Source organism: Labrys miyagiensis, assembly GCF_030160835.1.
Taxonomy (GTDB): Bacteria; Pseudomonadota; Alphaproteobacteria; order Rhizobiales; family Labraceae; genus Labrys; species Labrys miyagiensis.
Map to the genome: position 1 here is coordinate 1 of NZ_BSPC01000045.1, position 93,626 is coordinate 93,626.

Genomic DNA, 93,626 nt, shown 5'->3' on the forward strand with positions numbered 1-93,626 from the left:
GGGCCGACCCGGATCGGCGCTGCGCTTCATTCCACGGGGGAGTAGGACATGGAATCGCACGTACGTCAATATATGTTTATGGTATGTTCAACGCAATCCCATGAAAAGCGGGTACGCTTTGAGATGCCCGTAAAGGCCGCCACCCGATTGCCTTGTCCGGCACTCCCTTGACTGTCGCGGGAACGTTCGCGCTACCCAATATCACACCTGTCTTATCGGCCCGGGATATCGCGCGACGAGTTCGTCGCTTGTGAGCAACTGGATTCCCTCGATCATCGCCTGCGCGATCAGGATACGGTCGAAGGGATCCTTGTGGATCGGTGGCAAGGCGTCGATTGCCACCGCATGTCCGCTGGTGACGGCGAGCTCGGTATAGCCGTTGTCCAGCAGGCCCCGGCGAAGCAGCCGAACATCAGCGTGAAAATCGGGGCGCCCCAACCCACTCTTGATAGCGACCTCCCAGATGCTGGCGGCGCTGAATATCAGCTCGTTTTCGGGGTCCTCCAGCAGTTCCGCGGCCTCGGGCGAAAGACGGCCTGGAGAGCTGGCGGCCCATAGCAACAAATGCGTGTCGACGAGATACTTCATGCTTCGCCGCCAAAGAGCGTCTCGACTTCGGCTTGCCCCATCCGGTCGAAATCATCCGGCACCGTGAACTGATCGCGCAGGAAGCCAAGGCGTCTAGCCTGTCCTGTCTGCGGCGCCTCCAACGCGATGACCTTGACCATGGGCTTTCCGGCCTTGGCGATTACGAAAGGCTCGCCCGCGGCAGCCTGTTCGATGAGACGCGACAGATGCGTTTTCGCCTCGTGGATGTTGACCGTTCGCATGTGGAGCTCCCAGACTAAGTCTACTTAGTCTAGTCTGTATTCGCTGATACGGCCAGCTTGACCCGGAGCCTGTTCCCCCATATTGCCGCAGCCACGATGCCAGCGCCGATATCTCCCCGCAATTCTGCCCATTCGAAGATCTTGCGCCATGCGTAAATGGCCCGGTTCCACGCGCTCGGCGCTACTCACCGTCGCCGCCGCCTATGTCGTGCTGCTCGCCGACTTCTATTTCTGGGGCTTGCCAGATGGAGAGCAGATTACCGTCCTGCTCCTCAGCATCCTCATCCCCGCCGTCGGCGCCGCCTATGGCATCTTCTTCTTCCATTGGCTGTTCGAGAGTGGGCGAGCAGGCACCAATTATGCAGCCGACTACAGCTTCGGCATCTGGCTGATCTCCTCGCTGGTTTCGATCGTCTATATGGGCATCTTCGCAGGCTTTGCCGTGCTGATCCCGTACACGGTCACATTATTGCCGAATGTCTTTCCGACGCCGATCCGCGCGTTTGCGGCCCATATGATCGGCGCCTCCAACTATTTCGAGCCCTTCCTGTGGCGCAGCATCGGCATGTTCACCATCCTGGAGGTCTTCGCCTGCGCCTATGGGAAGAAGGAAGGGATGCGCCGCATGACAGAACGCACATGAAGGTGATAATTCGCAATCTGTTCGGCTGGAGCGGCCGGCTGGCCGAGACCTCCTGCTGGCTCGGACTATTCATGGATGCCAAGCCACTTCTCGCCGTCAAAGCTTGACCCCGTGCCTCAGCGCGCATAGTCGTGTTTGCTCCAAAGGAGGCCAGTGCCGTGACGACGACAGACCGTTCCATGACCGTGACGCTGATCGACAATTATGACAGCTTCACCTGGAACCTCTGGCATTATCTCGGCCAGCTGGGTTGCGAGGTCACGGTCTACCGCAACGACAAGATCAGCGCGGATGAGGTCATCGCCGGCAATCCCGATGCCATCGTGCTGTCACCCGGCCCCTGCACGCCGACGGAAGCCGGCATCTGCTGCGAGTTGATCGAGAAGGCGCAGGACAGGATCCCGCTTTTCGGCGTCTGCCTCGGCCACCAGGCCATCGGCCAGGTGTTCGGTGGCGATGTCGTGCGCCTCGCGGTGCCCATGCATGGCAAGATCTCCTCGATCGAGCATACCGGGCGGGGCGTGTTTCGCGGCATCAACGGGCCATTCATGGGCACGCGTTATCACTCGCTGATCGTCAAGCGCGAGAGCTTGCCGCTCGACCTCGAGATCACGGCCGAGACCGATGACGGCGTGATCATGGGCGTGCAGCACAAGAACGCGCCGCTGCACGGGGTGCAGTTCCACCCGGAGTCGATCATGTCCGACCATGGCCACCGCATCCTCCAGAACTTCCTGGACATCGCGGCCGCCTGGAACGTGCAACACCGCCTCACCCAGCCCGAGCACGCCTGATGGACGGCTTCAAACCCTATATCGGCAAGGCCGCTGCAGGCGCCTTGTCGCGGCAGGAGGCGGCCGAAGCCTTCGATCTGCTGCTCTCGGGCCAGGCGACGCCCTCGCAGATCGGCGGCTTCCTGATGGCCCTGCGCGTGCGCGGTGAGACGCCGGACGAGATCGCCGGCGCGGTCACCGCGATGCGCTCCAAGATGCTGCCGGTAACGGCACCTGATGACGCCATCGATATTGTCGGTACCGGGGGCGATGCCTCCGGCTCCTATAATGTCTCGACGGCCGCCTCGCTGATCGTGGCCGGGGCGGGCGTGAAGGTCGCCAAGCATGGCAACCGCGCCCTCTCCTCCAAATCCGGTGCGGCGGATGTGCTCGTGGCGCTCGGCGTCAATATCGAGCTGAAACCGGAGACGATCGCCCGCTGCATCGAGCTCGCCGGCGTCGGCTTCATGTTCGCGCCCGCCCATCACGGCGCCATGCGGCATGTCGGGCCCACGCGTGTCGAGCTCGGCACCCGCACGGTGTTCAACCTGCTCGGCCCGCTCTCCAACCCCGCCGGTGTGAAGCGGCAATTGCTCGGCGTCTACGCCCGCAACTGGCTGCAGCCGATGGTGGAGGTGCTGAAGACGCTCGGCTCGACCCGCATCATCGCCGTGCATGGCAGCGACGGGCTCGACGAAATCACCACCACCGGCCCGACGGAGATCGTCTCGCTGGAGAATGGCGAGATCACGCACGGCATCATCACGCCGGACGAAATCGGCCTGAGGGTGGCACAGCCCGAGGACCTGAAGGGCGGCGACGCCGCCCACAACGCCGTCGCCCTGCGCGCCGTGCTGGAAGGCGAGAAGACACCCTACCGCGACATCGCCATTCTCAACGCAGCCGCCGCCCTCCTCGTCGCCGGCAAGGCGAAGAACCTTGCCGAAGGCGCGGAACTTGCACGTGAATCCGTCGACAAGGGCAAGGCTCTTGCAACCCTCGGCCGCCTGGTCGAGGTTTCCAATATGTGAGCGCCATGGCAAGCATTCTCCAGAAGATCGAAGCCTATAAGCGCCGCGAGATCGAGGTGGCGAAGGCCGCCGTCCCCCTGCCCGACCTGATCAGGCAAGCCGAACAGGCCGGGCCGGTGCGCGGTTTCAAGCGGGCGCTCGAAGCCAAGCTCGCGGCCGGCAAGACCGGCCTTATCGCCGAGATCAAGAAGGCGAGCCCCTCCAAGGGCCTGATCCGCGCCGATTTCGATCCGCCCGCGCTCGCCCGCGCCTATGAGGCCGGCGGCGCCGCCTGTCTTTCGGTACTGACGGACGAGCCTTCCTTCCAGGGCAAGCCGGAATTCCTCACCTCGGCGCGCGAGGCGGTCTCGTTGCCGGCGCTGCGCAAGGATTTCCTCTACGATCCCTACCAGGTCGTAGAAGCCCGCGCCTGGGGCGCCGACTGCATCCTGGTGATCATGGCCAGCGTCACCGACGAGGAAGCGCGCGCCCTCATCGCCGCGGCCAAGGACTGGTCGCTCGATGTGCTCTGCGAGATCCACAATCTCGAAGAGCTGGAGCGCGCACTGCCGCTCGATGTCAGCATGATCGGCATCAACAATCGCGACCTCAACGATTTCGTCACCCGCCTGGAGACAACGGAAACCCTGGCGCCGCTGGTGCCGAGCGACCGCCTGCTGGTGGGTGAGAGCGGCATCTTCACGCCCACTGACGTGTCCAGGCTGCAAGCCGCCGGCGTCAGCACCTTCCTTGTCGGCGAGAGCCTGATGCGCCAGACCGACGTTGCCGCTGCCACGCGCGCCTTGCTGGCACTGGATACGGCGGCATGAGCGCAGGCCTCACCCATCTCGATGCGTCCGGCGCGGCCAATATGGTCGACGTCTCGCAGAAGGATGTGACGAGCCGGATCGCGGTCGCCGAGGGCCGGGTTGTGATGCAAGCCGCCACGCTCGACCTCGTGCTGTCGGGCGATGCCAGGAAGGGCGACGTGCGTGCCACCGCCCGTATCGCCGGCATCATGGCGGCGAAGAGAACGCATGAGCTGATCCCCCTCTGCCATCCTCTGCTGCTCAGCAGGATCGCCGTCGAGATCGAGCCCGATGCGAGCCTGCCGGGCCTTACGGTGCGCGCCACCGCCAAGGTCTCCGGCCAGACAGGCGTGGAGATGGAGGCGCTCACCGCGGTCTCCGTCGCCTGCCTCACCATCTATGACATGGTAAAGGCCGTCGATCGCGGCATGCGCATCGAGGCCATTCGCCTGATTGAAAAGTCCGGAGGCAAGTCCGGCGATTGGCATGCGGAGGACGCCCGATGAGCCTGCTACCGGTTGCCGACGCCCTGGCCAAGGTCGTCGCCAATGTCACGACGCTGCCGGCCGTGAATGTGCCCATTCAGCTGGCAAGGGGCCGCACGCTCGCCTCGACCATCACGGCGCTACGCACCCAACCCAACTTCCATGCCTCTGCGATGGATGGCTATGCGGTGCGGGCCGAGGACGCCTCCGATGGCGCCACGCTGGACCTGATCGGCGAATCGGCGGCCGGCCACGGCTATGCCGGCCGGGTCGGCGAAAAGCAGGCGGTGCGCATCTTCACGGGCGCGCCGGTTCCTGACGGTGCCGACGCCGTTGTGATCCAGGAGAACACCAGGCGGGACGGCAACCGCGTCATCATCGAAAGCGGTGTCCAGCATGGGGCCAATATCCGCGGCCGTGGGCTCGACTTCGCCGAGGGCACGGAGGCCCTGTCCCCGGGCAGCGTCATCGGCCCGCGCGATATCGCCCTTGCCGCCGCCATGAACCATCCGCGCCTGCCGGTGCGGCGCAAGCCCAAGGTCGCCATCCTCGCCACCGGTGATGAACTGGTGCTGCCGGGCCAAGCCGTCGGCCAGGACCAGATCGTCGCCTCCAACACCTTTGCCATCGCCGCGCTGGTGGAGGCCGAGGGCGGCGAGGTGCTCGACCTCGGCATCGCCAGCGACGATTTTCCAGCTCTGGAAGCAGCGATCAAACGCGCCCGCAGCGAAAAGGCCGACATCCTCGTCACCATCGGCGGCGCTTCCGTTGGTGATCATGACCTCATCCAGACGGCTCTCACCCGCGAAGGCATGACGTTGGGTTTCTGGAAGATCGCCATGCGCCCCGGCAAACCCTTGCTGCATGGACGGCTCGGCGGCATGCATATCCTCGGCCTGCCGGGCAATCCGGTCTCCTCGGTGGTGTGCAGCGTGCTCTTCCTGGTGCCGCTGCTGCGCACATTGCTCGGCCGCAGCGAGACCGGTCTCGCCCGCAGGAAGGCCGTGTTCGCCGCACCCTGGCCGGCCAACGACCTGCGCGAAGATTATATCCGCGCCCGCTTCATACTTGACGATGCTTCCGGCATCATCAAGGTAGCGCCACTGGCGCCACAGGATTCGTCGCTGGTCAGCGTGCTGCAGCGTGCGGACTGCCTTGTCATCCGCCCGCCATTCGCTCCGGAAGCAAAACCGGGCGATGTGTGTGAGATAATTGACTTGCGCGCCGCCGGTTATTGATCGCGCTTTAACGTGAACTTCATTCTTGCAGAACACAGTGTGAACATGTAGCAATGTTCTTGCTTTGTTTGCCAAATCATCGTGATTCGCAGGCCGCCATAACGGGATCGCCCATGCTGACCAAGAAACAACACGAATTGCTTCGGTTCATTCATGAGCGGCTGAAGGAACAGGGCGTGCCGCCCTCCTTCGACGAGATGAAGGAAGCGCTGGATCTGCGCTCCAAGTCGGGCATCCACCGGCTGATCATGGCGCTGGAAGAGCGCGGCTTCATCCGCCGCCTGCCCAACCGGGCGCGGGCGCTGGAAGTGGTCCGCCTGCCGGAATCGGCGGTGCCGGGGCTTTCCCTCGCCAGTTCGCAGCGCGGCTTCCGCCCCAATGTCATCGAAGGCAATCTCGGCAAGGTGCGCACCGTGCGTCCGGATGCGGATGACGATGTCGGCCGCCCGGTGATGATCCCAGTGATGGGCCGCATCGCGGCCGGCACGCCGGTCTCGGCCATCCAGACCAAGAGCCACACCATCAGCGTGACGCCGGAAATGCTGTCCTCGGGCGAACATTTCGCGCTTGAGGTGCGCGGCGACTCGATGATCGAGGCAGGCATCTTCGACAACGACACCGTGCTGATCCGCCGCCAGGACCATGCCGACACCGGCGACATCGTGGTGGCCCTGATCGACGACGAGGAGGCCACCCTCAAGCGCCTGCGCAAGCGCGGCGCCTCCATCGCCCTGGAAGCCGCCAACCCCGCCTACGAGACCCGCATCTTCGGCCCGGACCGGGTGCGTATCCAGGGCAAGCTGGTGGGGCTGTTCCGCCGCTATTGATAAGGGCGCGAACTTCCAGTTATAGCGCGCCGAGATTTTTCGGACGATCCGAACCGCCGTGGCGCAAGCCCCTTTGCAAAACCCGCCACAGTGGCGGGTCTGTTGTCGAGTGGATGGAAGTCGTGACGCTAACTGCGTCCGAAATCTTTCAGCGGATGATTGCAATCGAGCCAGGGAACGGGATCGTCCCTGCGCTCTGGTCTCGCGTCAATCTCGATACCGAGGGCTTCCGGCAACAGTCTCAGATCAGGCTCGGTAGGCGTTTCGATAATCTTGCGAGCAAGTGTAATGCCGGGGGTGCGAGAAGCCCGGCCTCCTTGTCTCGGAGTCGGAAGATTGACGACTTCATATCTCCTAGTCTCCATCAATTGAGAGACACAGATCCCAATGCCGTCGAAATAGAAGGTATCGTGGAAGACGCACAATCCACCAATCTTCAGCTTAGATTCGAAGCGTATCAATTCTCCCATGATCGTGTCGTAGGAGTGATCCGAATCAAGCAGGAGGACATCGTATTGCCGATCCGGGAGCGTAACCTCAAGGCTAGATCCAAGATGGAAGGCAATGTACGGTTCCAGTTCTGTTCGTTCCCAGATGAAGTCATTCTTATTGACGTCGATCGTATCCACACAGCCTCCGCCGTTGTCTCGGATTGCACAGGCAATTAGGGACGTGGAATAGCCCATGTTCGTCCCTGTTTCTAAAACGTACTTGGCTCCAATCATGCGCAGGATCCAGTAGTAGGACTGGGCGACCTCTTGCTCTACCGGGCTGTAAATCAGATTCTCTGGCTTCTCCCGCTTAATTCCCTCTCTCAGTTCAATCCCTTGTTCTTTGGTCAGGTTTTCAAGTTGCCGCGGAATCCACCAGCGCTCCGGAAAGAAATAGCCGTGGCTCTCCGGATCGTAGAGATTTTCAAATTGAGAGACGATTGAGGGCTTGGCGATTTCAGCAGATGATAGCCCAAAACGTGCAAGCGGCTTCTGGGGCCGATCATTATTTCTAAGATTGAGCCAGGTCCTTTTTAAAATACCCACATCTTTCTCCATTATATAACTCCACAACTACCGTTGTTGGTCGATCTATATTGGCACGAGTAGATATCAAAAAATACAAAACCGTCAAGGAAATCGGCTCTCAAATTCCAAACAACAACGTCATCTGCGCCATGATTAGTTGGTCTGGAGGCCGCCTTGGTCTTTTAAAGGCTCCCGTGGAGACCATTCCTCTAGAGCATCACGAGCTATCCGTGACTGGCTAAAGAGGTTCGCGTGGATCTTCATCGGCTCATCCCGGGCGAGGGTGATTCACGCTTTGGCTATAAGGACGCCGCTGAGGCGGCACCAATCTCCCTGGCCTGACTCACGATGTTCTCGGCTCTAGGGGATGTGCCTAGAGGCTTTGTCTTATTGCCGGCGTCAACGTCGAAGCGAGCGCCGGTGGTGGGCGTCGGCTACCCACCGACGACATGATTGATAGCGACGCAATGATCGCCTTTCGGACTGGATGGCCGCGCCACTTCGGTGCAAGTCCACGCTATGCCGAGGCGATGACGTCGACGGGAGACAGCATTGAAGAAGCCATCCGTGACGGTGACACGCTGCTCCTAGATCGTTCGATCCGCCGCGTGGTCGACGAAGGCATCTACGTCGTGCCTTTCTATGCCAGTGCGCTGGTGAAACGCCTGCAACATTGCATGCGTGTCGTGATCGCCCGCACAGGCAACAATCCCCTCTTTATCGAGTAGGTCGCGGCGCCAGAGGACCAGCATTTCTTCGCGGTCGAAGGTCGCGTCCGCCGGATCGGCCGCACGATCTGGACACTTTGACCGCGCTTCGGTCGAGAATGATCGTCGCGCGTTTACTTTTCATCGCGCTTGTCCAGAAATTCGCGCCAAGGCGTCGACAATCGCTCACTTCTGTCCAAAATATTCTTGAGTGCTCTCAACTCTGAGAGCAGCGCCGTATCAATCCCTTAGCGTCCGTTCAGCGTTGATGAGGCGATATCCGGAATAACCCGGCACCAGGCTGCACCCTTGGGGGTCAATCGACAGCGATCATCACATCCGAAGCCTTGATCACCGCATAGGCAGTCTGGCCGGGCTTGAGCTTGAGGTCGTCAACCGCTTCATTGGTGATCGAGGCGGTGACGATGGTGCCGTTGACATCGAGCTGGACATGCGAAGTGGTCTGGCCCTTCGTCACGCTCTTGATCGTGCCCTTGATCTGGTTGCGTGCGCTGATCTTCATGACATGTCCTCCCAATTTGAATGATGGTCAATCATTCCCGTCCGGAGCGGCTATGTCCACCGCCGAATCCGCATCCGGTGCCTGTATCGGTGCCGCCGGTGCCGGCACGGAGACCTTCACTGCCCAGGCCGGCATCGGCGCCCAGGGCCGCGACGACCCGAGATCGCGGGCCGTGACCACCCGCCAGCGTGTTTCACCACCCTTCTCGGTGGGAGGATCGGCGTAGAGAGCGACCGAGCCGGCGGCGTAGATGAGGTCGCGGTTGAGCACGATCCCCTTGCCCGCGCAGCTCGTGCCGAGGGTGATGGGGCCGGCCAGCACACTGACATGGCCGCAATCCTCCTCCGCCGCATTGAGAGTGCGGTCGAGCATGAAGACATCGCCGCCCTCAATCGGCGCTGAGCAGCCCTCCTTGTCGCACAGGCGCTGCTCGGCGAGGCTGGGATCATCGGGCTTGCGTCGATCGCCCATCGCCAGCAGCCATTGCTGCACGGCGAAGTTGTCGGAGCGGTTGGCAAGGGAGGTCAGGGAATCGCCCTTGCGGACCAGTGCAGCATGGCCGCTGGCGCCGAAGACCGCGACCGGAGCCTGCGCCGTCGCAGCCACGGCGATGCCGCCGAACAGAGGAACGAGCGTGAAGACCACAAGCCGGCTGCGCATCAGGGTGAGCAGCACAAGAGTGATTGAGAACAGACAGAGCGCAACGGACGAGAATTGCGGCAGGACGAGATCCGAGCCCGGCCATGTCGCGACATAGCGCGCCACCTGCATGAACAGCCCGACCGACCAGCCCATCAGGTGCCAGAAGAAAGCCCCGTAGCCCAAAGGCTCGGCCAGCACCGCCAGCAAGGCCAGCGGCATCATCAGGAAGGAGACGATCGGCGTCGCCACCAGATTGGAGGCGAGCGACTGCAAGGTCAGGCGGTGGAAGTGATAGGCGGAGAAGGGTGCGGTCGCGAGCGAAGCCACCAGTGTCGTCAGCATCATCGCCAGCAGGATGCCGAAGCCCGAAGCGATGCCACGTTCCCAGAAGGTCGCGTGCTTGGCCCGCTTGCGCTTGCCCCAGGCGTCATGCGCCGCCACCAGCATGGCGACGGCCGCGAAGGACATCTGGAAGCTCGGACCAAGCAACTGCTCCGGCGTGGTGAGCAGTACGAAGCTGGCGGCAAGCGCCACGTTGCGCCGCGTGATAGCGCTGCGCCCGAGCGCCACCGCCAGCAGCACGATGGCGGTCATCACGAAGGAGCGCACGGTCGCAACCTCCGCGCCCGAGAACAGCGTATAGGCTGCGGCAGGCACCAGGGAGAGCATCGCGGCGATTTCCTTGGCTCCCCGATAGAGCACGACACGGCCGGAGAGCGCCAGCACGGCACGGATCAGGGCGAAGAGGCCACCGGCGAACAGGGCCATATGGAGGCCGGAAATCGAGACGACATGATAGAGGCCGGAGGCGCGCAAGGCGTCGTTGGCCTCGTTCGGGATCTCGCCGCGCTTTCCCGTGACCTGCGAGGCCGCGATCGCGCCGTTCTCGCCAGGAACCGCCTCGACGATACGCTGCGTCAGGCGGTTGCGCTGGGTGTCGATCCAGATGTTGAAGGCTTCGGCGTAACCGGGTTCGACAGGCGTCGCCGCCGGCGCGATCTTGCCGGCGACGAAGCCGACGGCGCCGATCCCGTCGAAGAAGGCATCCCGGGCAAAGTCGTATCCGCCCGGCAGGGCCGGCGGTGGCGGAGGGCGCATCACTGCCTTGACGGTGATGCTGTCGCCAGCCTTGAGATCTCCCGCCCGGCGCAGCGTGAGGCGAATCTGGCCCGGCATGGCCTCAACGGACAGCCCCTCGATCGCAACCGGCCGCATGATGATACGGGCACTGCCGCCGAGCCGGGATTCCAGCGAGAGCACCAGCCCCGTGACGTTGCCGGAAAGCGACCGGCCGAGTTGCGGCGTGGCCACGCTCATGGTGCGCAGCTTGGCGGAGCAGAAGCCGACACCGATGGCGGCAAGGCAGACAAGCGCTACATGCAGCCACCAGCGTCTGCGTGACGCATAGGCGGTAGCGGTGACGACGGAGGTGGCGATCAGGGGCGCTGCCAGGCCCGGTTCGTCGGGCGCCGCGAAATAGGCGATGACGCCGAGACCCAGGAAGATGGGAACGACCAGGGCCAGCTCGAAGGCCGCCACTTCCGCAGCTGCGCCCTTGGCGAGCCAGGCCAGCACGCCACCCAAGGCGCGGCCGGCCCAGTCGGTGCCTGGGAGGACGAGACTCCCCTCGCCCCGCCAGCCGCCGAGAACACCAACTCTTACACGTCCCCGATCATTCCCAGGCAAAGGCGCCCCCGCCGCTACCGCCCGATGAAACCCTGTGCTAAACGCCCTAGCCTATTTATTTAACCGCCGCTCGCCAAGGGGTTGCCTGGCGCGAGTGTTTCGCCCGCCTGCCTTTGGAATTGTCAGCCCCGATGTCTTCGCCCGTCGTCACCCGTTTCGCCCCCTCGCCCACCGGCTTCCTCCATATCGGCGGCGGCCGCACGGCCCTGTTCAACTGGCTCTATGCCAGGGCCAAGGGCGGCAAGATGCTGCTGCGCATCGAGGACACCGACCGCGAACGCTCGACCGACGCGGCCATTGCCGCCATCCTCGACGGCCTGTCCTGGCTCGGCCTCGACTGGGACGGCGAGCCGATCTTCCAGTTCGCCCGCGCCGCCCGCCATCGCGAGGTGGCCGAGACCATGCTCGCCCAGGGCAAGGCCTATTATTGCTACTGCACGCCGCAGGAACTGGACGAGATGCGCGAGAAGGCCCGCAAGGAGGGCCGCGCGCCGCGTTACAACGGTTATTGGCGCGACCGTGACCCCGCGACCGCGCCCAAGGACGTCAAGCCGGTCATCCGCCTGCGCGCACCCAGCGAGGGCACCACCGTCATCGACGACGACGTGCAGGGCACGGTGACCTGGTCCAACACGGACCTCGACGATCTCGTCCTGCTTCGCTCTGACGGGACGCCGACCTATATGCTCGCGGTGGTGGTCGACGATCACGACATGGGGGTCACCCACATCATCCGGGGCGACGACCATCTCACCAATGCGGCGCGTCAGAAGCAGATCTACGAGGCGATGGGCTGGGAAGTACCGCACATGGCCCATATCCCGCTGATTCACGGCCCGGATGGCGCCAAGCTTTCCAAGCGCCACGGCGCCCTGGGCGTCGACGCCTATCGCGCCATGGGCTATCTGCCGGCCGCCATGCGCAACTATCTCGTGCGTCTGTCCTGGAGCCATGGCGATCAGGAAGTCTTCTCGACCCAGGAGATGATCGAATATTTCGACACCAGCGCCATCGGCAAGTCGGCGGCGCGCTTCGACTTCAAGAAGCTCGAGAACCTCAACGGCCTCTATATGCGCAGCTCCAGCGACGAGGAGCTGATGGCGGCCATCGACCAGCTGCTGCCGCATATTCCGGAAGGGCCGGTCCTTGCCGTGGCACTTGCGGCCGGCAATGGCGCCAAGCGGGTGCAGTTGCTGGCGGCCATGCCCGGCCTCAAGGAGCGCGCCAAGACGCTGATCGAGCTGCTGGATGGGGCGAACTTCCTGTTCGTCTTCCGGCCGCTGCCGCTTGACGACAAGGCCAGGGCGGTGCTCAGCGACGAGGCGCGCACCACGATCGCCGCGCTCGTGCCGCGTCTGGAGGCTGTGACGGAATGGAGCGCCGCGGCCACGGAAGCCGTGGTGCGCGCATTGGCCGAAGAGACGGGTGCCAAGCTCGGCACCCTCGCGCAGCCGCTGCGCGCGGCGCTCACCGGCCGTACCACCTCCCCGCCGGTCTTCGACGTACTCGCTGTGCTCGGCCGCGAGGAAAGCCTGGCGCGGCTCAAGGACCAGGCCGCCTGATTGCCTCCAAACTTGGGCACTCGCTCATGGTGTGAGCCTTTGCTACAAGAATGGCGCCGATTTGGCGTCATTTTCACGTCGCATGCGAAACTGCCTGTCAGCGCAATCGTGTAATCGTCACGCGCCTCACGCGCGGTAAAGCGAACCGTCGGTTTGGTCTTCTGTCATTCTTGCGGCGTTGCAGCAAATGGTCTACCCAACGTGAACGGATCCACGGATACGTTTGCCCTTGCAGGGCCGGACCCGGAAACGGGCCCGGGCGTAGCGTGCAGATTTTCCGTGCAAGGAGGATTTCATGACCGGTAATGCGGCGACTCTGACTATTGACGACAAGACGATCGAGTTGCCAACCAAGGGCGGCTCCGTCGGTCCGACGGTCGTCGACATTGCATCACTTTATAAGCATACGGGTATGTTTACTTACGATCCGGGTTTCACCTCGACAGCGAGCTGTGAGTCCCAGATCACCTATATTGACGGCGACGAGGGCGTTCTGCTCTACCGCGGCTATCCGATCGAGCAACTCGCCGAGCATGGCGACTTCCTCGAGACCTGCTATCTCCTGCTCTACGGCGAATTGCCGACCATGGCCCAGAAGGCTGATTTCGACTATCGCGTCACGCGCCACACCATGGTGCACGAGCAGATGGCTCGCTTCTTCCAGGGCTTCCGCCGCGACGCCCATCCGATGGCGGTCATGGTCGCCTCGGTCGGCGCTCTCTCGGCCTTCTATCACGACTCGACCGACATCGCCGATCCGCACCAGCGCATGATCTCCTCGATGCGCCTGATCGCCAAGATGCCGACGCTGGCGGCGATGGCCTACAAATACACGATCGGCCAGCCCTTCGTGTATCCGCAGAACAATCTCGACTACCCCTCCAACTTCCTGCGCATGTGCTTCTCGGTGCCTTGCGAGGAATACAAGCCCAACCCGATCCTTGCCCGCGCACTCGACCGCATCTTCATCCTGCATGCCGACCACGAGCAGAACGCCTCGACGTCGACGGTGCGCCTCGCCGGTTCCTCGGGCGCCAACCCCTTCGCCTGCATCGCCGCCGGCATTGCCTGCCTCTGGGGCCCTGCCCATGGCGGCGCGAACGAAGCGGCACTCAAGATGCTCAGCGAGATCGGCACGGTGGACCGCATCCCGCACTATATCGCCAAGGCCAAGGACAAGAACGATCCGTTCCGTCTGATGGGCTTCGGGCACCGCGTCTACAAGAACTACGATCCGCGCGCCAAGATCATGCAGCGCACCACGCATGAGGTGCTGAACGAACTCGGCCACAAGGACGATCCGCTGCTGGAAGTGGCGCTCGAGCTCGAGCGCATCGCGCTGCACGACGACTATTTCATCGAGAAGAAGCTCTATCCGAATATCGACTTCTACTCGGGCATCACGCTCAAGGCGATGGGCTTCCCCACCTCGATGTTCACCGTGCTGTTCGCTCTCGCCCGCACCGTCGGCTGGATCGCACAGTGGAAGGAAATGATCGAGGATCCGTCCCAGAAGATCGGCCGTCCGCGCCAGCTCTACACCGGCGCTACCCGCCGCGACTACATCTCCCCGGCCCAGCGCCGCGGATAAGCAAAGAGGGCCGGTCCAAGGATCGGCCCTTTTGGTGGGCCGACATTTTTTTGCATCCAGGATAGTGCTTCCACGCCGGTCTGAAGACCGGCACACGATTATCGGCGCATCGTCTCCAGCACGATCCGGGCGGCACGCTGGGAAGGTGTCTCGCCCACCACCTGCATGCGCCGGTCGATCTCGTCGAAAGCCTGCATCTGCCCTGCGCGCTCCGGCGTATCGCCCAGAAGCGGCGCAAAGATAGCGGCGAGATTGTCGGGGATGACTTCCTCCTGGAACAGTTCGGGCACCGCCCGGCGGTCCACGACCAGGTTCGGCAACAGAAAGAACGGCGCCTTCACCAGGCGGCGCGCGATAAAGGCCTCCCAGGCCGGGAAGCGATAGGCGCCGATCATCGGGATCTGCGACAGAGCGAGTTCCAGCGTCACCGTGCCGGAGGCCGCGAGCGCACCGCGAGCGCGCCGGAAGGCGGCAAACTTCTCGGCCTCGTCCGAGACCACCAGCGGCTTCTGAGGCCAGGAGGCTGTCGCCTCCTTCAAATGAGCGGCATGGCGCGCCACCGTCGGCAGGACCGTGTCGAATGCGCCGATCGTGGCCTGCAGGCGCTGCAGTGTCGCCCCGAAGATGCCGGTCAGCCGTGCCACTTCGCCCGAACGGCTGCCGGGCAGCACGAGGACCAGCGGCTTCTCGCCATCGCGCACGGCCTGCTCGGCGGCATTCGGGCGCAGTTCGTCAAGGCGCTCCATCAGGGGATGGCCGACATAGCTGCAAGGTGGCCCGTCCAAGCGCAGATAGGCCGCCGGCTCGAAGGGGAGCAAAGCGAGGACATGGTCGACATAGGCCTTCATCTTTTTCGCCCGTCCCGGCCGCCAGGCCCAGACGCTGGGCGAGACATAGTTGACGATCGGCAGGTTCGGCAGGCGCTTGCGCACACGCTTGGCGACGGCGTGCGTGAAATCCGGGCTGTCGATGATGACAAGCCCGTCAGGGGGCTCGGCCACGATATGGTCTATCGCCATCCAGGCGCGGGCGCGGATCGTGGGATAGCGCTTGATGACATCGCCAAGGCCCATGACGGCGATATCGTCGAGCGGAAACAGGCTTTCCATGCCCTCGCGGATCATGGCCGGGCCAGCCACCCCTGTGAAACGGATGGGGCCCTGTACTGCGGCTCTCAAGGCCTGGATCAGCTTGAAACCAAGCTGGTCGCCTGAATGCTCGCCGATGACCAGGGCGATATGGAGGGCGCGCTCCGTCATGGCGTGACACCGATGATATAGAGGCCGGCGGCGTCGGCGGCCTTGATAGTCGTCTCACGCTCCACCACCAGCACGCTGCCCGCCTCGATGGCGATGCCGCCAAGCCCGGCCTCGCGGGCCAGACGCACCGTGCGCGGGCCGATGGCCGGCAGGTCGACACGGAAGTCCTGGCCCGGCTTGGCGGCCTTCACCAGCACGCCACCCGACTGCTCGGCCACCGCCGGCCGGCCATGGCGTAACAGGCGGCCGATCAGGCCCTTGCGCCGCAGTCCGGTCACGCGACGGATCATGTTATCGGTGCCCTCGGCAGCCTCTACCGCGAGCACACGGCGCTGGACCACCACGACACCCTGGCCGATATCGCTCGCCCCCATGGCCGCCAGGGCCTTCTGCCCGCAGGCAATGTCCTGCCTATCGGCCTCATCAGGCGCATGGCGGCCGAGCAAGCCAGCCTGCGCCATCAGCCCGGGGGCAACGTCGCGCACGCCGAGCACGGGAAAGCCATTGTCCTCGAGAAAGGCAATGATGCCGCGCAGGAGATTGTCGTCCCCGCCCTGCACCACCTTGCGGATCTCATCGCGGTTGCGCACCGCCTCGTAACCCGCCATCACCAGCCCGATCCCGGGGCGGTGCACGGTGCCGGCCATGATCACGGCCCGTGCCTTCAGGCCGTCGAGAGCCGCCAGCACGCCATTGGGATCGAGCATGCCGACCGGCTGCTGCCTGAAGGCCGAGAAATCGGCATTGGCGACGCCCTTGATCGGCAGGATCGCCACCTCCTCCTGGCGCCCGGCCACTTCCGCGGCAATTTCCGCCGGCAATCGGCCGGCCCCGGCGATGATCGCCAGAGGGCCCTCGCCGGTGCGGGCGCCTGCGCTCACGCCTCGGCGTCCGCCAGATCGCGCGGCGTCACCAGGGAGCGCTCACCGCCCGTTCGCACGAAGTCCACGATCTGCATCACCGCCGGCTGATCGGCGAACTCCGCCGCCACCTTCTCGACTCGCTCCTTGAGCGACCCTCCTGGCGTGAACAGCGCACGATAGGCACGGCGTAGCGCGTGGATCTGCTCGCGTTCGAAGCCACGGCGCTTGAGGCCGACGATGTTGAGCCCGGCAAGGCTGGCGCGGTTGCCAAGCGCCATGCCGAAGGGGATCACATCGTTCTCGACACCGGCCAGTCCGCCGATGAAGGCATGAGCACCAATGCGCGAAAACTGGTGCACAGCCGCGCCGCCGCCGATGATCACGTGCTCGCCGACCTGGACGTGACCGGCCAGCATGACATTGTTCGAGAAGATGACATTGCTGCCGATCTTGCAGTCATGCGCGACATGGCTCTGCGCCAGGAACCAGCAGTGGTCGCCGGTCTGGGTGAGCAGGCCGCCGCCGGCGGTGCCGGGATGCATGGTCACGCCTTCGCGGATGACGCAATCGGCACCAACGATGAGCTTGGACACCTCACCGCGATACTTCATGTCCTGCGGCGGATGGCCGAGGGCGGCAAAGGAATAGATCTGCGTGCGGGCGCCCACCGTGGTGTGCCCGGTGACGACCACATGCGAGTGCAAGATCACCCCTTCGCCCAGGACGACGTTTTCGCCTACGAGGCAGAAAGGGCCGACCGACACGCCCGCGCCGAGGCTGGCGCCGGCGGCAACGAGTGCCGTCGGGTGGATGACGGGAACTGACGTCGGCGTCATTCCATCACCACCATAGCCGAAACCGTCGCTTCGGCGACGATGACGCCGTCAACCTTCGCCTCGCCCTTGTACCACCACATGTTTCGGCGGTTCTTGATCTTGGTCATGTGCAAACGCACCTGATCACCTGGGGTAACGGGCTTGCGGAAGCGGCATTCGTCGATCGTCATGAAGTAGACGACCTTCGGGCGGGAATTGCCCATGGTATTGAGCACACAGATCGCCCCGGCGGTCTGCGCCATCGCCTCGATGACCAAGACGCCCGGCATCACCGGCTGCCCGGGGAAGTGGCCGGTGAAATGGGGCTCGTTGACGGTGACGTTCTTGATACCGATCGCGGAATTATCGTGGTCGATTTCGATGATGCGATCAACCAGCAGAAACGGATAGCGATGCGGCAGCAGCGTGAGCAGCTTACCGATATCGACGGACTCGAGTGTCGCAGGCGTTGTTTCAGTCATAACAGTCTCGTTTCTGGGCCGGCCCTGCCCCAGACAGGGCCGTTTCGTTGAATATAGCTGCCTTCTCCGGCTCCAGGTTGCGGCTCAGCCTTCGTTCTTGGTGTCGGACCGCACCCGCGTCTCCTTGACCAACCGCTTGAGCAGGGCCAATTCGCGGGCAAAGTCGCCCAGCGGCTGTGCCGGTGTGCCGGCCATGCGGGCGCCCGGCGGCACGTCGTCCTTCACATTGGCGGCGCCAGCGATCTGGGCTCCCATGCCGATGCGGATATGGCCGACAGTGGCGGAGGCTCCGCCCATGACCACGAAATCCTCCAGAACGGTCGATCCGGAAATGCCCACCTTGGCCACCAACACACAATGCCGACCCACCATGACGTTATGGCCGATCTGGACCTGATTATCGATCTTGGTGCCTTCGCCGACGATGGTGTCGCGATTGGCGCCACGGTCAACTGTGGTTCCCGCGCCGATCTCGACATCGTCCTGGATCACGACCCGGCCGACTTGCGGCACCTTGAGGTGCCCGCGCGGTCCCATCGAAAAGCCGAAGCCATCCTGACCGAGGCATGCGCCGGAATGGATGATGACACGGTTGCCGATAAGGGAATGCTGGATCACGGCATTGGCGCTGATCGAGCAGTCACGGCCGATGCGAACGTCGGGCCCAATCACCGCATTGGCACCGATGATCGTGCCGGCACCGATCTCCGCCCGCGGGCCAATGACGGCGCCGGGATCGACGGTGACGCCGATCTCGAGCCGTGCCTCAGGGTGAACGACGGCGCCGGGCGAGACGCCCTTGGCCCCGAAGAAGGACTGGGGCCGAGCTGCCTCCGGGAACAGGGCGATGCCGATCTGCGCGAAGGCCCTGTAGGGCTCACGCGCCACCATGAGTGGGGCGCTCTTCGGGGCCCGGTCAAGGAATTTCGGCGAGATCAGGATCAACGCCGCTTTGGAGGTCGCCAGCATCGGCAGGTAGTGCGGGTTTTCCAGGAAGCTGAGGTCGCCTTCCCCGGCCTGGTCGAGCGGTGCGACACGTTCGACGGCGATATCCGCCGACAGGCCCTCAATGGGTTCCGCGCCGGTGAGACGGGTAATGTCCGCCACGGCGAGCCGGCTGCGCGCCCGAAAGAAAACCGGATCAGTCATCATATCCACGCTGCGATCAGCCTGTTGGAAATCAGCACCGGAGGACAGCAAGCCCGAAGCTGATATCAGTTCTTACGATTACACCCGCCGATTTGCAAAAAAGTTACCGGAAGTGAGTGGTCGCGCCAGCCCATACACGAGTCCGTCCGGCAAAGGCAAAACACTGAATATTTCAGAACGTTTCGCATAAGGCGTCTTCCGATCCATTCGGATCAGGAAACCTTCGCATGCTATGGACTTATCTATATTCCTCACACGAACCGCCGACTACCCCACTCGAGTTTCTGCAATCTTCCAACACCAGTCGCGGCCACAAAAAACCGGCCGGCCACGTGGGGACCGGCCGGCCATGGCAGACACGTCAGATCATCAATAGTTGACGATCGTGCCGAAATGGAAGGCCTGGGTGTCGTCGTGCTTGGCCTTGGTAAGGACGAAAGCGTAGTCGAAGCGCAGCGGACCGATGGGCGAGGCCCAGAGCAAGCTGGCGCCCACGGACGAGCGGATCGGATTGTTCTTATAAAGGTCGAAGGGCCGAACACCACTTCTAGCGACACCGGGGACAAAGAAACAGTTGCCGGTCCCGGCGGGGTTACCTGCAGGAAGCGGTCCGCACTGCTGGCTGAAATGCGTACCGCCATAACCGAACACCGAACCGGCGTCGGCGAAGATGGCGCCGCGCAGGCCGACTTCACGCGGCAGGCCGAAGATAGGGAACTGCAGTTCCAGCGTGCCGCCATAGTAGCTGGTTCCGCCGAGTCCATTGCCCTTGGAGCCGCCCGCCAGATCCCGGTCGCCGATGCCACCCGGGGCGAAGCCGCGCACCAGATCGGGACCAGGATTGAACTGGTCGACGATGGCAATCTTTTCACCGCCGAAACCGACCATGTAGCCACCCTGCGCGCGTGCCATGATCGTCAGGTCGTCGGTCAACGGATAATAGTAGCGTGAATCAACCGAAGACTTCACGAATTTCGCGTCGCCGCCAAGGCCCGCAATGTCCTGCTTGAACTGGGCGTAGAGACCTGTACTAGGCTGCTTCAGATCGTCCAGAGAGTTATACGTAAGCGTATAGCCAATCTGAGAAACAAGGCGATTTTTACCGTCCAGTTCCTTGATGGCACGTGAAGCTTCACCATTGAGGTAGTTATTGTCGTTATACTGAGAAGGAATGGTGACCTTCTCAGTATAAAGCGAGTAGTTCACACCAACGGTGAAATTATCAGTGATCGGGAACGCCGCGCGGAGCGTGCCACCCGTGGTCTGATCCTTGTAGAACTGATAGTCGCTATCGTCCGTCGTCTTCGAGAAGAGGTCGAAGCCGGCGGCGATGCGCTGGCCCATGAAGTAGGGCTCGGTGAAGGACAGGCCATAGCCCTGCGTGCGCTGGCCATACTGGACCGACGCCTTCACATACTGGCCACGGCCGAGGAAGTTGCGCTCGGTGAGCGAAACTTCGCCGAGGAAGCCGTCCGACGTCGAGTAGCCGCCGCCGACCGAGAACTCACCGGTCGACTGGTCGACGACTTCGACATTCACAACAACGCGGTCAGGCTCGGAGCCCGGCGTGTTGGTGATCTTCACGCTCTGGAAGTAGCCGAGATTGCGCAGGCGGCGGGCCGCCCGGTCGATCATGGCCTGGTTGTAGGGGTCGCCTTCACCGATATCGAACTCGCGGCGGATGACATAGTCACGCGTGCGGGTGTTGCCGGTAATGTTGATACGCTCGATGTAGACCTTGGCACCCTCTTCCACCACGTAGTTCACGCCGATCTGATCGCCGGCGTCATCACGGACGGCACGCGGGCGAACCTGTGCGAAGGGATGACCGGAGCCAGCGAGCTGGATGGTCATGTCCTCGACGGTCCTGTCCACGTCTTCGCCGCGATAGGTCCAGTTGTTCCAGCTGTGAATGTTGTGCTGAAGCTCATCCGGATTGACGTCCGAGATGGTGGACTGAACCTGCGAGGGGCCGAACTTGTAGTATTTCCCTTCATCGACCGTGACAGTGATGATGTAGCCGTCCTGCTTGTCGTTCAGCGAAGGCACCACGGAAAGCACGCGGAAGTCGGGATAGCCGTGGTTCACATAGAACACGCGCAGACGCTCTTCGTCCGCAGCGAGTCGATCCGGATCATAGGTGTCGGTGGTGCGCAGCCAGCCCAGAAAGCCGGATTCGATCGTCACCATCTGACGCTTCAGGCGCCAGTCGGAGAAATTATTATTGCCGACGAACTTGATCTCGTCGATGCCGATCTTCACGCCTTCCGCCACGGTGAAGACGAGGTCAACACGGTTGTTCGGCAGCGATACTTCACGATAGCTGATCTGGACCGTCGAGCGCCCGGCGCGGTTATAGGCCTCCTTCATGCGATCGATATCGGCATTCACGGTGGCCTGGTTCAGCGGGCTGCCGGGCTTGGACTCCATGATGGAGGTGAGCTGATCCGACGTGACCTTCTTGTTCTTCTCGAAGACGATGCGGTTGATGATCGGCGCCGACCGCGCCGCAACCTGCTTCCTAGGCGCCGCTTCGGCCGAGCCAACCAAGGGAGAGGCTACAAAGGCACCGAACAGCGACGGAACCGCGACAGCCGCGAGGGCAACGCCCAGCTTCAACTTGTACATTGCTGTTGCCATCGGGTCTTAATCCCACTCTTTTTACCAAACCAATGTGAGTTTCGATGCCAAGCTTAAGAGGCCCGCATTGAGCTCATTGGAAATGCTTCTACAGGGTTTCCCGACGCATGCAAACCGACCGGGAAGAGGCAGTCGTCCTTTTTTGGGAGACCGTTGCGAATCCGCCACGCCCCTTCAGCCGCCATAAATTTGTCGTGACAGATCATGGCCCAACACCAAAACCGTAATTGTAATTATCAACATGAGGCCGATGCCGAATGAGAGCTCCTGCGCACGCGCCCCGAGCGGTCGCCCGCGCACCGCTTCGATGGTGTAGAACACGAGATGGCCGCCATCGAGCACCGGGATGGGCAGCAGGTTGATGAAACCGACCGATACCGAAAGGCTCGCCGTGAGCAGGACAAGACCCATCAGCCCCATGGTTTCACCGATGGTCTTGGAGGCCACCGCGATCCCGACAATGCCTGCAACCTGGTTCGGATCGCCACGGCCAACGATCCAGCCATAGATAAAATCTACTGACGCGCCAATGGTTTGGCCCGTAGCGAGGGTTCCCGTCCAGAGCGCGGTGAACGGGTCGAGCCGCTCCATGCCACCCGGCCCGATGCCGATCCTGCCTTGGGTAACAGGCTTGCCGTCAAGGCCCGGGGCCGTGGTGATTTTCGGCACGACGCTCACGTCGAAACTCTCCGATCCCCGTTGGATCGTCAGCTTCACGGGCTTGCCCGCCTCGCCCGCAATCAGGCCGGGAAGCTGGTCGAACACCGTAACCTTGGTGCCGTTGACTTCGACGATGCGGTCTCCCCTCTGCAACCCCGCCTTGGCGGCGGCGCCATCCACGCTCATCGGGCCAATTACGGGATCATTATTTGGGTAACCATAAATGGAAAATGCCGCTGCGAAGACGAAGATGGCGAGGATGAAATTGGCCAGCGGCCCGGCCGCGACGATGGCGATGCGCTGCCAGACGGTCTTGTGAAACAGGCTCACCGCCCGCTCCTCCGGCGTCATCAATTGATTGCGTTCCACGTCGGGCATGGAGGCTGCATTGGCGTCGCCGAAAAAGCGAACATAGCCACCGAGGGGGATGGCGGCCACTCGCCAATGCGTGCCGTGCCTGTCGTCGAAGCCGAAGAGTTCGGGCCCGAAGCCGATCGAGAAGGTCACCACCTTCACACCACACCACCGGCCCACAAGAAAGTGTCCGAGTTCGTGGAAGAAGATCAGGATGGAGATGATTATGACGAACGGCACGAAACCGAGCGCGCCCATGCCAAGACTGTCGAGAACGCCCATCATCCCGTAACCCTCAAGCCTCGCCCGCGAGCGAGGCCCCTTTCCCAAAATCCGATTCGGCCCCTACCAGGCCACGAACCCCGAAGCCGGATGCACGCCGGCGCGAAGCAGTCCAATCACCAGCGCCACGAAGGCCGCGGCCAGAAAGCCGTCGAGCCTGTCCATGACGCCGCCATGCCCCGGAATAACATGACTGGCATCTTTGGCATCAAAACGGCGCTTCAGGGCGGATTCAAGGAGATCGCCTCCCTGTGATACGGCGGCCAACACACCGCCCAGCAGCACCAGCACGAAGGAACCTGCCACCAGCCCGGCAGCAACCGCACCGAAGACCACGCCACCGATGAAGCCCGACCAGGTCTTCTTCGGGCTGATACTGGGCCAGAGCTTGGGGCCGCCCAGGGTCCGGCCGGTGAAGTAGGCCATGATATCGGAACCCCATACGATGGCGAACAGCACGAAGATGGCAAGCATACCATGCGGCTCGTCCAGGCGCAGCAGCGTCACTGGCAGGACGATACAGGCCGCATAGGGCAAAGCCGCCGCTGTCAGAAGCGGCTGGGGCCATGGGCGCGCGATGGCGACCGAACCGAGTACGATTGCTCCGCCGGCGATGACGAACAGGGCCGATATGCCTTGGCCTTCATAGGCGAAAGCCGTGGCCAGGATCAGGAAAGCGGAGGCCGCAATGACCGTGGGCCAATCCTTCGCCCCCGCCCGGATCAGAAACAGCCATTCGCACAGAACGGCAATCGCGGCGAGCAGCCAGAACAGCGCGAAGGCAGGACCGCCGAGCCAATTGGTGAGAAGCGCCAGCCCAGCCATGACGAGGGCGGAAACGATGCGGACCGTGAGGTCGGACCAATTGGTCTTGGCGCTCGGCATCTCAGAACCTGCAGGCCATCACGGCATGGCGGGCAATTTGCCGCATCCGCATTTGTTTCCCGTAACGCCCGAACTGGAAGCACGCGCTGCCCTGCCCCTTCCTCCGCTCGATCGCCCTCACCCCGGAATCCACGCGAAGCCTAACCTGAAGTTGCCTGACGCGGCGGCGTAGGCTCGGACACACCGCCGAAACGACGGTCGCGAGCCTTGAACTCCGCCAGGGCCGCCTCCAGGGCGCTGCGGTCGAAATCAGGCCAGAGCAGCGGCAGGAAGACGAACTCGGCATAGGCCGACTGCCAGAGCAGGAAATTGGATATCCTCTGTTCGCCGGAGGTGCGGATCACGAGGTCGGGGTCGGGAATATCGACGGTATGCAGCTTGCCCGCCAGCAGCTCCGGCGTGATCTCCTCCGGCTTCAGCGTACCGGCAGCGACCATCTCGGCCAGACGCCGGGCGGCGGTAGCGATTTCCTGGCGGCCGCCATAGTTGAAGGCAACGATCAGAGTGAGGCCGGTATTGGCGGCGGTGAGGTTCTCGGCATCGACCAGAAGGTCGGCAAGCTCACCCTCCAGGCCGTCGCGTTCACCAATAATGCGGACACGAACGTTGCTGGCGTGGAGTTCGGCGAGGTCATTGCGCACGAAACGCTTCACCAGGCCCATGAGATAGTCGACTTCCAGGCGAGGCCGCGACCAGTTCTCCGACGAGAAGGAGTAGAGCGTGAGATAGCGGATGCCGATATCGGACGCTGCGCGCACCGTGCGCCGCAAGGCCTCGACACCGCGGCGGTGCCCCTCGAAGCGCGGCATCAGGCGCTTGGATGCCCAGCGCCCGTTGCCGTCCATGATGATGGCGACGTGTGCCGGCAGCGTCGCCACATTCGCATCCTCGATCAGATCCCTGCCAAACATAAGTGCCTCGAAGCTTCATCCGCCCTATATTGGCACGAATTCTATCGAACGATCATCCGGGGGACAGTGGATAATTAGTGTCAAAGCAGATGAAGAAATAATCCTTGCAGCTAGGTTGCAAGGCTTGTTTATCACACTTGCAGGATCTCTTTTTCCTTGGTGGCGAGCGTCTTGTCGATTTCGGCGATCATCGCGTCCGTCGCCTTCTGCACCTGATCGGCCAGACGCTTCTCTTCATCCTCGCCGATAGTGCCGTCCTTCTCGGTCTTCTTCAAGACGTCCAGGCCGTCGCGTCGGACATGGCGAACCGCGACGCGGGCGGATTCGGCATATTTGTGCGCGACCTTCACCAGCTCCTTGCGCCGATCCTGCGTCATCTCCGGGATGCGCAGGCGGATGACCTGGCCCTCGGTCTGCGGATTGAGGCCAAGATTGGAATTGATGATGGCCTTTTCGACCGCGCCGACCATGCCCCGGTCCCACACCTGCACGCTGATCAGGCGCGGCTCGGGTACGGAGACGGTGGCAACCTGGGAGAGCGACATGCTGGCGCCATAGGCCTCGACATGCACCGGCTCAAGCAGGGAGGAGGAGGCACGGCCAGTGCGTAGCCCGCCCAACTCATGCTTGAGTGCATTGAGCGCGCCGTCCATGCGGCGCTTGACGTCGGCAATATCGAATGACGCAGACATGGTCCTGCCCTCGGAATCTTCTGGTTTGGACGATCAATCGGTGACCAGGGTGCAGGGAGCCTGCCCCCGCAGCACTGCGGCGATCGATCCGGCTTCATGAATCGAAAAGACGATTATCGGCAAGCGGGCCTCTCGGGCAAGGGCAAACGCAGCCGTATCCATGATCTTGAGGTCCTTTCGGATCACTTCGTCATGGGTGATCCGGTCATAGCGGGTGGCGGTAGGGTCCTTCTTCGGATCGGCCGTGTAAATGCCGTCCACCTGCGTGCCCTTCATCAGGACATTGCATTCGAGCTCCGCAGCACGCAGCGCCGCACCCGTATCTGTGGTGAAGAAGGGATTGCCGGTGCCGCCGGCGAGCAGGACCACGCGGTCCTTGGCGAGGTGCTCCATCGCCTGCTGGCGCGTATAGGTCTCGACCACCGATGGCATGGCGACACCCGACATGGCGCGGGCAGACTGACCGAGCGAGGCGAGCTGGGCTTCGAGCGCGATCACGTTCATCACCGTGGCCAGCATGCCCATGGAGTCGGCTGCGGGGCGCGAGAGGCCCATGCCCGCGATCTGCGAACCGCGGAAGATATTGCCGCCGCCAACCACGACTGCCACTTCCACGCCGAGTTTCACCGCCTCGATGACGTCCTCGGCGATGCGGCGCACCGTGCCCCGGTCGATGCCGAAGGCTTCCTTGCCCATCAGAGCCTCGCCGGAGAGCTTTACCAGGACGCGTTTATAGGGAAGTGCCGTCATGATTGCTGCTCCGATTCGCTGGCCACTTATACAACAGGCGGCACGAGGCCGCCTGTTGGTCGTCTCTATCATCCACATGGCCGAAGCATGACCATGTGATCATTTTCTCGACCTGTCTCAGGCGGCGTGCCCGGCCTGGGCGGCGACTTCGGCAGCGAAGTCGCTTTCCTGCTTTTCGATGCCCTCGCCGAGGGCGTAGCGGATGAAGCCAGCCACCTTGATCGGGCCACCAGCGGCACCTTCGCTCTCCTTGAGAGCCTGGCCGACCGATTTCGAAGGCTCGAAGATGAAGGGCTGCTCGAGCAGCGTCACTTCCTTGAAATAGGTCTTGATGCCGCTCTCGACGATCTTGGCGATCGCCGCTTCCGGCTTGCCCTGCTCGCGATACTTATCGGCCAGGATGCCCTTCTCACGCTCGATGGTGGCGGCATCGACGCCGGCGGCATCGACCGCAACCGGATTGGAGGATGCGACATGCATGGCGATCTGGCGGCCGAGCTCGGCAAGCTTCTCGGCATTGCCGCCGGTCGACTCGAGCGCGACGATCACGCCGATACGGCCCTTGTTCGGCACCACCGGGTTATGGACATAGGTGGCCAGAGCCCCCTGGCCGACCGACAGCGTCTCGGCACGGCGCAGCGACATATGCTCGCCGATCTTGGCGACCGTGGCGGAGATCTTGTCGGCAACGGTGCCCTCACCGCCGAACGGAGCGGCCTTGATGGCTTCCACATCGCTGCCGACCTTGAGCGCCACCCCGGCGATCCCGGACACGAGATCCTGGAATTCCGGATTGCGAGCCACGAAGTCGGTCTCGGAGTTCACCTCGACGGCAACGCCCTTGTTGCCCTCGACCAGCAAGGCGACCAGGCCTTCGGCGGCCACGCGGCCGGCCTTCTTGGCGGCCTTGGACAGGCCTTTCTTGCGCAGCCAATCCACAGCCGCTTCGATGTCGCCGGCCACCTCGGTGAGAGCAGCCTTGCAATCCATCATGCCCGCGCCGGTCTGTTCGCGCAGGTCCTTCACCATGGCGGCGGTAATGTTCGACATCAGGGAATACCTCGTTGGGAAACCGGAATCAGTCCGGCGATGGGAAGCGGCCCGGCGCTTAGCATTCCGATGTGACAAACGGAATGCGAGCAACCGGGCCGTATTTCACGATATATAGGATGGGCGCGGAAAAATTGCAGCCCGTCGATCTCAGGCGCCGGCGACCAGGTTGCGAGCGAGCTCCACCCAGCCATCGCGCTCTACGCGGCCGTTGAGCTTGAGTTCGCTGTCGACCTTGGCGATATCTTCCGGCGTCATGGCAGCAAACTGCCAGTAATGCCACAGACCGCCTTCGTTCAGCTTCTTCTCAAGCTGCGGGCCGACACCGGTCAGCTTCGACAGATCGTCGGGAGCGCCGCGGGGAGCCGAGAGAAGTTCGAAAGTCTCGCCCGAGGTCTCCTCGGCAACCGGCAGTTCCTCGACAACCGGCGCTTCCTCGGCCCCGATATCGATGCCGAGATCGCCATGAGCGCGGGAAATGCCATCGAGAGCGGCGCGGGCAACGAGGTCGCAATAGAGCGACAGGGCGCGGCCGGCATCGTCATTGGCCGGAATTGGGAAGGTAATGCCATCGGGATCGGAATTCGAATCGAGGATCGCAGCCACCGGAATGTTGAGGCGGCGGGCTTCCTTGATCGCGATGTCTTCCTTGTTGGTATCGATGATGAAGATCAGGTCGGGCGTGCCGCCCATGTCCTTGATACCGCCGAGGGCGCGCTCGAGCTTGTCGCGCTCGCGGGTCAGGTCGAGGCGCTCCTTCTTGGTGTAACCCTGCTGGGCGCCACCGGAGAGCAGTTCGTCGAGCTTGCGCAGACGCTGGATCGAGTTCGAGATCGTCTTCCAGTTGGTCAGCGTGCCGCCGAGCCAACGCGAATTGACGTAATACTGAGCCGAACGGCGGGCCGCATCAGCCACCGCATCCTGAGCCTGGCGCTTTGTGCCGACGAAGAGCACGCGGCCGCCGCGGGCAACCGTGTCGGACACGGCCTGCAAAGCGCGGTGGAAGGCCGGAACCGTCTGCGCGAGGTCGATGATGTGAATGCCGTTGCGCACGCCGAAGAGATAGGGACCCATCTTCGGGTTCCAGCGATGCGACTGATGGCCGAAATGCGCGCCCGCTTCGAGGAGCTGGCGCATCGAGTAATCTGGCAGTGCCATGGTAGTAAACCCCGGTTTAAAAGCCTCCGCGGACATCCACCGTGCTCGCCTCGCCAGACCATTCCGGCCCAAAGCAATAGCACGGCACCGGAGCAACTTGCGCTGCTTCGTCCGCGTGTGGAATGGGCGGGTCTATAAGGGCGCGCCCTCGAATAAGCAAGCGCGAACTGCGCAAATTCCATCCGTCTGACCGGATCTCGATCAGGATGACGGCGCTATAAGCCGCACCGTGGGGAAGTAGGTCTGATAGCGCCGAACATCACGCGTGAGAATCGGCCAGCCTTGCGCGGCCGCATGGGCCCCTATGAAGAAGTCAGGCAGCACCCCAGTGCGCGTACCGCCATTGGCGCGATACTGCCGAAAGGCCTTGCCTGCTAGGAATAGAGCGGCCCGGGGCATCGGCACAAGACCAACCATGGTCTCCGCGAGCATAAGGTCGAGGTCCTCAATCCGCTGAAATCCCATCGATATCTCGGAATAGATGACGTCATTGATCAAAATAGAGCCCGCAAGCGCAGCCTCCTCCAGCCGCGCCAACGACCATGACGACCAGGCGGAATCGTTTGTTACCAGGTCAATCAAGATATTGGCGTCGACGAGAACCATCAATCCTCACCGCGCGTCATAGCCATGATCTCATCCGTGCTGAGGCCCGCATCCGCGCTGCCCCGCCATTTGGCGAAGCGGCTCGCAGCCTCCTTCTTGTCCGCCTTGACCAGCACGATACTGCCGTCGGGAGCGCGCCGGAAGTCGATGAGGCTGCCTGGCCCCACGCCAAGCAGATCGCGCACTTCCTTCGGCAGCGTCACCTGCCCCTTGCTTGTCACTGTCGCTGTCATCGAGCACCTCGGTAATGCAATTTTTAGAAGATGCATTACTTAGCACGAAAACAGCCATCGCACTACATCTGCTGCACCGTCGCCACGCCCGGTATCGCCTTGATGGCGCCAGCGATCTGCGGCGTGACCAGATAGCGGCCCGGCAGCTTCAGCTCGACCTCGCGCTGGCCATCCTCGATCTGCAGGATCAGGAAGACCTCACCCTCTCCCCGTTGCCCCAGGCGCTTGGCGACCGAATCGAGCGCCTGGTCGCCCTGCAGGAAGACCTTGATGCCGCGTTGGGTCTTGGCCGTGGCCGCGTCCAGCCGCTCGGCTGTGACGATGCGAATGCGCACGTCATCGCCTTCATGTGCGGCCTGCACGGCGATCAGCACCGCCGTACCGGGCTCCAGCAACTCGCGATATTGCGCCAGCCCCTCGGAGAAGATCACTGCCTCGAACTGTCCCGAGGCGTCGGAGAGCATGATCACGCCCATCTTCGAGCCGGTGCGCGTCTTGCGTTCGGAACGCGACAGCACCGTTGCGGCCAGGCGGCCGGCCGTCGCGCCCTGCTTCACCTTCTGGGTGAACTGGGTCCAGGATGGCACCTGGAGGCGGTCCAGCGCCGTGGTGTAGGCATCGAGCGGATGGCCCGACAGAAAGAAGCCGATGGCGTCGAATTCGCGCTGCAGGCGGTCCGACGGTTCCCAGGGCTCGACAATCATACCCTTCAACGGCTCGGGTCCCGAGGCGGCGCCGAACATGTCGCCCTGCCCTTCGCTCTTTTCGGCATGGGCGCGCTGGGCCTGCGCCATGATGGCATCGATGGAGGCCGTGATGCGCGCCCGGTCGCGGTCGAACTCATCGAAGGCGCCGGCGGCAGCAAGACTCTCCAAAATACGCTTGTTGATGGCCTTGGGATCGATGCGGCTCGCGAAATCGCCAAGGTCGAAGAACGGTTCATCGCCACGGATCTCGACCAGGCGCTGCATGGCCGCTGGACCGACGCCCTTGACGGCGCCGAGGGCATAGCGAATGGCGCCGTCATGCACCTCGAAATCCGGACCAGACCGGTTGATGGAAGGCGGCTCGACCCTGATGCCGAGGCGGCGCGCTTCCAGGCGAAATTCATTGAGCTTGTCGGTGTTGGAGATATCGAGCGACATCGAGGCCGCCATGAACTCCACCGGATAGTTCGCCTTCAGATAGGCGGTATGATAGGAAACCAGCGCATAAGCGGCGGCGTGGCTCTTGTTGAAACCGTAATCGGCGAATTTGGCGAGATAGTCGAAGATCTCGTCCGCCTTGGCCTTTTTGGTGCCGCGCTCGACGGCGCCCTCCACGAAGCGGGCGCGCTGGGCGTCCATCTCCGCCTTGATCTTCTTGCCCATGGCGCGGCGCAGCATGTCGGCCTCGCCCAGCGTATAGCCGGAGAGGATCTGCGCGATCTGCATCACCTGCTCCTGGTAGATGATCACGCCATAAGTCTCTTCCAGCGCCGGCTTGAGCTGGTCGAGCATATAGTCGGGCTCTTCCAGACCCTTCTTGCGGGCGTTGTAGACCGGGATGTTCGCCATCGGGCCCGGGCGATAGAGCGCCACCAGGGCGATGATGTCCTCGAAGCGGTCGGCGTTCATGTCGAGCAGGGCCTTGCGCATGCCCGCGCTTTCAACCTGGAACACGCCCACCGTCTCGCCGCGGCCGAGCATCTCGTAGCTCTTCGCATCGTCCAGCGGTACGCTGGCAAGGTCGAGCTCGATGCCGCGCTGGGCCAGGAACATGAGCGCGCGCTGCAGCACGGTCAGCGTCTTCAGGCCGAGGAAGTCGAACTTCACCAGGCCCGCCTGCTCGATCCACTTCATGTTGAACTGTGTCGCCGGCATCGGCATCGCGGTCTTGGGGTCGTGATAGAGCGGCACCAACTGCACCAGGGGACGGTCGCCGATTACAACGCCGGCCGCGTGTGTGGAAGCGTGGCGGTAGAGCCCCTCCAGCTTCTGGGCGATGGTCAGGAGACGCTCGACCGTTGGGTCGTCCTTGGCGGATTCGCGCAGTTTTGGCTCGTCCTCGATGGCCTTGGCCAGGGTGACCGGATTGGCGGGGTTCTGCGGCACCAGCTTGCAGAGCTTGTCGACCTGATTGTAGCCCATTTCGAGCGTGCGCCCGACGTCGCGCAACACGCCGCGTGCCTGGAGCGAGCCGAAGGTGATGATCTGCGCGACGCGGTCCTCGCCATACTTCTCCTGCACATAGCGGATGACCTCGTCACGCCGCTCCTGGCAGAAGTCGATGTCGAAGTCCGGCATCGAGATACGTTCGGGGTTGAGGAAGCGCTCGAACAGCAGGCTGAAGCGCAGCGGATCGAGATCGGTGATGGTGAGCGCATAGGCAACAAGCGAGCCTGCGCCCGAACCGCGGCCCGGGCCCACCGGAATACCCTTCGACTTCGCATGCTTGATGAAGTCCGCCACGATCAGGAAGTAGCCGGGGAACTTCATGCGCTCGATGATCGAGAGTTCGAATTCGAGCCGCTTGGCATAATTCTCTTCGTCATGGCCGGGCGCCGGACCATGGGCGGCAAGCCGGGCGCGCAGCCCCTCCTCGGCCTGGCGGCGAAGTTCCACCGCTTCGTCAACCGGCTGCCCGGTCTGGTCGACACCAGTCGAGAAGCGCGGCAGGATCGGCTTGCGGGTGCGAACCCGGAACGCACAGCGCTTGGCGATTTCAATCGTATTCTCAATAGCCTCTGGAATATCCTTGAACAAGGATATCATCTCCGTGCGGCTCTTGAAGTAATGGTGTGGCGTCACCTTGCGGCGATCGTTCTCGGCAAGGATGCGCCCCTCGGCGATGGCGAGCAGCGCGTCGTGGGATTCATGGTCGGCGCGGGAGGCGAAATAGACTTCGTTTGTCGCCACGATCGGGATACCCGCCGCATAAGCGAGTTCGATCAGCGGCGCCTCGATCTGCTGTTCCTCGGGCATATCGTGGCGCTGCACCTCGAGATAGAGCCGGTCTCCGAACAGGCCTGAAAGGCGCTGGAGCCGCGTGCCAGCGAGTTCGTCCAGCCCGTCGCGCAAGGCCATGTCGAGCGGACCGGATGGGCCGCCGGTCAACACGATCAGGCCGCCGCCGAGTTCCGCCAGCCGCTCGATCGAGACATGAGCCTCCTCCCCGTTGCCGGGATCCGTGTAGGAATGCGAGGACAGCGCCATGAGATGGCCATAGCCCTCCTCGCTTTGCGCCAGCAGCACCAGGCGCGGCAGGCGGCGCTGATGCAGCGGACGGCGGTCCGAGGCGTCCTCGCGATCGGCGAAATTGACAGCGAGCGAGATGCCCATGATCGGCTGGATGCCGCTGCCGGCCAGCTTCTCGGAGAACTCCAGCGCCCCGAACAGATTGTTGACATCGGTCAGCGCCACCGCCGGCATGCCGTCGGCCTTGGCGAGGTCGGCGATCTTGGGGACTTTCATTGCCCCTTCGAGCAGGGAATAGGATGAACACACATGCAGGTGCACGAAGCCAGGTCCCCCCGCCGCCTTGCCCTCTGCCATGATACCTCCGCCTGCCGCTGTCGGAACCTAGGGACGACTCACCGTCCCCATCCCCATTCAACCATCTAAAGCGTTTTGCGATTTGACGGAATCGGCAAGAATCGCAAAGACGCGTCGAAACAGAGAGTGAGAGCAAAGCAGCGTTTACGCTTAAACGCGCTTTGCTCCAGGGCAAACGGATCGGTGGCCATAGGGAACATTTCAGCCCCGCCATCGCCGCCCGATGGTCGCCACATATTGGCTGCCGCGCCTGTTGAATGCCTGTGGATAATTGTGGAAAACCTGCGATCAAATACCGCTGAGAAAGCCGGTCCACATGGCAATCATGATCAGGAACAGGCTCATGGAGGTGATGGCGGCGAGATCTTCGGCGAAACGAGCGAGCATTGCGTCCTCCTCTTGAATATACCGATGATATGTTCACGTTTTGTTCTGAGTCAAGCGCTCCGTCGCGTAACTGCCATCTTGCGTCGCGCTTCTGTTCCGTTTCGTTGCACGGAAAGAGTGCAGAACGGGAACAAACCTCGCCCCCAAGAAATCGGATTATCGAGGAATTTCAAGGGCCTGAGCCCGGGCCGCTCCATGCGCTGCGAGCGGCGGCAGCGGCGTTTACCATATGACAAGCCTGTTCGGCGGCGGCCGGTCGGCCCTACCCGGCAGCGTCAATCGAGCTCGACGATCTGCCCTTCCCGCAGCGTGACGCGACGATCCATGCGCGAGGCGAGTTCGAGATTGTGGGTCGCGATCACAGCCGCAAGGCCCGAGGCCCGCACCAGCGCCGTCAGCGTGCCGAAGACATGGTCGGAGGTACCCGGATCCAGGTTGCCCGTCGGCTCGTCGGCGAGGATGAGATGCGGCGCATTGGCAACCGCTCGGGCGATCGCCACACGCTGCTGCTCGCCGCCAGACAATTCGTTAGGCCGGTGGCCGAAGCGCTGGCCGAGGCCGAGAAAAGTCAACAGTTCCTCCGCCCGCTGGCGTGCTTCGCGGCGCGACAGGCCGCGGATCATCTGCGGCAGGATCACATTCTCCAAAGCCGAGAATTCCGGCTGAAGATGATGGAACTGATAGACGAAGCCGATGGTATTGCGGCGCAGCTTGGTGCGGCCGGCATCGTTGAGCTCGCGGGTCGACTGTCCCGACACGACCACATTGCCGCTATTGGGCCTTTCCAGGAGGCCGGCGGTGTGCAGCAGCGTCGATTTGCCGACGCCCGAAGGCGCGATCAACGCCACGGACTGGCCAGGCATCACGGTGAGATTGACACCTTGCAGGATGCGCAGTTCCGTCGGCCCCTGACGGTAGCTGCGATGGACATCGATCAGTTCGAGCGCCGGTGTGCCGTCAGCAATCGCCATTCTCAGGCTCCCCGCAGCGCTTCGACCGGATCGAGCCGCGCGGCCCGCCAGGAGGGATAGAGCGTCGCCAGGAAGCACAGCACCAGCGTGGTTATGACCACCACGATGACCTCCGTGGGATCGGTCTTGGCCGGCAGGCGCGACAGGAAATAGATTTCAGAGTTGAAGAGCTGGGTGTTCGAAATCCAAGAGATGAACTCCTGGATGTTTTCGATATAGCGGCAGAACACCAGGCCCACGACCAGACCGCAGGTGGTGCCGATGATGCCGATCGACATGCCGGTGATGAGGAAGATGCGCATCATCGCCCCGCTGGTGGCGCCCATGGTACGCATGATGGCGATATCGGTCTGCTTGGACTGCACCAGCATCGCCATGCTCGAGACCACACCGAGCGAGGCCATCAGCACCAGCATCATCAGGATCATGAACATCACATTGCGCTCGACCTGCAGAGCAGTGAAGAAGGCCGCGTTGCGCTGGCGCCAGTCGGTCAGGGTGACCGGGCGGCCCGCGGCCTTCTCGATCTCTTCGCCGATGGCCTGCACATGGTCGGGATCATCGACATAGACCTCGATGCCCGTGACATCGCCATCGCGGTTGAAATAGGCCTGAGACTCCTGCAGGGGCATGATGACGAAGGCCGAGTCGATATCGGACATGCCGACCTCGAAGGTCGCCACCACCGGATAGACCTTGATGCGCGGCGTGGTGCCCAGGGCGGTGACATCACCCTTGGGCGAGATCAGCGTGATGCCGTCGCCGATCTGCAAACCGAGCGACTGCGCCAGCCGCGTGCCGATGATGACGCCCTGCCCCTGGTCGAAATTGCCGTCGAGCTTGCCATCCTTGATGTTGCTGGCGAGCCCCGGCATCTTCTGGATGTCCTCGAGCTTCATGCCGTGCACCAGCCCCCCGCTCGCCGAGAAGGGCGAAGACACCAGCACCTGCCCCTCGACGAAGGGCACGGCGAGCTTGACGCCGGGCACCTTGCCGATGCGCTCTGTCACCGCCTCGAAATCGTTGAGCGGCGTCTGGGAGGGCGTGACGATGATGTGGCCGCTGAAACCCAGGATCTTCGACTGCAATTCCACCCGGAAACCATTCATCACCGACATCACGATGATCAGAATAGCGACGCCGAGCAGGAAACACAGGAAGGAAATGACGGCGATCAGTGCGGCAACCCCACCCTTGCGATGCGGCAAGAGATAGCGCAGCGCCACCATCCACTCGAAAGCGGAAAACGGTGCTGTTCCTGTAGGTTCCGACGATTTGGTGATAGGGGTGGAGTCGTTCATTCAGGTTCCAGGCGGGAAACTCAGGGCGCAACCGGCGCTGACGCCCTGGCCCCTTACTCCGCGAGAATCGCGGCGTTTGCACGGCAAAAATTCAACCATACCCATCTTTGCCACGGCTTTTTGTAGCTGACTGAGCTTCACGTAGCACTTTTGGAATAAAAAACCTTCTCAAAATCAAATTCTTGAGAAGGTTTTATCACTTAATTTGCGAGAAGATCAGCCAATCTGGGCGCGCAGAAAGCCGAGTGCACGCTCGCGCGCCTGCGCGGCGCTGGCCGGTTCGTAGGATGAGCGTTCGTCGCAATTGAAGCCATGATCGGCCTGATAGGTGAAGAGTTCGGCATTGGGATAGACCCGCACCTTGTCGAGATCGGACTGCGGGATATGCCTGTCGAGCAGGCCGAAATGGCCCTGCACGGGTACGCCGGGCTTGCGATCGGAGTAGCGGCCGATGCCGCCGCCATAATAGACCACCGCGGCATCGACGGGCAGCTGCGATGCCGCCAGCCAGGCATAGGTGCCGCCCAGGCAATAGCCGATGATGCCGACCTTGCCTTCCTTTTTCAGGAGCTCGACGGCGGCGGCGATGTCGAGCATGGAGTCGGTGCCCGACACCTTCTGCATCAACGCGATGCCCCTGGTGCGGCCTTCGTCGTCGTAGCCGACCTCGAAACCCGGCTCGGCGCGGTCGAAGATCGCCGGGGCGATGACGTGATAGCCATCGGCGGCATAGCTGTCGGCGACACGGCGGATATGGCCATTCACGCCGAAGATCTCCTGGATCACAACAAGGCCGCCGCGGGCGGGGTCATCGGGCCAGACCTCGTAGGCGCTGATTTCGACGCCGTCGGCGGCCTTCAACGTGATCCACTGTGATTTGGTCATGGAAATTTCCTTTGGGGTCAGGAGCGGGAATGAAATCGTGAGTGCGGAGTGGCGGGCTGGCTGGCGCGGAGGCGAAGGATGCAAGCATATACGCACCACCCCTCGCCTGTTCCGATCGGAGCTATCGACGAGCCGTGCAGCATATCCGACTATCGACGGTGGGCCACGCCTGGCAAATCGGAACCGGGCCTGCAAGGTCACAATCGCTTGAACAAATGCATAGGGGGAGCCGCATAGTGCATCCGCTCCCCCTGCAGGACTTAATTTGGAAGGTCGCGCCGTTTTCGCTGCATGACGCTCTCGACTGTGGTGCGGACATGCTCGTTGAATGCAACGAGTGAGTAATTTTTCTGGTAATATTCCGCGGCAGCGCTTTCGCGCGAAAACCGTTGCTCTGGGTTGGTGAGCAAGCTCACGGTAGCCGTGGCAAGCCTCGTTGCATCGTTCTCAATGATAGCGGCAGCTTTCGCCGCGGCTGCATCGGCGAGGCCGTCGAAAGCATGGTCCGGGCCCATAGGCACGCGGCCATGCGCAAACGCTTCCAAAACCTTGATCTTCGTGCCTCCGCCCCAAATCATCGGGGTGGCAATGAGAGCTGCACTCTCATATTCGGAACGCAACTCCTCGACGAAACCCAAAACCCGGACCTTCGGCTGCGCGCCCCAATCACGGGCCAATGCCTCTGGAACGTCCCCGCCGATCCGAAGTTCTGCCTGGGGAACATTCTCGACAATCCGCGGCCAGACGCTTCGCAGGAACCACTTCATACCGTCGGAATTCTGTCCCTTTGTCCACTGGCCGACAGCGAACAGCACCTTTGAAGCCACGTCGGAGTGGCCCAGCGGCACGATCGTCTCGCCCGTCTTGATCAAGGGCAGGTTCGGCAGCGTCGTAACATTCGGCCGCGCAATCCTTGACGTATCGATCTCCGAAGCAAGCCAGGCATGTTCGGCCCTTTCCAGAAGGCGAGCCCCAAGATAGTCCGAGCCTTGAAGGTAGCGGTGCAGATAGGCGCGCAGGGGCAGATTATGGAGCGGGGTTGAGCGGATCCTTGCGGCGGTGCGGCTTGGTTCCCAGTCGTCAGCATCGAGGATCAGCGGCACTCGCCGTTCGTCGAGCAGACCAGCGACCGCCGTTGGACGGCTGAGTCTTCCGACGATCAGGTCGACTTGTTTGCGATCTATGAGGTCGCCGATCGCCCGGCTCGCATCGTGACTCACTCGCAGACCGGCGGCTGCCAAGCCGCTACCGAAAACCAGACCAAGGGCCCGCTCGGCTTTGTCGACATGAGCCGCGAACCTGCCGCCCCCGCGCCCGGGCATCAGCACCGATGACGCCAGTTCCAGGGTGCCATCGTTAAAAGGCGAGCCGGCTACTTGGCGCAGGTCGGGAGCGGGACTGCGGTAGTTCAGATAGAAGAAGCCGACCTCACCGCAATGGCCGAGTGCATCAAGGAGCAGCCGCGACCGAATCGCGCCACCGCTGCGGTCAATCGGAAAAGGCGGAAAAGCGGTGACGAAAAGGATTCGGACAGGCATCGCCTTCCTCAAAGGAGCACGTCGCAAAAACGAACCTGTACACTGGATTTGAGGATGTACAGGTTCGAGAAGATCGGGCTCCCTTGCTACCAACTACAGAGTTCGCGCCCTCGTCTTCCCGAGCGCCCATTCTGACACATTTTTTCCAATCGCTACGGAAAAATCGGACCGGGCAGCACGATATATTTAGACAGCGTTGTCCCTGGCAATATGCTCGAGCGGTTTTTTACGTCAACAGGGCCAGCACATCGGCGGGTGCCATGGTCTGGCGTTCGCCCGTGCGGCGGTTCTTCACCTCGACCTTGCCTTCCGCCAGCCCCTTGGGCCCGACGATGACCTGCCAGGGCAGGCCGATCAGGTCCATCTTGGCGAATTTGCCACCCGGACGCTCGTCGGTATCGTCGAGCAGCACGTCCACGCCCTTGGCGCCGAGCTGCATGTAAAGGTCGCCGCAGGCCGCATCCACGGCGCTGTCGCCTGGCTTCAAGTTGATCAGGCCCACCTTGAAGGGCGCGATCGACTCCGGCCAGATGATGCCGGCTTCGTCATGGCTTGCCTCGATGGCCGCCGCGGCGACGCGGGTCGGGCCGATGCCGTAGGAGCCCCCATGCACGGGCACCAGCGAACCATCCGGGCCCGCCACCACAGCCTTCATCGGGGTGGAATATTTCGTGCCGAAATAAAAGATGTGGCCGACCTCGATGCCGCGGGCGGAAACCTGCTTGTCGGCCAGCAAGGCGTCGAAGGCGGCTTTGTCGTGCTTTTCTTCCGTGGCCGCGTAAAGCGAAGTCCAGTGATCGACGATCTTCTGAAGGCCGTCCCTGTCGTCGAAGTCGGTGCCGGACGCCGGCGGCGCCATCGAGAGATAATCGCGATGGCAGAATACCTCGCTCTCGCCCGTGGAGGCGAGAATGATGAATTCATGGCTGAGATTGCCGCCGATCGGACCGGTGTCCGCGACCATGGGAATCGCTGTGAGCCCAAGCCGCGCAAAGGTGCGCAGATAGGCCACGAACATCTTGTTGTAGGAATGCTGCGCGCTCGGCTGATCGAGATCGAACGAATAGGCGTCCTTCATCAGGAACTCGCGCCCCCGCATCAGGCCGAAGCGCGGACGGATCTCGTCGCGGAACTTCCATTGGATATGGTAGAGGTTGAGCGGCAGATCCTTGTAGCTGCGCACATAGGCTCGGAAGATCTCGGTGATCATCTCCTCATTGGTCGGGCCATAGAGCATGTCGCGCTCCTGCCGATCCTTGATGCGCAGCATCTCCTTGCCGTAATCCTCATAGCGCCCGCTTTCTCGCCACAGGTCGGCGGACTGGATGGTGGGCATCAGCAACTCGATGGCGCCGGACCGGTTCTGTTCTTCGCGGATGATCGCGTTGATCTTGTTCACGACCCGAAGACCCAACGGCAGGAGTGCATAGATGCCGGCCGCTTCCTGACGGATCATGCCCGCACGCAGCATGAGACGATGGGAAACGACCTCCGCTTCCTTGGGCGTCTCACGCAGGATGGGCAGGAAATAACGGCTCAGACGCATCGGACAGACCTTCTTCAGACTATGCAGGGCCCTTCTCTGGGGCCGGAATAGGATGTGTGGCAAAAGGACGACCTGACCTGCCGTCGCGATTGCGTTCACGCGACAAGTGTCCAGACAAATCGGTTCTCTCCACGAGCGGGCGGCAGATTGACCCGAACAGGCATCAAAAAACAAGGGATCAACAGCGAAAACCGACTTTCCTGCCGCTTTTGTCAAAGGGTTGTAATCGCAAGCCAGCCTGCCCAAGCCTTGCCCACCGACCCAAAAGCATCCCGCCTAGGGAAATGACGCGCACAAATTTTAAGCAAAGATATTAATTTTGTGCGGATTGGTGCACAAAGACGTGACAAGCAAAAAAACTTCGTCTAGCGTCCACTCCGTCAACGACAGGGCATCCAAAGCTCGGAAATGAGCAACAGGAAGTCAGGGTCCAAGTCTTGGGAGGAAGCCCGCAGGCGCCGCCAGTGGAAGAAACTGTGTCGAGCAGCCGTCCCGCTACTTCAAACAGCACAAAGATGCGTGGAGGAAGTCCCGGGAAGATGGGTTAGGACGAGGTCTAGAATAAAGCGAGGCTCGTGAGAGCCTCGCTTTTTTTTGTGGGTACAAACAAGGCTGCTCGCGACGCGCGTCCCACAGTTCGCCTCCCCCCGCATCGAGCGCGAAGCCGGCACCGATCGAGCATCGTTCATTGTCTGCCCGTTCGAATTGCATTAGTTTTTATGCGCTGTGTGACGTGCGGCAGGACTGGGGTCGATGGGCAGCAGTTATCGGCGCCCTCCCCAGACAAATAAGCACGTTGAGCCTGTGATCGATGAGTCGTAGCCCTATCTCGCAACCTGCCCGCATCGCGCCCCTTGCCGTACTGCCGGTTTTCTATCGCCTCTCGGGCAAGCCCGTGCTGGTGATCGGCGCGACGCAGGGTGCGGTCTGGAAAGCCGAACTCCTGGCCTCGACCGGGGCCCATGTCACCGTGATCGCGCCGCAGGCCGAGGCCCCGCTCGCCGAACTTTGCGCGCGCGAGGGCGTCCACGTCGGCCACCTCGCGCGTGCCTGGAACGAAAGCGATCTCGCCAGCGCGGTCCTTATCGTCGCCGATGTCTCGGACGATGAGGAAGCGCAAAGGCTGGCTTCGCTCGCCCGCAAGGCCGGCACGCCTGTCAACATCGTCGACCGGCCCGATTTCTGCGACTTCCAGTTCGGCTCGATCGTCAACCGCTCCCCGCTGGTGGTCGGCATTTCCACAAGTGGCGCGGTTCCCGTCTTCGGCCAGGCGATTCGGGCGCGAATCGAGATGCTGCTGCCGGCTGGTTTCCAGAAATGGGCCGAGGCCGCGCGCAACTGGCGCCCGCTGGTCCAGGCACGCGGACTGTCCCTGCATGCGCGGCGGGCGGTCTGGGAGCGCTTCGTGGCGGCCGCCTTCCGCAAGCCCGACCATGTACCGGACGAAAAGGATCGCACCGCGTTCCTTGCCTCGATCGAACAAGAGGCCCAAGCACCAGGCCTGGGCAGCGTCACCCTGGTCGGCGCCGGGCCCGGCGATCCCGAACTGCTCACCCTGAAAGCCGTGCGTGCGTTGCAGGCGGCGGATGTCATCCTGCATGACGACCTCGTATCGCCCGAGGTGCTGGATTTCGCCCGCCGCGAGGCCGAACGCATCATCACCGGCAAGCGCGGCCATCGCCCATCCTGCAAGCAGGACGACATCAATGCGCTGATGGTGACGCTAGCCCGTGAAGGCAAGCGTGTGGTGCGGCTGAAAGGCGGTGATCCTCTCATCTTCGGGCGTGCGGGCGAAGAGATCGCCGCCTGCCGCGCCGCCGGAGTGCCGATCCAAGTGATTCCCGGCATCACCGCGGCCTCCGGCGCGGCGGCAAGCCTCGAAGTCTCCCTCACCCATCGCGATCACGCCAGACGCCTGCAATACATCACGGCCCACGCCAAGAACGGCAAGCTGCCTGACGATCTCGACTGGAAGGCCCTTGCCGATCCCGCCGCCACCAGCGCCATCTATATGGGTAAGCTCGTGGTCGGCGAGGTTTCCTCGAACCTGCTCGCCACCGGCATGGCGCCCGATACGCCGGCAATCATCGTCGAATATGCCACCCATGCACGTGAGCGGCGTTTCCACACCACCATCGCCGCGATGGCGTCCGTCTTTGCGGCCAACGAGCTGGACGGCCCCTGCATCATCCTGTTCGGCTGGGCGATGTCGGAAGCCGCGCCCTGAGCTGACTTGCGTTGGCAGACCAATACTTTGCCTGCTTGGTTTCTTGTTTCGACGCAGGTTCTGTCACTCTTCCGGAAGCTCCATAGGCATCTTGCTTAAGAGTGGACGCCGGTTTTCGGTAAAGGCCAAGCGGCGCTAAAATCCTTCCGCAGCGATACTCAAATTCGAAAACTCTCCTTGCAGGAACTTTTGTGTTCTCCTGTCAATTGTAAGTGGTAGGTTCCTCGCGCGAGCAAGAATCGGATTGGAGATCGCAATGAAGAGACTCGTTATCACTGCTTTCCTTGCCACAATGGGCCTTGCGGCACTTCCTGCCACCTCTTCGGCGATGACGGCCGCTCCCGGCGTCACCACCGATTCCGGGTTGATGCAGGATATCGCCTATGGCTGTCCGCGCGGTTATGTGCCCAACAAATGGGGCCGCTGTGTCGGTGCCTACCGGCCGGCTCCCCGTTATTATAATGGCTATGGCTATGATGGCACGATTCCGGCCAACCGCAGCGGTTACGGCCGCGCCTGCCCGCCCGGCACCTGGCTCGGTCCGCGCGGCGGCTACTGCCATCCTCGCTATTGATTTCCAGGACCTCGCCGAGGCCTCGGGCGCTCCAGCGGGATATCTTTCCGCTGGAGCGTTTTCTTTTGTAGCGCCTCGTAGGCCATGCCGGGATCTCGCACGCCGTGCATGACAATGCCCGGCAGCTTCTCACACGCAAATGCATTTTGGGGGCGTATTGGTGATTGCCATCCGGCGATTCACCGCCTATAAGCGCCGCCACGTCGGAGCGTAGCGCAGCCCGGTTAGCGCACTAGTCTGGGGGACTAGGGGTCGGAGGTTCGAATCCTCTCGCTCCGACCATTTTCCTGAGCAAGATCGATCGTTTGATCTCTTGGCCCCACGGGGAATATGGCGGGCCTCGGCCGTGTTGTCCGTGCCGGTGACCCCCGTCCGGTGGGAGCCTGGCGCTCAGCTCTCCTCGTTTTCGAACTCATCCATATCGGTCGAAAGCAAATCGACCAGGTCGGCAACCTTGCCCGAAGGCAGGGAGCGGCCAGCGTTGATCAATGCCTCGTCGCTGTTGATCCAAGCCCAGGCTTCGGCAAGATCGTCGACCGTTGCCTCGGTGGCAAGAATATCGGCGATCCGTGTTTCGTCGACAGGTCCTAGAATGGCGATAACGTCTTTGGCGGAGAGAGTCATATTCGCCTCCTTCAGCATGGCGCTGCCAGAATGCGACCGATCATTTTTTGACATGACAATCCGCATGTCACGCTGTTTCGAACTCAGGCTTCAAGCGCCGAATCTCGCTTTTGTTCACGCAACGCTTGTTTATGGCAGCTACGCAGCTATCCACCCGAGGCCTGAGCTACGACAGCCCCAAAGCGCACCCATTCTGCAACGCCCGTCGCGGCTTTCGCAGGAGGCGGGTTCAGCACCATACGATATCGCAAGCGATCTTCGGATCGAGGCTGTGCTGTCCCGGTCTTCCGGCCGCAACGGCCAGTTGCCTGCGAGCCTGCGAAGGCGCGCGCCAATCCACAATCGTATCGATAACCAATATGGTAATCACCAGGGCAACGAGAAAGCCCGTGATCATTTCACTCATATCCATGACGAACCTCCGATCGCCGGCTGCTCTTGAATGGACCGGCTCATGAGGGACTTCCCTCGCGACATGAACGCTACGAGTGTGCGCTTGTTCCTGCATGTCTTCAAGCGCAAAGAACTGTAGAAACTCAAGGAATCGGAAGAACTCAAAGTGCAATGCAAAAGAAAAGCCGGCGCATTGCTGCACCGGCTTTTCTTGCAAATCGGGTTTACCGAAAGGCTTCGGTGGCGGATTTACGCAGCCGCCTTGAGCTGGTCGGCAGCCAACTTGCCAGAACGGCGATCCTGAATCAGCTCATAGCTGACCTTCTGGCCTTCGCGCAGGTCGTACAGACCAGCGCGTTCAACGGCGCTGATGTGAACAAAAACGTCCTTCGAGCCATCGTCGGGCTGAATGAAACCATAACCCTTCTGGGTGTTGAACCACTTTACGGTACCAGTGCTCATCGTGAGCTATTCCTTCAACGTAGTGAAAGCCTGGAGCAAATCGCGATCTTATCGTAATTTGCTCCAACTCTTTGTTTTGGCGCATTTTCCTAACCGAAAAGCCTGGCCGACCCTTCTGGAAAATGCTTCGAGTCCGCGCGGAGCACGGACCTCTGCGATAGTCGAATTCAGGGAAGAGCTTGTCGGCATGCGTCTGGCGAAGCCACGACGCCGGGCCAAGTCGTTCGGCCGAAAATCGATCGCAAGAAGGTGCCCGAACATATCAGGCAGGTCAAGACAAAGCGGCACCATAAGCTACAACAATCGAAAAATAATTCGATTTCCTGAAACAAGAATAACAATAGATCGATTTTCGCTTCAATTTCTTTCTAGACAAACAGAGGGACGGGGAACCTATACGACATACCCCTATTACCCCTTGCCTTATGGCGTTAGCCTCCGAACATCTCGCAGCTGCAATATCTCCCGCGCCAACCCCGTTTAGACAATCCCTGAGGAAAGCGGGACATGCAGCGTTGCCATCATGCGCGGAGAGGATCGGCCCCTACTCCCGGCTGATGGCCTCCACCCTTTTGATGCCACCGACTGGCCTCGAGGGAGCTTGCCAAAGCGTGCTACGCCGCGGCATGTGTAAGATGAAGATCCCTTTTGGGAGAGGCTCGTTGACGAAGAGACTGGGCATGCCGGCCGAACGGTCGCTGAAAGCGCGGCTATGCTTGTTTGCCCTAGCCGGTCTTGGGGGTTTCGCCGTCGACGCCGCTATCCTAACGGCGCTGGTGCATCAGGGCCTGAACATTGACCTAGCCCGCCTGATATCCTTCGCCTGCGCGCTGGTGGCGACGTGGCTGATCAACCGCTCGCTCGCTTTCAGCGACCGAGCGGGTGCGCCCAGCCTCGCCGAGTTCGCGCAATACGCCTCGGCGAGCGCCCTGGCAGGGCTCATCAATCTCGGGGTGTTCGCGATGCTCGTGGCGCTGGACGGCCCCTTCGCGGGCAGGCCGGTGCTGGCCGCGGCCCTGGCCACCGGCGTTTCGATGAGCGTCAATTTCTGGAGCTATCTGAAGATCGTTTTCGCGCCCAAAGCGAGCTGAAGCGCGGGCCGGCCAAGACCGCGCCCGCCAGATTCGCCTGCGCTTAGTTGTTGCCGAAGCCCGGGATACCGGCGGTCATGCCGCGAGCGAGCTGGGTGATGAAGTTGAGGTCACCGCCGGCGGTGGGCGTGGTGCGCGTGATCGAATCGAAGACCACGCCGTCCTTCAGACTGTAATTGGCGACGCGGCTCACCTTGCCCTTGTCGAAATAGACGGCCAGCACATTGCGATCGACGATATGCGGCGCCAGGAAGGCCACCGGGCGGGCCGTGGTCTGCGAGACATAATAGAAGGCCTGGCCGTCAAGCGTCGAGGTGGTGGAGGGCGTACCCAGCACGTCGAGGACCTGAGCCTGCGAGGTGCCCGGCTTGATGGCGGACAGCGTGCTCTCGGTCACCACGATGCCATGCACATTGGTTTCCCCCATCGACATCGAGCCGCAACTCTGCAGCAGGCCGGCAACGGATATCACGACCGCGGCGGCCAGCGCTCGCGACCGGAAACTGGGGGGCAACACAACTACACTCACTTTGGCCTCCATAGGGTGCACGGGCTCGTTCGCCTTGTCGTCGCGCGGGCTCTGGCGTAACCCGCTTGTAAGTGAAATTCAACCTTGGCGCTCGGGGAACATCCACTTATATGGTGTGAAATTCGCCCGCACGATCGAAACAAATGGCTTTCTAGCGTCGATAAGCTGCCAATCCGTGAATGCCGGCTCTCGCTGCAACTAAAGGGGATCATGTTCGGCCTTTTTCGCAACAAGGAGCGCGATGCTCAGATATCGCGTCTTTACGACCAGATTCTGGCGCAGAGCCGCGACCCCGTGCTTTTCACCGATGGTCGCGTGCCTGACACGGTCGAGGGTCGCATCGACATGATGCTGCTCCATCTCTTCCTGCTGATGCATCGCCTCAACGACGAAAAGGGCGAGATCCATGAGCTGGCGCGCGGGGTCTGCGACCGCTTCTTCGCCGAACTCGACAGGGCGATGCGCGAAATGGGCGTGGGCGATCTCAGTGTGCCGAAGAAGATGCGCAAGGTCGCCGATATCTATACCGGCTGTTCCGCCGCCTACGGCAAGGCGCTGGTGAGCAGCGACAAGGCCGAATTGCCGGAGGCGCTGCTGCGTAATATCTACGGCCGCAACGCGGAACGGCGAGGCGAGGCGCAGGCTCTTGCCGACTACATCCGGCGGGCCAGCGAAGCCCTGGCCGGCGTGCCGGCCGATGCCCTCGTGTGCGACGCCATCCCCTTCCCCTCACCTCCTCTCACCCTGGGTGCCAGCGCATGAGCAACGACAAGCCCATCTTCTCACTGCCGGTGCATGTCCACGAGATTCCAGGCTCCGGCCGCCATTTCAACATCACCACGACGGAGCCCGAGCGCGAGGCGGTCGCGCACCAGCTGGGCCTGCCCGGCATCGCCGAACTCGGCGCCAAACTGGTGGTGAAACCCTTCCGCAAGGATGGCCTTGCCGTCGGCGGCACCGTCCATGCCCGCCTGACGCAGACCTGCGTGGTCTCGGCCGAGGATTTCGAGAGCACGGTCGAAGCACCGGTCGATATTCGCTTCTCGCCGGACGGGAAGGACCCCAACGCCGATTTCGACCTCGCCGAGCTCAACGACCCAGAAGCTGAGGATCCGCCAGACCTGCTCACGGGCGGCGAGATAGATCTTGGCGCCATCATCACCGAATTCCTGGCGCTGGCGCTCGATCCCTATCCCCGCAAGCCGGGCATCGACTTCGAGGCGCCGGAGGAGGATCCCTCTCTCTCCCCCTTCGCCGCTCTCAACGCGCTCAAGAACAAGGGCCGCTAAGCAGAGTCGGGAAAAGCGTCACACAGTTTTCCGACGAGAATCGGCAACAAGGCAAGGAACCAGGCAAGCAAAACGTGGGCCCGCCAACGAAAGTGCACTTGGAGCGTTCTGCCACCGATCGAACACGATCGTGTGAGATTGCAATCCCGAACGGACCGGTTAATTGACCGGTCATACACCCAAGCCTATGCAAACAGGATGCATGCTTGGCACCTTTGGAGAAACCGATGTTCTTGAAGCGTTTTCTGGCCGGACTGGCGCTGGGCGCCTGCGTGCTCATGGTCGCGCAGTCCGCCAATGCCGATGAGCAGATGAGCCGTCCCGCCATCGAGGCGATCGTCAAGGACTATCTGATGAAGCATCCGGAGGTCATCACCGATGCCCTCAATGCGATGCAGGCCAAGCAGGAGGCCGATGCAGCCGACCGCCAGAAGCAGATGGTATCCGAAAACATGGACACCATCCTCAACGCGCCGCAGAACGCCGTGCTCGGCAATCCGCAGGGTGACGTTACGCTGGTCGAGTTCTTCGACTACAATTGCGGCTACTGCAAGCGCGGCCTCGCCGACATGATCAAGCTGCTCGACACCGACAAGAATCTCAGGGTCGAACTACGCGACTATCCGATCCTCGCTCCCGGCTCGATCGAGGCGGCCAATGTGGCGCTTGCTGTCAAGAAACAGCTCAAAGGCGACAAGTTCCTGCCTTTCCATCAGGAATTGCTGGCTACGCGCGGCGCCGTCGATAAGGATCGTGCCTTGCAGGTCGCCCAGGATGCCGGCGTCGACATGACCAAGCTGCAATCGGACCTCTCCGACGCATCCTTGCGCAAGGATATCGCCGCCAACCTGCAACTCGGAGACAAGCTTGGCATCAACGGCACGCCGTCCTATGTGATCGGCAGTGAGATCGTCCCCGGCGCGATCGGCTATGACGCGTTGAAGGCCAAGATCGATTCGATGCGCAAATGCGGGCAGACCGTCTGCGGCTGAAGCGGGATCGCCGGTGGATGATTGTCCGCCGGCTTTGCCTTCCGAATAGGACCGCCCTATAAGGGGCGCAGAAGGCCCGATGCATCATGCTTCGGGCTTTGCCTTTATCACCCGAATTCAAAGCATGGCGCTCGTCTACATTCTGAATGGTCCCAATCTCAATATGCTCGGCGTCCGCGAGACATCAGTCTACGGCACGCTTGATCTGGCAGGCATTGAGAAGCTCGCGCGCGCCCGCGCGGCTCAACTTGGCATGACCGTGGAATTTCGCCAGACGAACCATGAAGGCGTGCTGCTCGACTGGGTGCACGAAGCCTATCACAAGGGCGCGGCTGGCCTTATCATCAACCCCGGCGCCCTGACCCACACCTCGATTGCCCTGCATGACGCCATCAAGGCCGTTAGCCTGCCGGTAATCGAATTGCATTTATCCAACGTGTTCGCGCGTGAAAGCTTCCGGCACCATTCCTGGGTCTCGCCGGCTGCCAAGGGCGTGATCTGCGGATTTGGCCCGAAGGGCTATGAACTCGCCCTCGAAGCACTGGCTTCGAGCGTATCGGCTTAATGAATGACGGGGCCAGGGGCTCCGCGGAAACGCAAGGCATGACGATGTCGCGAACCAAATCCGGGATTGATCCCGAGATTATCCGGGAACTGGCCAATCTCCTCACGGAGACGGATCTCACCGAAATCGAGGTGCAGCAGGCGGATCTGCGCATCCGCGTGGCGCGGCAGATCAATGTCACGGCAACGGTTCCTGTTAGCGCGCCTGTTGTCGGCGTCGCCGCTCCCGTGGCGGCTCCTGCCGCGGCCGTCCCCGCGGCACCGGTCGCGGCCGATCCTTCCAACCATCCGGGCGTGCTGAAATCCCCGATGGTTGGCACGGCTTTCCTCGGCGCCGCGCCGGGCGCCAAGCCGTTCATCGAAGTCGGCTCGAAGGTCAACCAGGGCGACCGCGTGCTGATCGTCGAAGCCATGAAGACCTTCAACGACATCGTCGCACCGAAGTCGGGCACCGTCACAGCCCTGTTCATCGAAGACAAGCAGCCGGTCGAGTATGGCCAGCCGCTGATGATCATCGAGTAAAGTGGATGTTTGACAAGATCCTGATCGCGAATCGCGGCGAGATCGCCCTGCGTGTGCTGCGGGCCTGCAAGGAACTGGGCATCAAGACGGTGGCCGTGCATTCCACGGCGGATTCGGATGCAATGCATGTCAAGCTCGCCGACGAGAGCGTCTGCATCGGGCCGCCGCCGGCTCGCGAGAGCTATCTCAACATTCCTGCCCTGATCGCCGCCTGCGAGATCACCGGCGCCGAAGCCGTGCATCCGGGTTACGGCTTCCTCTCCGAGAATGCCCGCTTCGCTGATATTCTCGACCAGCACGGCATTGCCTTCATCGGCCCCAAGGCCGAGCATATCCGCATGATGGGGGACAAGATCGAGGCCAAGCGCACCGCTAAGCGCCTCGGCATCCCCTGCGTGCCAGGTTCGGAAGGCGGGGTGACCAACGATGCCGACGCCATCCGCATTGCGGGCGAGATCGGCTATCCAGTGCTGGTCAAGGCTGCCGCCGGCGGCGGCGGACGTGGCATGAAGGTGGCGCTGTCGGCCGAAGACCTGCCGGACGCCCTGGCGACCGCTCGGGCAGAAGCCCTTGCCGCCTTCGGCGACGACGCGGTCTATCTGGAAAAATATCTGCAGAAGCCCCGCCATATCGAATTGCAGGTGCTCGGCGACGGCCAGGGCCATGCCATTCACTTGGGCGAGCGCGATTGCTCGCTGCAGCGCCGCCACCAGAAGGTCTGGGAGGAAGGTCCCTCGCCCGCGCTCAATGCCGAGCAGCGCAGCAGGATCGGCACCATCGTCGCCAACGCGATGATCGAGCTCGGCTATGTCGGCGCCGGCACGATCGAGTTCCTCTATGAGAATGGCGAGTTCTATTTCATCGAGATGAACACCCGCATCCAGGTGGAGCATCCGGTCACCGAGATGATCACCGGCATCGACCTGGTGAACGAGCAGATCAAGATCGCCGCCGGTTCGCCGCTGTCGATCAAGCAGTCGGACGTGCAGATCGAGGGCCACGCCATCGAATGCCGCATCAATGCCGAGAATGCCGCGACGTTCCGGCCCTCGCCCGGCACGATCAGCTATTATCATCCGCCAGGTGGACTCGGCGTGCGTGTCGATTCGGCCGTCTATCAGGGCTATCGCATTCCGCCCTATTATGATTCGCTGATCGGCAAGCTCATCGTGCATGGCCGCACGCGCACCGAATGCCTGATGCGCCTGCGCCGCGCCATCGATGAGTTCGTGGTCGACGGCGTGGAGACCACCCTGCCCCTGTTCCGCACCCTGGTGCGCAACCCGGACATGCAGAACGGCCTCTACGACATTCATTGGCTTGAGAAATTCCTCGAAGCCGGGGGCATGCGCGACAGCGAATAAGGGGTTCCATTGTCGAGCGCCGACCAAGATCTGGAAATCACGCCGCAGGTTCTGCTCAAAGCCTATTCCTGCGGCATTTTCCCGATGGCGGAAAGCGCCGATGACCCTGGCCTCTATTGGGTGGAGCCGGAATATCGAGGCATCATCCCCCTCAACCATCTGATCGTCTCGCACCGTCTCGCCCGCACGATCCGCTCAGACCGGTTCGAGGTGGTCGTCGACCACGATTTCGAGGCGGTGATCGACGCCTGCGCCACCCCCGCTGCCGGGCGCCGCTCGACCTGGATCAACAAGCGTATCCGCAAGCTCTATGGCGAGCTCTTCGCACTCGGCCATTGCCACACGGTGGAGGCTTATCAGGGGCGGCGGCTGGTCGGTGGCCTCTATGGCGTCGACCTCGCTGGCGCCTTCTTCGGCGAGAGCATGTTCCACCGCGAACGTGACGCCTCCAAGGTGGCGCTCGCCCACCTGGTGGCCCGGATGCGGTATGGTGGCTACCGCCTGCTCGACACCCAGTTCGTCACGGACCATCTGCTCAGTCTCGGCGCGGTAGAACTGCCCCGTTCGCAATACCACCTGCTGCTCAACAACGCCCTGCAAATCGACGGCGACTTCCTGGCCTGGCCAAAGGACGAGACGAAGACGGGCGCGGAGATCCTGGCCGAATTGGCGCAACATGAGACCCGATAGCGGCCAAGGCCGAGGTTGGCCGCCATAACGCCATAACCATGCCAGCGGAAGCGCTTAATCCTGCGGCGCGTTGGGATCGACCGGCTGGTCGAAGAAATCGCCATTGCCATTGCCATTGTCGCCGGCGTCGGGCGGTGGAGGTGCCGTCTCGTCCACCGGCTGCTTGCCCTTCTTGCCCTTGCCTGGCTTGGGGCCTGGTGCAGCGGCGACGACTGGGGGCGGTGGCGGCTCGGTGCTCTTGCCGCCCTTGCAGTCGTTGAGCCATACGTCATAGACGGGATGCTCGACACCGTTCAGGCCGGGGCTGGCCGCAAACATCCAGCCATTGAACAGGCGCTCGACCTTCTTGCTGAGGGTCATCTCGTCGATCTCGACGAAGCTGGTGGTCTGCGGATCCTCGCTGGCCGAACGCGAATAACACACGCGCGGCGTCACGCTGAGCGCGCCGAACTTTACCGTCTGACCGACGGGCACCTCGAAGGTGCTGATCTCGCCCGAGATCTTGTCGAGGCCGGTGAATACCGCCGTCGGATTGGCGATCCTCTCCGCAAGAGCCTGGTCGACGCCAGTCGCGGCCGAAACGCCGGCCAAGGCCAGGCCAGTCAGCAGGAAGCAGCGCAGAGAGGAAGAAGCAAAAAGACTCAAGGGAAAGCAGGTCCGTGTCCAAGGCAGCCCGAACGGCATACTGCCCTATCGGGGCGAAAAGACGGCTGTCGAAACCGACGCCTCTTCCCCCGTTACTCGCCTGGTGTCCAGGCCTTGTAGTCGCCCGTGGCGGCTTGGCGGTGGCCGTGGGAAAGCATCGAGCCCTTAGGGTGATAGGCGTTCACCGTGCCCGTCTGGTTCGGGCGATGGGGCTTCTGCCATTCGTGCGGCTTGTACTCGGTCTCGCTCGGAGGCGTATCGATCTGGTGATGCATCCAACCCCACCAGCCCGGCGGGATCGCGGTCGCCTCGGCATAGCCCTTATACAGCACCCAGCGCCGCTGCACGCCGATGGTCGGATCCACGGCGCCGCCCTTGGTGCGGTAATAGACATTGCCGAACTCGTCCTCACCCACACGCTCGCCCTTGCGCGAGGTCCAGAAGCGGGTCCCGATCGTGGAGCCGTTCCACCATGTGAAGATCTGGAGAAGCATGTTCATACTGGCTGCCATTCGCGATGACGTACTGAGATGTCTTATGGCCAAGAGCGGCGGCGATGTCCACCGTTACCCCGCGCCTGGGCCGCGATTTATAGACGCGCGATAGCCTGTGAGATCAGTCCGAAGAACCCATCTGCCTGAACATGCCCCAGCACATGAGCATTCTTCGGCCGCTGAGTGACACCCCACCAGTCGACCACCGTCATGCCCATGGTGAGTTCGGACGTGGTTTCGATCTCGACATTGCAGGGACGGCCGGAAAACAGCTCCGGCTTGATCAGCCAGGCGATGACGCAGGGGTCGTGCAGCGGTCCACCCTCCGAGCCATATTTCTGCACATCGAAACGCTCGAAGAAATCGAGCCAACCCACTGTCGCCCGTGAGACTTTCGAGCCTATGGCCTTGATGGCGGCGACGCGGGCGGGCGTGGTCAGCGCCTTGTGCGTGGTATCGAGCGGCACCATGGTAACCGGCGCGCCCGAACCGAAAACCACCTTGGCGGCATGGGGATCGACGAAGATGTTGAACTCGGCTGCCGGCGTGATGTTGCCACCCTCGAAGCAGCCGCCGCCCATCAGCACGATCTCCTGGATGCGCGGCGCGATACGCGGCTCGCGGATCAGGGCCATGGCGAGGTTGGTGAGCGGCCCGAGCGCGCACAGCGTCACGGTGCCCGGAGACCGCGTCATCAGGGTCTCGATGATGAAGTCGACGCCATGGCGAGGGTCGAGCGGCATCGCCGGCTCCGGCAGATCCGCGCCGTCGAGCCCCGTCTTGCCATGCACATGCTCGGCGGTGACCAGCGGCCTGAGAAGCGGCTGATCGGCGCCGGCGCAGACGGTGATGTCGGCGCGATCGGCCAGCTCGCAGATCACCCGTACATTCCGGCTGGTGAGAGCCAGCGGCACATTTCCCGCCACGGCGGTGATGCCGATCACCTCGATCGCCTCGGGATTGCCCAGTGCCAACAGGATGGCCAGCGCATCGTCCTGGCCGGGATCGGTGTCGATGATGATGGAACGGGGCATGGGAGACTCAGAACAGGAAGGACGCGCCGGACCATGGACCGGGGCGAAGAGGGAAGCAAGATCGGGAGGCGATCCGGTCTATCGGGGCACAAAATGCCCAACATCCGCACCGCTATTCCTTGTGAGCATCCAGCTTCTCCTCGAGCCTCCTCACCAGCCCAATCAGTTCCGCCACCTGCGTCTCGCGCAGAAGGTCCAATTTCTGGTGCAGGAGCTCGATCTCAAGCTCGGCCTTGGTGTTCACATCATAATCATGGGTAGCGGCGGCCCGGTCGATAGCGGCCTGGCGGTTCTGGCTCATCATGATGAAGGGCGCGGCATAGGCGGCCTGGAACGAGAGCGCCAGGTTGAGCAGGATGAAGGGATAGGGGTCCCAATGCTGCACCCAGGCGGCAATATTGAGCACCATCCAGGCCACCAGCAGGATCGACTGCACGATGATGAAGGGCCAGCTGCCCATCATGGCCGCGACGAAATCGGCGACCTGGGCGCCGAAGGACAAATCCGACGGGCGCGGCGGCCTGCGTGTGCGCCGTTCCCCCCGCAATCTGTGAAGGAGGGCCAGTTCGTCATCGTGCAGTTTGGTGGCGAGACTCATCTTCATCTCTCTCGGGTGGGGCGGTTTGCGGGGATGGTACAAAATCCGCTGTTTCTCTTGGTGCTTTTTATTGGCGTCAAATCGGTGTCTAAGCGGGTGCTCGCTCACTGGCGATGGCAGCAGGAGAACGAACAATGGCTGAAGGGCTTCATCGTGTCGTCATCGTCGGCGCCGGTTTCGGAGGCCTGGAGGCGGTGAATCATCTCAAGGGCGCGCCGGTGGAAATCACCGTGATCGACCAGCGCAACCACCATATCTTCCAGCCCCTGCTCTACCAGGTCGCCACCGCCTCGCTCGCCACCTCCGAGATCGCCTGGCCGATCCGCCAATTGATGCGTGGGCGGCCCGAAGTCACCACGCTGCTGGCCGAAGTGGTCGGCGTCGACCAGGAAGCGCGCCAGGTGCGGCTGCGCGATGGCGCCAGCGTGCCCTATGACACCCTCCTCCTCGCCACCGGTGCCCGCCACGCCTATTTCGGCCACGACGAATGGGAGCCCTACGCGCCAGGCCTCAAGACCATCGAGGACGCCACCACGATTCGCCGCCGCATCCTGATGGCCTTTGAAGAGGCGGAGATGGAAACCGATCCGAAGGCGCAGGATGCGCTCCTCACCTTCGTCATCGTCGGTGCGGGCCCGACGGGCGTCGAGCTTGCCGGCACCATCGCCGAACTCGCCCGCGACACGCTGCCGCCGGATTTCCGCAACATCGACACCCATAAGGCCCGCGTGGTGCTGATCGAGGCCGGGCCGCGCGTTCTGGCGGGTTATCCCGAGGATCTCACAGATTACACGAAGCGTTCGCTCGAAGAGCTTGGTGTGGAGGTCGAGCTCGGCGCGGCCGTCACCGAATGCACGGCGCAAGGCGTTGTCTATGGCGGCAAGACGCTCGCGGCGAGGACCATCGTCTGGGCTGCCGGCGTGCGCGCATCGCCCGCCGCCGAATGGCTCGGCGTGCCAGCAGATCGGAACGGGCGAATCATCATCCAGCCGGACCTGACCATTCCCGGCCATCCCGAAATCTTCGCGATCGGCGATACCGTCACCCTGCCCGGCCTGAATGGCAAGCCGGTTCCCGGCATCGCACCGGCGGCGAAACAGGCCGGCATCTATGTCGCCAGGGCCATCAGAGGCCGCCTCGAAGGGGGTGCCGCGCCAGGCCCGTTCCAATACAGGCATCAGGGAAGCCTTGCCCAGATCGGCAAGCGCAAGGCCATCATCGATTTCGGCTGGATCAAGCTTCGTGGCGCAATTGCCTGGTGGATATGGGGTATTGCCCATATCTACTTCCTGATCGGCGTGCGCACCCGCCTCAGCGTGGCACTGAACTGGCTGTGGATTCACGCCCGCAACCAGCGCAGCGCGCGCCTCATCACGCAAGGCAGCGACAACGAGAGCGAATCGTCCGGGGGCCGGACGACCTCCTGAAAGATGATGGAACCGTTCCGCCGCGATTCGCCGGCGATTTTCTCCGATATCGCTACCCTTACGGCACCTTCTCAGGGGCTTGCACACAAGCTCTTGTGGGGTGTCCATGTGCCATCTCGGGACATGGTAAATGAAACATGACCGGAACATGGCAATTCCACGACGGGCTGATGTCGAGGATTCCTTGAGAGATTCCCGAGCCTTGTCGCCAAGCGCTCATGCCGCTCACCCTTTTCCACAGCTCAATACCATATGTAGATAGTCTCGATTTTGCCGGCACAAAATCTTGACGCACCCCGCCTGCATGCCTACCTTCAATCTATAGTCTGAAACGTCAGCGGCGGGGGGAACTCCGGGGGTAACGACCAGGTTTTCGAACCGGGGGTTCCAACTGCGGGCGGGGGCAATGCACCCTGTAGGACACAGTAGAACAGGATGTCAGATAGCGTGAACCGAGCCGTGATCATGGCACGGCGCGGGTTTTTGCGTCCAATTTTCGGGGCAGATCGCAATGCGGATAGAACGGCTTTACACGAAGAAGGGGCAGTCCCCTTACGCCTCCATCGCCTTCCGGACAGCGACGAGCGAGATCCGGAATCCGGACGGCTCGATCGTCTTCCGTCTTGAGAATATCGCCGTACCCGAGGCCTGGAGCCAGGTCGCGGCCGATATCCTGGCGCAGAAATACTTCCGCAAGGCGGGCGTGCCCGCGATCATGAAGAAGGTGGAAGAAAACGCCGTGCCGTCCTGGCTGTGGCGCGCCACCCCCGACAAGAAGGCTCTGGCCGCCCTCCCCGAGGCCGAGCGCACTGTCGGCGAGACGGATTCGCGCCAGGTCTTCGATCGCCTCGCCGGCACCTGGACCTATTGGGGCTGGAAGGGCGGCTATTTCGACACCGAGGAGGATGCGCAGGCCTTCTATGACGAGCACCGCTACATGCTCGCCATGCAGATGGTGGCGCCGAACTCGCCGCAATGGTTCAACACCGGCCTGCACTGGGCCTATGGCATCGACGGCCCCGGCCAGGGCCATTTCTATGTCGACTACAAGACCGGCAAGCTGACCTCGTCGACCTCGGCCTACGAGCATCCGCAGCCGCATGCCTGCTTCATCCAGTCGGTTGCCGACGACCTCGTCAACGAGGGCGGCATCATGGATCTGTGGGTGCGCGAGGCGCGCCTGTTCAAATATGGCTCGGGCACCGGCTCCAACTTCTCGGCCCTGCGCAGCGAGGGCGAGAAGCTCTCGGGCGGCGGACGCTCCTCCGGCCTGATGTCTTTCCTGAAGATCGGCGACCGCGCCGCCGGCGCCATCAAGTCTGGCGGCACTACGCGCCGCGCCGCCAAGATGGTGGTCGTCGATGCCGATCACCCCGATATCGAGACCTATATCGACTGGAAGGTGAAGGAGGAGCAGAAGGTCGCTGCTCTCGTCACCGGCTCCAAGATCGTGCAGCGGCACCTCAAGGCCGTGATGCGCGCCTGCGTGCAGTGCGAAGGCCCGGGCGAGGATTGCTTCGACCCCGAGCGCAACCCTGCCCTCAAGCGCGAGATCAAGGCGGCCCGCCGCAACCTTGTCTCCGATAATCTGGTCAAGCGCGTCATCCAGTTCGCCAAGCAGGGCTACAAGGATATCGCCTTCGACACCTATGACACGGACTGGGATTCGGAGGCCTATCTGACAGTGGCCGGCCAGAATTCCAACAATTCGGTGCGCGTCGACGACGCCTTCCTGAATGCCGTCGAGAAGGACAGCGACTGGGAGCTCAAGGCCCGCATCACCGGCAAGACCGTGAAGACCCTGAAGGCTCGCGACCTTTGGGAAAAGATCGGCCATGCCGCCTGGGCTTCGGCGGATCCGGGCATCCAGTTCCACACCACCATCAACGACTGGCACACCTGCGCTGCATCGGGGCCGATCCGCGCCTCCAACCCGTGCTCGGAATACATGTTCCTCGACGACACGGCCTGCAACCTGGCGTCCTTGAACCTGCTGCAGTTCCGCAACGCCGACGGCAGCTTCAACCTGGCTTCCTACGAGCATGCCGTCCGCCTGTGGACCGTCGTGCTCGAAATCTCGGTGATGATGGCGCAGTTCCCCTCCAAGGCGATCGCGGAGCTTTCCTACCGCTACCGCACGCTGGGCCTGGGCTATGCCAATATCGGCGGCCTGCTGATGACTTCGGGTATCCCCTATGATTCCGACCAGGGCCGCGCTCTGGGCGGCGCCTTCTCAGCGATCATGACGGGCGTGGCCTATGCGACCTCGGCCGAGATGGCCAAGGAGCTTGGCGCCTTCCCGGACTATGAGCCGAACCGCGACTCCATGCTGCGCGTCATCCGCAACCACCGCCGCGCCGCCCATGGCGAGACCACGGGCTACGAGGCCCTCGCCACCAATCCGGTCGCGCTCGACCTTGCCACCCTCGCGGGCCTTGGCGAGTACGGCGCCGCTATTGCCGACCATGCCAAGGAAGCCTGGGACAAGGCCCTGGCTCTCGGCGAGAAGCATGGCTACCGCAATGCCCAGGCGACCGTGATCGCGCCGACCGGCACGATTGGCCTCGTCATGGATTGCGACACCACCGGCATCGAGCCCGACTTCGCCCTGGTGAAGTTCAAGAAGCTGGCCGGCGGCGGCTACTTCAAGATCATCAACCGCGCGGTTCCCGAAGCCTTGCGCACGCTGGGCTATTCGGAAGCCGATATCGCCGAGATGGAGGCCTATGCGGTGGGCCATGCCTCGCTGCGCCAAGCTCCGTCGATCAACCACACCTCGCTGCTCGCCAAGGGCTTCACAGCGGAGAAGCTGGCGCAGGTCGAAAAGGCCCTCGGCGCGGCCTTCGACATCAAGTTCGTCTTCAACAAGTGGACGCTGGGCGAAGATTTCATCACCGGCAAGCTCGGCGTACCCGCCGAGAAGCTGAACGAGGCTTCGTTCGACCTCCTCACTTATCTCGGCTTCTCCAAGTCGGACATCGAGAAGGCCAATGTGCATGTTTGCGGCGCGATGACGCTGGAAGGTGCCCCGCACCTCAAGGCCGAGCACCTGCCGGTGTTCGATTGCGCCAATCCGTGCGGGCGCATCGGCAAGCGTTATCTCTCGGTCGACAGCCATATCCGCATGATGGCGGCGGCCCAGCCCTTCATCTCGGGCGCGATCTCCAAGACCATCAACATGCCGAACGACGCCACGGTCGAGGATTGCAAGGCAGCCTACCAGCTCTCCTGGCGCCTCGCTCTCAAGGCCAACGCGCTCTATCGCGACGGCTCCAAGCTCTCGCAGCCGCTCAATTCGCAGCTTCTCGCCGACGAGGACGAGCAGGATGCGGTAGAAGAGCATCTCGAGCGTTCCGTGCCGGCCCGCGCCGCGCAGGTGGCCGAGAAGATCGTCGAGCGCATCATCGAGCGGGTGGAAGTCGCCCGTGAGCGCGAGAAGATGCCCGATCGCCGCAAGGGCTATACCCAGAAGGCCACGGTGGGCGGCCACAAGATCTATCTGCGCACCGGCGAATATGACGATGGCCGTCTTGGCGAGATCTTCATCGACATGCACAAGGAAGGCGCCGCCTTCCGCGCCATGATGAACAATTTCGCCATCGCCATCTCGCTCGGCCTGCAATATGGCGTGCCGCTGGAGGAATATGTGGAGGCCTTCACCTTCACGCGCTTCGAACCGGCCGGCTTCGTGCAGGGCAACGACTCGATCAAGAACGCCACGTCGATTCTCGACTATGTGTTCCGCGAGCTCGCCATCTCCTATATCGGCCGCTATGACCTCGCCCATGTCATTCCGGACGAGGACAGCCACGCCACCCTTGGCGGCGGCAACAGCGAAAGCCGCGCTCCGGCAGCCCCCGTGATTGCCCCGGTCTCGCGTGGTCTCGTGCGCTCCAAGACCGAGCGCTTCGTGGTGATGCCGGGCGGCGCTGCCGCCGCCAGCACCTCGCTCGCCCCGGTCTCCGGCGAAGCACGCGGCGCCATCACCGCCCTCTCCTCTGCTGTGGCCAGTGCCGGCCTCACCCGCGGTGTGGTGGCAGGGCCGGGCGCCACCATCGGCGCTACTGCGCTGAAGGAGGAGGAAGCCCTCGACAGCCTCGCCTGGAGCGCGCCCGCTCCGGTCGTGAAGCCTGCTTCCGAACGCCGCAAGGAAGCCAAGCTGCGCGGCTATGAAGGCGAGGCCTGCCCCGAATGCGCCAACTTCACGCTGGTGCGGAATGGGACATGCCTGAAGTGCGATACCTGCGGTGGCACGACGGGCTGCAGCTGAGACAGTGATGCTTCAAAAGTACCTGTGATTTCAATGGCTTAAAAACTCTAACATTCGCCCGTCAAACAAACTTGGCGGGCGATTGTTTTCTAACGAGGATGTGCCGGCCGCTTGCGCGCGAATCGCGCTGGGGACGAATGCCGCGGCATTCTCCTGGGACGATGCACCTAATAATAACGCGGGATCGGGCCGTTATGCGGCGTCACATTCCCCTCAAGGTCGATGAAGCACTCGTCGATGTAGCACCAGCCCCAGCCTTCCGGTGGATCATAGCCTTCGATCACCGGGTGGCCGGTTGCCTTGAAATGCCGTGTGGCGTGCTTGTTGGGTGAGTCATCGCAGCAGCCGACGTGGCCGCATGTCCGGCACAGGCGCAGGTGAACCCAGGTGCTGCCTGATTTGAGGCATTCCTCGCAGCCGAGCGCGCTGGGGGTAACCACGGGTATGTCTTCGGCGTGGGCGCATTCATCCATGGTTGCTTTCCTGTCTAAGCGGTGGATTGTCGTGCTCCGGTGAGAAAGCCATGCAGGGCGGCGACGACCTGGGCCCCCTCGCCGATGGCGCCACCGACGCGTTTGACGGAGCCGGAGCGTACATCGCCCACGGCGAAGACGCCCGGCACACTCGTCTCGAGCGGCGACGCCGAGGAGTTCACAGGCAGGCCGGTGATGACGAAGCCGGCCTTATCCAGCTCCACGCCGCAATCGGAAAGCCAGGCCGTCGCCGGCTCCGCACCGATGAAGAGGAAGACATTGCGAATGTCCCTCTCATGGTCCAGGCCGGCCTCCTCGTTACGCCAGCGCACCTTTTCAAGACCGGTTTCCGGCGAGCCCTCCAGGGCCGTCAGCTGCGTGCGCGTATGCAGGGCGATATTGGGGGCCGCGGCTATGCGATCGACGAGATATTGCGACATGGTCTCGGCAAGTCCGCTGCCGCGCACCATGACATGCACATTCTCGGCCGCACCGGACAAAAACACCGCCGCCTGCCCCGCCGAATTGCCGCCGCCGACGATGATGACCTCCTGGCCGGCGCAGAACCTGGCTTCGATGGGCGAGGCCCAGTACCAGACGCCTTTGCCTTCATAGACCTGCAGGTCGGCGACGCTGGGACGGCGATAGCGGGCGCCGCTGGCGATCACGACCGAACGAGCGCGGACGCGCGCCCCACCCTCCAGTTCAAGCGCGAGGAGACCGTCGGCCCTGCTGCAATCCAGCCGCTTCACTTCACATGGAATCATCACCTCCGCGCCGAATTTTTGCGCCTGGGCGAAAGCTCGGCCCACCAGGGCCTGCCCTGAGATGCCGGTGGGAAAGCCGAAATAATTCTCAATCCGGGCACTCGCGCCAGCCTGTCCGCCGAACGCCCGGGCGTCGAGTACGACAGCGGACAGTCCCTCCGAGCAGGCATAGACCGCGGTTGCCAGCCCCGCCGGGCCGGCCCCGACGATGGCGACATCATACAGCGCGCTGGCCGGGCGCTCCGCGAGCATGCCCATGGCCCGCGCCAACTCGGCTTCTGTCGGGTTGTGCAGCGTCGTACCATCCGACATGACGACCCATGGCAGCCCTTTCAGAGCAGTTGGCGCGGCTGCAACCAGGCCTGCCGCCTCGGCGTCGACGGTGGGATCGAGGAGGTGATAGGGGTAGGCGTTGCGGGTGAGGAAGCTCTGCAGGCGCATGACATCTGGCATATGGAGGCTGCCGACGAGCAAGGGGCCGCCGACGCCGCTCTGGATCAGGCCGACGCGGCGGAGAATCAGGGCACGCATGATGCGCTCGCCCAGATCGGCCTCTGCCGTCAACAGCCGCCGCAAGCGCGCCGGCGCGATGACGATGGCCTCGACCTCGCCTTCGGCATGGGCATCGACGAATGAAGCGCGGCCCGATAGTTGACCCACCTCGCCGAGGAACTGTCCCGGCCCGTATTCGACGACCGGCGAGACGTGGCCCAGCCCATCGCGTTGTGTGATCGCCACATGGCCCGAAAGCACCACGATCATGCCCGCACCAGGCTTGCCGCTCTCGACGATACGCTCGCGATCGCGATAGCGCCTCGGCTCGCCGAACTTCCCCATCCGGGCAATTTCGACACTGGTGAGTGTGGGAAACATCTGCTCGAAGCGGGCATTCGAGGCAGCAGAGCCAATGGATGGAGTTGTCATGACTTTGCTCCGCCAGCCGGCGACCCCGGATGAGCGACGATCGGTTCCGATGTGTCGCCCCCCAATCCCGTTCTCCATCCCCTTCCCGTCGACGTCAACCAATGCAACCCCTGCGGGAAGGAGCTTATCGTCGTCAGTCCGGCTCTATTTCTCCAGATGACCGCCAAATTGGTAACGCATGGCCGACAGAAGCTTGTTCTGGAAATCGGCGTCGCCACGCGAACTGAACCGCTCGTAGAGAGCAGTGGTGAGCACCGGCGCGGGAACCGCCTCGTCGATCGCGGCCGTTATCGTCCACCGGCCTTCGCCGGAATCGGAAACGCGGCCCTGGAACTTTGCAAGGGCGGGGTCCTCGATCAAGGCCGCCGCCGTCAGATCGAGAAGCCACGAGGCGATCACGCTCCCACGGCGCCACACCTCCGCCACCTCGGCCAGGTTGAAATCATATTGATAATGTTCCGGGTTGCGCAGCGGCGTGGTTTCGGCGTCGATCACACCCGATGTCTTGCCGATATTGGCTGAGCGCAGAATGCCCAGCCCTTCGGCGTAAGCGGCCATCAGGCCATATTCGATACCGTTGTGCACCATCTTGACGAAATGGCCCGCGCCGCTTTCCCCGCAGTGAAGATAGCCGAGTTCCGACGTGCCACTCGCTTCCGCTCGCCCCGGTGTCCTTGGAATGTCACCTGGGCCTGGAGCGAGTGTCTTGAAAATCGGATCGAGGCGTTGGACCTCAGCGTTTGGCCCTCCGATCATCATGCAATAGCCACGCTCCAGCCCCCACACGCCGCCGCTCGTGCCGACGTCGATATATCGTATCCCTTTCGAGGCCAGTTCCTTGGAGCGTCGGATGTCATCGATGTAGTATGAGTTGCCGCCATCGATCAGGGTGTCTCCCGGTTCAAGCAAGGGCGCCACCTGGGCGATCGTGCTATCCACGACCGCGGCCGGCACCATCAGCCAGACGGCGCGCGGTTTCTCGAGCTTGGCCACAAGGTCGGCCAGCGAAGTACTTCCGGTCGCGCTCTCCGCCGTCAATTGCTGGACAGCCTGTGGAGACATGTCGAAGACCACGCATTGATGGCCCTGCTTGAGGAGCCTTCCCACCATGTTGGCGCCCATCCTGCCCAGACCGACCATTCCGAGTTGCATGATTATCTCCTTTGAGGAAAAACTGCCCTATGTCTCAACTTCAGTGATAGCCAATGTCGGACCGCACCTTGCCGCGGAAAACCCAGTAGGACCAACTGGTGTACATCAGAATGACAGGTAAGAGCACGAGCGTGCCGACAAGCAGGAAGGCCTGCGTCCGCGGCGAGGATGCTGCTTCCCACAAGGTGAAATGTCCAGGCACGATCATCGGAAACAGGCTGATAGCGATGCCGACATAGGACAGGGCGAACATCCCGATACTGCCGATGAACGGCGCCGCCTCCGCTTCGCTTTCGAGCGCGCGCCAGGTCAGGATGGCCACCACAGCCGTGGCGATCGGTATGGGAGCGAGCAGCAGCGTGTTGGGCCAGCCGAACCAGCGGGCCGAGATGGCCGGGCTCATGAAGGGTGTCCAGATGCTGACGATGCCGACGGCGACGATCACGCCAAGAAGACAGACGCGCCCCTGCATGCGGGCCGCCGCCTGGACCGCTCCTTCCGTCTTCAGGATCAGCCAGCCGGATCCCAGCAGGCCGTAGCCGAACAGCAGCGCCACCCCCGTAAGCAGGGAAAAGGGGGTGAGGAAATCGAAGGAGCTGCCCGAAAAGGTCCGGCCCGTGACCTGGAAGCCTTGGATGAAGGCGCCAAGTACCACGCCCTGGGCGAAGGTCGCGATGCCGGAACCATAGCAGAAGGCGTGGTCCCAGAAGGTCTTGTGCGCGGTGTCGCGAAAACGAAATTCGAAGGCGACGCCGCGAAACACCAGCGCCAGCAGCATGACCAGGATCGGAAAATAGACAGCAGGAATGATGATGGCGAAGGCGACCGGAAAGGCGGCCAGCAGCCCGAGGCCGCCCAGGACCAGCCAGGTTTCGTTGCCGTCCCAGATCGGGGCGATCGAGTTCATGATGATGTTGCGCGAGGGCGTGTCGGGCGCAAGGCCGTAGAGCATGCCGACGCCGAGGTCGAAGCCGTCCAGCAGGACGTAGAAGAACACCGCCATGCCCAGGATCAGCGTCCAGATCGGCACGAAGTCGAGCACCGGGTTCATCGCACTTCTCCCTTGCCAAGGCCGACGGCGCCGGCCAGGACCGGCGCTTCCGGCCGCCCACCTTCTACAGTGGAGACCTCCTCTTCCACCTGCGCAGGTCCCTTGCGCACGAGGCGCAGCATCAAGATGACGCCGACGGGGTAGATGATCAGGTAGACGAGCATGTAGCTCAGCAGCGAAAAGGCGACGTTAGACCCCGTCAGCGAGGGTGAGACGGAATCGGCGGTGCGCAGCAGGCCGAAGACGGTCCAGGGCTGGCGCCCGACCTCCGTCGTCGCCCAGCCGGCTATAACAGCGACGAAGCCGATCGGAATGGTGAATTGGCACAGGATGAGGAAGAACCGGCTGTCGTCGAGCCGCTCGCGCCAGCGCAGCCAGCCACCGAGCAGGACCATGCAGAGCATCACCACGGCGCAGCCGACCATGATGCGGAAGGCGAAGAAAGGAATGGCGACGGGCGGGCGCTGGTCGGCCGGGAAATCGTTGAGGCCCTTGACCTCGCCGTCGAGCTCATGGGTGAGGATCAGGCTGCCCAGAACGGGCACCTCGATGGCGAACAGGTTCTTGCCGGCCTTCTCGTCGGGAATGGCGAACAGGGTCAGCGGAATGCCCCGGCCGGTGTCCCAGCGCGCCTCGATGGCGGCGAGCTTGGCAGGCTGGTACTGGCGCGTGTTCAGGCCATGCTGGTCACCGAGGAACATCTGCAGCGGCACCAGCACGGTGAGCAGCCAGAGCGCCATCGACAGCATCGTCCGCCCCTCCGCATAGGAGGCGCTGCGGCGGGTGAGATGGGCGCCGACGCCGAGGACGACGAAGCCGGTGGTGACATAGAAGGCCACCACGGTATGGGCGAGCCGGAATGGGAAGGAGGGATTGAAGACGACCTCCAGCCAGTCCTTGGGGAAGAAGCGTCCATCGATGATTTCATAGCCGGCGGGCGTCTGCATCCAGCTGTTGGCCGAGAGGATCCAGAAGGACGAGAAAAGGGTGCCGAGCGCGACCATCAGCGCCGCGATAAAATGGGCCCAGCGCGGCACCAATTGCCGGCCGAAGAGCAGCACGCCGAGGAAGGCCGCTTCCAGAAAGAAGGCGGTCAGCCCCTCATAGGCGAACAGTGGCGACAGGACATTGGACGTGGCCTCCGCATATCGGCTCCAATTGGTGCCGAACTGGAACGGCATGATGATGCCAGTGACGACGCCCATGCCAAAAGCGATCGAGAAGATCTTGATCCAGAAGGTGGCGACGCGGACATAGACCTGCCGCCCCGTTGCCAGGGCCAGGCCTTCCAGAAGCGCGATGAAGGACGCCATGCCGACGGTGAAGGCGGGTAGCAGAATGTGCCAACCGATGACCCAGGCAAATTGCAATCGCGACAAAAAGACAGGATCGAGTTCCATCACTTGCCCCCCAGAACTGCATCGTAGTCTCGGGACGAACCACAAAACTAAAATGACTGCTGCTCGTGTCCGATAGCAAGAGGATAGATTTATCTGTTTTTACTTTGATCTCATTTTTTCTTCAATTCTAAGAGGTGCACACCTGCTGCCTGCTCCATCTTAGGTTGCGTCGGAGAGGCAGGACGCTCGACTGCCGCTCGTTGTCTGCCTGGTTCGCTCCATGGAGACCGCGGCACCGTGTCTCTACCTGTCTTCCTTGGCGCCTGGCTCGACGCGGACGGTGGAACTGGCTAGCCTTGCTCCTCGCAGTCGAGCGCCTCAGCGTGAACGGAGCAGGTATGCAATGACGCTCGCAGTCGTTACCGGCGCCTTCGGCTTTATCGGATCGGCGGTGGCCCGCCATCTCAGACATGAGGGTTACCGCATACGCACGGTTGCGCGCCCTTCCAGCCAGCGGGACAGAATGGAAGAACTGGACTGTGAAGTTGTCATCGGCGATCTGCGTGATGCCGAAGTGGCGCGGCAGTCCATGCAGGGCGCCGACAGTCTCTTCCATGTGGCGGCTGACTATCGCCTTTGGGCGCCGCATCCCGAAGAAATCCGCCACAACAATGTCGCCATGACGCGCAACATCATGCAGGCCGCTCTCGAGGCAAGAATCGAGCGCGTGGTCTATACCTCCAGTGTCGCCACGATCCGTCCACCGAGCACATCCGATGCCAGCGACGAGACAGCACAACTGGATGAAGAGGATGCTGTCGGTGCCTATAAGCAGAGCAAGGTTGCCGCGGAGCAGTTGGTCCAGCAGATGATTCGGGACCAGGGTCTGCCGGCTGTCATCGTCAATCCCTCCACCCCCATCGGGCCCGGCGATGTCCGCCCAACGCCCACGGGCCGGATCGTGATCGAGGCAGCGTCAGGGCGGATGCCGGCCTTCGTCGACACCGGTCTCAACCTCGTTCACGTCGACGATGTCGCGCTCGGACATATCGCCGCCTTTCGCCGCGGCCGCGTGGGCGAGCGTTACATCCTCGGCGGCCAGGACGTCTCCCTGGCACGGATGCTTGCCGATATCGCCGCTATCGTCGGCAGGCGGCCGCCGAGCATTCGCCTGCCGCGCGGCGCCGTCGTCCCCCTCGCCGTCGCGGCCGAAGCGGTCGCCCGCGTGACGGGCCGCGAACCCTTCGTCAGCCTCGACGCGCTCAGAATGTCCCGCCACAAGATGTATTACACCTCGGCGAAAGCCGAGCGCGAACTCGGCTACCATGCACGTCCCTATGGCGAAGCGCTGAACGATGCGATCGCATGGTTCAGGCTGGCGGGATATCTGCGATGATCGTCCTGGCCTTTCTGAGCGCAGCCATCTGGATCTACCTGATCGTCGCCCGCGGCGGCTTCTGGCGAGCGGCCGATCGCGATGAACCGATCGTGGATGTCTCGCCGAGCCCATGGCCGAGTGTGGTAGCCGTGGTCCCTGCCCGCAACGAGGCGGAGGTCATAGCGCGCGCCGTCACCTCCCTGCTTGGGCAGGACTATCCGGGTCCCCTTCGCATCGTAGTGGTCGATGACAGCAGCACCGACATGACCACGGGGGAAGCGCTCGCCGCGGCGCAGAGCAGGGGTCGTGGCACGGACCTGACGATCGTGCCGGGAACTCCCCTGCCCGCAGGCTGGACAGGCAAGCTTTGGGCGCTCCATCAGGGCATCGAGGCGGCCGGCTCTACGGAGCCGACCTACTACTGGCTGAGCGATGCCGACATCACCTATGAATCCGATACGTTGCGAACCATGGTGATGCGCGCCACAAAGGACAAGCTTGTCGCCGTGTCGCTGATGGCCCGGTTGCGATGTGAGAGTCTGGCCGAGAGAATGCTCATTCCAGCCTTCATCTTCTTCTTCCAGATGCTCTATCCCTTTCGCTGGGTGCGCCGCCCCGGATCGCGGACGGCGGCGGCGGCTGGCGGCTGCATCCTCGTCGCCCGGACCGCCTTGACGGAGATCGGCGGCATCGGCTCGATCCGCGGCGCCCTTATCGATGACTGCACCCTGGCCGCGCGGCTCAAGGGCGATGGCGGTTCGATCTGGCTCGGCTTGACCTCCCGGGCGCAGAGCATTCGGATCTACGACCATTTCGATGACATCCGCCGGATGGTGGCGCGCTCAGCCTACGCTCAGCTTCGCTATTCGCCCCTGATGTTGCTGGGAACCGTGCTCGGCATGACTGTCGTCTATGTCGCGCCGCCTGCAATTGCCTTGCTGGGGCCCGCGCCTGCCAGCTATGTTGCGGCAGTTGTATGGATCGCCATGACTCTTGCCTATGTTCCGACACTGCGTTTCTATGCGTCCTCATGGCTTTGGGCACCGCTCCTGCCTATAATCGCTTTGTGCTACACGGCCTTTACGCTGGACTCGGCAATCCAGCACACACTCGGACGTGGTGGATTATGGAAGGGCCGAGTCCAGGCTTCGAGGAGCGCATGATGGACAGCGCCGCTTCTGCCAGGACCGGCAAGGGTTCGAGGGACGAGAATTTTCCCGTCGCCTCTTGGCTGATTGCCGACCGGCATCGTCCGCCAATCATGGCATTCTATGATTTCGTGCGCACGGCAGACGACGTTGCCGACCATCCCGAATTGGCGCCGGCAGAAAAACTTGGCCTTCTCGACCAGCTCGAGGCGGGGTTGCTCGGCGATGACGACCGCGAACCTGCCGCCGTCAAGCTGCGATCCGTCCTTGCCGACCATGACCTCAGCCCGCGTCATGCTCTCGATCTGCTCCATGCATTCCGCACCGACGTCACGAAATTGCGCTATGAAGACTGGGACGCCCTGATGGAATACTGCTCCTTCTCCGCCATGCCTGTCGGACGCTATGTTCTTGATGTGCATGGGGAGAGCCAGGCTCTTTGGCCTGTCAACGATGCGCTGTGCGCCGCGCTTCAGATCATCAATCACCTGCAGGATTGCGGCGAGGACTACCAGGCGCTCGACCGGATCTATGTCCCGCTGAAGGACATGCGCATCGCGGGTGTCGAAATCTCGGACCTCGGGCAAGGGCAGGCCTCCCCCGCCCTGCTGCGCTGTCTGTCGGGTCTGGCAGTGCGCACCGAGAGGCTGCTCGATGACGCCAACCCCTTCGCCTGGAATATTCGCGACGGCCGATTGTCCCTGGAGGTCGGCGTCATCCACAGCCTTGCGCTTCAGCTCGTTCAGTTACTCAAGCACCGCGATCCGCTTAGCCAGCGCGTCCATATCGGCAAGGCCAGGGCTTTCGGCACGATGATCGCCGTTCTGGTGGGGAGAACGCGTTTCGGCCGGCGAAATCGCGTCCCAGGGCGCCGGCTGCCGACATGACCGCGGTAGCCGAGCCAGCAATACAGGCCAATCGCGCGAAGGGCAGCTCGTTCTACGCCGCGATGCGGATCCTGCCGCGTCAGCAACGGGAAGCGATGTACGCAATTTACGACGTCTGTCGCAGGATCGACGATGTCGCCGATGAGGGCGGCACCTCCGCTCAGCGTCTGGCCGAACTCGAGAATTGGCGCCGCGATCTCGAGGCGCTTTACGCCGGCGGAGCCCCAGGGCGATTTGCGAGCGTTGCGGCCGTCGTCGGCCGCTATCAATTGGACAAGGACGACTTCACTGCCCTTCTCGACGGCATGACGATGGATGCCAAAGGCAATGTCATCGCTCCCAGTCTGAGCACGCTGGATCTCTATTGCGATCGCGTGGCGAGCGCCGTGGGGCGGCTCTCCAATCGGATTTTTGGCATTCGAGGCCAGGAAAGCACGGCATTGGCGCACCATCTCGGCCGCGCTCTGCAGCTGACCAATATCCTGCGCGATCTTGACGAGGATGCGGGGCTGGGCCGTCTCTATCTGCCGGAGGAGGCTCTCCGCACAGCCGGCATCGAGACCCGCGTCACGAGCGAAGTTCTGGCCCATCCCGCGCTTGCGACGGCGTGCCAGCTGCTGATTACGCGGGCCCGCGGTCATTTTGACCAGGCCGCCCTGGTATGGCGCCGCATTCCCCCTTCGATGACGCGGGCGCCGCGTCTCATGGGCGCGGTCTATATGAGGCTGCTCGATGGCCTGGAAGATCGGGGCTTTCAGCCACCGCGCGAACGAGTCCGGCTCGCCCGGCTGACGCTGATCGGTCTTCTTGTCCGGCATGGCCTGTTTTGATGGCGCGCGGCACGGTTCATATCATTGGCGCCGGTCTTGCCGGCCTATCGGCCGCGACCTTGCTTGCCGAGCGAGGCTGGCCGGTTTGCCTCCATGAGGCGGCGCCGCAAGCCGGGGGACGCTGCCGCTCCTATGTGGACCCGACCCTGGACACCACGATCGACAACGGCAATCACCTTATATTATCGGGCAACCAGGCTGCCCTGGCCTATCTGCAGCGCATCGGCGCAAGAGACCGCCTGAGCGGCCCCGACCGTAGCATCTTCGACTTCGTCGACCTGGAAAATGGGGAACGCTGGCAGCTCGAACCCAGCCCCGGCCGGCTGCCCTTTTGGATCTTCGACAAGGCCCGGCGCGTACCGGGAACCCGATGGACCGACTATCTCGGCCTGTTGCGCCTGCAATTCGCGCGCGACGGCGCCACGATCGGCGACGCCCTTTCCTGTCGAGGCCTCATCTATGACCGGCTATGGCGGCCTTTGCTGCTGGCCGCGCTCAATATCGAGCCGCCCTCCGCAAGCGCCAGGCTGGCCGGCGCGGTGATCCGCCAAACCCTGGCGCGCGGCGGCGATGCATGCCGTCCGCTGACGGCACGGGGCGGACTCTCGTCGGCGTTCGTCGATCCGGCGCTGGCCTTTCTGAAAGGGCTGGGCGCAAGAGTGCGATTCGGGACCCGATTGCGATCCATCACTCTTGGTCCGGATCGGGCCGAAGGCCTGATATTCGCGGACGACAGGCTCTCGCTGGAAGCGGACGATCACGTCATTCTCGCCGTGCCGGGCCTCGCCGCTTCCCAGCTTCTGCCGCGGCTTACGGTGCCGGTCGAGCATTGCGCCATCGTCAACGGCCACTTCAGGATCGCGCCGCCGGCGAGCCTTCCTCCGATCCTCGGCGTGATCGGAGGACAGGCTGAGTGGATCTTCGCCTTTTCCGACCACATCTCGACCACGACGAGCGGAGCCGACCGGCTTCTTGATGTGCCTCGTGAGGAACTGGCGAGCACACTCTGGCGGGACATTCAGGCGGCCACGGGACTGGATGCGGCGATGCCATCCTGGCAGATCGTGAAGGAGCGGCGAGCAACCTTCGCGGCGCTTCCGGCCGAGGAGAAACGGCGGCCCCCAGCCAAAACAAAATGGTCCAACATCCTGCTGGCCGGCGACTACACGGCAACCGGCTTGCCGGCGACAATCGAGGGAGCCATTCGATCGGGAGTCGTCGCTGCGGATATGGTGCGGCAGCTTTCCGGGCGCCAGCCCGCTGCAGCGGCTCATTCTCAGGGGGCCATCTCGACATGACCGCAGTGACCGACGAGCAAGGCCTGCCGGCCAAGTCCTCCCCGGATCTCCTCGATCGGGCGGTGGCCCGCGGCCGGGACGCCCTGAAGGCATGTCAGCGCCCCGACGGGCACTGGCTGTTCGAACTCGAGGCCGATGCGACGATCCCTGCCGAATATATCCTGTTGCGCCATTATCTGGCTGAACCGGACGATCTCGAACTCGAAGGAAAGATTGCCGTCTATCTGCGCCGCATCCAAGGCACGCATGGGGGATGGCCTCTCTTCGAAGGCGGGGCACTGGACGTCAGCGCGAGCGTGAAGGCTTATTTCGCCCTCAAGATGATCGGCGATGATCCCGCCCTTCCCCACATGGAGAAAGCGCGGCAGGCAATCCTGGCGCATGGCGGAGCCGCACGCAGCAACGTCTTCACCCGTATCCTGCTGGCGCTCTACCAGCAGGTGCCCTGGCGAGCGGTCCCGGTCATGCCGGTGGAGATCATGCTGCTGCCGCGCTGGTTTCCCTTCCATCTCAGCAAGATCTCCTATTGGGCCCGCACCGTGCTGGTGCCGCTGCTGATCCTGCAAGTCCTCAAGCCCACGGCAAAAAACCCTCGCGGCGTCACCATCGGCGAACTCTTCGTCTCGCCGCCCGACCAGGTACGGGTCTGGCCGAAGGGGCCGCATCAGAAGGCTCCCTATACGCAGATATTCGGCGCCATCGACAGGGTGCTGCGTCCCGCCGATCCCTTCTTCCCACGCCGCTCGCGCGAGCGGGCGATGGCGAAGGCCGTCGCCTTTATCCGCGAGCGGCTGAACGGAGAGGACGGGCTCGGTGCGATCTACCCGGCCATGGCCAATGCCGTCATGGCCTTTCACGCGCTGGGCTATGATGCCAACGATCCGATGGTTGCCACCGCTCGCCTGGCGATCGACAGGCTTCTCGTCGTCAAGGACACCGAGGCCTATTGCCAGCCCTGCGTATCGCCGGTGTGGGACACGGCGCTGGCATGCCACACGCTGCTCGAAGCCACCGGCGGGAATGACAGCCAGGAAGCCGATAAGGCGCTAGACTGGCTGAAGCCCCGACAGGTTCTGGATGTCGCCGGCGATTGGGCCGAGGGGCATCCGGGCGTAAGGCCAGGTGGCTGGGCGTTTCAGTATAACAACGATCACTATCCCGATCTCGACGATACGGCCGTGGTGGTCATGGCCATGGATCGGGCCCAGAATGCCAGAGGCCATCGCGACTTCGCCGACGCCATCGCACGGGGGCGGGAATGGGTCGAAGGGTTGCAGAGCCGCAATGGCGGCTGGGGCGCCTTCGATGCCGACAACAATTACGAATATCTGAACCACATCCCCTTTTCGGATCACGGCGCCCTGCTCGACCCGCCCACCGCTGATGTCACGGGGCGCTGCCTGTCGATGCTGGGGCAGCTCGGGGAGACTGTGCAGAGCAGCCAGTCCGTCAGGCGTGCCCTCGACTATCTGTGGCGTACACAGGAAAAGGACGGCAGCTGGTATGGCCGCTGGGGCGTCAATTATGTCTACGGCACCTGGTCGGTTCTCTGCGGCCTGAATGCGGTGGGGGTCGAGGCTCAGGCTCCCCAGATACGCAAGGCCGTCGACTGGCTCGTTTCGATCCAGAATGCCGATGGCGGCTGGGGCGAGGACTGCGCCAGCTACCGGCTCGACTATACGGGCTACCAGGCCGCCAGGAGCATCGCCTCCCAGACGGCATGGGCGGTGCTGGGGCTGATGGCCGCTGGAGAGCCACATCATCCCAGTGTGGCGCGCGGCATCCAATGGCTTCTCGATCATCAGATGGAAGACGGCTTCTGGAAGGAGGCCAACTATACCGGCACCGGTTTTCCGCGGGTCTTCTATCTGCGCTATCACGGCTATTCGAAATTCTTTCCCCTCTGGGCCGTCGCGCGCTATCGCAATCTGCAGAAGGGCAATGGTTCGAAGGTGCTGCATGGCATGTGACCAGGCCGGCACGGTCCCCCTAGGCACGCGAACTCCAACGGGATACCCGACGTGAAGCCTCTGCCTCACAGCGGGGCGCCCGTGACGGCGATATGCGGAATGTCAGCCGAGGCACGCATCGTTCACGCCGTGGCCAGCGAGACCGTCTGCGGGGCGGCGAATGCCGGTTTTCTGCGCGAGCGGCTGGCATCGGCCTTGACCTCCCGCCGACCCGCTGGGCTCGTCTCCTTCGGCCTCGCGGGCGGCCTTGCCCCCGACCTTGCGCCGGGTACGCTAGTGTTGGCCGATTGGGTCGCCGTTCCGGGGTGCCGCTGGGACACGGACAGCGGATGGCGGCAGCGATTGTCGGAGGCTTGCGATGGCGCCATCCTGGCCGGGGTGGCCGGCAGCGATACGCCTGTCGCCACACGGCTGGCCAGGCAGCAACTGCGCTCAGCGACGGGTGCCTCCATCGTCGATATGGAATCTCACATCGTCGCCGACATCGCGGAGCGGATGGAGTTGCCCTTCGTCGTCATCCGCGCGGTCGCCGACGGAGCCGGATCGGGCCTTCCCCCGGCGGCCCTGATAGCGCTTCGCCCCGACGGCCGCCCCGACCTGCCGCGCATCCTGGCGAATCTGGCGCGCAGCCCCGGCCAGCTTCCCGATCTTCTGCGCCTCGCGCGGGCCTCCAGGCAGGCCTTTGCGTCACTCGGCGGCGTCTGTCGCGACCTCGGTCCCGGCCTTGCCTGCCCTTATTTCCTCTAGCTTGTGCTGGACATGCCTTGAAAACACGTATTCGGCCGGCCGCTGGTTTTGAAGCGGGATATCGGGGGACATCGGTCCCTCGGTCCGCGGCCCCTTGAGACTGAGCGCGAGCAGCTTGAGCGGGTGCTTGACGGCGTCCTTCACCGCCGTCGCCTCGAAGCCGCTATGCACCATGCAATCGGCGCATTTTTCATAGTTGCCGGTGCCATAGCTGTCCCAATCGGTGCTGTCCATCAGCTCCTTGAACGTCTTGGCGTAGCCTTCACCGAGCAGGTAGCAGGGCTTCTGCCAACCGAAGACCGTGCGCGTGGGATTGCCCCAGGGCGTGCAATGATAGGTCTGGTTGCCTGCGAGGAAATCGAGGAAGAGCGCCGACTGGAAGAAATCCCAGTTACGGCCCCCGCGTCCGCGCTTGAAGATCTCGCGAAACAGCGTCTTGGTCGTGGTGCGATTGAGGAAATGCTGCTGGTCCGGCGCGCGCTCATAGGCATAGCCGGGCGAAATTGTGATGCCGTCGACTCCCAGCGGCCGCAAGGTGTCGAGGAAATCGGCAACGTTTTCAGGATCCGCATCATTGAACAGGGTGCAGTTGATATTGACCCGGAAGCCGGCGGCCTTGCCCGCCTTGATGGCGGCAACAGCCTTGTCATAGACGCCGGTCTGGCACACGGACTTGTCGTGCATCGGCTTGTCGCCGTCGAGATGCACCGACCAGTTGAAGTTCTTGTGCGGCTTGTACTGGCTGAGCTTCTTTTCCATGAGGAGTGCGTTCGTGCATACGGTAACGAACTTTCCCCTGGCCAGCAGAGCCTCGACGATCTCAGGCAGTTCGCGATGGAGCAAAGGCTCGCCGCCGGCAATCACCACAACCGGTGCGGGGCACTCCTCCGCGGCGCCCAGACACTCCTCCACCGACAGACGCTGATTGAGGATGGGGGCGGGATAGTCGATCTTGCCGCATCCCGCACAGGCAAGGTTGCAGCGAAACAGCGGCTCCAGCATGAGGACCAGCGGGTAGCGTTTTACCCGCATGACCTCATTCTTGAGGATATAGCCGCCAATACGGGCCATCTGGTTGAACGGAATGCCCATACAATATGATCCTTCGAGAAACAGACAGCCACTTAGCTTTCGACAAGCTCGGCCGGCAGCTTGAAATGAATATGTTCTTCCCGCCCCGACATGGTCGAGACGTCTAAATCGTCCCACTGGGCCAGCCGGTCGATGACCCGCTCGATCAGCACTTCAGGCGCCGAGGCTCCCGCCGTGATGCCGACAGTGCGAACACCCTTGAGCCATTCGCGCTCGATCCTGGTTTCGTCGGCGACAAGATAGCTCGGAACGCCTGATTCCTCGCCGATCTCACGCAAGCGATTGGAATTTGAACTGTTTTTGGATCCGACGACCAGGACCAAATCAACCATCTGCGACAGCTCGCGAATGGCTCGCTGACGATTTTGCGTCGCGTAGCAGATGTCATTGGTATCAGGACCTTCGAGATCGCTGAAGCGCTGTTTCAGGGCCGCGATGATCTGACGCGTATCGTCGAGGCTGAGCGTCGTCTGAGTCACATAGGCGACCGGCACGTTCTCGGAAAGTGGTAGGGCCGCGACATCGGCGACCGTTTGCACCAGATGAACAGGGCCTTCGATACGGCCCAGGGTTCCTTCAACCTCGGGATGTCCCGCATGGCCGATCAGGATGATCTCGCGACCCTGTGCCCGATAGCGCCGCCCCTGGTTGTGCACTTTTGCCACGAGAGGACAGGTGGCGTCGAGAACGGGAAGCCCCCGGCTACGCGCTTCGTCCTCGACGGCCTGCGCCACGCCATGGGCGCTGAAGATCGTCATCGCACCTGGCGGTATCTCATCAAGGCTTTCGACGAAGCGAGCCCCCTTGGCCTCCAGGCTTTCCACAACATGGCGATTATGCACGATCTCGTGCCGCACATAGACCGGCGCTCCATGCTTCTTTAGCGCCAGTTCCACAATATCAATGGCCCTGACAACGCCAGCACAAAAACCGCGAGGCGTAGCGAGAATTACCTTCATCGACAACGGCCTATCATCCAAGTTCACTGACCAGACTAACAACGCGACATCAAACAGTCCAACTTAAATCGCCTCCATTTCGCAACCCTCGCTGGCTCCCGCTGCGGTTGGCGCAGGCAATTCCAATCCGGAAACTAGCTTGTGGAAGGCCGCCGCACTAGGCATTAGAAGTTGTTGTGCAGTCGAGGCGCGAGGAGCAGGCACGATGGTCGAGACGTTCATTCTCCGCATCGTCCATGCCTGCACGCATCACGCCTATCGCGTCCTGATCCTGGCCTTTCTCCTCGGGATGGCCGCAGCCGCCTATGCCGCGACTCATTTTGCCATCAACACCAACTCCAGCGAGCTGATCTCGCCCGACGTGGCCTGGCGCCGATACGAAGCGGCTTTCAACGCCGCCTTTCCGAATCTGGACACCGGAGTCGTGGTGGTGATCGATGCCGCGACCCCGGATCAGGCCGACTCTGCCGCGGCCTCACTGTCCGCCAAGCTGCGATCCATGCCGCAGGCGATCAAGCTGGTGCGGGAGACGGGAGCGGGCCCGTTCTTTTCGCGCAACGGCCTGTTGTATCTGCCGACCAACGAGATTCAGCGCATGGCAGGCCAGATCCAGCAAGCCGCTCCCCTGCTCGGCCCTCTCGCCGCCAATCCCGATCTCGCCGGCCTGGGACAGACCCTGTCGGGACTGGGCAGCGGGCTTGCAGCGGGCCAGATTCCACCGGACGCCGTCGACAGGAACGCATTGGCGTCGATCAGGAACACATTGGGAAGCCTGCTCGCCGGCAAGCCGTCAGCGCTCGATTGGAACAGCCTGACCGGCAGTGGGGCAGACAAGCGCGGAACGCGCCGATTGCTGCTCGTCAACCCCGTGCTCGATTTCAGCGATCTCCAGCCCGGGCATCTGGCTGCCGATGCCATCAGATCGACGGCAGGAGACCTCGGGCTCACGCCGGAGCATGGCGTCCGCGTGCGGCTGACGGGCGATGTCCCGATGGCCGACGAAGAGTTCAATACGCTGGCCGAGGGAGCCGGCCTGAACGGCGCACTCACGGCCCTCACCGTGCTCATCATCCTCTGGCTGGCCCTGCGATCAGGCCGTCTTATCCTGGCCGTGGTCATCAGCCTGGTGGTCGGCCTAGCCATCACCGCCGCGCTCGGCCTGCTAATGGTCGGCGCCTTCAACCTGATCTCGGTGGCCTTCGCCGTGCTCTTCGTCGGACTGGGTGTCGATTTCGGCATCCAGTTCAGCGTCCGTTACCGTGACGAAAGACATCAGGTCGACGATCTGCCGGTAGCGCTGGACCGATCGGCGCTCAAGGCCGGCCGTCCCCTCGCCCTTGCGGCGGTCGCGGTGGCTGCCGGTTTCTATTCCTTCCTCCCCACCTCCTACCGAGGGCTCTCGGAACTGGGCCTGATCGCCGGCACCGGCATGATCGTGGCCTTCATCAGCAGCATCACCTTGTTGCCGGCCCTCACCCATATCCTGCGCCCGCCTGGCGAGCCGGAACCCGTCGGCTTCCTTTTCCTTGCGCCGGTCGATCGCTTCACCGCCCGCTACCGCTATCCCATCCTGATCATCACGCTGCTGCTCGTCATGGCGGGACTGCCACTGCTCTGGCACGTCCGCTTCGACTTCAATCCGATCCACCTGCGCAGCCCGGCTGTCGAATCGGTCGCGACGTTCATCGACCTGACGCGCGATCCCGATACCAGCCCCGCCACGATCCACATTCTGAGGCCCTCGCTCCAGGCCGCCCAAAGCACGGCGGATGCGCTCGATAAACTGCCGGAGGTCGGAAGAACGGTAACGCTTGCCTCGTTCATTCCCGATGACCAGGCGGCGAAACTCGATGCGATCGCCGGGGCCCGGGCTGCCCTCGAACCAGTCTTCGCGATCCCGGCCTCGAAAGGCGAGGCTTCGGATGCCGAGACCGTGGCCTCGCTGCGCCAGGCGGCGACGGTCCTGAACGGGCTGGGCCAGCAGGACAAGGCGATTGCGCAACTCGCCGATCAGTTGGCGCGACTGGCGGATGCACCCGCCGGCACGCGCGCGCAAGCGCAGCAGGCGCTGTTCGGCGGTTTTCCCGGCCTTTTGGCCAGGCTGCGCGACAGCCTGCAGGCATCGAAAGTGACACTCGACAATCTACCCGCCGAGTTGAAGAGCGACTGGACCACGCCCGATGGGCGCGCCGCAGTTCAAGTGTTCGCTCGAGGCGACACGAACGACAATCTCGTCCTGCGGAAATTCGCCCAGGCCGTGCGCGTGGTCGCGCCCGATGCGACCGGCTATCCGGTCACGATCCAGGATGCCAGCGAGACGGTCGTCAACGCTTTCATTCAAGCGGGGGCGTTGGCTCTCGTCAGCATCACCGTCCTGCTCTTCGTGGTGCTGAAACGCACCACCGACGTGCTTGTGACGTTGATCCCCCTGCTGCTGGCCGGTGTCGTGGCGATGGAACTGACGGTCCTGCTCGATCTGCCGCTCAACTTCGCCAATATCATCGCGCTGCCGCTGCTGCTGGGCGTCGGCGTCGCCTTCAAGGTCTATTTCGTCATGGCCTGGCGATCCGGCGTGCGCAGTCTCCTGGCCTCCAGCCTGACGCGCGCGGTGCTGTTCAGCGCCGCCACCACCGCCGCCGCTTTCGGCAGCCTGTGGTTTTCACATCATCCCGGCACGTCGAGCATGGGAGAACTGCTGGCCCTTTCCCTGGCCTGCACGCTCGTGGCGGCGGTGTTCTTCCAGCCGATATTGATGGGACCGCCGCGCGAACCAGGGGCTTCGGGCAGAGAAACCACATCTCCGACGGAACTGAAGGAATGATGCAGCCGGGCGCATCGCATCCCCGGCGATCAGCGTGATGCCGGAGTTCCTGCGTCGAGATCACTGAAACTGCACAGGCGCAGCGCGAGCCTCTCGACGAGGTCGCGCGTTTCGGGCGCGGTCAAGCCGGCGAGCTCCTCGGCATAGGAATATCCAGGTGCATGCCCCGGAAAGCCACCGGCGGTCGCCGGGTGCGTGTATATTTCCGTGATACCCCCCGGCACGTGCGAGAGAACCCCGCGCAGGCGCGCGCCCGTCATGGCTCCCGACCAGGCTAGGCCGAAAACCTGATCGGGCACAAGCAAGTCCCTGCGGCGGGCTCGGAGGCCGAGCAGATTGGTCCACAGCGCCACGGCGGCTCGGGTGGCGGTTGCGGGGGCCGGCTCTATCGACCTGATGACGGCTGCGGGTTCGGAGGGAACCCTGAGGGCGCGCATGCCATACCGCGGCCCGATCGCGAAGAGCAAGGACGCCACAGTCGGGTGCAGATGGTAATGCTTGTGGGCATTGACGTGGTCGAGCGCCAGGCCGGTCGACCGGAATGCCTCAAACTGCGCGGTGATCTCGGCGGCAAGCTGACGCTTCGTCTTGGGGCTTACGAACATCCCGGTGCCGGCGCGCACGAGATCGCGGCGAAAGCGGCCGGACGGATCAACCAGGTTCGGAATGCGCTGGGCCGGCAGGATCGGCACGTCCTCGACAAGGACAAGATGCAGGCCGATCTTGAGTGTCGGCAAACGCCGCGCGATGGCAAGAGCGCTTTCTGCGGCAGCCGCGCCGACCATCAGGCTTGCGCAGGTGAGAATGCCGTTCCGGTGTGCTTCCTCGACAGCCTCGTTCACTTCCGTCGACAGGCCGAAGTCGTCGGCGGTGACGATGACCGCGTTCAGGATGCAGCCCCTTTGGAGATGTCGCGCCGTTCCCTCAGGAAATGAAAGAACTCGACACCCTCTCTCAGTCGCCGCTTCATCATGTCCGGGCTGCGGACCATCTCACCGACGATCGAGGCGATCTTTCCGGTCCGGAAATAGAACTGGCGGTAGAACGTCTCGACGGACTCGAAGATTTCGGTGTGACTGAGGCCTGGGTAGTGCAAAGGCGCAATCTGCACGCCGTGTTCGTCGACCAGTTCGGCGTTGGCATCGTCGAGCCAGCCATTCTCGATCGCCTGATTATAGAGGAAGGTCCCGGGATAGGGTGCGGCAAGCGAGACCTGGATGGTATGGGGATTGATGCGCTTGGCGAACTGGATGGTCTCCTCGATGGTCTGCCTGGTCTCGCCCGGCAGGCCCATGATGAAGGTGCCGTGAATGGTGATGCCGAGCTCGTGGCAATCCTTGGTGAAGCGTTCGGCCACGTCGATGCGCATGCCCTTCTTGATATTGTACAGGATCTGCTGGTTGCCCGACTCGTAGCCGACGAGCAGGAGGCGCAGGCCGTTGTCCCGCATCACCTTGAGCGCTTCGCGCGGCACATTGGCCTTGGCATTGCAGGACCAGGTCACGCCGAGCTTGCCCAATCCCCTGGCGATCTCCATGGCCCTTGGCAAATCGTCGGTGAAGGTATCGTCGTCGAAGAAGAACTCCTTGACCTCGGGAAAAGCCTTCTGGCTCCAGGCGATCTCCTCGAGCACATGGCCGACGCTACGCGTACGATAGCGATGCCCGCCCACCGTCTGGGGCCACAGGCAAAAGGTGCAGCGCGATTTGCAGCCGCGGCCGGTGTAGAGCGAAATATAGGGATGCTTGAGATAGCCGATGAAATAGTTCCGGATCGTCAGGTCGCGCTTGTAGATCGGCGTCACGAAGGGTAGCGAGTCCATATGCTCGAGCATCGGCCGATCCGGTGTATGGACGATATCGCCCGCAGCATCCCGGTAGGACAGGCCGCGAATGGACTTCCAGTCCATGCCGTCGGCAACATCCTTGATGGTGAAGTCGAACTCATTGCGAGCCACGAAATCCACTGCGGGCGCCGCGGCAAGGCTCCCGGCGGCATCGACAGCCACTTTCGCGCCGATCAGCCCTGCCTTGAGACTGGGATTGGCGGCCTTCAGAGCTTCGATCGTCTTCACATCCGACTTGAACGAAGGTGTCGAAGTATGCAGCACCGCCAGATCAAAGTCGCGGGCCTGCGCGGTTATCTCCGATAAGGGCGTGCGATGTGGCGGCGCATCGATAAGCTTGCTGTTCTCGACCAGGGCGGCCGGCTGGGCGAGCCAGGTCGGATACCAGAAGGAGGCAATCTCGCGCCGGGCCTGATAACGCGAGCCCGCGCCGCCGTCGAAACCGTCAAAGGAAGGAGCCTGGAGAAAGAGAGTGCGCATGGTCAATCGCTTTCGTGTCGTGCAATCATGGAACCATCCGTCTTGACCAGGAAGCTTTTCCCCTTCCAGTGCACGGCACTGGGAAGGAAGCTGGCAAGATAGACGAAGAAGGACAGGCCGTCTCGCAGCACCAGCAGCCAGAACGCCACATCCTTGAGATCGAAACGCCGGCTGACGCTCCATAGCAGCAAATAGCGGCAGGCCAGAGACGCTGCGAGGAGAGTACCGCTCCACTCGCTTCCGCCTGTCAGCAGGAAGGCAATCAGCGCCAGCGGTATGATATGCGTGAGCCCGGTACCGATAAATCCCGTCTTGTCGACAGTGGCGATGGTCTTGGCCCAGCGGATCTCATGCTTGAGGAGATCGCCAAAGGTCCCGTCCGCGCAAATATGGGTGACGAGGAAGCCGGGAACGGCGACTTGCAGACCCAGTCGGCGGACTCCGCGCCCGATCGCATAGTCATCCGCCAGGGCGTCGGCAAAGGCCTCAAAGCCCCCGAGCTTATCGAGCGTTTCACGGCGCAGGGCTATGGTCGCGCCAAAGCAAGGGGTCGCGAGCTTTCCCGCAAGTCCGACGACCACGTTGGGTAGAAAGTGGCTGTCGATCGCCAGGACCGCCAGGCGTGACCACATCGTGCCGAGACTTCCCCCGCGATAGGCGCAGCTCACGGCGCCGACGCCGGGGTTCTGGAGCTCGCCTACCACACGCGTCACATAATCGGGCTCGACGACGATGTCGCTGTCAGCGAGCACGATGACCTCGCCCTTCGCCTGGAGCATCATGTTGATGAGATTGGAAACCTTCGGATTGCTGCCGTGCCGCTGCGCGTTCAGCACAAGGCTGAGATCCTGCCCGGGCAAGGCATCGATAAGGGCTCTGACATCAGGAATGGCCGCATCGGCCGGGCTTTGAACGCCGAAGATGATCTGGATCGGCCCGGCGTAATCCTGCCGCGCGAACGAAAGCAGGTTGGCGGCGAGCTGGGGCTCATCGCCGTGCAGAGGCTTGAGAATTGTCACCGAAGGGCTCTGGAGGTGCGCCGCAGTGGTCCTCGAACCAAAACGTCCCACCAGCCAGGCTGCCAACAGCCAATACAGACAGCCGAAAGCTGCCAGAACGCCAATAATCTGACCCAGAATATACATTGCGAGGGCCACACACTCTGATACTTACGCCCGCCCTGCCCGAAGCCAGCCAAGCTCGATGCTTTGCCAGATCGCCAGTCCCAATATTCCGAGTATGATGTCAGGTATGCGCTTTAACAAGCCAATTGCGACGGCAGTCTGAGGCGAGAGACCATATGTAGCGGCGAGCGCGACAATGGCGCCTTCCTGAATGCCGAGGCCGCCCGGTATCACGAAGAAGACCGCCCTTGCCGCATGCGACAGGCTCTCCACGACGAGGGCGGCGCTGAAGTCGACTGGATGTCCCATGAACCAGCACGCAATCCAGACTTCGCTGGCGCCGAAGATCCAGATCGCCATATGAATCGCCGCCGCCAGGGCGAGGCGCCCGGGGGCGGCATGGATGTGCCGCAGACTGCCGGAGAGGCCCGCGATTCCGCCCGGCATGGTCCAGCCGTTGCGCATCATCAGGCCGCCGATGCGTTCTTCGATCCAGGCGATGCCCCCCCAGCGCTGGACCGCGAGAAATCCGGTGACACCGATGGCAAGGAGGCCGACACCGCCGGCCAGCCACAGCACCAGCCGCGTATCGCCGGATTTCGACCAGAACAGGAAGAGACCGAGCAGGGAGAAAACCAGCTGGGTGGCGACTTGCACCAGGAGATCGGCGAGCACGCTGGCCGTCGCCACGGAGGCCTTGACGCCGCGTCTCGACAACAGGCGCGCGCCGACGATGTCGCCGCCAACCTGCGCAACGGGCAGGAGAACATTGATGGCCTCGCGAACCCAGCGAAGGATGGGACAGACCCACCAGGCGATCGCGGCATCCAGTACGGCACGCCAAGCCAGGCCGGAGGCGAGGACCTGAATATACCGTGCGATGACGATCAGTCCGACACCCCAACCTGCGGCTTCGACCGCCCTCAAGATGTCGCCGGCTCCCCAGCACAGGGTCAATCCCGCCAGGATACAGGCACCCACGAGCAGCGCCAGGGGAAGCCGGGCGAGGCTGCGAACGTGGAGGCGAAGGGTACTTCCCATGCGGATTCGGGCTTTGTCGAGTGCATTGCTGGAACGCCCGCCAGAGTAGCCCTACGGCCTTTCGAGGGCAAATCACGGGCTTCGCGGTGGTGCCCCTTGCGCGGCTATCGCAACCGAAAGGCGCAGGCTGAGAGCGAGGCCAGCAACTCCCGCCAACATTCTCAGGCGTTTCCGGTTGCCTGCCTCGCGCAATTCTCCAAGGCGGCACTTATGATTCCCAATACCTTGTCCTTCCCGGAGCCCAGCCCGTGACGCGCGGCCAGCCAGCTTGGATCGTTGTAGGAAAGCCAGGTTGCGCCCGCTTCATCCTGCCACACCAGCGCCTTCAGCGGCAGGTCGATGCCCGTGGTCTGCACCTCTTGCATCAATGGCGTGCCGGCCTTCGGGTTGCCGAAGATCACTACTTCTGTCGGCCTGAGATTGAGACCGACTTTCTCGGCAGCACCCGCATGGTCGATCCGCGCGAGCACCGCCATCCCGTTCCGCGTGACAGCCTCGACAAGCCGGTCCATCGTCTGCACGGGACCATGAGAACTTCGAAGGGTTATCAGGCCGTCTGGCTTCATGTCGGGCTCCTCGCCCTTGCTGTCTGCTGAGCGGAAAGATGGTGGCGATCAGCCTGAGGCTGCCGTCTCACTGAGTTGATGGGTCCAGTCGGTCCCAGATCCTGACCAGGTCGGCCACGGAACCGGCCTGCATCTTGCGCATGATCTGGCCTCGCCGCACCTTGACCGTGATTTCGCTGACCCCGAGATCGGCAGCGATCTGCTTGTTCAGCAATCCCTGTACCACCAGTCCCATGACGTCCCGCTCCCCTGGCGACAGCGTGTCCCAGCGCCCCCTGAGCCTGGCCGCGACATCGTCTTCCGCTCGCCTCTGCACGTCCTTCTTGATCCCCTGCTGGATGGCATCCAGCAGATCCTGGTCACGGAAGGGCTTGGTCAGGAATTCGATCGCACCTGCCTTCATCGCACGCACCGACATTTCGATGTCGCCATGGCCGGTGATGAAGATGATGGGAATGCGCATGCCGCGCGCAACCATCTGTTGTTGGAAATCCAGGCCGCTCTGGCCCGGCATCCTAATGTCGAGAACCAGGCACGCCGGGGTGTCGGAGATGCCATGTTCCAGGAAAGCCTGTGTCGATCCGAAGGAACGGGCGGCCAGATCGACCGATGCGAGCAAATCCTCCAGCGCGCGGCGCACCGATTCATCGTCATCGATGACGTAAACCACAGCCCCGCTTGCTTCCGGACTCGCTTGTGTGGGCATTACCATGCGTTTGCTCCGGCAACGGGCAGGCTGACGCGGAAGGTAGCACCCATGCGAGGTTTGGAAGACACGGAAATGCTGCCGCCATGGGCTTCGATGATCGAGCGGCTAATCGACAACCCAATGCCCATGCCTCCCTCCTTCGTGGTCCAGAAAGCATCGAACAGACGCTCGAGTTCGACCGGCTTGATGCCGATGCCGGAATCGGTAACCGTGATCGTTGCCATTCCGGCATCGTCGACAAAGGACACGACCTCCAGTTCACGCTTGAAGGTCGGCATGTCATGCATCGCCTCCATCGCGTTGAGCAGCAGATTGCCGATGACCTGCTGGACCTGGATCCGATCGGCGAGGATCGGGGGCAGGCCGTCAGCCAGTTGAAGCCGCATCGAGATGCTGTTGCGCTCGATCTGCGTCTGTGCCTGCACCAGGCTCTCCCTGATCACCTCATTGAAGTCGAGCGCTTCCCGGCGGGGCAGTTCGCTTCGGGCCAGGCCACGGACGCGGACGATGACGTCGCTCGCCCGGTTCGCGTCATGGATGATGCGGTCGACGGCCTGTTGGGCCTTTTCGAGATTTGGCGGTTCGCGCTCGAGCCAGCGCCGGCAGGCGTGGCCGCTCGTGACGATGGCGGCCAAGGGCTGGTTGACCTCATGGGCGATCGACGCCGTCAGCGCTCCCAGGCTGGTCAGGCGCGCCACGCGGGCGAGTTGCGTCTGGGCCTCGAAGGCCGAGGCCTGAGCCGCCACCGTCTGCAGAACCAGATAGGTGGTGATGCCGATGGCGGCCACGCTGATCCCGCAATTCAGGAGGCCAGCCTCGAACATACCGCGCTTGGTAAGGAAAAGGCTGAGGACCGTCAGGCCCACACAGACGCCGGCAAGCACGATGACGCCGCGCGTCGACAGGAAGCCGATCGCAAGGAGGATGACCACGATATAGAACACCGCGAAGGCGATCTCGTAGTCCGTAACCGTATCGGCGACGAACACGCAGGCCAGCAAGATCAAGATCATCGCGGCCCGGAACCGGGGCCTGACATGATGTCCCGTAAACAGGGCGTTTCGCTCACTGCTGCTCATCACGTCGATCCACGCCTCGTGCCACATCCGGTGTTCCTGGCCCGCGGCAGCGGTTTCAGCCAGGTCCGAAGCCAAGACGACCGCTGCCTACCAGAACACCAAGTCGGTCTACAATAATGTCGAGTATAGAGCCGATATACTTTCGTATATCAAACTATCGTTGGAAATTCTTGCACCAAGGAAAGCGCAAGGACAGACAATGGAGCATCATTGCGAGCGCCTGCTCTTGGCGCAAGGCCTCCGCCCCTATGTCATCCCTTTCGCCCATCCGACCGACCCACAGTCGCCGCCCGACGGCCGGGATTGGCCTCCTGCAGCGGGGCTCCCGCCGGCATGCTCTTACCCGGAGATTCATCTATACGAGTTCGCTGCAACTGCTGAGGTTCGCCTTGGCGCTGCGGCGCCTTGGCCTGATCGTCGAGGCAAGGTTGGTTCTTCGCCTGTCTCAGTGGCTCTTCAGGGCTGTGGCAGGACTTCGCGATGATCTGTCTTGAAGCGCCATATGAAGAAGGGACGCTAGCTTCCAGCAAGAACGAAGCGATTCCAAAGACTTGCTGCAGCCAGTTCCTAGCAATCCTCAAGCTGCACGGTAGCCGCCATGGCGCCGGGATATACCGGCGTATAGGGTCGTTATTCCCATGGATGCCTCCCCTTTCCGCACGCATGCTGGCCGGTCGGCAGGACCGGCTCTATAGCACGCTCCTGTCGGTGGCTTCGAACCACTGGCGCTTCCAGCGGAAAACCAGAGCCATGCCCGAAACCCCTGATCGAGAAAGCGCGCCGCAACGGGCGTCTGGCGGGACCTGGTGAAGGGGCTAGCCCGCGGCGCTCCGAGCGGCCCGCCGTTGAGGTGCCCTATGTTTTCGTTCCCGGCAAATTTTCGCGACCATAGTTCCGCGGTCCCCGGCGTGGATGTGCGGGTGCTGCCTGCGCGCCAAGACACGCGGGACAGAGATGGGCGGCCGGCCTTCCTGCTCTCCCGGTTGCCGCGGTTGGCCAGCCTTCTGCCGCTCCGTCGTCCGGCCCGGCTGTTCGCGCCAGTTGCCGGAAGTTTCAGCACCACCCCGTCGAGCGTGGTGCACCGCTCAACCCACCATCTCGGCTAGCGCGAAACGAGGCCTCCCATGTCATCCCAGAAATTTGCCCCGCTCGCCATCCGGCGCTCCATCCTGCCGAGCCTGTGGGATCTGATGGCGCTCCTGCTGATCGTCGGCGCCATTGTGCTCGTGGCCTATGGCGCTCACGTCACCACCGCACCGCTCTCGACGCTCGACACGACGCCGCTCTCGCTCGATCCCGTCAACCTGCCTCTCTACGCCGTCAGGACCATGCTGCGCATGCTGCTGGCGATCGTGTTCTCGCTGATCTTCACCTTCATCTATGCCGCCCTCGCCGCCAAAAGCCGGCGGGCCGAGATGGTGCTGATCCCGATTCTCGACATCCTGCAGTCGGTGCCGATCCTCGGCTTTCTCACCTTCACGGTGACCTTCTTCCTCAATCTCTTCCCCGGCAGCGTGCTCGGCGCCGAATTCGCCTCGGTGTTCGCCATCTTCACCAGCCAGGCCTGGAACATGACCTTCAGCATGTACCAGTCGATGCGCAACCAGCCCAAGGATCTGGAGGAGGCGACGAGGAGCTTCCATCTCAGCGGCTGGCAGCGTTTCTGGCGGCTGGATGTGCCCTTCGCCATGCCGGGCCTCGTGTGGAATACCATGATGTCGATGTCCGGCGGCTGGTTCTTCGTGGTGGCTTCGGAGGCGATCACGGTCGGCGACACCACGATGACGCTGCCCGGTATCGGCTCCTATGTGGCGCTTGCCATCAAGCAGCAGGACATCTGGGCGGTCCTCTACGCCGTGATCGCCATGCTGGTGGTGATCATCCTCTATGACCAGTTGCTCTTCCGCCCGCTGGTCGCCTGGGCCGACAAGTTCCGCTTCGAGACGACGTCTTCGGGCGTCCAGCCGACCTCCTGGATGCTCGATCTCTTCCGCCGCGCCCGCATCACCCAGATCCTGGCCGCGCCGTTCCAATGGCTTGCGCGGCTGATATGGACGATCAGGCTGCCCGAATTGCCGAAACTCGCTTCCGAGAAGAACGATGCTTCCCTCTCGCGGACCATCGACTGGATCTGGCTCGCGATCGTCGCCGTAGGCGCAGCCTGGGCGGCCTATGTCAGCATCGACTATCTGCGGGCAAGCATCGGCTGGCCGGATGTGGCCACGGCTGTGATCGACGGCTTCATCACACTGTTGCGCGTCATCGTCCTGATGGCGATCGCCACCTTGATCTGGGTGCCCATCGGCGTGTGGATCGGACTGCGCCCGGCGCTTGCCGAGAAAATCCAGCCTCTGGCCCAGTTCCTGGCTGCCTTCCCAGCCAATATCGCCTTCCCGGTGTTCGTCGTCCTGATCGTGCATTTCAGTCTGAACGCCGATATCTGGCTCAGCCCGCTGATGATCCTGGGCACGCAGTGGTACATCCTGTTCAACGTGATCGCCGGCGCCAGCGCCTTCCCGGGCGATCTCAAGGAGGCAGCCCGCAGCTTCCACATCACCGGCTGGCGCTGGTGGCTGAAGGTGATCCTGCCCGGCATCTTCCCCTATTACGTCACCGGCGCCATCACGGCCTCCGGCGGCTCCTGGAACGCCAGCATCGTCGCCGAAGTCGCAAGCTGGGGCAGCACCCAGCTCACCACCCCCGGCCTCGGCTCCTACATCGCCAACGCCACCACCGCCGGTGATTTCCCGCGCGTGGTGCTCGGTATCGTCGTGATGTGCGCCTTTGTCACGCTCTTCAACCGCCTGTTCTGGCGCCAGCTCTACGCCTTCGGCGAACGCCGCCTGCGCCTGGGCTGACCGCATTTCCGCATTCCGGAGGATTGTTCCATGCTTGATCAAATCGTGAAGGCCCCGCTCATCGACATCCGGCAGGTCGGCCGCTCCTTCCCCAAGCCGAGCGGCAAGGATGTCGTCGTCCTCGAAAATGTCGACCTGACCATCAAAGAGGGCGAAATCGTCGGCCTGCTCGGCCGCTCGGGCTCCGGCAAATCCACCCTGCTGCGCATCATTGCCGGCTTGATCTCTCCCTCAGCTGGCCAGGCGCAGTGCCGGGGCGCCGCCATTCAGGGGCCGCCGCTCGGCGTCTCCATGGTCTTCCAGTCCTTCGCCCTGTTTCCCTGGCTCACCGTGCTGCAGAATGTCGAGCTCGGCCTGGAAGCCAAGGGCGTGGATCGGGCGGAACGGCGCAAGCTCGCCCTCGCCGCCATCGACCTCATCGGCCTCGACGGCTTCGAGAACGCCTTCCCCCGCGAGCTCTCGGGCGGCATGCGCCAGCGTGTGGGCTTTGCCCGCGCCCTGGTCGTCCATCCCGACCTCCTCCTGATGGACGAGCCCTTCTCGGCCCTCGACGTGCTCACCGCCGAGACGCTGCGCACCGACATGATCGACCTGTGGATGGAAGGCCGGCTGCCGATGAAATCGGTGCTGATCGTCACCCACAATATCGAGGAGGCGGTGCTGATGTGCGACCGCATCCTGGTGTTCTCCTCCAATCCCGGCCGGGTGGCACAGGAATTGAAGGTGAACCTGTCCCATCCGCGCAACCGTCTCGATCCGGTGTTCCGGCAATTGGTCGACAACATCTATGCCTTGATGACCCAGCGGGCGGAGCCGCGCGCGCCGTCGCTCGAAGGCATTCCCGGCACCGGCATGGGCATGGTGCTGGAACCGATCTCCACCAATATCCTTGCCGGTCTCATCGAGGCGCTGGCGGGCGCGCCCTATAACGGCCGGGCCGACCTGCCCGTGCTCGCCGGTACGCTGCAGCTTGAAGCCGACGAACTCTTCCATCTCGGCGAAGCCCTGCAATTGCTGCGCTTCGCCCAGCTCAGCGAGGGCGACATCGTGCTGACCGATCCGGGCAAGAGATTTGCCAACCTCGACACCGACGCCCGCAAGAGGCTCTTCGCCGAGCATCTGCTGGCCTATGTCCCGGTCATGGGCCTGATCCGCCGCGTGCTGGACGAGCGCCCCAGCCATACCGCCCCAGCCGCGCGGTTCCGCAACGAGCTGGAGGATTACATGAGCGAATCCTATGCGGATGAGACGATGAACACGATCGTTTCCTGGGCGCGCTATGCCGAGCTGTTCGCCTATGACGAGCAGACCGAAACCTTCAGCCTTGAGAACCCCCAGTGACGGCCGTGCCCGCCAGGCTCCGTCCTCTGTCCTTCAACGGCTGACAAATAGCATGCGTGATCGCCACATCGTCTTTCATCGTCGGGCATTGGATTTCTGGCTGGCGCGCGGCGCCGTCCTCACCATCGTCTGCCTCCAGCTGCTCGTCATCAACGACATCTCCTTCGGTCCGCGCTGGCTTGCGCCAACCCTGGAGATCGTCCTGCTGGTGCCCCTTTCGATCGCCACCGCCTGGACGCAGTCGGCTGTGCGTGACGCGGTCGCGGACCATCACTGGCAGGCGGTCGCACGCTTCCGCAGTTGGATCCGCTGGGCCGCCCTCGGCCTGACCGGGCTGATCAGCGTTATGAATTGCGGGGCGCTGATCGAACTGGTTCAGGCTTTGCTCGAGGGGCATGCCGGGAGCAATGGCACCACGCTGCTGATCGACGCCCTCAATATCTGGGTGACGAATGTCATCGTCTTCGCCTTGTGGTTCTGGAGCACCGACCGGGGCGGCCCGCCGACCTGCGGCCTCGTCGACCGCGCCCATTCGGACTTCCTGTTCCCGCAAATGACGATAAACGATAGCGGCATCCGCGACTGGCTGCCGGGCTTCGTGGACTATCTCTTCCTTGCCTTCACCAATGCCACCGCTTTCTCGCCCACCGACACGCTGCCTCTGACGGCACGCGCGAAGATCCTGATGATGGCGGAAGCCATGATCTCGCTGCTGACCGTTGCCCTGGTCGCGGCGCGGGCGGTGAATATCCTGGCTTGAAGGAACACGCCGTTTTGGGCGTCACCCGCATCCACTAGAGCAAAATGCGTTCAGGCAGGAGCGAATTTCGAACTTAAATTACTGGTATCAAAAGCGTTTTGCGATTCTTGGTGGTTCGATCTGAAAGTAAAACGCTCTAGCCGCGGCGCCTATCTGGTTTCGAGCTTTACGTCGTCCCCCGTTCGACAAATCGCCCATTGAAGAAAATATCTTCGGCCGGCTCGGAACCGGATTCGAGCACTTTGACCAGCCCCTTGGCCATCGCCGAGATCGGCTGGTGATAGGTCGTCAGGTTGTAGGACGGCAAGGCAGCCAGGGGAATATCGTCGTAGCCGATGACAGCGATGTCGCCCGGGATGGAGAGACCGAGGCCAAACCGGACCGCATCCATGGCGCCAATGGCAAGAGCGTCATTTTCACAGACCAGGATGTCCGGGCGGGCGTCGCGATAAGGGCCGGTGAGCGCCGTCAACACGCGCTCATAAGCAAGTGGAATACTATATTGTTCGACATGGATGGAGGGCGGCAACACGCCGCGAGCCTTGCGCCATTCGCTGAGAAACGTATCTTTTCGCCTGAGAACGGCAGAAAAACTGTTCGGACCAGCGACAAAAAGCGGCGTGCGATAGCCGCGAGCAAGCACGAAGGATGTGATCTCCCGCATGGCAGCGACGTCGTCGCAGCAGATCGAGATCGTGTTCGGGCTCTCACTGACACGGGCAAAAACAATCAGCTTCTTGACCCGCCGCGCGCCGAGCGCCGTCTCTATGATCCTGTCGTCGAATTCCGTTCCATTGAGGACGGCGGCGTCCACCCGCCGCTGACTTGCCGACAACAGCGCGGATGGGGCGCCATGGCCATCCCGCATATTGCAAAGCAATGTTCCCCACCCTTCGTCATTGAGGATTCGGCTGAGCCGTTCCAGAACCACGAGCTTGTGCGGATTGCCGAAGTCGTCGACGAGCAGGGCGATGAGGTTCGAGCGGTCCGACGCGAGACCTGCCGCGAGAAGGTCGGGCGCATATCCAAGTGCATTCGCCGCAGCCAGGACCTTCTCGCGGCTCTTCTCGGAAATCGACGTGTCTTTGCGAAAGGCCCGCCCGACGGTCCACCGAGACACGCCCGCTGCGGCAGCCACATGGTCAGCCGTTACCGTGCCACTCGGCATATCTGTGTCGTCGTTCATCAGCATCTCCCCTAGCGAGGATATAGAGCGTCAGCGCGTTTAGAAAAGCAATTTTGCTCGCGCGAGCAGATTTTTCTTGCTCGCGCGAGCAAAATGGGAGATGGTGTCCCTAAGCTGACCTAGAGCGGCTCAGGAGGGTATCGGAATGCCAAGGGAAAGGCAGCCGCGGCGATCGACTTCTGTTCGACGTTGCCAGGCGATCAAATCGGCAATACCGCCATCCGTATTCCCGAGCCGAAACCGATAAGAACCAGGGCAATGTTCAGGTTCGTATGACACCTTATTCGCGCATAGAACTCTCGATATCAGCCTTTCTGGTGCGAAAACTTCATCATGCTCTTACGTAAAACGGGAATTCATAATGGCCTTTGACATTGCACTGTTTGGTGCCGGCCGCATTGGTGCCGTCCATGCTCGCAACATCGCGGAACATGGCGAAAGCAACTTGAAATTCATTGTGGACCCCGCCAGCGCCTCGGCGGACACGCTCGCCGCTCGCTTTGGCGCGACGGTCGCTTCCGAGGACGAGATTTGGGCCGATCCGGAGGTCGATGCCATCTTGGTGGGCACGGCAACCGCCAGCCATGCCGAGCTGATCGAAAAAGGTCTCAGGGCGGGCAAGGCCGTGTTCTGCGAAAAGCCGATCGACCTCTCCATGAAAAGGGTCGATGAAGTGATGTCGGTGGTGAAAGCCTCCGCCCGCCCCCTGTTTCTGGCTTTCAACCGCCGGTTTGACCCGGGCATCCTGGAAATGAAACGCCGCATCGGGGACGGCGAAATCGGCGCCCTGGAGCTGGTCACCGTCATCTCCAAGGACCCGGCCGGTGGACTGCCCATCGAATATCTGAAGACCTCTGGCGGCATGTTCCGCGACATGACCATCCATGACTTCGACATGGCCCGCTACATCATGGGCGAGGAATTCGTGTCGGCACAGGCGACCGCCAGCTCCCTCACCGATCCGGCGATCAAGGAGATCGGCGACATCGACACCGCCACCGTCTCGATGCAGACGGCAAGCGGGCGGATCGCGGTGATCATCAATTCGCGGCGTGCGAGCTATGGCTACGACCAGCGGGTCGAGGCCCATGGCGCGCTCGGCATGCTGCGCACGGAAAACGTGCCCCAGCACCTGCTTGTGCAGGAGGGCGCCGAAGGGGTGCGAAGGGCGAAGTCCCAGTTCTTCTTCGTCGAGCGTTACGCCCAGAGCTACGCGAATGAATGGGCGCATTTCGTCCGTGTGCTCAAGGGCGAGGAAGCGCCCTCCGCCTCCGGCGACGACGGTCGGAAGGCGCTGGCCCTGGCCGAGGCTGCCTATCGATCGCTGGAGACCCGGCAGCGTGTCTCCGTGGCGATGTGAGGTGGATCATGAAGCTTGGTTTTGTCTCCGATAGTCTCGCCCACTTGCCGTTCGAGACCGTGCTCGACGTGGCGGCTGCTCAAGGCCTCCAGGGCGTCGAGATCAACACCGGAGGCTGGTCTTCCGCACCACATTTCGACCTCGCCGCCATGAGGTCTTCGCCGGACGCGCGAGCGGCCTTCCGCCGGGCCTTCGAAACCCGGGGCCTGGAGGTCATTGCGCTCAACGCCAACGGCAACCAGCTTCACCCAATCTCCGGCGAGGTGCAGGCCGCGTGCCTGGAAGACACCATCCGGATCGCAGGCGAGATCGGCGTGAAGACGGTGTGCTGCATGTCCGGCCTGCCTGCTGGAGGACCCGGGGAAAAGACGCCGAACTGGGTCGTCTCCTCCTGGCCCCCGGAGACCCAGACCATCGTGAAGTGGCAGTGGGAAGAGGTACTGCTCCCATACTGGACACGGCTTACAGTCCTGGCGAAGGACTGCGGCGTCGAGCGTTTCGCCGTCGAGCTGCACGGCAATCAGCTGGTCTACAACGTTCCCTCGCTGCTGCGGCTGCGTGCCGCAATCGGTCCGATGGTGGGGGCCAATCTCGACCCGAGCCACCTGTTCTGGATGGGTGCCGATCCTTTGGCGGCGGCAGATGCCCTCGCCGGAGCGATCCACCACGTTCACGCAAAGGATACGATGCTGAATGCCCCGGTGCAGGCGACGACGAGCCTGCTCGAGAATGGCGGTCTCATCGACATCGCGGCACGGTCCTGGAGTTACATCACGCTTGGCTTCGGCCATGGCGAGGCGTGGTGGCGGGGGTTCTGCTACCGGCTCCGGATGAACTTCTATGACGGCTGGCTCTCGATCGAGCACGAAGACGTCATGCTGAGCCGGATAGAGGGGCTGCTAAAATCGGTGGCGCTGCTCAAGAGCGTCTCCCCTGCGGAGGTCGCCGACTACACGCCGCAGGCAATCTGACGCGGCATTTGCGTCCGCCCTGTTGCTGCGCTCCATCGGGGAGTGCCGCGCCATCTGGGTATGGACGAGGTTTCGCACTGTTTGGTCGCGCCGGGAGCGTCGACCCTAACCGCGCCCACAAGGGCGCAACCATGGAGGGAACTGATGAAGTCTTACAAGGGAATGACGGGTCTTGCCCTGACGAGCTGTGCCAGCCTGGCCTGCACGCTGGGCCTCCTGGCCGGGCCGGCGGCGGCGCAGGACAAGCAATACACCATCGCCATGATCACCCACGCCCAGCCCGGCGACACCTTCTGGGACATCATCCGCAAGGGCGCCAACGCCGCCGCCAAGAAGGACAACATCAAGCTGATCTACTTCGCCGACCCGACCGCGACCAAGGAA

84 protein-coding genes, 1 tRNA gene and 1 pseudogene are annotated in these 93,626 nt (G+C 62.7%); 37 read left to right on the plus strand and 49 right to left on the minus strand.

Annotation, left to right across the window (positions count from 1 at the left end):
* Positions 1–201: 201 nt before the first annotated feature.
* Together QQL24_RS20750 and QQL24_RS20755 are read right to left on the minus strand one after the other, a co-directional pair.
* Entirely contained in the window at positions 202–588 is a 387-nt protein-coding gene (locus QQL24_RS20750; RefSeq protein WP_284314203.1) for a type II toxin-antitoxin system VapC family toxin, read from the minus strand.
* Positions 585–830, minus strand: coding sequence for a type II toxin-antitoxin system Phd/YefM family antitoxin (locus QQL24_RS20755; protein ID WP_284314204.1), 246 nt, complete (start codon positions 828–830; stop codon positions 585–587). The genes QQL24_RS20750 and QQL24_RS20755 overlap by 4 nt, the downstream gene beginning before the upstream one ends.
* 148 nt (positions 831–978) lie before the next feature.
* Between QQL24_RS20755 and QQL24_RS20760 the strand changes: the two genes are divergently transcribed.
* The 7 genes from QQL24_RS20760 (at position 979) to lexA (ending at position 6,615) form a co-directional block, all read left to right on the plus strand.
* The gene (locus tag QQL24_RS20760; RefSeq protein ID WP_284314205.1) at positions 979–1,473 is read left to right on the plus strand and encodes a hypothetical protein; all 495 of its coding nucleotides are present in this window, start codon (positions 979–981) and stop codon (positions 1,471–1,473) included.
* 179 nt (positions 1,474–1,652) lie between these two features.
* A complete protein-coding gene (locus tag QQL24_RS20765) occupies positions 1,653–2,267 on the plus strand; it encodes an anthranilate synthase component II (RefSeq protein WP_284314280.1) in 615 nt (204 codons plus the stop codon).
* The gene (gene trpD, locus QQL24_RS20770) at positions 2,267–3,277 is read left to right on the plus strand and encodes an anthranilate phosphoribosyltransferase (RefSeq protein WP_284314206.1); all 1,011 of its coding nucleotides are present in this window, start codon (positions 2,267–2,269) and stop codon (positions 3,275–3,277) included. The genes QQL24_RS20765 and trpD overlap by 1 nt, the downstream gene beginning before the upstream one ends.
* Before the next feature lie 5 nt (positions 3,278–3,282).
* Positions 3,283–4,086, plus strand: coding sequence for an indole-3-glycerol phosphate synthase TrpC (trpC, locus tag QQL24_RS20775; protein ID WP_284314207.1), 804 nt, complete (start codon positions 3,283–3,285; stop codon positions 4,084–4,086).
* Positions 4,083–4,571, plus strand: coding sequence for a cyclic pyranopterin monophosphate synthase MoaC (gene moaC, locus QQL24_RS20780; protein WP_284314208.1), 489 nt, complete (start codon positions 4,083–4,085; stop codon positions 4,569–4,571). The genes trpC and moaC overlap by 4 nt, the downstream gene beginning before the upstream one ends.
* Positions 4,568–5,788 carry a molybdopterin molybdotransferase MoeA gene (locus QQL24_RS20785; RefSeq protein WP_284314209.1) on the plus strand — a complete coding sequence of 407 codons (1,221 nt, stop codon included), beginning with the start codon at positions 4,568–4,570 and terminating at the stop codon, positions 5,786–5,788. Before moaC ends, QQL24_RS20785 begins: the two co-directional genes overlap by 4 nt.
* A 113-nt stretch (positions 5,789–5,901) precedes the next feature.
* On the plus strand, positions 5,902–6,615 hold the full coding sequence (gene lexA, locus QQL24_RS20790) for a transcriptional repressor LexA (RefSeq protein WP_284314210.1): 714 nt from the start codon (positions 5,902–5,904) through the stop codon (positions 6,613–6,615).
* Between the two features lie 128 nt (positions 6,616–6,743).
* On the opposite strand, the gene QQL24_RS20795 is transcribed toward lexA, so the two are convergent.
* On the minus strand, positions 6,744–7,664 hold the full coding sequence (locus tag QQL24_RS20795) for a class I SAM-dependent methyltransferase (protein ID WP_284314211.1): 921 nt from the start codon (positions 7,662–7,664) through the stop codon (positions 6,744–6,746).
* 419 nt (positions 7,665–8,083) lie between these two features.
* Between QQL24_RS20795 and QQL24_RS20800 the strand changes: the two genes are divergently transcribed.
* Positions 8,084–8,362: a S24 family peptidase gene (locus QQL24_RS20800; protein WP_284314212.1), complete on the plus strand. Its 279-nt coding sequence runs from the start codon at positions 8,084–8,086 to the stop codon at positions 8,360–8,362.
* A 295-nt stretch (positions 8,363–8,657) separates the two neighbouring features.
* Here the strand turns inward: QQL24_RS20800 and QQL24_RS20805 are convergent, their stop codons facing one another.
* Together QQL24_RS20805 and QQL24_RS20810 are read right to left on the minus strand one after the other, a co-directional pair.
* Positions 8,658–8,864 (minus strand): TOBE domain-containing protein, encoded by a 207-nt coding sequence (locus tag QQL24_RS20805; RefSeq protein ID WP_284314213.1) that lies wholly within the window; start codon positions 8,862–8,864, stop codon positions 8,658–8,660.
* Positions 8,865–8,891: 27 nt separating this feature from the next.
* Positions 8,892–11,192: a ComEC/Rec2 family competence protein gene (locus QQL24_RS20810; protein WP_284314214.1), complete on the minus strand. Its 2,301-nt coding sequence runs from the start codon at positions 11,190–11,192 to the stop codon at positions 8,892–8,894.
* Between the two features lie 131 nt (positions 11,193–11,323).
* On the opposite strand from QQL24_RS20810, the gene gltX reads away from it, so the two are divergent.
* Together gltX and gltA are read left to right on the plus strand one after the other, a co-directional pair.
* A complete protein-coding gene (gene gltX, locus QQL24_RS20815; RefSeq protein ID WP_284314215.1) occupies positions 11,324–12,754 on the plus strand; it encodes a glutamate--tRNA ligase in 1,431 nt (476 codons plus the stop codon).
* 295 nt (positions 12,755–13,049) lie between these two features.
* Positions 13,050–14,345, plus strand: a complete 1,296-nt coding sequence (gltA, locus tag QQL24_RS20820; protein ID WP_284314216.1) for a citrate synthase — start codon at positions 13,050–13,052, stop codon at positions 14,343–14,345.
* 98 nt (positions 14,346–14,443) lie between these two features.
* Here the strand turns inward: gltA and lpxB are convergent, their stop codons facing one another.
* The 21 genes from lpxB to proS form a co-directional block, all read right to left on the minus strand.
* On the minus strand, positions 14,444–15,604 hold the full coding sequence (lpxB, locus tag QQL24_RS20825; RefSeq protein ID WP_284314217.1) for a lipid-A-disaccharide synthase: 1,161 nt from the start codon (positions 15,602–15,604) through the stop codon (positions 14,444–14,446).
* A complete protein-coding gene (locus QQL24_RS20830; protein ID WP_284314218.1) occupies positions 15,601–16,485 on the minus strand; it encodes an LpxI family protein in 885 nt (294 codons plus the stop codon). Before QQL24_RS20830 ends, lpxB begins: the two co-directional genes overlap by 4 nt.
* Positions 16,482–17,303, minus strand: coding sequence for an acyl-ACP--UDP-N-acetylglucosamine O-acyltransferase (lpxA, locus tag QQL24_RS20835; protein ID WP_284314219.1), 822 nt, complete (start codon positions 17,301–17,303; stop codon positions 16,482–16,484). Before lpxA ends, QQL24_RS20830 begins: the two co-directional genes overlap by 4 nt.
* Positions 17,300–17,764, minus strand: coding sequence for a 3-hydroxyacyl-ACP dehydratase FabZ (fabZ, locus tag QQL24_RS20840; protein ID WP_284314220.1), 465 nt, complete (start codon positions 17,762–17,764; stop codon positions 17,300–17,302). Before fabZ ends, lpxA begins: the two co-directional genes overlap by 4 nt.
* 84 nt (positions 17,765–17,848) lie before the next feature.
* On the minus strand, positions 17,849–18,913 hold the full coding sequence (lpxD, locus tag QQL24_RS20845) for a UDP-3-O-(3-hydroxymyristoyl)glucosamine N-acyltransferase (protein WP_284314221.1): 1,065 nt from the start codon (positions 18,911–18,913) through the stop codon (positions 17,849–17,851).
* 369 nt (positions 18,914–19,282) lie between these two features.
* Positions 19,283–21,553 (minus strand): outer membrane protein assembly factor BamA, encoded by a 2,271-nt coding sequence (gene bamA, locus QQL24_RS20850; protein WP_284314222.1) that lies wholly within the window; start codon positions 21,551–21,553, stop codon positions 19,283–19,285.
* 174 nt (positions 21,554–21,727) lie between these two features.
* Complete coding sequence (locus tag QQL24_RS20855; protein WP_284314223.1) at positions 21,728–22,849, minus strand: M50 family metallopeptidase; 1,122 nt, start codon at positions 22,847–22,849, stop codon at positions 21,728–21,730.
* A 63-nt stretch (positions 22,850–22,912) separates the two neighbouring features.
* A complete protein-coding gene (locus tag QQL24_RS20860; RefSeq protein ID WP_284314224.1) occupies positions 22,913–23,734 on the minus strand; it encodes a phosphatidate cytidylyltransferase in 822 nt (273 codons plus the stop codon).
* Between the two features lie 140 nt (positions 23,735–23,874).
* On the minus strand, positions 23,875–24,645 hold the full coding sequence (locus QQL24_RS20865; RefSeq protein WP_284314225.1) for an isoprenyl transferase: 771 nt from the start codon (positions 24,643–24,645) through the stop codon (positions 23,875–23,877).
* A gap of 131 nt (positions 24,646–24,776) precedes the next feature.
* Positions 24,777–25,337: a ribosome recycling factor gene (gene frr / locus QQL24_RS20870; RefSeq protein WP_284314226.1), complete on the minus strand. Its 561-nt coding sequence runs from the start codon at positions 25,335–25,337 to the stop codon at positions 24,777–24,779.
* 33 nt (positions 25,338–25,370) lie between these two features.
* Complete coding sequence (pyrH, locus tag QQL24_RS20875; RefSeq protein ID WP_284314227.1) at positions 25,371–26,087, minus strand: UMP kinase; 717 nt, start codon at positions 26,085–26,087, stop codon at positions 25,371–25,373.
* Positions 26,088–26,204: 117 nt separating this feature from the next.
* Positions 26,205–27,137 (minus strand): translation elongation factor Ts, encoded by a 933-nt coding sequence (gene tsf, locus QQL24_RS20880; RefSeq protein WP_284314228.1) that lies wholly within the window; start codon positions 27,135–27,137, stop codon positions 26,205–26,207.
* Positions 27,138–27,287: 150 nt separating this feature from the next.
* The gene (locus QQL24_RS20885; protein ID WP_284314229.1) at positions 27,288–28,295 is read right to left on the minus strand and encodes a 30S ribosomal protein S2; all 1,008 of its coding nucleotides are present in this window, start codon (positions 28,293–28,295) and stop codon (positions 27,288–27,290) included.
* 201 nt (positions 28,296–28,496) lie between these two features.
* On the minus strand, positions 28,497–28,901 hold the full coding sequence (locus tag QQL24_RS20890; RefSeq protein WP_284314230.1) for a type II toxin-antitoxin system VapC family toxin: 405 nt from the start codon (positions 28,899–28,901) through the stop codon (positions 28,497–28,499).
* Entirely contained in the window at positions 28,901–29,134 is a 234-nt protein-coding gene (locus QQL24_RS20895) for an AbrB/MazE/SpoVT family DNA-binding domain-containing protein (RefSeq protein ID WP_284314231.1), read from the minus strand. The genes QQL24_RS20890 and QQL24_RS20895 overlap by 1 nt, the downstream gene beginning before the upstream one ends.
* Positions 29,135–29,196: 62 nt before the next feature.
* On the minus strand, positions 29,197–32,667 hold the full coding sequence (gene dnaE, locus QQL24_RS20900; RefSeq protein ID WP_284314232.1) for a DNA polymerase III subunit alpha: 3,471 nt from the start codon (positions 32,665–32,667) through the stop codon (positions 29,197–29,199).
* Between the two features lie 662 nt (positions 32,668–33,329).
* Positions 33,330–34,025: an ABC transporter ATP-binding protein gene (locus QQL24_RS20905; RefSeq protein WP_284314233.1), complete on the minus strand. Its 696-nt coding sequence runs from the start codon at positions 34,023–34,025 to the stop codon at positions 33,330–33,332.
* Between the two features lie 2 nt (positions 34,026–34,027).
* Positions 34,028–35,326 (minus strand): lipoprotein-releasing ABC transporter permease subunit, encoded by a 1,299-nt coding sequence (locus tag QQL24_RS20910; RefSeq protein ID WP_284314234.1) that lies wholly within the window; start codon positions 35,324–35,326, stop codon positions 34,028–34,030.
* Between the two features lie 216 nt (positions 35,327–35,542).
* Entirely contained in the window at positions 35,543–36,211 is a 669-nt protein-coding gene (locus QQL24_RS20915; RefSeq protein ID WP_284314235.1) for a dienelactone hydrolase family protein, read from the minus strand.
* Between the two features lie 260 nt (positions 36,212–36,471).
* Entirely contained in the window at positions 36,472–37,749 is a 1,278-nt protein-coding gene (locus QQL24_RS20920) for a glycosyltransferase (protein ID WP_284314236.1), read from the minus strand.
* Between the two features lie 226 nt (positions 37,750–37,975).
* Positions 37,976–39,295 (minus strand): proline--tRNA ligase, encoded by a 1,320-nt coding sequence (gene proS / locus QQL24_RS20925; protein ID WP_284314237.1) that lies wholly within the window; start codon positions 39,293–39,295, stop codon positions 37,976–37,978.
* An 811-nt stretch (positions 39,296–40,106) separates the two neighbouring features.
* Between proS and cysG the strand changes: the two genes are divergently transcribed.
* The 3 genes from cysG to QQL24_RS20940 all read left to right on the plus strand — a co-directional run bounded on the left by cysG (position 40,107) and on the right by QQL24_RS20940 (position 42,378).
* Positions 40,107–41,522, plus strand: a complete 1,416-nt coding sequence (gene cysG / locus QQL24_RS20930; protein WP_284314238.1) for a siroheme synthase CysG — start codon at positions 40,107–40,109, stop codon at positions 41,520–41,522.
* Positions 41,523–41,778: 256 nt separating this feature from the next.
* Positions 41,779–42,096 carry a hypothetical protein gene (locus QQL24_RS20935; protein WP_284314239.1) on the plus strand — a complete coding sequence of 106 codons (318 nt, stop codon included), beginning with the start codon at positions 41,779–41,781 and terminating at the stop codon, positions 42,094–42,096.
* Positions 42,097–42,300: 204 nt separating this feature from the next.
* Positions 42,301–42,378: transfer RNA gene (locus QQL24_RS20940), tRNA-Pro, on the plus strand.
* 108 nt (positions 42,379–42,486) lie between these two features.
* Here QQL24_RS20940 and QQL24_RS20945 read toward each other — a convergent pair.
* From QQL24_RS20945 to QQL24_RS20955, 3 genes are all read right to left on the minus strand, one after another.
* The gene (locus tag QQL24_RS20945; protein WP_284314240.1) at positions 42,487–42,720 is read right to left on the minus strand and encodes a hypothetical protein; all 234 of its coding nucleotides are present in this window, start codon (positions 42,718–42,720) and stop codon (positions 42,487–42,489) included.
* A 229-nt stretch (positions 42,721–42,949) separates the two neighbouring features.
* Positions 42,950–43,330, minus strand: coding sequence for a hypothetical protein (locus QQL24_RS20950; protein WP_284314241.1), 381 nt, complete (start codon positions 43,328–43,330; stop codon positions 42,950–42,952).
* A gap of 32 nt (positions 43,331–43,362) precedes the next feature.
* Positions 43,363–43,575: a cold-shock protein gene (locus QQL24_RS20955; protein WP_284314242.1), complete on the minus strand. Its 213-nt coding sequence runs from the start codon at positions 43,573–43,575 to the stop codon at positions 43,363–43,365.
* A 680-nt stretch (positions 43,576–44,255) separates the two neighbouring features.
* On the opposite strand from QQL24_RS20955, the gene QQL24_RS20960 reads away from it, so the two are divergent.
* A complete protein-coding gene (locus tag QQL24_RS20960; protein WP_284314243.1) occupies positions 44,256–44,666 on the plus strand; it encodes a GtrA family protein in 411 nt (136 codons plus the stop codon).
* A 43-nt stretch (positions 44,667–44,709) separates the two neighbouring features.
* Here the strand turns inward: QQL24_RS20960 and QQL24_RS20965 are convergent, their stop codons facing one another.
* The gene (locus tag QQL24_RS20965; RefSeq protein WP_284314244.1) at positions 44,710–45,195 is read right to left on the minus strand and encodes an outer membrane protein assembly factor BamE; all 486 of its coding nucleotides are present in this window, start codon (positions 45,193–45,195) and stop codon (positions 44,710–44,712) included.
* A gap of 210 nt (positions 45,196–45,405) precedes the next feature.
* On the opposite strand from QQL24_RS20965, the gene QQL24_RS20970 reads away from it, so the two are divergent.
* The 7 genes from QQL24_RS20970 to aat all read left to right on the plus strand — a co-directional run bounded on the left by QQL24_RS20970 (position 45,406) and on the right by aat (position 50,616).
* Positions 45,406–45,957, plus strand: a complete 552-nt coding sequence (locus QQL24_RS20970) for a ubiquinol-cytochrome C chaperone family protein (RefSeq protein WP_284314245.1) — start codon at positions 45,406–45,408, stop codon at positions 45,955–45,957.
* Entirely contained in the window at positions 45,954–46,484 is a 531-nt protein-coding gene (locus tag QQL24_RS20975) for a YceD family protein (RefSeq protein ID WP_284314246.1), read from the plus strand. Before QQL24_RS20970 ends, QQL24_RS20975 begins: the two co-directional genes overlap by 4 nt.
* 227 nt (positions 46,485–46,711) lie before the next feature.
* On the plus strand, positions 46,712–47,476 hold the full coding sequence (locus tag QQL24_RS20980; protein ID WP_284314247.1) for a DsbA family protein: 765 nt from the start codon (positions 46,712–46,714) through the stop codon (positions 47,474–47,476).
* 124 nt (positions 47,477–47,600) lie between these two features.
* Positions 47,601–48,041, plus strand: coding sequence for a type II 3-dehydroquinate dehydratase (gene aroQ, locus QQL24_RS20985; RefSeq protein ID WP_284314248.1), 441 nt, complete (start codon positions 47,601–47,603; stop codon positions 48,039–48,041).
* 44 nt (positions 48,042–48,085) lie between these two features.
* Complete coding sequence (gene accB, locus QQL24_RS20990) at positions 48,086–48,562, plus strand: acetyl-CoA carboxylase biotin carboxyl carrier protein (RefSeq protein WP_284314281.1); 477 nt, start codon at positions 48,086–48,088, stop codon at positions 48,560–48,562.
* A 5-nt stretch (positions 48,563–48,567) separates the two neighbouring features.
* A complete protein-coding gene (accC, locus tag QQL24_RS20995) occupies positions 48,568–49,926 on the plus strand; it encodes an acetyl-CoA carboxylase biotin carboxylase subunit (protein ID WP_284314249.1) in 1,359 nt (452 codons plus the stop codon).
* Between the two features lie 9 nt (positions 49,927–49,935).
* Positions 49,936–50,616 (plus strand): leucyl/phenylalanyl-tRNA--protein transferase, encoded by a 681-nt coding sequence (gene aat, locus QQL24_RS21000; RefSeq protein ID WP_284314250.1) that lies wholly within the window; start codon positions 49,936–49,938, stop codon positions 50,614–50,616.
* A 54-nt stretch (positions 50,617–50,670) separates the two neighbouring features.
* Here the strand turns inward: aat and QQL24_RS21005 are convergent, their stop codons facing one another.
* The 4 genes from QQL24_RS21005 to QQL24_RS21020 all read right to left on the minus strand — a co-directional run bounded on the left by QQL24_RS21005 (position 50,671) and on the right by QQL24_RS21020 (position 53,387).
* Positions 50,671–51,261, minus strand: a complete 591-nt coding sequence (locus QQL24_RS21005) for a DUF2155 domain-containing protein (protein WP_431310727.1) — start codon at positions 51,259–51,261, stop codon at positions 50,671–50,673.
* Between the two features lie 92 nt (positions 51,262–51,353).
* Positions 51,354–51,761 (minus strand): NADH:ubiquinone oxidoreductase subunit NDUFA12, encoded by a 408-nt coding sequence (locus QQL24_RS21010; protein WP_284314251.1) that lies wholly within the window; start codon positions 51,759–51,761, stop codon positions 51,354–51,356.
* Between the two features lie 89 nt (positions 51,762–51,850).
* Positions 51,851–52,789, minus strand: coding sequence for a nucleoside hydrolase (locus QQL24_RS21015; RefSeq protein ID WP_284314252.1), 939 nt, complete (start codon positions 52,787–52,789; stop codon positions 51,851–51,853).
* Positions 52,790–52,901: 112 nt separating this feature from the next.
* The gene (locus QQL24_RS21020; RefSeq protein WP_284314253.1) at positions 52,902–53,387 is read right to left on the minus strand and encodes a DUF1003 domain-containing protein; all 486 of its coding nucleotides are present in this window, start codon (positions 53,385–53,387) and stop codon (positions 52,902–52,904) included.
* 134 nt (positions 53,388–53,521) lie between these two features.
* On the opposite strand from QQL24_RS21020, the gene QQL24_RS21025 reads away from it, so the two are divergent.
* Positions 53,522–54,814, plus strand: coding sequence for an NAD(P)/FAD-dependent oxidoreductase (locus tag QQL24_RS21025; RefSeq protein ID WP_284314254.1), 1,293 nt, complete (start codon positions 53,522–53,524; stop codon positions 54,812–54,814).
* Positions 54,815–55,325: 511 nt separating this feature from the next.
* Positions 55,326–59,084, plus strand: a complete 3,759-nt coding sequence (locus QQL24_RS21030; protein WP_284314255.1) for a vitamin B12-dependent ribonucleotide reductase — start codon at positions 55,326–55,328, stop codon at positions 59,082–59,084.
* Positions 59,085–59,251: 167 nt separating this feature from the next.
* Here QQL24_RS21030 and QQL24_RS21035 read toward each other — a convergent pair whose 3' ends face one another.
* The 5 genes from QQL24_RS21035 to QQL24_RS21055 form a co-directional block, all read right to left on the minus strand.
* Positions 59,252–59,557: a UBP-type zinc finger domain-containing protein gene (locus QQL24_RS21035; RefSeq protein ID WP_284314256.1), complete on the minus strand. Its 306-nt coding sequence runs from the start codon at positions 59,555–59,557 to the stop codon at positions 59,252–59,254.
* A gap of 14 nt (positions 59,558–59,571) precedes the next feature.
* Entirely contained in the window at positions 59,572–61,248 is a 1,677-nt protein-coding gene (locus QQL24_RS21040; RefSeq protein ID WP_284314257.1) for an FAD-dependent oxidoreductase, read from the minus strand.
* A 144-nt stretch (positions 61,249–61,392) separates the two neighbouring features.
* The gene (gnd, locus tag QQL24_RS21045) at positions 61,393–62,400 is read right to left on the minus strand and encodes a phosphogluconate dehydrogenase (NAD(+)-dependent, decarboxylating) (protein WP_284314258.1); all 1,008 of its coding nucleotides are present in this window, start codon (positions 62,398–62,400) and stop codon (positions 61,393–61,395) included.
* A 40-nt stretch (positions 62,401–62,440) separates the two neighbouring features.
* Positions 62,441–63,451, minus strand: coding sequence for a cytochrome d ubiquinol oxidase subunit II (gene cydB / locus QQL24_RS21050; RefSeq protein ID WP_284314259.1), 1,011 nt, complete (start codon positions 63,449–63,451; stop codon positions 62,441–62,443).
* Entirely contained in the window at positions 63,448–64,851 is a 1,404-nt protein-coding gene (locus QQL24_RS21055) for a cytochrome ubiquinol oxidase subunit I (protein ID WP_284314260.1), read from the minus strand. The genes cydB and QQL24_RS21055 overlap by 4 nt, the downstream gene beginning before the upstream one ends.
* A 343-nt stretch (positions 64,852–65,194) precedes the next feature.
* Between QQL24_RS21055 and hpnA the strand changes: the two genes are divergently transcribed.
* From hpnA to QQL24_RS21090, 7 genes are all read left to right on the plus strand, one after another.
* Entirely contained in the window at positions 65,195–66,187 is a 993-nt protein-coding gene (gene hpnA, locus QQL24_RS21060; protein WP_284314261.1) for a hopanoid-associated sugar epimerase, read from the plus strand.
* Positions 66,184–67,332, plus strand: a complete 1,149-nt coding sequence (locus QQL24_RS21065) for a glycosyltransferase (RefSeq protein ID WP_348536478.1) — start codon at positions 66,184–66,186, stop codon at positions 67,330–67,332. Before hpnA ends, QQL24_RS21065 begins: the two co-directional genes overlap by 4 nt.
* Positions 67,332–68,204, plus strand: coding sequence for a squalene synthase HpnC (gene hpnC, locus QQL24_RS21070; protein ID WP_431310729.1), 873 nt, complete (start codon positions 67,332–67,334; stop codon positions 68,202–68,204). Before QQL24_RS21065 ends, hpnC begins: the two co-directional genes overlap by 1 nt.
* A complete protein-coding gene (gene hpnD / locus QQL24_RS21075; RefSeq protein WP_284314263.1) occupies positions 68,201–69,034 on the plus strand; it encodes a presqualene diphosphate synthase HpnD in 834 nt (277 codons plus the stop codon). The genes hpnC and hpnD overlap by 4 nt, the downstream gene beginning before the upstream one ends.
* The gene (hpnE, locus tag QQL24_RS21080; protein WP_284314264.1) at positions 69,034–70,332 is read left to right on the plus strand and encodes a hydroxysqualene dehydroxylase HpnE; all 1,299 of its coding nucleotides are present in this window, start codon (positions 69,034–69,036) and stop codon (positions 70,330–70,332) included. The genes hpnD and hpnE overlap by 1 nt, the downstream gene beginning before the upstream one ends.
* On the plus strand, positions 70,329–72,302 hold the full coding sequence (shc, locus tag QQL24_RS21085) for a squalene--hopene cyclase (RefSeq protein WP_284314265.1): 1,974 nt from the start codon (positions 70,329–70,331) through the stop codon (positions 72,300–72,302). The genes hpnE and shc overlap by 4 nt, the downstream gene beginning before the upstream one ends.
* A gap of 99 nt (positions 72,303–72,401) precedes the next feature.
* Positions 72,402–73,049, plus strand: coding sequence for a phosphorylase family protein (locus QQL24_RS21090; protein ID WP_284314266.1), 648 nt, complete (start codon positions 72,402–72,404; stop codon positions 73,047–73,049).
* Here the strand turns inward: QQL24_RS21090 and hpnH are convergent.
* Complete coding sequence (gene hpnH, locus QQL24_RS21095; protein WP_284314267.1) at positions 72,990–74,141, minus strand: adenosyl-hopene transferase HpnH; 1,152 nt, start codon at positions 74,139–74,141, stop codon at positions 72,990–72,992. The two genes, QQL24_RS21090 and hpnH, sit on opposite strands and share 60 nt — an antisense overlap.
* Before the next feature lie 32 nt (positions 74,142–74,173).
* Complete coding sequence (gene ispH / locus QQL24_RS21100) at positions 74,174–75,100, minus strand: 4-hydroxy-3-methylbut-2-enyl diphosphate reductase (protein WP_284314284.1); 927 nt, start codon at positions 75,098–75,100, stop codon at positions 74,174–74,176.
* Positions 75,101–75,305: 205 nt separating this feature from the next.
* On the opposite strand from ispH, the gene hpnN reads away from it, so the two are divergent.
* On the plus strand, positions 75,306–77,921 hold the full coding sequence (hpnN, locus tag QQL24_RS21105) for a hopanoid transporter HpnN (RefSeq protein ID WP_284314268.1): 2,616 nt from the start codon (positions 75,306–75,308) through the stop codon (positions 77,919–77,921).
* A gap of 29 nt (positions 77,922–77,950) precedes the next feature.
* On the opposite strand, the gene hpnK is transcribed toward hpnN, so the two are convergent.
* The 7 genes from hpnK to QQL24_RS21140 form a co-directional block, all read right to left on the minus strand.
* A complete protein-coding gene (gene hpnK / locus QQL24_RS21110; RefSeq protein ID WP_284314285.1) occupies positions 77,951–78,811 on the minus strand; it encodes a hopanoid biosynthesis-associated protein HpnK in 861 nt (286 codons plus the stop codon).
* On the minus strand, positions 78,808–80,247 hold the full coding sequence (hpnJ, locus tag QQL24_RS21115; protein ID WP_284314269.1) for a hopanoid biosynthesis associated radical SAM protein HpnJ: 1,440 nt from the start codon (positions 80,245–80,247) through the stop codon (positions 78,808–78,810). The genes hpnK and hpnJ overlap by 4 nt, the downstream gene beginning before the upstream one ends.
* A gap of 2 nt (positions 80,248–80,249) precedes the next feature.
* On the minus strand, positions 80,250–81,392 hold the full coding sequence (gene hpnI / locus QQL24_RS21120; protein ID WP_284314270.1) for a bacteriohopanetetrol glucosamine biosynthesis glycosyltransferase HpnI: 1,143 nt from the start codon (positions 81,390–81,392) through the stop codon (positions 80,250–80,252).
* A 24-nt stretch (positions 81,393–81,416) separates the two neighbouring features.
* Positions 81,417–82,412, minus strand: a complete 996-nt coding sequence (locus QQL24_RS21125) for a lysylphosphatidylglycerol synthase domain-containing protein (RefSeq protein ID WP_284314271.1) — start codon at positions 82,410–82,412, stop codon at positions 81,417–81,419.
* A 161-nt stretch (positions 82,413–82,573) separates the two neighbouring features.
* Entirely contained in the window at positions 82,574–82,978 is a 405-nt protein-coding gene (locus QQL24_RS21130) for a DUF302 domain-containing protein (RefSeq protein WP_284314272.1), read from the minus strand.
* A gap of 67 nt (positions 82,979–83,045) precedes the next feature.
* Entirely contained in the window at positions 83,046–83,690 is a 645-nt protein-coding gene (locus tag QQL24_RS21135) for a response regulator transcription factor (RefSeq protein ID WP_431310728.1), read from the minus strand.
* Complete coding sequence (locus QQL24_RS21140) at positions 83,684–84,766, minus strand: sensor histidine kinase (protein ID WP_284314273.1); 1,083 nt, start codon at positions 84,764–84,766, stop codon at positions 83,684–83,686. The genes QQL24_RS21135 and QQL24_RS21140 overlap by 7 nt, the downstream gene beginning before the upstream one ends.
* Positions 84,767–85,890: 1,124 nt before the next feature.
* Here QQL24_RS21140 and QQL24_RS21145 point away from each other — a divergent pair.
* The 3 genes from QQL24_RS21145 to QQL24_RS21155 are packed head-to-tail and all read left to right on the plus strand — an operon-like array spanning position 85,891 to position 89,725.
* Complete coding sequence (locus QQL24_RS21145) at positions 85,891–87,624, plus strand: ABC transporter permease (RefSeq protein ID WP_284314274.1); 1,734 nt, start codon at positions 85,891–85,893, stop codon at positions 87,622–87,624.
* Positions 87,625–87,654: 30 nt separating this feature from the next.
* Positions 87,655–88,965 carry an ABC transporter ATP-binding protein gene (locus QQL24_RS21150; RefSeq protein WP_284314275.1) on the plus strand — a complete coding sequence of 437 codons (1,311 nt, stop codon included), beginning with the start codon at positions 87,655–87,657 and terminating at the stop codon, positions 88,963–88,965.
* Between the two features lie 52 nt (positions 88,966–89,017).
* Entirely contained in the window at positions 89,018–89,725 is a 708-nt protein-coding gene (locus QQL24_RS21155; protein WP_284314276.1) for a hypothetical protein, read from the plus strand.
* A gap of 166 nt (positions 89,726–89,891) precedes the next feature.
* Here QQL24_RS21155 and QQL24_RS21160 read toward each other — a convergent pair whose 3' ends face one another.
* Entirely contained in the window at positions 89,892–90,911 is a 1,020-nt protein-coding gene (locus QQL24_RS21160) for a LacI family DNA-binding transcriptional regulator (RefSeq protein ID WP_284314277.1), read from the minus strand.
* A gap of 361 nt (positions 90,912–91,272) precedes the next feature.
* Here QQL24_RS21160 and iolG point away from each other — a divergent pair, with 361 nt between their 5' ends.
* From iolG to QQL24_RS21175, 3 genes and pseudogenes are all read left to right on the plus strand, one after another.
* Positions 91,273–92,271, plus strand: a complete 999-nt coding sequence (iolG, locus tag QQL24_RS21165; RefSeq protein ID WP_284314278.1) for an inositol 2-dehydrogenase — start codon at positions 91,273–91,275, stop codon at positions 92,269–92,271.
* Between the two features lie 8 nt (positions 92,272–92,279).
* Positions 92,280–93,242, plus strand: a complete 963-nt coding sequence (locus QQL24_RS21170; protein ID WP_284314279.1) for a sugar phosphate isomerase/epimerase family protein — start codon at positions 92,280–92,282, stop codon at positions 93,240–93,242.
* 144 nt (positions 93,243–93,386) lie between these two features.
* A pseudogene (locus tag QQL24_RS21175) lies at positions 93,387–93,626 on the plus strand (hypothetical protein); the annotation flags it as partial.

Bases quoted from the DNA above. Each gene is read 5' to 3' on its own strand.
- QQL24_RS20750 (WP_284314203.1), bottom strand. From the start codon at position 588: ATGAAGTATCTCGTCGACACGCATTTGTTGCTATGGGCCGCCAGCTCT.
- QQL24_RS20755 (WP_284314204.1), bottom strand. From the start codon at position 830: ATGCGAACGGTCAACATCCACGAGGCGAAAACGCATCTGTCGCGTCTC.
- QQL24_RS20760 (WP_284314205.1), top strand. From the start codon at position 979: ATGCGTAAATGGCCCGGTTCCACGCGCTCGGCGCTACTCACCGTCGCC.
- QQL24_RS20765 (WP_284314280.1), top strand. From the start codon at position 1,653: ATGACCGTGACGCTGATCGACAATTATGACAGCTTCACCTGGAACCTC.
- trpD (WP_284314206.1), top strand. From the start codon at position 2,267: ATGGACGGCTTCAAACCCTATATCGGCAAGGCCGCTGCAGGCGCCTTG.
- trpC (WP_284314207.1), top strand. From the start codon at position 3,283: ATGGCAAGCATTCTCCAGAAGATCGAAGCCTATAAGCGCCGCGAGATC.
- moaC (WP_284314208.1), top strand. From the start codon at position 4,083: ATGAGCGCAGGCCTCACCCATCTCGATGCGTCCGGCGCGGCCAATATG.
- QQL24_RS20785 (WP_284314209.1), top strand. From the start codon at position 4,568: ATGAGCCTGCTACCGGTTGCCGACGCCCTGGCCAAGGTCGTCGCCAAT.
- lexA (WP_284314210.1), top strand. From the start codon at position 5,902: ATGCTGACCAAGAAACAACACGAATTGCTTCGGTTCATTCATGAGCGG.
- QQL24_RS20795 (WP_284314211.1), bottom strand. From the start codon at position 7,664: ATGGAGAAAGATGTGGGTATTTTAAAAAGGACCTGGCTCAATCTTAGA.
- QQL24_RS20800 (WP_284314212.1), top strand. From the start codon at position 8,084: ATGATTGATAGCGACGCAATGATCGCCTTTCGGACTGGATGGCCGCGC.
- QQL24_RS20805 (WP_284314213.1), bottom strand. From the start codon at position 8,864: ATGAAGATCAGCGCACGCAACCAGATCAAGGGCACGATCAAGAGCGTG.
- gltX (WP_284314215.1), top strand. From the start codon at position 11,324: ATGTCTTCGCCCGTCGTCACCCGTTTCGCCCCCTCGCCCACCGGCTTC.
- gltA (WP_284314216.1), top strand. From the start codon at position 13,050: ATGACCGGTAATGCGGCGACTCTGACTATTGACGACAAGACGATCGAG.
- lpxB (WP_284314217.1), bottom strand. From the start codon at position 15,604: ATGACGGAGCGCGCCCTCCATATCGCCCTGGTCATCGGCGAGCATTCA.
- lpxA (WP_284314219.1), bottom strand. From the start codon at position 17,303: ATGACGCCGACGTCAGTTCCCGTCATCCACCCGACGGCACTCGTTGCC.
- fabZ (WP_284314220.1), bottom strand. From the start codon at position 17,764: ATGACTGAAACAACGCCTGCGACACTCGAGTCCGTCGATATCGGTAAG.
- lpxD (WP_284314221.1), bottom strand. From the start codon at position 18,913: ATGACTGATCCGGTTTTCTTTCGGGCGCGCAGCCGGCTCGCCGTGGCG.
- bamA (WP_284314222.1), bottom strand. From the start codon at position 21,553: ATGGCAACAGCAATGTACAAGTTGAAGCTGGGCGTTGCCCTCGCGGCT.
- QQL24_RS20855 (WP_284314223.1), bottom strand. From the start codon at position 22,849: ATGGGCGTTCTCGACAGTCTTGGCATGGGCGCGCTCGGTTTCGTGCCG.
- QQL24_RS20860 (WP_284314224.1), bottom strand. From the start codon at position 23,734: ATGCCGAGCGCCAAGACCAATTGGTCCGACCTCACGGTCCGCATCGTT.
- QQL24_RS20865 (WP_284314225.1), bottom strand. From the start codon at position 24,645: ATGTTTGGCAGGGATCTGATCGAGGATGCGAATGTGGCGACGCTGCCG.
- frr (WP_284314226.1), bottom strand. From the start codon at position 25,337: ATGTCTGCGTCATTCGATATTGCCGACGTCAAGCGCCGCATGGACGGC.
- pyrH (WP_284314227.1), bottom strand. From the start codon at position 26,087: ATGACGGCACTTCCCTATAAACGCGTCCTGGTAAAGCTCTCCGGCGAG.
- tsf (WP_284314228.1), bottom strand. From the start codon at position 27,137: ATGTCGAACATTACCGCCGCCATGGTGAAGGACCTGCGCGAACAGACC.
- QQL24_RS20885 (WP_284314229.1), bottom strand. From the start codon at position 28,295: ATGGCACTGCCAGATTACTCGATGCGCCAGCTCCTCGAAGCGGGCGCG.
- QQL24_RS20890 (WP_284314230.1), bottom strand. From the start codon at position 28,901: ATGGTTCTCGTCGACGCCAATATCTTGATTGACCTGGTAACAAACGAT.
- QQL24_RS20895 (WP_284314231.1), bottom strand. From the start codon at position 29,134: ATGACAGCGACAGTGACAAGCAAGGGGCAGGTGACGCTGCCGAAGGAA.
- dnaE (WP_284314232.1), bottom strand. From the start codon at position 32,667: ATGGCAGAGGGCAAGGCGGCGGGGGGACCTGGCTTCGTGCACCTGCAT.
- QQL24_RS20905 (WP_284314233.1), bottom strand. From the start codon at position 34,025: ATGGCGATTGCTGACGGCACACCGGCGCTCGAACTGATCGATGTCCAT.
- QQL24_RS20910 (WP_284314234.1), bottom strand. From the start codon at position 35,326: ATGAACGACTCCACCCCTATCACCAAATCGTCGGAACCTACAGGAACA.
- QQL24_RS20915 (WP_284314235.1), bottom strand. From the start codon at position 36,211: ATGACCAAATCACAGTGGATCACGTTGAAGGCCGCCGACGGCGTCGAA.
- QQL24_RS20920 (WP_284314236.1), bottom strand. From the start codon at position 37,749: ATGCCTGTCCGAATCCTTTTCGTCACCGCTTTTCCGCCTTTTCCGATT.
- proS (WP_284314237.1), bottom strand. From the start codon at position 39,295: ATGCGTCTGAGCCGTTATTTCCTGCCCATCCTGCGTGAGACGCCCAAG.
- cysG (WP_284314238.1), top strand. From the start codon at position 40,107: ATGAGTCGTAGCCCTATCTCGCAACCTGCCCGCATCGCGCCCCTTGCC.
- QQL24_RS20935 (WP_284314239.1), top strand. From the start codon at position 41,779: ATGAAGAGACTCGTTATCACTGCTTTCCTTGCCACAATGGGCCTTGCG.
- QQL24_RS20945 (WP_284314240.1), bottom strand. From the start codon at position 42,720: ATGACTCTCTCCGCCAAAGACGTTATCGCCATTCTAGGACCTGTCGAC.
- QQL24_RS20955 (WP_284314242.1), bottom strand. From the start codon at position 43,575: ATGAGCACTGGTACCGTAAAGTGGTTCAACACCCAGAAGGGTTATGGT.
- QQL24_RS20960 (WP_284314243.1), top strand. From the start codon at position 44,256: ATGCCGGCCGAACGGTCGCTGAAAGCGCGGCTATGCTTGTTTGCCCTA.
- QQL24_RS20970 (WP_284314245.1), top strand. From the start codon at position 45,406: ATGTTCGGCCTTTTTCGCAACAAGGAGCGCGATGCTCAGATATCGCGT.
- QQL24_RS20975 (WP_284314246.1), top strand. From the start codon at position 45,954: ATGAGCAACGACAAGCCCATCTTCTCACTGCCGGTGCATGTCCACGAG.
- QQL24_RS20980 (WP_284314247.1), top strand. From the start codon at position 46,712: ATGTTCTTGAAGCGTTTTCTGGCCGGACTGGCGCTGGGCGCCTGCGTG.
- aroQ (WP_284314248.1), top strand. From the start codon at position 47,601: ATGGCGCTCGTCTACATTCTGAATGGTCCCAATCTCAATATGCTCGGC.
- accB (WP_284314281.1), top strand. From the start codon at position 48,086: ATGTCGCGAACCAAATCCGGGATTGATCCCGAGATTATCCGGGAACTG.
- accC (WP_284314249.1), top strand. From the start codon at position 48,568: ATGTTTGACAAGATCCTGATCGCGAATCGCGGCGAGATCGCCCTGCGT.
- QQL24_RS21010 (WP_284314251.1), bottom strand. From the start codon at position 51,761: ATGAACATGCTTCTCCAGATCTTCACATGGTGGAACGGCTCCACGATC.
- QQL24_RS21015 (WP_284314252.1), bottom strand. From the start codon at position 52,789: ATGCCCCGTTCCATCATCATCGACACCGATCCCGGCCAGGACGATGCG.
- QQL24_RS21020 (WP_284314253.1), bottom strand. From the start codon at position 53,387: ATGAGTCTCGCCACCAAACTGCACGATGACGAACTGGCCCTCCTTCAC.
- QQL24_RS21025 (WP_284314254.1), top strand. From the start codon at position 53,522: ATGGCTGAAGGGCTTCATCGTGTCGTCATCGTCGGCGCCGGTTTCGGA.
- QQL24_RS21030 (WP_284314255.1), top strand. From the start codon at position 55,326: ATGCGGATAGAACGGCTTTACACGAAGAAGGGGCAGTCCCCTTACGCC.
- QQL24_RS21035 (WP_284314256.1), bottom strand. From the start codon at position 59,557: ATGGATGAATGCGCCCACGCCGAAGACATACCCGTGGTTACCCCCAGC.
- QQL24_RS21040 (WP_284314257.1), bottom strand. From the start codon at position 61,248: ATGACAACTCCATCCATTGGCTCTGCTGCCTCGAATGCCCGCTTCGAG.
- gnd (WP_284314258.1), bottom strand. From the start codon at position 62,400: ATGCAACTCGGAATGGTCGGTCTGGGCAGGATGGGCGCCAACATGGTG.
- cydB (WP_284314259.1), bottom strand. From the start codon at position 63,451: ATGAACCCGGTGCTCGACTTCGTGCCGATCTGGACGCTGATCCTGGGC.
- QQL24_RS21055 (WP_284314260.1), bottom strand. From the start codon at position 64,851: ATGGAACTCGATCCTGTCTTTTTGTCGCGATTGCAATTTGCCTGGGTC.
- hpnA (WP_284314261.1), top strand. From the start codon at position 65,195: ATGACGCTCGCAGTCGTTACCGGCGCCTTCGGCTTTATCGGATCGGCG.
- QQL24_RS21065 (WP_348536478.1), top strand. From the start codon at position 66,184: ATGATCGTCCTGGCCTTTCTGAGCGCAGCCATCTGGATCTACCTGATC.
- hpnC (WP_431310729.1), top strand. From the start codon at position 67,332: ATGGACAGCGCCGCTTCTGCCAGGACCGGCAAGGGTTCGAGGGACGAG.
- hpnD (WP_284314263.1), top strand. From the start codon at position 68,201: ATGACCGCGGTAGCCGAGCCAGCAATACAGGCCAATCGCGCGAAGGGC.
- hpnE (WP_284314264.1), top strand. From the start codon at position 69,034: ATGGCGCGCGGCACGGTTCATATCATTGGCGCCGGTCTTGCCGGCCTA.
- shc (WP_284314265.1), top strand. From the start codon at position 70,329: ATGACCGCAGTGACCGACGAGCAAGGCCTGCCGGCCAAGTCCTCCCCG.
- QQL24_RS21090 (WP_284314266.1), top strand. From the start codon at position 72,402: ATGTCAGCCGAGGCACGCATCGTTCACGCCGTGGCCAGCGAGACCGTC.
- hpnH (WP_284314267.1), bottom strand. From the start codon at position 74,141: ATGGGCATTCCGTTCAACCAGATGGCCCGTATTGGCGGCTATATCCTC.
- ispH (WP_284314284.1), bottom strand. From the start codon at position 75,100: ATGAAGGTAATTCTCGCTACGCCTCGCGGTTTTTGTGCTGGCGTTGTC.
- hpnN (WP_284314268.1), top strand. From the start codon at position 75,306: ATGGTCGAGACGTTCATTCTCCGCATCGTCCATGCCTGCACGCATCAC.
- hpnJ (WP_284314269.1), bottom strand. From the start codon at position 80,247: ATGCGCACTCTCTTTCTCCAGGCTCCTTCCTTTGACGGTTTCGACGGC.
- hpnI (WP_284314270.1), bottom strand. From the start codon at position 81,392: ATGTATATTCTGGGTCAGATTATTGGCGTTCTGGCAGCTTTCGGCTGT.
- QQL24_RS21125 (WP_284314271.1), bottom strand. From the start codon at position 82,412: ATGGGAAGTACCCTTCGCCTCCACGTTCGCAGCCTCGCCCGGCTTCCC.
- QQL24_RS21130 (WP_284314272.1), bottom strand. From the start codon at position 82,978: ATGAAGCCAGACGGCCTGATAACCCTTCGAAGTTCTCATGGTCCCGTG.
- QQL24_RS21135 (WP_431310728.1), bottom strand. From the start codon at position 83,690: ATGGTAATGCCCACACAAGCGAGTCCGGAAGCAAGCGGGGCTGTGGTT.
- QQL24_RS21140 (WP_284314273.1), bottom strand. From the start codon at position 84,766: ATGAGCAGCAGTGAGCGAAACGCCCTGTTTACGGGACATCATGTCAGG.
- QQL24_RS21145 (WP_284314274.1), top strand. From the start codon at position 85,891: ATGTCATCCCAGAAATTTGCCCCGCTCGCCATCCGGCGCTCCATCCTG.
- QQL24_RS21150 (WP_284314275.1), top strand. From the start codon at position 87,655: ATGCTTGATCAAATCGTGAAGGCCCCGCTCATCGACATCCGGCAGGTC.
- QQL24_RS21155 (WP_284314276.1), top strand. From the start codon at position 89,018: ATGCGTGATCGCCACATCGTCTTTCATCGTCGGGCATTGGATTTCTGG.
- QQL24_RS21160 (WP_284314277.1), bottom strand. From the start codon at position 90,911: ATGAACGACGACACAGATATGCCGAGTGGCACGGTAACGGCTGACCAT.
- iolG (WP_284314278.1), top strand. From the start codon at position 91,273: ATGGCCTTTGACATTGCACTGTTTGGTGCCGGCCGCATTGGTGCCGTC.
- QQL24_RS21170 (WP_284314279.1), top strand. From the start codon at position 92,280: ATGAAGCTTGGTTTTGTCTCCGATAGTCTCGCCCACTTGCCGTTCGAG.